Origin of the sequence: Lacinutrix venerupis (genome assembly GCF_001971745.1) — a bacterium.
Classification (GTDB): Bacteria; Bacteroidota; Bacteroidia; order Flavobacteriales; family Flavobacteriaceae; genus Lacinutrix; species Lacinutrix venerupis.
This window is the reverse complement of record NZ_CP019352.1, coordinates 1,466,543-1,581,885: the sequence shown is the minus strand read 5'-3', so window position 1 is coordinate 1,581,885 and position 115,343 is coordinate 1,466,543. Positions and strand designations below refer to the sequence as shown.

Annotated in this window: 102 protein-coding genes and 2 other RNA genes (2 of these 104 running past the window's edge); 63 read left to right on the top strand and 41 right to left on the bottom strand. The window is 30.1% G+C overall.

Annotation, left to right across the window (positions count from 1 at the left end):
• Positions 1-321, top strand: partial view of an AAA family ATPase gene (locus tag BWR22_RS07045; protein ID WP_076732951.1) — the 3' portion only. Its footprint begins 168 nt before the window's first position; only the last 321 of its 489 coding nucleotides appear in the window; its start codon lies off the left edge, out of view; its stop codon occupies positions 319-321.
• Between the two features lie 48 nt (positions 322-369).
• Here BWR22_RS07045 and BWR22_RS07040 read toward each other — a convergent pair whose 3' ends face one another.
• Positions 370-1,206: an alpha/beta fold hydrolase gene (locus BWR22_RS07040; protein ID WP_076732949.1), complete on the bottom strand. Its 837-nt coding sequence runs from the start codon at positions 1,204-1,206 to the stop codon at positions 370-372.
• A 191-nt stretch (positions 1,207-1,397) separates the two neighbouring features.
• On the opposite strand from BWR22_RS07040, the gene BWR22_RS07035 reads away from it, so the two are divergent.
• Complete coding sequence (locus tag BWR22_RS07035) at positions 1,398-1,868, top strand: hypothetical protein (protein WP_076732947.1); 471 nt, start codon at positions 1,398-1,400, stop codon at positions 1,866-1,868.
• A gap of 25 nt (positions 1,869-1,893) precedes the next feature.
• On the opposite strand, the gene BWR22_RS07030 is transcribed toward BWR22_RS07035, so the two are convergent.
• The 5 genes from BWR22_RS07030 to holA form a co-directional block, all read right to left on the bottom strand.
• Positions 1,894-2,220 carry a DMT family transporter gene (locus tag BWR22_RS07030; protein ID WP_076732945.1) on the bottom strand — a complete coding sequence of 109 codons (327 nt, stop codon included), beginning with the start codon at positions 2,218-2,220 and terminating at the stop codon, positions 1,894-1,896.
• Between the two features lie 127 nt (positions 2,221-2,347).
• A complete protein-coding gene (locus BWR22_RS07025; RefSeq protein ID WP_076732944.1) occupies positions 2,348-3,397 on the bottom strand; it encodes a copper resistance protein NlpE N-terminal domain-containing protein in 1,050 nt (349 codons plus the stop codon).
• Positions 3,398-3,485: 88 nt separating this feature from the next.
• Positions 3,486-4,046 carry a type 1 glutamine amidotransferase domain-containing protein gene (locus BWR22_RS07020; RefSeq protein ID WP_076732942.1) on the bottom strand — a complete coding sequence of 187 codons (561 nt, stop codon included), beginning with the start codon at positions 4,044-4,046 and terminating at the stop codon, positions 3,486-3,488.
• Positions 4,047-4,206: 160 nt separating this feature from the next.
• Positions 4,207-4,569, bottom strand: a complete 363-nt coding sequence (locus tag BWR22_RS07015) for a cupin domain-containing protein (protein ID WP_076732940.1) — start codon at positions 4,567-4,569, stop codon at positions 4,207-4,209.
• 11 nt (positions 4,570-4,580) lie between these two features.
• On the bottom strand, positions 4,581-5,585 hold the full coding sequence (gene holA, locus BWR22_RS07010; protein ID WP_076734391.1) for a DNA polymerase III subunit delta: 1,005 nt from the start codon (positions 5,583-5,585) through the stop codon (positions 4,581-4,583).
• A 190-nt stretch (positions 5,586-5,775) separates the two neighbouring features.
• Here holA and BWR22_RS07005 point away from each other — a divergent pair, with 190 nt between their 5' ends.
• The 4 genes from BWR22_RS07005 (at position 5,776) to BWR22_RS06990 (ending at position 9,047) form a co-directional block, all read left to right on the top strand.
• On the top strand, positions 5,776-6,237 hold the full coding sequence (locus BWR22_RS07005) for a type I restriction enzyme HsdR N-terminal domain-containing protein (protein WP_076732938.1): 462 nt from the start codon (positions 5,776-5,778) through the stop codon (positions 6,235-6,237).
• Between the two features lie 14 nt (positions 6,238-6,251).
• Positions 6,252-7,241, top strand: a complete 990-nt coding sequence (locus tag BWR22_RS07000; RefSeq protein ID WP_076732936.1) for a glycosyltransferase family 2 protein — start codon at positions 6,252-6,254, stop codon at positions 7,239-7,241.
• Between the two features lie 51 nt (positions 7,242-7,292).
• A complete protein-coding gene (locus tag BWR22_RS06995) occupies positions 7,293-8,066 on the top strand; it encodes a T9SS type A sorting domain-containing protein (RefSeq protein WP_076732935.1) in 774 nt (257 codons plus the stop codon).
• 123 nt (positions 8,067-8,189) lie between these two features.
• Positions 8,190-9,047 carry an OmpA/MotB family protein gene (locus tag BWR22_RS06990; protein WP_076732933.1) on the top strand — a complete coding sequence of 286 codons (858 nt, stop codon included), beginning with the start codon at positions 8,190-8,192 and terminating at the stop codon, positions 9,045-9,047.
• Between the two features lie 47 nt (positions 9,048-9,094).
• Here BWR22_RS06990 and BWR22_RS06985 read toward each other — a convergent pair whose 3' ends face one another.
• Positions 9,095-9,454: a VOC family protein gene (locus tag BWR22_RS06985; protein ID WP_076732931.1), complete on the bottom strand. Its 360-nt coding sequence runs from the start codon at positions 9,452-9,454 to the stop codon at positions 9,095-9,097.
• Between the two features lies 1 nt (position 9,455).
• The gene (locus BWR22_RS06980; protein ID WP_076732929.1) at positions 9,456-10,076 is read right to left on the bottom strand and encodes an L-threonylcarbamoyladenylate synthase; all 621 of its coding nucleotides are present in this window, start codon (positions 10,074-10,076) and stop codon (positions 9,456-9,458) included.
• A 48-nt stretch (positions 10,077-10,124) separates the two neighbouring features.
• Here BWR22_RS06980 and BWR22_RS06975 point away from each other — a divergent pair, with 48 nt between their 5' ends.
• Together BWR22_RS06975 and BWR22_RS06970 are read left to right on the top strand one after the other, a co-directional pair.
• On the top strand, positions 10,125-10,985 hold the full coding sequence (locus tag BWR22_RS06975) for an alpha/beta hydrolase (protein WP_076732927.1): 861 nt from the start codon (positions 10,125-10,127) through the stop codon (positions 10,983-10,985).
• A gap of 16 nt (positions 10,986-11,001) precedes the next feature.
• Positions 11,002-11,406, top strand: coding sequence for a hypothetical protein (locus tag BWR22_RS06970; RefSeq protein ID WP_076732925.1), 405 nt, complete (start codon positions 11,002-11,004; stop codon positions 11,404-11,406).
• A gap of 39 nt (positions 11,407-11,445) precedes the next feature.
• Here BWR22_RS06970 and BWR22_RS06965 read toward each other — a convergent pair whose 3' ends face one another.
• Positions 11,446-13,785, bottom strand: coding sequence for an ATP-dependent helicase (locus BWR22_RS06965; protein WP_076732923.1), 2,340 nt, complete (start codon positions 13,783-13,785; stop codon positions 11,446-11,448).
• Between the two features lie 202 nt (positions 13,786-13,987).
• On the opposite strand from BWR22_RS06965, the gene BWR22_RS06960 reads away from it, so the two are divergent.
• The gene (locus tag BWR22_RS06960; protein WP_076732921.1) at positions 13,988-14,509 is read left to right on the top strand and encodes a DUF7935 family protein; all 522 of its coding nucleotides are present in this window, start codon (positions 13,988-13,990) and stop codon (positions 14,507-14,509) included.
• A gap of 12 nt (positions 14,510-14,521) precedes the next feature.
• On the opposite strand, the gene BWR22_RS06955 is transcribed toward BWR22_RS06960, so the two are convergent.
• Both BWR22_RS06955 and BWR22_RS06950 read right to left on the bottom strand, forming a co-directional pair.
• Positions 14,522-15,448 (bottom strand): patatin-like phospholipase family protein, encoded by a 927-nt coding sequence (locus BWR22_RS06955; protein ID WP_076732919.1) that lies wholly within the window; start codon positions 15,446-15,448, stop codon positions 14,522-14,524.
• 46 nt (positions 15,449-15,494) lie between these two features.
• A complete protein-coding gene (locus BWR22_RS06950) occupies positions 15,495-17,546 on the bottom strand; it encodes a M1 family metallopeptidase (RefSeq protein ID WP_076734390.1) in 2,052 nt (683 codons plus the stop codon).
• A gap of 159 nt (positions 17,547-17,705) precedes the next feature.
• Here BWR22_RS06950 and recG point away from each other — a divergent pair, with 159 nt between their 5' ends.
• The 9 genes from recG (at position 17,706) to BWR22_RS06905 (ending at position 27,406) form a co-directional block, all read left to right on the top strand.
• Positions 17,706-19,808, top strand: coding sequence for an ATP-dependent DNA helicase RecG (recG, locus tag BWR22_RS06945; protein WP_076732918.1), 2,103 nt, complete (start codon positions 17,706-17,708; stop codon positions 19,806-19,808).
• Between the two features lie 36 nt (positions 19,809-19,844).
• Entirely contained in the window at positions 19,845-20,426 is a 582-nt protein-coding gene (gene miaE / locus BWR22_RS06940) for a tRNA-(ms[2]io[6]A)-hydroxylase (protein ID WP_076732916.1), read from the top strand.
• An 83-nt stretch (positions 20,427-20,509) separates the two neighbouring features.
• Positions 20,510-21,040 (top strand): CIA30 family protein, encoded by a 531-nt coding sequence (locus tag BWR22_RS06935; RefSeq protein ID WP_076732914.1) that lies wholly within the window; start codon positions 20,510-20,512, stop codon positions 21,038-21,040.
• 32 nt (positions 21,041-21,072) lie between these two features.
• Positions 21,073-22,827 carry an FAD/NAD(P)-binding protein gene (locus BWR22_RS06930; protein ID WP_076732912.1) on the top strand — a complete coding sequence of 585 codons (1,755 nt, stop codon included), beginning with the start codon at positions 21,073-21,075 and terminating at the stop codon, positions 22,825-22,827.
• A 130-nt stretch (positions 22,828-22,957) separates the two neighbouring features.
• Positions 22,958-23,986, top strand: coding sequence for a hypothetical protein (locus BWR22_RS06925; RefSeq protein WP_076732910.1), 1,029 nt, complete (start codon positions 22,958-22,960; stop codon positions 23,984-23,986).
• Positions 23,987-24,142: 156 nt separating this feature from the next.
• Positions 24,143-24,601, top strand: coding sequence for a hypothetical protein (locus BWR22_RS06920; protein WP_076732908.1), 459 nt, complete (start codon positions 24,143-24,145; stop codon positions 24,599-24,601).
• Between the two features lie 173 nt (positions 24,602-24,774).
• Positions 24,775-25,353 carry a hypothetical protein gene (locus BWR22_RS06915; RefSeq protein WP_076732906.1) on the top strand — a complete coding sequence of 193 codons (579 nt, stop codon included), beginning with the start codon at positions 24,775-24,777 and terminating at the stop codon, positions 25,351-25,353.
• A 234-nt stretch (positions 25,354-25,587) separates the two neighbouring features.
• Positions 25,588-26,751, top strand: a complete 1,164-nt coding sequence (locus BWR22_RS06910) for a serine hydrolase domain-containing protein (RefSeq protein ID WP_241828236.1) — start codon at positions 25,588-25,590, stop codon at positions 26,749-26,751.
• Between the two features lie 73 nt (positions 26,752-26,824).
• Complete coding sequence (locus tag BWR22_RS06905; protein ID WP_076732902.1) at positions 26,825-27,406, top strand: pentapeptide repeat-containing protein; 582 nt, start codon at positions 26,825-26,827, stop codon at positions 27,404-27,406.
• 328 nt (positions 27,407-27,734) lie between these two features.
• Here BWR22_RS06905 and BWR22_RS06900 read toward each other — a convergent pair whose 3' ends face one another.
• Together BWR22_RS06900 and BWR22_RS06895 are read right to left on the bottom strand one after the other, a co-directional pair.
• Positions 27,735-28,946, bottom strand: coding sequence for a TlpA disulfide reductase family protein (locus tag BWR22_RS06900; RefSeq protein WP_076732900.1), 1,212 nt, complete (start codon positions 28,944-28,946; stop codon positions 27,735-27,737).
• 118 nt (positions 28,947-29,064) lie between these two features.
• Positions 29,065-29,349, bottom strand: a complete 285-nt coding sequence (locus tag BWR22_RS06895; RefSeq protein WP_076732898.1) for a hypothetical protein — start codon at positions 29,347-29,349, stop codon at positions 29,065-29,067.
• 187 nt (positions 29,350-29,536) lie between these two features.
• On the opposite strand from BWR22_RS06895, the gene pheT reads away from it, so the two are divergent.
• Both pheT and BWR22_RS06885 read left to right on the top strand, forming a co-directional pair.
• Positions 29,537-31,963 (top strand): phenylalanine--tRNA ligase subunit beta, encoded by a 2,427-nt coding sequence (pheT, locus tag BWR22_RS06890; RefSeq protein WP_076732897.1) that lies wholly within the window; start codon positions 29,537-29,539, stop codon positions 31,961-31,963.
• 12 nt (positions 31,964-31,975) lie between these two features.
• Positions 31,976-32,827 carry a phosphatase PAP2 family protein gene (locus BWR22_RS06885; RefSeq protein ID WP_076732895.1) on the top strand — a complete coding sequence of 284 codons (852 nt, stop codon included), beginning with the start codon at positions 31,976-31,978 and terminating at the stop codon, positions 32,825-32,827.
• Between the two features lie 7 nt (positions 32,828-32,834).
• Here the strand turns inward: BWR22_RS06885 and BWR22_RS06880 are convergent, their stop codons facing one another.
• A complete protein-coding gene (locus tag BWR22_RS06880; RefSeq protein ID WP_076732893.1) occupies positions 32,835-33,425 on the bottom strand; it encodes a fasciclin domain-containing protein in 591 nt (196 codons plus the stop codon).
• Positions 33,426-33,545: 120 nt separating this feature from the next.
• Here BWR22_RS06880 and BWR22_RS06875 point away from each other — a divergent pair, with 120 nt between their 5' ends.
• Entirely contained in the window at positions 33,546-33,785 is a 240-nt protein-coding gene (locus BWR22_RS06875; protein ID WP_076732891.1) for a putative signal transducing protein, read from the top strand.
• A 106-nt stretch (positions 33,786-33,891) separates the two neighbouring features.
• Here BWR22_RS06875 and BWR22_RS06870 read toward each other — a convergent pair whose 3' ends face one another.
• The gene (locus BWR22_RS06870) at positions 33,892-35,517 is read right to left on the bottom strand and encodes an ABC-F family ATP-binding cassette domain-containing protein (protein ID WP_076732889.1); all 1,626 of its coding nucleotides are present in this window, start codon (positions 35,515-35,517) and stop codon (positions 33,892-33,894) included.
• Between the two features lie 283 nt (positions 35,518-35,800).
• Here BWR22_RS06870 and BWR22_RS06865 point away from each other — a divergent pair, with 283 nt between their 5' ends.
• Positions 35,801-37,228 carry a TlpA family protein disulfide reductase gene (locus BWR22_RS06865; protein WP_083678244.1) on the top strand — a complete coding sequence of 476 codons (1,428 nt, stop codon included), beginning with the start codon at positions 35,801-35,803 and terminating at the stop codon, positions 37,226-37,228.
• A gap of 73 nt (positions 37,229-37,301) precedes the next feature.
• On the opposite strand, the gene fsa is transcribed toward BWR22_RS06865, so the two are convergent.
• The 3 genes from fsa to ffs form a co-directional block, all read right to left on the bottom strand.
• Positions 37,302-37,955: a fructose-6-phosphate aldolase gene (gene fsa, locus BWR22_RS06860; protein ID WP_076732886.1), complete on the bottom strand. Its 654-nt coding sequence runs from the start codon at positions 37,953-37,955 to the stop codon at positions 37,302-37,304.
• Positions 37,956-38,064: 109 nt separating this feature from the next.
• Positions 38,065-38,865 carry an SDR family oxidoreductase gene (locus BWR22_RS06855; RefSeq protein WP_076732884.1) on the bottom strand — a complete coding sequence of 267 codons (801 nt, stop codon included), beginning with the start codon at positions 38,863-38,865 and terminating at the stop codon, positions 38,065-38,067.
• 73 nt (positions 38,866-38,938) lie between these two features.
• An RNA gene (ffs, locus tag BWR22_RS06850) (signal recognition particle sRNA small type) lies at positions 38,939-39,037 on the bottom strand.
• Positions 39,038-39,124: 87 nt separating this feature from the next.
• On the opposite strand from ffs, the gene BWR22_RS06845 reads away from it, so the two are divergent.
• The 5 genes from BWR22_RS06845 to BWR22_RS06825 all read left to right on the top strand — a co-directional run bounded on the left by BWR22_RS06845 (position 39,125) and on the right by BWR22_RS06825 (position 43,742).
• Positions 39,125-40,153 carry a glutaminyl-peptide cyclotransferase gene (locus tag BWR22_RS06845; protein ID WP_076732883.1) on the top strand — a complete coding sequence of 343 codons (1,029 nt, stop codon included), beginning with the start codon at positions 39,125-39,127 and terminating at the stop codon, positions 40,151-40,153.
• Complete coding sequence (locus tag BWR22_RS06840; protein WP_241828235.1) at positions 40,143-40,544, top strand: acyl-CoA thioesterase; 402 nt, start codon at positions 40,143-40,145, stop codon at positions 40,542-40,544. The genes BWR22_RS06845 and BWR22_RS06840 overlap by 11 nt, the downstream gene beginning before the upstream one ends.
• A 94-nt stretch (positions 40,545-40,638) precedes the next feature.
• Complete coding sequence (locus BWR22_RS06835) at positions 40,639-41,391, top strand: peptidase associated/transthyretin-like domain-containing protein (RefSeq protein ID WP_076732878.1); 753 nt, start codon at positions 40,639-40,641, stop codon at positions 41,389-41,391.
• 88 nt (positions 41,392-41,479) lie between these two features.
• Entirely contained in the window at positions 41,480-43,036 is a 1,557-nt protein-coding gene (locus tag BWR22_RS06830; RefSeq protein ID WP_076732877.1) for a hypothetical protein, read from the top strand.
• Between the two features lie 13 nt (positions 43,037-43,049).
• Positions 43,050-43,742, top strand: coding sequence for a hypothetical protein (locus tag BWR22_RS06825; protein ID WP_076732875.1), 693 nt, complete (start codon positions 43,050-43,052; stop codon positions 43,740-43,742).
• Positions 43,743-43,801: 59 nt separating this feature from the next.
• Here the strand turns inward: BWR22_RS06825 and glyA are convergent, their stop codons facing one another.
• Complete coding sequence (gene glyA / locus BWR22_RS06820; RefSeq protein ID WP_076732873.1) at positions 43,802-45,076, bottom strand: serine hydroxymethyltransferase; 1,275 nt, start codon at positions 45,074-45,076, stop codon at positions 43,802-43,804.
• Positions 45,077-45,189: 113 nt separating this feature from the next.
• Between glyA and fahA the strand changes: the two genes are divergently transcribed.
• From fahA to BWR22_RS06780, 8 genes are all read left to right on the top strand, one after another.
• Positions 45,190-46,479: a fumarylacetoacetase gene (gene fahA, locus BWR22_RS06815; RefSeq protein WP_076732871.1), complete on the top strand. Its 1,290-nt coding sequence runs from the start codon at positions 45,190-45,192 to the stop codon at positions 46,477-46,479.
• Positions 46,480-46,595: 116 nt separating this feature from the next.
• The gene (locus tag BWR22_RS06810; protein ID WP_076732870.1) at positions 46,596-47,777 is read left to right on the top strand and encodes a hypothetical protein; all 1,182 of its coding nucleotides are present in this window, start codon (positions 46,596-46,598) and stop codon (positions 47,775-47,777) included.
• A 167-nt stretch (positions 47,778-47,944) separates the two neighbouring features.
• Positions 47,945-48,574: a tRNA (guanine-N1)-methyltransferase gene (locus BWR22_RS06805; RefSeq protein ID WP_076732868.1), complete on the top strand. Its 630-nt coding sequence runs from the start codon at positions 47,945-47,947 to the stop codon at positions 48,572-48,574.
• Between the two features lie 151 nt (positions 48,575-48,725).
• Positions 48,726-49,403: a tRNA (guanosine(37)-N1)-methyltransferase TrmD gene (gene trmD / locus BWR22_RS06800; protein ID WP_076732866.1), complete on the top strand. Its 678-nt coding sequence runs from the start codon at positions 48,726-48,728 to the stop codon at positions 49,401-49,403.
• Between the two features lie 22 nt (positions 49,404-49,425).
• Entirely contained in the window at positions 49,426-49,911 is a 486-nt protein-coding gene (locus BWR22_RS06795) for a GyrI-like domain-containing protein (RefSeq protein ID WP_156875582.1), read from the top strand.
• A gap of 19 nt (positions 49,912-49,930) precedes the next feature.
• On the top strand, positions 49,931-51,631 hold the full coding sequence (gene ggt, locus BWR22_RS06790) for a gamma-glutamyltransferase (RefSeq protein WP_076732865.1): 1,701 nt from the start codon (positions 49,931-49,933) through the stop codon (positions 51,629-51,631).
• Positions 51,632-51,713: 82 nt separating this feature from the next.
• Entirely contained in the window at positions 51,714-57,338 is a 5,625-nt protein-coding gene (locus BWR22_RS06785; protein ID WP_076732863.1) for a lectin-like domain-containing protein, read from the top strand.
• A gap of 42 nt (positions 57,339-57,380) precedes the next feature.
• Positions 57,381-58,118: a hypothetical protein gene (locus tag BWR22_RS06780; protein WP_076732861.1), complete on the top strand. Its 738-nt coding sequence runs from the start codon at positions 57,381-57,383 to the stop codon at positions 58,116-58,118.
• 13 nt (positions 58,119-58,131) lie between these two features.
• Here BWR22_RS06780 and BWR22_RS06775 read toward each other — a convergent pair whose 3' ends face one another.
• Positions 58,132-58,659, bottom strand: a complete 528-nt coding sequence (locus tag BWR22_RS06775) for a hypothetical protein (RefSeq protein ID WP_076732860.1) — start codon at positions 58,657-58,659, stop codon at positions 58,132-58,134.
• Between the two features lie 247 nt (positions 58,660-58,906).
• Here BWR22_RS06775 and uvrA point away from each other — a divergent pair, with 247 nt between their 5' ends.
• The 4 genes from uvrA (at position 58,907) to BWR22_RS06760 (ending at position 64,239) form a co-directional block, all read left to right on the top strand.
• Entirely contained in the window at positions 58,907-61,738 is a 2,832-nt protein-coding gene (gene uvrA / locus BWR22_RS06770) for an excinuclease ABC subunit UvrA (protein WP_076732859.1), read from the top strand.
• A 103-nt stretch (positions 61,739-61,841) separates the two neighbouring features.
• Complete coding sequence (locus BWR22_RS14340) at positions 61,842-62,009, top strand: lmo0937 family membrane protein (protein ID WP_121053090.1); 168 nt, start codon at positions 61,842-61,844, stop codon at positions 62,007-62,009.
• 106 nt (positions 62,010-62,115) lie between these two features.
• Entirely contained in the window at positions 62,116-62,880 is a 765-nt protein-coding gene (locus BWR22_RS06765; protein ID WP_076732857.1) for a TIGR02757 family protein, read from the top strand.
• Between the two features lie 147 nt (positions 62,881-63,027).
• Positions 63,028-64,239, top strand: a complete 1,212-nt coding sequence (locus tag BWR22_RS06760) for a sensor histidine kinase (protein WP_076732855.1) — start codon at positions 63,028-63,030, stop codon at positions 64,237-64,239.
• A gap of 87 nt (positions 64,240-64,326) precedes the next feature.
• Here the strand turns inward: BWR22_RS06760 and BWR22_RS06755 are convergent, their stop codons facing one another.
• Together BWR22_RS06755 and BWR22_RS06750 are read right to left on the bottom strand one after the other, a co-directional pair.
• Positions 64,327-64,641: a DUF6799 domain-containing protein gene (locus BWR22_RS06755; RefSeq protein ID WP_156875581.1), complete on the bottom strand. Its 315-nt coding sequence runs from the start codon at positions 64,639-64,641 to the stop codon at positions 64,327-64,329.
• A 109-nt stretch (positions 64,642-64,750) separates the two neighbouring features.
• Complete coding sequence (locus tag BWR22_RS06750) at positions 64,751-66,658, bottom strand: M61 family metallopeptidase (protein ID WP_076732852.1); 1,908 nt, start codon at positions 66,656-66,658, stop codon at positions 64,751-64,753.
• 129 nt (positions 66,659-66,787) lie between these two features.
• On the opposite strand from BWR22_RS06750, the gene BWR22_RS06745 reads away from it, so the two are divergent.
• The 5 genes from BWR22_RS06745 to BWR22_RS06725 all read left to right on the top strand — a co-directional run bounded on the left by BWR22_RS06745 (position 66,788) and on the right by BWR22_RS06725 (position 72,122).
• The gene (locus BWR22_RS06745) at positions 66,788-67,795 is read left to right on the top strand and encodes a glycosyltransferase (RefSeq protein ID WP_076732850.1); all 1,008 of its coding nucleotides are present in this window, start codon (positions 66,788-66,790) and stop codon (positions 67,793-67,795) included.
• Positions 67,796-67,847: 52 nt separating this feature from the next.
• Positions 67,848-69,776 (top strand): vWA domain-containing protein, encoded by a 1,929-nt coding sequence (locus BWR22_RS06740; RefSeq protein WP_076732848.1) that lies wholly within the window; start codon positions 67,848-67,850, stop codon positions 69,774-69,776.
• Positions 69,773-71,023, top strand: a complete 1,251-nt coding sequence (locus tag BWR22_RS06735; RefSeq protein WP_076732846.1) for a dihydroorotase — start codon at positions 69,773-69,775, stop codon at positions 71,021-71,023. Before BWR22_RS06740 ends, BWR22_RS06735 begins: the two co-directional genes overlap by 4 nt.
• 111 nt (positions 71,024-71,134) lie before the next feature.
• Positions 71,135-71,467 (top strand): hypothetical protein, encoded by a 333-nt coding sequence (locus BWR22_RS06730; protein ID WP_076732845.1) that lies wholly within the window; start codon positions 71,135-71,137, stop codon positions 71,465-71,467.
• 7 nt (positions 71,468-71,474) lie between these two features.
• Positions 71,475-72,122: an alpha/beta hydrolase gene (locus BWR22_RS06725; RefSeq protein WP_076732843.1), complete on the top strand. Its 648-nt coding sequence runs from the start codon at positions 71,475-71,477 to the stop codon at positions 72,120-72,122.
• Here the strand turns inward: BWR22_RS06725 and BWR22_RS06720 are convergent.
• On the bottom strand, positions 72,119-72,619 hold the full coding sequence (locus BWR22_RS06720) for a hydrolase (RefSeq protein WP_076732842.1): 501 nt from the start codon (positions 72,617-72,619) through the stop codon (positions 72,119-72,121). The two genes, BWR22_RS06725 and BWR22_RS06720, sit on opposite strands and share 4 nt — an antisense overlap.
• Positions 72,620-72,650: 31 nt before the next feature.
• Entirely contained in the window at positions 72,651-73,418 is a 768-nt protein-coding gene (locus BWR22_RS06715) for an MBL fold metallo-hydrolase (protein ID WP_076732840.1), read from the bottom strand.
• A gap of 91 nt (positions 73,419-73,509) precedes the next feature.
• Between BWR22_RS06715 and BWR22_RS06710 the strand changes: the two genes are divergently transcribed.
• A complete protein-coding gene (locus tag BWR22_RS06710; protein ID WP_076732838.1) occupies positions 73,510-74,964 on the top strand; it encodes a nicotinate-nucleotide adenylyltransferase in 1,455 nt (484 codons plus the stop codon).
• 102 nt (positions 74,965-75,066) lie between these two features.
• Here the strand turns inward: BWR22_RS06710 and BWR22_RS06705 are convergent, their stop codons facing one another.
• Both BWR22_RS06705 and gyrA read right to left on the bottom strand, forming a co-directional pair.
• Positions 75,067-76,305 carry a tetratricopeptide repeat protein gene (locus BWR22_RS06705; RefSeq protein WP_076732836.1) on the bottom strand — a complete coding sequence of 413 codons (1,239 nt, stop codon included), beginning with the start codon at positions 76,303-76,305 and terminating at the stop codon, positions 75,067-75,069.
• Between the two features lie 49 nt (positions 76,306-76,354).
• Positions 76,355-78,907 carry a DNA gyrase subunit A gene (gene gyrA / locus BWR22_RS06700; RefSeq protein WP_076732833.1) on the bottom strand — a complete coding sequence of 851 codons (2,553 nt, stop codon included), beginning with the start codon at positions 78,905-78,907 and terminating at the stop codon, positions 76,355-76,357.
• Positions 78,908-79,338: 431 nt separating this feature from the next.
• On the opposite strand from gyrA, the gene BWR22_RS06695 reads away from it, so the two are divergent.
• Both BWR22_RS06695 and BWR22_RS06690 read left to right on the top strand, forming a co-directional pair.
• Entirely contained in the window at positions 79,339-81,891 is a 2,553-nt protein-coding gene (locus BWR22_RS06695) for an ATP-dependent Clp protease ATP-binding subunit (RefSeq protein ID WP_076732831.1), read from the top strand.
• 89 nt (positions 81,892-81,980) lie between these two features.
• Positions 81,981-82,361, top strand: coding sequence for a hypothetical protein (locus BWR22_RS06690; RefSeq protein WP_076732829.1), 381 nt, complete (start codon positions 81,981-81,983; stop codon positions 82,359-82,361).
• On the opposite strand, the gene hutH is transcribed toward BWR22_RS06690, so the two are convergent.
• A complete protein-coding gene (gene hutH / locus BWR22_RS06685; protein ID WP_076732828.1) occupies positions 82,358-83,884 on the bottom strand; it encodes a histidine ammonia-lyase in 1,527 nt (508 codons plus the stop codon). The two genes, BWR22_RS06690 and hutH, sit on opposite strands and share 4 nt — an antisense overlap.
• A gap of 121 nt (positions 83,885-84,005) precedes the next feature.
• Here hutH and BWR22_RS06680 point away from each other — a divergent pair, with 121 nt between their 5' ends.
• On the top strand, positions 84,006-85,064 hold the full coding sequence (locus BWR22_RS06680) for a TlpA family protein disulfide reductase (protein ID WP_076732826.1): 1,059 nt from the start codon (positions 84,006-84,008) through the stop codon (positions 85,062-85,064).
• Positions 85,065-85,136: 72 nt separating this feature from the next.
• Here the strand turns inward: BWR22_RS06680 and BWR22_RS06675 are convergent, their stop codons facing one another.
• Positions 85,137-86,684, bottom strand: coding sequence for a bifunctional ADP-dependent NAD(P)H-hydrate dehydratase/NAD(P)H-hydrate epimerase (locus BWR22_RS06675; RefSeq protein WP_076732825.1), 1,548 nt, complete (start codon positions 86,682-86,684; stop codon positions 85,137-85,139).
• A gap of 368 nt (positions 86,685-87,052) precedes the next feature.
• On the opposite strand from BWR22_RS06675, the gene thrA reads away from it, so the two are divergent.
• The 3 genes from thrA to thrC all read left to right on the top strand — a co-directional run bounded on the left by thrA (position 87,053) and on the right by thrC (position 91,815).
• Positions 87,053-89,497 (top strand): bifunctional aspartate kinase/homoserine dehydrogenase I, encoded by a 2,445-nt coding sequence (gene thrA, locus BWR22_RS06670; RefSeq protein WP_076732823.1) that lies wholly within the window; start codon positions 87,053-87,055, stop codon positions 89,495-89,497.
• 70 nt (positions 89,498-89,567) lie between these two features.
• Positions 89,568-90,488, top strand: coding sequence for a homoserine kinase (locus BWR22_RS06665; protein ID WP_076732822.1), 921 nt, complete (start codon positions 89,568-89,570; stop codon positions 90,486-90,488).
• Positions 90,489-90,522: 34 nt separating this feature from the next.
• Positions 90,523-91,815, top strand: coding sequence for a threonine synthase (gene thrC, locus BWR22_RS06660; RefSeq protein WP_076732821.1), 1,293 nt, complete (start codon positions 90,523-90,525; stop codon positions 91,813-91,815).
• 90 nt (positions 91,816-91,905) lie between these two features.
• On the opposite strand, the gene BWR22_RS06655 is transcribed toward thrC, so the two are convergent.
• A complete protein-coding gene (locus tag BWR22_RS06655; protein ID WP_076732819.1) occupies positions 91,906-92,550 on the bottom strand; it encodes an SDR family oxidoreductase in 645 nt (214 codons plus the stop codon).
• A gap of 227 nt (positions 92,551-92,777) precedes the next feature.
• Here BWR22_RS06655 and gcvT point away from each other — a divergent pair, with 227 nt between their 5' ends.
• From gcvT to BWR22_RS06615, 8 genes are all read left to right on the top strand, one after another.
• Positions 92,778-93,848: a glycine cleavage system aminomethyltransferase GcvT gene (gene gcvT, locus BWR22_RS06650; protein ID WP_076732817.1), complete on the top strand. Its 1,071-nt coding sequence runs from the start codon at positions 92,778-92,780 to the stop codon at positions 93,846-93,848.
• Positions 93,849-93,856: 8 nt separating this feature from the next.
• Positions 93,857-94,771, top strand: a complete 915-nt coding sequence (locus BWR22_RS06645) for a glutaminase (RefSeq protein WP_076732815.1) — start codon at positions 93,857-93,859, stop codon at positions 94,769-94,771.
• 15 nt (positions 94,772-94,786) lie between these two features.
• A complete protein-coding gene (locus BWR22_RS06640; protein WP_076732814.1) occupies positions 94,787-95,620 on the top strand; it encodes a sugar nucleotide-binding protein in 834 nt (277 codons plus the stop codon).
• A 109-nt stretch (positions 95,621-95,729) separates the two neighbouring features.
• Positions 95,730-96,020 carry a 4a-hydroxytetrahydrobiopterin dehydratase gene (locus BWR22_RS06635; RefSeq protein WP_076732812.1) on the top strand — a complete coding sequence of 97 codons (291 nt, stop codon included), beginning with the start codon at positions 95,730-95,732 and terminating at the stop codon, positions 96,018-96,020.
• 55 nt (positions 96,021-96,075) lie between these two features.
• The gene (locus BWR22_RS06630) at positions 96,076-98,127 is read left to right on the top strand and encodes a S41 family peptidase (RefSeq protein ID WP_076732810.1); all 2,052 of its coding nucleotides are present in this window, start codon (positions 96,076-96,078) and stop codon (positions 98,125-98,127) included.
• Positions 98,127-99,161 carry a hypothetical protein gene (locus tag BWR22_RS06625; RefSeq protein ID WP_076732809.1) on the top strand — a complete coding sequence of 345 codons (1,035 nt, stop codon included), beginning with the start codon at positions 98,127-98,129 and terminating at the stop codon, positions 99,159-99,161. The genes BWR22_RS06630 and BWR22_RS06625 overlap by 1 nt, the downstream gene beginning before the upstream one ends.
• Positions 99,162-99,319: 158 nt before the next feature.
• Positions 99,320-100,066: a YebC/PmpR family DNA-binding transcriptional regulator gene (locus tag BWR22_RS06620; protein ID WP_076732807.1), complete on the top strand. Its 747-nt coding sequence runs from the start codon at positions 99,320-99,322 to the stop codon at positions 100,064-100,066.
• 131 nt (positions 100,067-100,197) lie between these two features.
• On the top strand, positions 100,198-101,682 hold the full coding sequence (locus tag BWR22_RS06615) for a carboxypeptidase-like regulatory domain-containing protein (protein WP_076732805.1): 1,485 nt from the start codon (positions 100,198-100,200) through the stop codon (positions 101,680-101,682).
• Between the two features lie 49 nt (positions 101,683-101,731).
• On the opposite strand, the gene BWR22_RS06610 is transcribed toward BWR22_RS06615, so the two are convergent.
• The 9 genes from BWR22_RS06610 to BWR22_RS06570 all read right to left on the bottom strand — a co-directional run bounded on the left by BWR22_RS06610 (position 101,732) and on the right by BWR22_RS06570 (position 109,173).
• Positions 101,732-102,769: a hypothetical protein gene (locus BWR22_RS06610; RefSeq protein WP_076732804.1), complete on the bottom strand. Its 1,038-nt coding sequence runs from the start codon at positions 102,767-102,769 to the stop codon at positions 101,732-101,734.
• 406 nt (positions 102,770-103,175) lie between these two features.
• Positions 103,176-103,724: a 1-acyl-sn-glycerol-3-phosphate acyltransferase gene (locus BWR22_RS06605; protein WP_076732803.1), complete on the bottom strand. Its 549-nt coding sequence runs from the start codon at positions 103,722-103,724 to the stop codon at positions 103,176-103,178.
• Position 103,725: 1 nt separating this feature from the next.
• Positions 103,726-104,808, bottom strand: a complete 1,083-nt coding sequence (locus BWR22_RS06600) for an iron-containing alcohol dehydrogenase family protein (RefSeq protein ID WP_076732802.1) — start codon at positions 104,806-104,808, stop codon at positions 103,726-103,728.
• A gap of 33 nt (positions 104,809-104,841) precedes the next feature.
• Positions 104,842-105,459, bottom strand: coding sequence for a CatA-like O-acetyltransferase (locus tag BWR22_RS06595; protein ID WP_076732801.1), 618 nt, complete (start codon positions 105,457-105,459; stop codon positions 104,842-104,844).
• A 2-nt stretch (positions 105,460-105,461) separates the two neighbouring features.
• Positions 105,462-106,166: an HAD family hydrolase gene (locus BWR22_RS06590; protein WP_076732800.1), complete on the bottom strand. Its 705-nt coding sequence runs from the start codon at positions 106,164-106,166 to the stop codon at positions 105,462-105,464.
• Positions 106,157-106,885: a 3-deoxy-manno-octulosonate cytidylyltransferase gene (gene kdsB, locus BWR22_RS06585; protein WP_076732799.1), complete on the bottom strand. Its 729-nt coding sequence runs from the start codon at positions 106,883-106,885 to the stop codon at positions 106,157-106,159. Before kdsB ends, BWR22_RS06590 begins: the two co-directional genes overlap by 10 nt.
• Positions 106,886-106,946: 61 nt before the next feature.
• Positions 106,947-107,510, bottom strand: coding sequence for a DUF4126 domain-containing protein (locus BWR22_RS06580; RefSeq protein ID WP_076732798.1), 564 nt, complete (start codon positions 107,508-107,510; stop codon positions 106,947-106,949).
• Positions 107,491-107,715, bottom strand: coding sequence for a hypothetical protein (locus tag BWR22_RS06575; RefSeq protein WP_076732797.1), 225 nt, complete (start codon positions 107,713-107,715; stop codon positions 107,491-107,493). The genes BWR22_RS06580 and BWR22_RS06575 overlap by 20 nt, the downstream gene beginning before the upstream one ends.
• 30 nt (positions 107,716-107,745) lie before the next feature.
• The gene (locus tag BWR22_RS06570) at positions 107,746-109,173 is read right to left on the bottom strand and encodes an ATP-dependent DNA helicase (protein WP_076732796.1); all 1,428 of its coding nucleotides are present in this window, start codon (positions 109,171-109,173) and stop codon (positions 107,746-107,748) included.
• A gap of 123 nt (positions 109,174-109,296) precedes the next feature.
• Between BWR22_RS06570 and BWR22_RS06565 the strand changes: the two genes are divergently transcribed.
• The 4 genes from BWR22_RS06565 (at position 109,297) to BWR22_RS06550 (ending at position 112,446) form a co-directional block, all read left to right on the top strand.
• On the top strand, positions 109,297-110,031 hold the full coding sequence (locus tag BWR22_RS06565) for a hypothetical protein (protein WP_317042542.1): 735 nt from the start codon (positions 109,297-109,299) through the stop codon (positions 110,029-110,031).
• Complete coding sequence (locus BWR22_RS06560; RefSeq protein WP_241828234.1) at positions 109,994-110,836, top strand: DUF3822 family protein; 843 nt, start codon at positions 109,994-109,996, stop codon at positions 110,834-110,836. Before BWR22_RS06565 ends, BWR22_RS06560 begins: the two co-directional genes overlap by 38 nt.
• Complete coding sequence (rsmD, locus tag BWR22_RS06555; RefSeq protein WP_076732795.1) at positions 110,837-111,394, top strand: 16S rRNA (guanine(966)-N(2))-methyltransferase RsmD; 558 nt, start codon at positions 110,837-110,839, stop codon at positions 111,392-111,394.
• A 245-nt stretch (positions 111,395-111,639) separates the two neighbouring features.
• Positions 111,640-112,446, top strand: coding sequence for a hypothetical protein (locus BWR22_RS06550; protein ID WP_076732794.1), 807 nt, complete (start codon positions 111,640-111,642; stop codon positions 112,444-112,446).
• A 57-nt stretch (positions 112,447-112,503) separates the two neighbouring features.
• On the opposite strand, the gene rnpB is transcribed toward BWR22_RS06550, so the two are convergent.
• The 3 genes from rnpB to dndD all read right to left on the bottom strand — a co-directional run.
• An RNA gene (rnpB, locus tag BWR22_RS06545) (RNase P RNA component class A) lies at positions 112,504-112,806 on the bottom strand.
• 405 nt (positions 112,807-113,211) lie between these two features.
• The gene (locus BWR22_RS06540) at positions 113,212-114,780 is read right to left on the bottom strand and encodes a DndE family protein (RefSeq protein WP_083678236.1); all 1,569 of its coding nucleotides are present in this window, start codon (positions 114,778-114,780) and stop codon (positions 113,212-113,214) included.
• Positions 114,773-115,343: the 3' end of a DNA sulfur modification protein DndD gene (gene dndD / locus BWR22_RS06535; protein WP_076732793.1), read on the bottom strand. Its footprint extends 1,535 nt past the window's final position; the window shows 571 of its 2,106 coding nt (coding positions 1,536-2,106); the start codon falls outside the window, past its right edge — the gene reads right to left on this strand; it ends in the stop codon at positions 114,773-114,775. The genes BWR22_RS06540 and dndD overlap by 8 nt, the downstream gene beginning before the upstream one ends.

The following is a 115,343-nucleotide window of genomic DNA, read 5'->3' as shown; positions in this document are numbered from 1 at the left end:
GATAGAAGCGAAAAATTAATACAGCATTACATTTTACAATTAGAACACAACGGTATAGATTCTATTTTAGATTTAGGATTTTCTAAATTTTCTCATAGAGAAAAATTTAGGTTATTTGCCTTAAATAATAAAATTAACTACAAATTACATTACCTTGATATTTCTATAGACATAAGGAAAAAGCGTGTAATTAAACGTAACACAGAAAAAGGTAGTACTTATGAGTTTGAAGTTAGAAATGAAGATTTTGAGTTTATGGAGACCTTTTTTGAAACACCAACCGCCTCAGAACTCGAAAACGGTGTACATATTAAACTATAAAAAAACGTCTGCAATTGCAGACGTTTTTTTATAGTTTATATTATTTTTTTAAGATTTTAAAAATCTCATTAAAATCTCATTCAATTCTTCTTTGTGTGTTATATTTAAACCGTGTGGTGCTCCTTTAATTATTTCGTAAGTTGAGTCTTTAATTCCTTTTGCTGCTTGTTCAGAAGAAGTTTCAATTGGTACAGTGGCATCGGCATCTCCATGTACAATTAATGTTGGTACATTAATATTTTTTAATTCCGGTCTAAAATCTGTATGCATCCATGATAGCGCTGCTTGAATAGTAGCTCTTGGCGAAGCGTGAGAAGCTACAATAAAATCGTAATCTAAAACAGCTTCACTAATACGGTCTGCTTTTTTATTTTCATCAAAATTATAAAATCCTTTATGGAACTCTTTTAAAAATCCAACACGGTCGTTTTCTAAGGCATTTTGAATATCCTTTAAAGCCGATTCTGGAACGCCATCTGGATTATCTTCTTTCTTTTTAACTAAAGGAACAATACTAGAAATTAAAGCTGCTTTAGCAATTTTACTATCTCCATAATCTGTTAAGTAACGTACTACTTCTCCTCCACCCATAGAGAATCCAACAATTATTGCATTTTCAAGTTTTAGTTCATTAATAATTGCATCTAAATCACTAGCTAAAGATGAATAATCATATCCATCCCAAGGTGCAGACGAAATACCAAAACCACGTCTATCGTAAGAAATACAACGATACCCAGCTTCTACAATTTTCCAAACTTGGTGTTCCCAAGATTTTCTACTTAACGGCCAACCGTGAATTAAAATTACAGGCTGTCCTTTTCCGTAGTCTTCATAAAATATATCTACTTGTTCTTCACTCTTTTTATTTGTTATAAATGGCATATAGTTTTATTTTGGTTAATATTTATTTTAAGCTAAAAATTAGCATACATAAGATAATAAGATAAAAATTTTATAACTGTTAAAGGATTTTTAATTGTGAAAATTTTAAGTGTTATATTACATTTTTAAATAAATAATTAAGTTAGGATAAAAATACGTTTTTTACAAAGACACAAAATACATTTTTTAAAATGAAAGCAGTATCGGTAGTTACTATAAGAAAAGAATTAAAACACAAAAGCAATGAAGAGCTTGCCGAACTCTGCTTGCGTTTATCACGTTTTAAAAAGGAAAACAAAGAATTATTAACATATTTATTATTTGAAGCAGAAAATGAAGCTGGTTATATTGAAACCGTAAAATCTGAAATTGATGAGCAGTTTGAACTTATTAACACTAATAGCTTTTTTTACATAAAAAAAAGCGTGCGTAAAATTTTAAGAAATACTAAAAAATACATCAGGTATTCATTAAACAAAGAAACTGAAGTAGAGTTACTACTTTATTTTTGTAAAAAGTTAAAAGCTATGAAACCTTCAATTTCAAGAAATACTACACTTACTAATATTTACAATCGCAACATTGAAGCTATAACTAAAAAAGTTTTAAAACTTCACGAAGATTTACAATACGACTTTAATTTAGAATTAGAAGACATGTAACATAAAGACTTTGTCATATCATTCTTTAATGAGATACAATTTTTAAACCAACAATAGAAATAATTAGCGTAGATAGAAAAAACAAACGCCAAAAACTAGCTGGTTCCTTAAAAACAAAAATACCTAAAAGCACTGTTCCTATAGCTCCAATTCCTGTCCAAACCGCATAAGCTGTGCCTATTGGCAACTCTTGAGTAGCTTTAAAAAGTAAAAACATACTTATAGATAAACATACTAGAAAACCAATATACCAATATGTTACCTCTGTTCCTGTTGCTTCTTTTGCCTTGCCTAAACAAGCAGCAAAAGCAACCTCAAATAAGCCAGCTATAACTAGTATTATCCAATTCATTTATAGGTTTTATTTTAAACGAAGTTATAATTTGTAAACTACAAAATCAACCTTTAAAACTATAAAAATGCAAAACAAAAAAGCAACTGTTTAAAGTTGCTTTATCAATTATTTAAAAGAATAAAAATTAATCTACTTTTTTATAACGCAATACCTCTTTACCCTCTTTATTATATAGAGATAATGTAAGGTTATTTATATTATATGTCTCTACATTATTAAGAATATTGCTTATCTCGTTAGAAAACTTCATATTAAAACAGGCTTTTTTTGTACCTATTAATGGCTTAAAAGATAAACTCTTACTATCTACTTGTTTAATTTCTCCGGAAAAATTGTTACAACCGTCATTTCCCATAACACGATTAGATGTTAAATTAATTTCCAAATTAGGACGTTGATTATAGTTTTTAACATTAATCTCTTTTCCGTTTACAGCTTGTAATGCCCAAATATCATGAAGTCTCATTTTATTATCCTTTATTTTTTCTAATACTTTTACTAATTCATAATTAATTGATGAGGCATCTGCTGGAACTTGATTTTTAGCACGTTTTATTTCTTTAACAATTAATTTATAAATGTAACCTGCTTCAAAATTAAATCCTTTAATTGAACTATAAAATAACTTCCAATCTTTAGAATTTAAAATTTTGTTTTTTTGAACTTGTATACAGCTCATTTTACCAACTCCACTACATTCTACTTTTACTGAGTTTACCCAATAAATGTATTCATCTTCATTTAAAACTACATTATTATTTATTTTTTTTGATAAAATATAATTTTCTTTTAATGCACCAGAAATCACATTCCCTTTATTATCTAATTTCATAATCTTACTTTCCATAATCATATATTGATGATTTGGTGATGGTTTACCATCTATATTAAGAGTAATTATATTACCATTAGCATTCCAACTAAATGTTCCGGTTTCTTTAAAAACATCTTTAGATTTTTCTAAATAAACAGTGCTTAGCTGATAAGTTTCGTCTTGATTTAAAATAAGCTCCGTTTCTATACCTGAACAATCTGCGCAAGGCAATGTACCACTATAAACACTAGGCCACTTTAATGTGTTTTTAGAGTCAACACTATCTAAAGTATAATTTCCGTTTTTTGTGCTATTACATGATGTTAGTATTATTACTAAAAGTAATATTTGGCTTTTCATTAAAATTCTCATTACTTATTTTTAAAATTAAAAAAAAAGTAATCCGTTAAATTGGATTACTTTTTAAAAATTTGATTATTCAATTTTGTTATGCTAATTGTTCTTCGTGCTTACCTTCATAAACTTCCTCTACCAATTTAGCATTAAATGCTGGTAAATCGTCTGGATTTCTACTTGTTACTAAACCATGATCGCATACAACATCTGTATCGTACCATTTAGCACCAGCATTCTCAATATCCGTTTTAATAGAATTAAAACTTGTTACTTTTCTACCTTCTAATACTCCAGCCTCTGCTAATAACCATGGTGCATGACAAATTGCGCCTACAGGTTTATGGTTTTCGAAAAATGATTTTACAAAGCTTACTGCTTTTTCTTCTCTTCTTAATAAATCTGGATTAATAACTCCTCCAGGTAACATTAATGCATTGTAATCGCTTTGCGAAACTTCATCTAAAGTTTTATCAACTTTGTAAGTATTACTCCAATTTCCATCTGCCCAAGACTTAATTTCTCCCTTTTCAAGAGAAACAATATGCACATCTGCTCCTGCTTCTTCTAAAGCTTTTTTTGGTTCTCTTAATTCGCTTTCCTCAAATCCATTGGTTGCTAAAATTGCAACTGTCTTTCTATTTAAATTTTCCATTTTTAGTGTTTTAAGATTAGTAATTTCTTTCCACTAAATTACCATAAATAGATGTGTTTAAAGAATATTTGAAATGGTTTAACGCCACTTTAATATGAAGTGTTAAAGGAAGAAACCAAAGTGTTAAAAGAAACACTAAAGTGTTAATAAATTTATGAAATTATTTCTCTTCTATTATTAAATATACAGAAGTACTATCTCCTACATTTAAAACATTATGCTCGCTTAGCTCTGTTTTACTCCAAGTTACACCTGTTGCCACTGGCACTGTACGTGTACCGTTTTTATCTGTAATTTGAAAAGTACTTCCTGCTAAAGTATAACCAAAATGTGGTTTATGATAATGTTTCTCGTGACCAACACCTGGAGGAAAAGTACATTTTAAAATGCGTTGTTTTTTTGTTTCGTTTAATACTTCGCAAACTTTTTCACCTTTCCAACCAGCTTGCAAGGGATCTGGAAGTGATTGGGTTGATTTACAGGAAAAAAAAGTTACTATAACTATTAGTAATAAATACTTCATTTTTAATAATTTTAGTTTAATATTTTAACTAATAGTTCTTTTAACAAGTCTTTCTGCGGTATGGCATTAGCATTTACACCTTTACCTTTTACATCGAACTCTCTTAATATAGCTACAATACCGCTTACTTTTCGCATTGGAAAATTACGTGCCGCATCTAAATATTCGGTAACAAAATATGGATTTACACGCAGTGCAGCAGCAACACTTCTTGGCGATTTATCATTCATACCATGCAATTGCAGTAATTGAGAAAAGAAATTAAATAATAAGGAAACCGTTACTACCATTGGATTATCTTTAGGATTATCGCCAAAATAAGTAACAATTTTAAAAGCTTTGGCATCATTTCTTGAACCTATGGCTTTTCGTAATTCAAAATTATTATAATCTTTACTTATTCCTATATTTTCTTCAATATGTAGTGGTGTAATCTCCGTTCCTTCTGGTAAAATAATTTGAAGTTTTTCTAACTCATTATTAATTTTACTTAAATCTGTACCCAAAAACTCTACTAGCATTTGTGATGCTTTTGGTGAAATTTTATAGCTTTTTGTAGATAATGTACGTCTAATCCAATCTGGCACTTGGTTATCGTACAACTTCTTACTTTCGAACACCACACCAGATTTTTTTATAGTCTTATAAACGGCTTTTCGTTTATCTATACTTTTATATTTATAGCATAAAACCAAAACAGTAGAAGGTTGTGGATTTTTAGCATATTCTGATAGCTTATCTATAGTCCTAGACAAATCTTGAGCCTCTTTTACTATAACCACTTGCTTATCTGCCATCATAGGAAAACGCTTTGCATTACCTACAATATCTTCTATTGTTACATCGCGACCATACAAAACCATTTGGTTAAAACCTTTCTCTTCTTCGGCTAATACATTATCTTGTATAAAATCTGAAATTTTATCAATATAATAAGCCTCTTCTCCCATTAGCAAATAAATAGGTGCAAGATTTTTGTTTCTAATGTCTGTAACTATTTTTTTTACTTCGTCCAAAGAAAAACTAATTTTTGCTATCACATTAAGCACAGTTAAAATGCTTTTAATAACAGTTATTATGGCTTCGATTACGCTTAGCCAAACGTTTAATTTATATTATATACCAAAATAGAAACAAATTAAAAGTGTTAGTAATTTGGTATTTACTTGTTGAAGTTTACCTTTGAAAAAATTATATTTTGCTTTCATGCAAGCACTCAATTTTCCAAAGTTTTCGTTCCGTTTCAAAAATAGCGAAAATAAAGTTTCTATATTCGATGCAATTCGTAAAAAATTTGTGATTCTACAACCCGAAGAATGGGTTAGACAACATTGTGTGCATTACTTAATAGAAGTAAAAGGGTACCCAAAATCTCTTATTAACGTAGAAAAAGAACTTAAAATCAACGATTTAAAAAAGCGTTACGATATTGTAGTATTTAACCCAAATGGTAGTATTCATCTAATTGTAGAGTGTAAAGCTCCAAAAATTAAAATTAGCCAAGATACTTTTGATCAAGTTGCGCGTTATAACTTAGCTTTAAAAGCTTCCTTTTTAATGGTTACTAATGGTCTAAACCATTATTATTGTGTTATGAATTTTGAAACAGAAAAGTATGATTTTTTAAAGGACATTCCAGATTACAACACTTTAGATTTTGAAATTTAATTTTTTATAAAACTATGAATATTGCAGTCGTTATACTTAACTGGAACGGTAAAACACTTTTACAAAAGTTTTTACCATCTATAATTACTCACTCTAAAGAGGCTAATATTTATGTTGCAGATAATGCTTCTACAGATGATTCTATTGTTTTTATTAAAAATGAATATCCTCAAATAAAAATTATAAAAAACAAAGAAAATGGTGGTTATGCCAAAGGTTATAATGAAGCTTTAAAGTATTTAACAGAAGATATTTTTTGTTTAGTAAACAGTGATATTGAAGTAACAGAAAATTGGCTAACTCCTATTTTGAAAACTTTTAAAACCGAAGAGAACACTGCCATAATTCAACCTAAAATATTAGATTATAAAAACAAAGCGTATTTTGAATATGCCGGAGCAGCCGGTGGTTTTATAGATAAATACGGTTATCCTTTTTGTCGTGGTCGTATTTTTAATACTATTGAAAAAGACCAAAAACAATACAATAATAATACGAATATTTTTTGGGCCTCTGGCGCTTGTTTTTTTATTAGAAAAAACACATTTAATGCCTTAAATGGCTTCGACGAATCGTTTTTTGCACATATGGAAGAAATAGATTTATGTTGGCGTGCCTACAATTTAGGCTATACAATTAAATACGTTGCACAATCTAAAGTGTACCATGTTGGTGGAGCAACTTTAAATGCTATTAATCCTAAAAAAACATATTTAAACTTTAGAAATAGCTTAGCAACACTAACAAAAAATGCATCAGGAAATATCTTTTTTTTAATTATTACTAGGTTAATTTTAGATGGCTTAGCTGCTATTAAATTTTTATTAGAATTTAAATTTGCACATATTTTAGCCATATTAAAAGCACACTTTAGTTTTTATGCCTGGTTACCATTATTATTAAAACAACGACAAGCGCTATCGCAAAAAAAAGATTACTTTAAAGTAAAATCTATTGTTTGGTCTTACTACATTTCTAAAAAAAATAGTTATAAAAAGCTATAGTAATTTAAAAAAAATCAGTATTTTTAATAAACCACAAATAATTCTGATTCTATGACAAAAAATTACTTTAAACTTCCTTTTTTAATAATAGCTTTACTTTCAAGCTCTATTGCACTTTCTCAAACTGTTTTTGAATTCACAAATTTTAGTCAATCGAACACTAATGGTAGTAACATGTTTGAGATGACAGAGTCTCAACCAGATCCTAGTGATACTATTCCTTTTGTTATGTTAGCAAATGCCTTAAACGGTACTACTGGAGTACTAATATCCACTTTTAACATTAACGGAGCATTTGGTACAGATGGAAATGTAATGAGATCTAATCCGGCTACAAGAATGAATTTTGATTTTAATAAAGCTGTAGATATAGTTTCAATTATAACACTAAATGGAGAAAGCGGTGACGACACATTCACCTTTACACCAAACGGAGGAACAGGAAGTCCTGTACAAGTCACAATACCAGGAAATAATGCTCAAAATGTAGCTCTTAATTGGCAAGGAGCTAGTGGTTTTTCTGTTACTAGCTCTCAAGGAACTATAAGCTTTTTCTTTGATACTTTAGTAATTTCAGAAAATACGCTAACCACAAAAGAATTTAGCTTAAATAAGGTTTCAATATATCCTAACCCAACAAATAACATTATAAATATTAAAAGCAATAATGCTATACAAAACGTAGAATTATATGATGTGCTTGGGAAAAAAGTAAAAACCACTAAAGCTTCTACAATATCTTTAAATTCTTTTTCAAAAGGAATTTATATAATGAAAGTTACAACAGATAAAGGTATAGTTACAAAAAAGGTAACTAAAATTTAGCATTTGCTATTAGGTTAAAATTATAGATTACTCTTTTAGTAAAAGTTTTGTTAATACTTCTTTTAACATTTAATAATTAGCTATTTTTGGAGTGTTAAAATTTAATTTTATCTAATAATAATTATGAAAAAACTAATAGTACTTAGTGCAGTAGCACTTTTATCTTTAAGTTCATGCGTGTCTAAAAAAGATTTTTTAGCACTTGAAGAAAAACAAAAAGAAACACAAGACCTTTTAAATAGCGCAACCGTTAAATTAAATAGCTGCTTAGCAGAAGAAGCCGCTTCTGCAGCCCGTATTAAAGAATTACGAGCTCGCCTTGAAGACATGAAAACTAATAATTTAGCATTAATTGAGAGCACTAAAGACATGACTGTTTTAACAGCTCAAGGCGCTAAAAATGTAGAAAAATCTTTAGAAAGTTTAAAAGAAAAAGATTTACGTATTTCAAGATTACAAGATGCTTTAACTAAAAAAGATAGTGTAACGCTTGCTTTAGTTACTAGCTTAAAAAAAGAAGTTGGACTTAATGATCCAGACATTGAAATTAATGTTGAAAAAAGTGTAGTATTTATCTCTTTATCTGATAAACTTTTGTTTAGAACTGGTAGCTACAATATTTCTAGCAGAGCTAACGAAATTTTAGGAAAAGTTGCTACAGTTATTAACAGCAAACCTAATTTTGAAGCAATGGTAGAAGGCCATACAGACAATGTACCTTACAAAAGTGGCGTTTTATTAGACAACTGGGATTTAAGTGTAAAACGTAGTACAGCTATTGTTCGTGCATTACAAGATTTAGGTGTTAAACCAGAACAGTTAATTGCTGCAGGTCGTGGAGACCATTTACCTTTAGTAGCAAACGATTCTCCTGAGAATAGAGCTATAAACCGTAGAACTAAAATTTATATTCTTCCAAAAATCGATCAGTTTTATGAAATGATTGAAACTGAAATGAAAGAATTATCTAAGGAAGGATAATTAAAATAAAATAAACACAAAAAGCTCAATCGAAAGATTGAGCTTTTTTATTTGTTATAACTCCAAACAGCCAACTCATTGCCTGAAGGATCCAAAAACTGAAATCTACGTCCTCCTGGAAAAGAGAAAATATCTACTTTAATACTACCTCCAAAATTAATTATTTGCTGTTTTATTTCTATTAAATTGTCATGATATAAAACCACAAGAACTCCATTTACAATTACATCTTCTGTTTTTTCAAAACCTCCATCTATACCAGATTTTTCACAAGAAAAAGACATATAATTTTCTCCATAATCTGTAAACTCCCAACCAAAAACGTTATTATAAAATTGTTTAGTAATAGCTAAATTGTGAGCTTTAAATTCTAGATAATTTATAGTGTTGTTTTTAGGTTTTGTCATTTTAAAAAATATTCAAACTGCCTTTTCCTTCCCTAACAACAACAGGCTCATCGTTAGACAAATCTATAATTGTAGAGCCTTCATTACCTCCATAACCACCGTCTATAACAAGATCAACAAGGTTATCCCATTTTTCTAGTATTAACTCCGGATCTGTAGTATATTCTAAAATTTCATCTTCATCTCTAATTGAAGTAGAAACTAATGGGTTTCCCAATGCTTTAACAATTTCTAAAGTGATGTTATTATTAGGAATACGAATACCAACCTCTTTTTTCTTTTTAAAAACTGATGGTAAAGATTTAGAGCCTGGTAAAATAAAAGTATATGGTCCAGGTAATGCTCGTTTTAAAATTTTAAAAGTTGACGTGTTAATTTGCTTAACATGATCGCTTAAATTGCTTAAATCTTGACAGATAAAAGAAAGTTTTGCTTTTTCAAGCTTCACTCCTTTTATTCTTGCTATTCGCTCTAAGGCTTTATTATTATTAATGTCGCAACCTAGAGCATATACGGTATCTGTAGGAAAAATTACTAAACCTCCGCGTTTTAAAACGTCTATTACTTTTTTTACCTCCTTAGGATTTGGGTTTTCTTCGTAAATTTTAATAAATTCCGCCATAATACATACCTTATTTAAACGTTTACTAAAGTATATACTAATTTGTTTATGAAAAAATTATTGCCTCATTTTTTATTACTAATCTGCTTAACACTAATAACTTTCTCTTGCTCAGAAGATGCTGAACCTGAAGTACCTGGAATTGTAGAATTACAGGATAATATTGATGCTTTAGAATTATATAATGTTCCTTACGGAACTGATAATAGACAAGTATACGACATATATTTACCAGAAAACAGGAATGAAAACACCAAAGTAATTATATTAATTCATGGTGGCGGATGGGTTTCTGGTGATAAAGTTTCTATGTTACCATATGTTGTAACAGCAAAAGAAGAATTACCTAATTATGCTTTTGTTAATATTAATTATCGTTTAGCTTCAGAAGGTGTTTCGCCATTTCCTATGCAGTTAGACGATATTACAGCTGTAATTAATCATTTAAAAATAAATAAGGATGAATACCTAATTTCCGAAGATTATGGTTTTATAGGTATTAGTGCTGGCGCTCATTTAGCTATGCTATGGAGTTATGCATATAATTTTGATAATAATGTAAACATGGTGGCAAGCATTGTTGGACCAACAAACTTTAAAGATCCTAATTACGAAGATTTTGTAGATCCTACTTTTGTTTATTTTAATATTACTCCATCCGATAGCATTTTAGAGCAATACAGCCCATATTATAATGTAAGTGCTTCTTCTCCACCTACAATATTATTTTACGGAGGAAATGATCCATTAATACCAAATACTCAAGGTATAGATATGGATGCAAAACTTGCAGAATTAAATGTTGCTCACGAATTTACATTTTATGAAGAAGAAGGCCACGGTTGGGTTGGAGACAACTTATTAGATACATGGGAAAAAATTATAGCTTTTATAAACACGCACCATTAAAAGTTAAGTTTTTTAAATGCAAAAAATAAGATATTCAAAAGAAAGACTAAAAAGTAACTTAAGAATTGGGTTGTTTTTTTTAATAACAGGAATCGTTCTTCTTATAATTTCTATAACAACAACTAAATGGGAAGAAGTTTCAATATTTTCAATAGGTTTTGGGCAAGCCTTAGCAGGAATTTTTATGCTTATTATTTATTATTTTGAAAATAAACTACAATATTTAACTATAACAAATGGTGAAATAGTTAAAAACACATTGTTTTTTAAGAAAATTAAAATTTCGGAAATAAAATTAACAAAAGAATTTGCTGGAGATTTAATACTTAAAACAGATAAAGAGGAATTTTTAATAAATACTCAAATTATAGAACCAGCTTCTTTAACGTATTTAAAAAATAGTTTAAAAAGCTGGTTATAAAAAACATTAATTATCAGGTTTAACCTTACCTAAAAAATATTAACCTATAATTTCTAATTTAGCAAAACGCAATAGTAGTTTTTTCAAGCCTCCAAATTCAAAATCAATTTCAGCTTTAACGTCAGTCCCTTTTCCTTCAATTTTTAAAACCTCTCCTCTACCAAATTTTAAGTGTTTTACTCTATTACCTACAGTAAGTTCGCCGTCAAATAAATTTGCATCTGCTGGAGCTTCAACCTCTGAAGCTTTTTTCATTTTTTTAGGAGCGCTAATTTCGAAGTTTACTGGTTCTTTCTTTTTTGCCACTTTTTTCTGGAATTTTGGTTGTACTGCTTTTTTAAATCTTATTTTATTTGGAGGAACATCTCCAAAAATATCTGCCGATAGCATCGGGTTTATTCGTCTTTCTTCTATTGGAGTAACAATGTCTAAAAACTGGTCGTCTATCTCTTCAATAAAACGACTTGGTTCTGAGTCTACTAGCTTTCCCCAACGGTATCTGGATAGTGCATATGTTAAGTATGCCTTCTTTTCTGCTCTCGTCAAAGCTACGTAAAATAATCGTCTTTCTTCTTCAAGTTCGCTTCTAGTATTCATACTCATGGCGCTAGGAAATAAATCTTCTTCTAAGCCAACAATAAATACATGGTTGAATTCCAAACCTTTAGAAGAGTGAATGGTCATTAAAGCTACGTGATTAGGATCGCCTTTATCTCCATCTAAATCTGTAGCTAAAGCAACGTCTTCTAGAAATTCTGCCAAACCGTCTTTAGAATCTGCAATTTCCATTTGTCCTTCAACAAAATCCTTAATACCATTTAAGAGCTCTTCTACATTTTCTAATCTTAAAACTCCTTCTGGTGTACCATCTTTATTAAATTCTCTAATTAAACCACTGGTTTTTGTAACATGTTCGGCTAAATCAAAAGCATTTGCTGTTTGATTCATAACCTGATAGCTTTCTATTAAGGTTACAAAATCTCTTAGTTTGTTTTTTATACCATTATTTAAATTAATATTTACGGTATCGATTTCTTTTAATAATCCAAAAATAGTTTTTCCGGTACTATTTGCTGCTACAACTAATTTATCTATTGTTGTTTGGCCAATACCTCTAGCTGGATAATTTATAACACGTTTTAACGCTTCTTCATCTGCAGTATTTAGCACCAATCTTAAATAAGCTGTAACGTCTTTAATTTCTTTTCTTTGGTAAAAAGACAAACCTCCATAAATACGGTAAGGAATATTACGTTTACGTAAAGCATCTTCCATTGCTCGAGACTGAGAATTGGTACGGTATAAAATTGCAAAATCACTATTAGGTAATTGATTATTCATCTTTTCTTCCCAAATGGTACTTGCTACATAACGCCCTTCGTCTCCATCTGTTAAAGATCGATGAACTATAACTTTGTCTCCTTCATCGTTTGCTGTCCAAACAATTTTATCTAGTTTGGTTTTATTATGTTCTATAACAGAATTAGCTGCACCTACAATATTTTTAGTAGAACGATAATTTTGCTCTAAGCGATACATTTTAACGTTATCGTAGTCCTTTTGGAAGTTTAGAATGTTATTTATGTTTGCTCCACGAAAGGCGTAAATACTTTGCGCATCGTCACCAACCACACATATATTTTGAAATCTATCTGCCAAGGCTCTTACTATAAGATATTGCGAGTGGTTTGTATCTTGATACTCGTCTACTAAAATGTACTTGAATTTGTGTTGGTATTTAGCTAAAACTTCTGGAAAACGTGTTAAAAGCTCATTGGTTCTTAATAGTAAATCATCAAAATCCATTGCTCCTGCTTTAAAGCAACGGTCTACATAATTAGCATAAATCTCTCCCATTTTTGGTCTGCGTGCCATAGCATCTGCTTCCATTAATTCTGGATTTTTAAAGTATGCTTTTACAGTAATTAAACTATTTTTATATGAAGAAATTCTACTATAAACCTGCTTTGTTTTATAAACGTCTTTATCTAAGCCCATTTCTTTAATAATGGAGCCTAATAGTTTTTGAGAATCTTGAGTGTCGTAAATTGTAAAATTACTTGGAAAACCTAAATGATGTCCTTCGAAACGTAAAATTTTTGCAAATACAGAGTGAAATGTTCCCATCCACAGGTTTTTAGCTTCACCATCTCCAACTATATCGGCAATTCTGCCTTTCATTTCTTTGGCAGCTTTATTAGTAAATGTTAATGCAAGAATGTTAAACGAATCTACACCTTGATTCATTAAATATGCAATTCTATAAGTTAACACTCTTGTTTTTCCAGAACCTGCACCAGCGATAATAATCATTGGTCCATCTTTTTGAACTGTAGGTTCGTATTGTGCTTCGTTTAACTGACTTAAATATTTTTCCAAACTCCTGCTTTTTTAATTGGTAAAAATAAGAATTGCATAGCTTTTATGCCTTCGGTTTTAATATTAATTATAAACAATTGTTTTTCATTTTATTTTTAAAGCACTCTTTCAATAGTTTTAATTCAATTTATAGGTTTACTTGTACAATATTTAAAAACGTATTAAGTTTGTTTAATATCTAAACTATAAAATATAATAAAAAATGGGAGATCAATTATTAAACTTATTGATGTATGCTATACCTTCTTTAATTGTAGGTGCTTTAGCTTTTTTGTTTTTTAGAGAACATATAGAAAATGAAGATAATAGACGTAAGTTTTTAATGTTTAAAGAACTAAAAAAAGACTCTTTACCAATGCGACTTCAAGCTTACGAAAGGTTTTCTTTATTTTTAGAACGTATTTCTCCTAACAAACTACTTACAAGAGTTTCTCCTGTCTCTAATAGTAAAGATGATTACGAAGCGCTTTTAATTGCTAGTATAGAACAAGAATTTGAGCATAATTTATCGCAACAAATTTATGTTACAGATAATTGTTGGAGTATAATTAATGCGTCTAAAAGTGCAACTGTACAACTTATTAGAAAAGCTGCAATGAGTGATAAGGTAGACTCTGCTAATAAACTTAGAGAAATTATATTAACAGATATGATGGACAAAACACCTCCAAGCAGTGCTGGATTATCTTATATAAAACAAGAAGTTAGTGAGATTTGGGAATAGTTGTAAACAACTTTAAATATTAGGTTTTATTGGTACCGTAGAATCAATTGGATTATCTGACCCATGCTTTTCTTGTGCATAAAGAAAACCTTCCATCCACCATTTTTCCATAAGGCTTTTATTAAAAATTAAAGAGTTCTCTGTTAATTTTGTTGGTGTATAATATAAATTAAGTGTTACATTTTTATGTAATGCTGCCAATTTTCCAATTGTTATATCTCCTCTTTCTACTTGATCTAATAAATGACCAAAAAGATTAATCATTAATGAAAACGGATTTTTACCTAATACTTTATTGTATTCTAAATTTTCACTTTCAAGAATAATAGCATCAATCTCTGTTGCGCCTCTGTTAATTGCTTCTCTAATTGGCACAACACAACCCAAACCACCATCGGCATACTCAAAACCATTTTTCTTTACTAAAGACATGAATGGTATATAGTTACAAGAAATCCAAATCCAATCGCAAAATTCTTCATATTCAAAATCGTTAATAGATTTGTATTCTGTGCGGTTTTTAGAAAGATTTGCTACCGTAACAACGACATCTTCTTTAGTTTCTCTAATTTGATTAAACTCTGCTTCGGTAAAGTTTTTTTTAATATTTCGTCTTAGTGCTTTACTTTCTCCAAATGTTCTTCGTTTTTTAATAAACTGAAGCATGGTATTAAAATAATTTATAGACACATATTCTCTCCCTTTTTTCTTTTTTACAACAAATGGATTAACACTAAAAATAGAATGTTGGTTTACGTGTGTAAAAATATCGTAAAGTTTGCCAAGATTTTCTGTGGCTAAATAAGGGATAAGTAAACTTCCTGTAGAGGTCCCTAAAAACATATCGTACTCTTTCCCTTCTTGCTCTATAAGATATTGAGCGACACCACCTGCAAATGCGCCTTTACTTCCGCCTCCAGAAATTACTAATGCTTTCAATATTAGTTGTTGAGTTAGTTATTGTTTAATTGCAAAATTAGAATAATTACTTTTCTTTTAATTGCTCCTGCAAATTAACAATTATCTCCTTATAATTTTCATCTTCACTTAATGATTTCAATAAATCTCTAGCAAAACTTTTAAAACGCCAGTTATGGTGTGATGTTGCATCTATTAAATTCAACAACGAATCTACATTAAATATTTGAAGCTTATTTATATAGTTGAACGCATTTTCTCGTGTTTGAAATCCATATTTTGGTGAAGTATAACTCGTTAATTCATTAATATAAATTGTATTTAATCTTGGATTATACTCTTTTGTTATTAAAGCAAGAGCTAACCAGAGGCATCTAACATTTTTATTATTAAAACCAATAACATCTTTTGTTGCCTCTAAATATTTTGCTCTCTCATAAGGATATTTAGACCATAAATTTGATAATGCAATTTCTTTTGTAACATAAGAAGCATCCAATAAAAGTGTTTCACTTTCTTCTTTAAAACCATCTGGTATAGCCTTAGCTAACAATTGTCTTACTTCAATTTCATTAGAGCTAAAAGCTTCCTCTATTAAATCTCCATATGTAGGATAGTCAGGTTTCTTTAAAGCTTCTTCCAAAACAGCAAGCCGCTCTATATAATAACCTTTAGGAAGGTCATTTACCAAACTTGAAGGCACAAAACCATCCTTGTTTTTCCTATAACTTAAATAAGGTGTGTGTTCAATGGTTTCTAAAAACGCTATACTTTCATTCTTTTTTAAAGACGTTCTCATTTTAGCAATTGGCAAATCTTTAGATAACAACCATTCTTTTTTAAAACCTTCTAAATTCTGTCCAGAAACTTTTTCTACTTCAGTTAAAAAGTCTTGAGTATTTACATTTTTAAAAGCATATTTATTTAAATAGTTTTTTACAGCGGTTTTAAAGGCTTTTTTTCCTACTTTTTCATTTAGCATATGCAGAGCCCACGCGCCTTTTTTATAAAAGGTTACACTGCTTGCTTTTGCGTCTAACAACGGTGTTGCTTCATCTGCTAATTGCTGATTTATTAATTCTTTTGCGTATTCATAAAGTGTATTGTAGTAATAATCATCACCAAAAATATCGCGCTCTGCTAATAAAGCATAATAAGTAGCAAAACCTTCTTGTAGCCAATGGTGTTTACTTTCTGTAGCTGTAACATAATTACCAAACCATTGGTGTGCAAGTTCGTGAGCGTTTACATTTACGTAGTTTTTATCTACAAATGAAATTTCATCAATCATAAAATCATCACTAAAAATAGTTAGACTCGTATTTTCCATACCAGAATATAAAAAGTCTTTTACTGGCACTTGTTTATAGTTTTGCCAAGGATAAGCTACGCCTATTTCTTCTTCAAGAAAATCGAACATTTGTTTTGTATAACGGTATGTTGGCTCTACTTTAGCCGAATCTTCAGGATAATAATACAGCTCTATTGGCACGCCACTTTTAGAGGTTATTTCTTTTTTATTGTATTTGCCAATTGCTAACGTTACAAGGTAACTTGACATTGGTTTTTGCATATCGTAATGCCAAGTTGTTGTACTTTCTCCAACCGCTTTATTTATTAGCTTTCCGTTTGCTACAACTTCATAATCATTGTTATAAGTTATAGACAAATCAAACTCCATTTTATCGTTTGTGTCGTCTAAACTTGGCAACCAATTACTTGTGTATTTGCCTTGACCTTGTGTCCAAATTTGATTATCCTCTCCTCTATTTACAAAGTAAAGGGCTTTTTTAGGTTTTGTAGAATATTCAAACTCAATTGTATAATTCGCGTCTTTTTTAAACTCCGATTTAAACCAAATTTTCTTTAAATCGTTAATAAATGTAATGTCTTTCCCATTTAATTTCACTGCATTAAACTTCATATTTATAGCATCTAAATAAATAGAATCTACATTTTGTAGTACTAATAATGAATACTTTAAATTACCACGAACCAAACTAGAGTCTGGTTCTAATTGTAATTGCGCATGAACAGACTTGAAATCTACAATTTCTGTTTGTTGCGCTTCCGCGGAAAAAAATAAAAACGCGATTATTAGGTATAGAAACTGTTTCATAGATAGTATTTTATAAGGATGCGACCAAAATACAATTTTTACTATTTCTACATAAATTGCAAAACACAATAAAAACTTAAATTTTTACAATATTGACATAAATACGACTTCTAAATAATACTTTCACTTTAAACAGAAATACCTTAATTTCGTTTTCTAATGGCAACTAACCTGCAAACTCCTATAGATTATTTAAAAGGTGTTGGACCAAATCGTGCCGATTTGCTCCGCAAAGAACTTGGTATACATACTTATCAAGATTTAATAAATTTATTTCCAAATCGCTATTTAGACCGTACAAAATATTATAAAATTAACCAGTTAAACCAAAGTACGGCCGAAGTTCAAATTATAGGAAAAATTACAAGTTTTAAGGAAGTTGCACAAAAGCGAGGCAAACGATTAGTTGCTACTTTTCAAGACGAAACTGGTACTATGGAATTGGTTTGGTTTCGAGGTCAAAAATGGATTCGTGAAGCGCTTAAAAAAAATGTGCCTTACGTTATTTTTGGAAAAACAAATTTGTTTGGCGGCAAGTTTAGCATGCCACATCCAGACATAGAATTAAAGACAGAGCACGAGGAAAATTTACGCTCTACAATGCAACCCATTTATCCTTCTACAGAGAAACTTTCTAACAAAGGAATCACGAACAGAATGATGATAAAAATCATGCAAAATCTGTTTATAGAAACGGGTGGAAAATTTGTTGAAACGCTCTCAAAAAACATCCTCGAAAATCTTAAAATAATTTCAAAATCTGAAGCACTTTTTAACGTCCATTTTCCTAAGAGTCCAGAGCTACTTTTTAAGGCACAATTTAGACTAAAATTTGAAGAATTATTTTACATACAATTACAGCTAATTTTAAAAAATTTAATACATAAATCTAAAATAAAAGGCTTCCCTTTTGAAAGTGTTGGAAAACTTTTTAACACCTTTTATAAAAACCATTTACCGTTTGAATTAACAGGTGCACAAAAAAGAGTGCTTAAAGAAATTAGAGCAGATTTAGGTAGTAATGCGCAAATGAACCGACTTTTACAAGGCGATGTTGGCTCTGGGAAGACAATTGTAGCACTAATGTCAATGCTCATGGCACTTGACAATGGTTTTCAAGCGTGTTTAATGGCGCCAACTGAAATTTTGTCAGTTCAACACTATAATGGATTAGTTGAGTTGTGTAAAGATTTAAAAATCAGTATTAAAATACTTACAGGTTCAAGTAAAACTTCAGAGCGTCGTGAAATACACGAAATGCTAGAAAATGGCGAATTAGACATCTTAATTGGCACTCACGCATTACTTGAAGATAAAGTAAAATTTAAAAATTTAGGCTTAGCAATTATAGACGAGCAACATCGATTTGGAGTAAAACAACGCTCTAAATTATGGAAAAAAAACACCTTTCCTCCTCACGTTTTAGTAATGACCGCAACACCAATTCCGCGCACATTGGCTATGTCGGTTTATGGTGATTTAGACATCTCGATTATTGACGAATTACCACCAGGAAGAAAGGCTATAAAAACGGTACACAGATACGACTCAAATAGGCTAAAAGTTTTTCAATTTTTACGGTCTGAAATCAAGAAAAAAAGACAGGTTTATATTGTCTATCCTTTAATACAAGAAAGCGCCCAAATGGACTACAAAGATTTAATGGATGGTTACGAAAGTATTGCTCGAGATTTTCCTGCTCCAGAGTTTCAAATTTCTATTGTTCATGGCAAAATGAAACCTGCAGATAAGGAGTTCGAAATGCAACGTTTTATAAAAGGACAAACTCAAATTATGGTAGCTACAACTGTAATTGAAGTTGGCGTAAATGTCCCAAATGCATCGGTAATGATTATTGAAAGTGCAGAGCGTTTTGGGCTATCGCAATTACACCAATTACGTGGTCGTGTTGGTCGTGGCGCAGAGCAAAGTTATTGTATTTTAATGACGAGCCATAAACTCTCTGAAAACAGTAAAAAGCGTATTGAAACCATGGTAAGAACAAACGATGGTTTTGAAATTGCCGAAGTAGATTTAAAACTACGTGGTCCAGGAGATATTATGGGAACACAACAAAGTGGTATTTTAAATCTTAGAATTGCAGATATTGTAAAAGACAACGATATTTTACAACACGCTCGTTATTACGCAAAAAAAGTATTAGAAAAAGATCCATCACTTGGTCATGCAGACAATGCAGTTATCTTGGAGACTTACAGACAAATGAGTAAATACAAGAACATTTGGAATTATATTAGCTAATATAATTACCTTTGCCAAAAACTGTACTTTATGAGCATGCTTCACTTAAAATTAGAAACCGATCCGCGTTGGGTAACCATTGTAGAAAGTAATATTGAAGAAATTTTAACCGATCATGCTTGGTGCGAACAAAAAGCAGCCACAAATGCTATTACAATTATCACTAACAATAGCGAGCACGAAGAGTTAGTTACAGAACTTATAAAACTAGCACAAGAAGAGTTAGAACACTTTCAAATGGTACACGATATAATTAAAAAACGTGGCTACACTTTAGGTCGTGAGCGTAAAGACCATTACGTAAACCAATTGTATAAGTTTATGAATAAAGGCGGAAGTAGGCAACAAAGCTTTGTAGATCGTTTGTTGTTTTCGGCCATGATAGAAGCACGTAGTTGCGAACGTTTTAAGTTATTATCGCAACGCATTAAAGACAAAGAACTCTCTAAATTTTATTATGATTTAATGGTTAGCGAAGCAGGACATTATACTACTTTTATAACTTTTGCAAGAAAGTACGGCAAAGGAATTGATGTAGATAAACGCTGGAAAGAACTTGTAGAATTTGAAGGCGAATTAATTAAAAGCTACGGCAAAAGCGAAACCATTCACGGTTAAACTTTTTTTTACTTCAACAACCTTTTAACTTTTTATTGAGAGCGTTACGCGCTTCAAAATTGTAAATTTGGTAAAAACGCGCTATGAAATTACTAGCTATAATTTTAACCATATTTACAATTACCATGTCTACTCCTATTTTTACATTTTCTAAAAACGCTAACATTTCTAACTGGCGTATTGTGGACGATGTTGTTATGGGCGGAAAATCTAACGGAACATTTTCACTTAATAATGATGGATATGGCGAATTTAGTGGCAAAATATCTTTAGAAAACAATGGCGGCTTTTCATCTGTGCGCTATTCTATGGCAACCTTAAATGTTTCAGAAGCCTCTAAAATTACTATAAAATTGAAAGGTGATGGTAAAACCTATCAATTTAGAATTAAAGCCAATTCTAAAGATAGACATTCCTATATAAAACCGTTTACTACTAATGGCGAATGGCAAACCATAAACATCGATTTAAACACAATGTATCCTGCTTTTAGAGGCAAAACTTTAGACATTCCTAATTTTGATAAAGCTTCAATAGAAGAACTTGCATTTTTAATAGGCAATAAAAAGGAAGAACATTTTAAATTACTTATAGAAAGCATCAGTTTACAATAATCCTTTCAGTTTTAAAATTATAAAACAATAAAATGAACCAACCCATAAAAACCATTGCTATAATTGGATGCGGACCAAGAGGTCTTTCTGCATTGGAAAATGTATTGATTGCTTTAGCAAAAGCTGAAACAAAAACACTACCTAAAATTATAATTTTCGAAAAATCCTCACAATTAGGCTGTGGTGCTATTTACAACCTAGACCAGCCAGATACTAATTGGCTAAACATTTCGGAACGCGCCTTAACTATTGCAAAAAGACCGACTTTAGAATTCGAAAATTTTAAAGTTGAAGGTTTTAAATCGTACCACGAATGGACAGGGAAAAATAAAGATGAAATTATAAACAACAAACACGAAGTATTCCCAAAACGTTCAGAAATTGGTAAGTATTTAAAAGCACGTTACAATACTGTTGCAAAAACTCTAGAAGAGCACAATATTTTATCTGTTTTTAATGCCGAAGTTATAGAGGTTGAAAACAACAATCCGTGCTTTACAATTACTGTAAAAAGTGGTAAAACCTATAATGCAGACGACGTTGTTTTAACTATTGGCCATCAAGAAACCGAATGTTCGCAACAGCTTAAAAACTGGTTAAAATATGCTAAAAACAATAACGCAGTAAATTTATTTTTAAACCCATACCCAATAAAGCACTTATTATCGGTAAATTATAAAACCGAAGCACATACAGTTGGCTTAAGAGGTTTTGGTTTAGCCACAATAGATGTTGCTAGAGCTATTGTTAAAGCAAATGGAGGTAATTTTGAAGTAGTAGATACAGAAACCAATAAAATGAAATATCATCCAGGAGAAAGCAGCTTAAAGCTTGTTCCCTTTTCTCTAGATGGTTTACCAATGGCAAGCAAACCTTTAAACTCTAAAATTGATGCATTATTTACACCAAGCGATGCCAAAATATTAAGTTTTAAGTCTGAATTACTTCAAATTAGAGATAATAAAAATTATAATAATGGTAATACCTTCTTAATTGAATCTATAGCCACTGTAGTTGCACATCAATACATAAAATTAGGAAACCACGCGTACCAACATAATTTTACAGAAAAAGAATTAAAAGTAATAACCGAAGCTTATTTACAAGATAATAGTTTTACTCACGATTTAATACTATCTCACGATAATGCACCAGAGGTTATAATTCAAGCCTATGTAGATATGGCAACTGCTACAAAACCTATTAGTTTAGACTATTGCTTAGGTCAAGTGTGGCGCCATTGCGAACCTACTTTATACGCCATGATGTCTCACTCTAAACTAAAAGATAGTGTTATAAACCAAGTTATTGCTCTAGACGAGCGTATGAAACGTTATGCTTTTGGTCCGCCAATAGAAAGTTTACAGCAATTACTCGCATTAACCTATCAAGGCACACTAGATTTAAACTTTGTAAACGATCCAGACATTACTTTAAAAGAAAATGGTTGGCAACTACAAAAACACAATCAAGTAATTACGGTAGATACTATGATTAATGCGGTTTTAGACAGCCCAAAAATTGAAAAAGTAATCGCTCCTATTGTTACTAATTTATTGAGCGATAATTTAATTCAACCAATACACAGTAAACTTGGCGTTGATACCCAACCCAACGGATTAGTAAATTCTAATAATAAAAGACAAACACTAAATTTAGCGGTTTTAGGTAGGCTTGCCAAAGGTAGCGTAGTTGGTGTAGATGCTATTTTAGAATGTTTTGGACCCAGAATTAAAGATTGGGCTAATGGCGTTGTTGAGCGTGTTCACGATAAAAAAACAATCTAAAAAGTTGCGATAACCTTCCATTAAATAAATATATACAAACTTTAATAAAAGTTGGTATATACCAACAAATTAGTTTGTTAAACGATACAAAAATAACTATGTTTGGTATATATAAACGTTGGCAAACATTATGAGAAACAGAAATCTTATACTTTTATTTTACTTCATTTTTTGTGGATTTACTTTTTCTCAAGAAAAAAAAGTAGATGACTTTTTAAAATTAACCGACGATTTGAGTATAAATGGAAAAGTTAAAGAAATTAGTATAACATCACATAGAATAAATAAAGAAAAAGATACAATTACTAGAACAACCGATTATAATTTTTCAAAAGAAGGAAAAGTTAATCGTATTAATTATCCCAAAACCAACTTAATAAAACTGATAGATTATGACAATCTATCGAGAATTAAAAAGATATCTTTCATAAAAAATGATAGCACAAATATATTTCTGGTGCAGTTTTTTTCAAACAAAACAAATTATCCAGATTCGATTTTAATTAATAAGAATTCAAATTACATAGAAAAATATGTAAATACTTTTAAAAATAATTTAGTTATTAAGAGAGAAAAATTCATAAATAATAAACTTATAAGTCACAGGAATTATGAATTTGATACGAATAACCAACTAATTAAAGAAACGTATACGAACCCAAAGAATAAATCCGGAAAAATATTCTCTTACGAAGAAACTAATGATGGAATAACAGCTTCATATTACCCAGTCAGTAATATAACATATAAGTATCAGCTTGTTAACGACACCATCATTAAAACTACTTTAAAGCAAGATTTAGATAGGAAAGAAGTTTCCAAAACTTTGATAAGAAAGGATTCAAAAATTGAAATAAAAAATATCTTTGATAGTAATAAGTTAAAAGAGTCAAGGATTATTCATTCGTTAAAAGATTCTATTTCAAATATACATTTGAGATTTAATGAAAATAATGAAGTAAAGAGATATTACAATAAATTTACAAATCCATCAAGCATAACAACTAAATGGACTATGTATAAAAATGATAATGAAAGTAGCTTCACTATTGATATAAAAACCATATATGACCAATGGAATAATTGGATAAAAAAAATATATAGTCGAGATAATATAATAACTGAAATAAAGGAAAGAAAAATAATTTATCGTAAATAACGATTTGCCAACACCGTATATAATTAATTGCTAGTTCTAGCCTACTTACGAATATTCCTGCGGAATATTCTATCTGTGATTTATTTGCTAAATTAGGTGCTTAACCACGCAACTAACCATACACAAACACGTTGTGTGTCATTTGAACTCAAACCTATGAAAAGAATTTCGACCTTACTTTTTTTAATCAGTCTAACTATTTCTTGTGCGCAAAATGAACAAGATAAAATTGTTGGAAAATGGAAAATCGCTTCGGTAAATAGCGGAGACTTTTACCTGAACACTAAAACAGATTCGATTTCTATTTCAAAAGAGTTTAAAAAAGTGTTTAACGATTCTTTGGCATTGGACAATGTTATTAAAGTTGCAAAAATGACTTATAACAATAATGTAATGGAATTCAATGATAGTGGAGTTTTTAACCAAATGATTGACAATGAATTGAAAATGTATGGTACATACGAAATAAAACCATCGATTGAAAAAATAAATGTGTTGTTAAAAGACAAAGTGAATTGGGAAATGGAATATGAATTAGTCGAAAATCAACTACATCTGACCACAACACTTTATGGAAAAAAATCTGAATTCGTACTTGAACGTGTTAAAAAATAAAAACGCCACACAACAATGGCTATAAGTAATTGCTTGTTCTCGCCTACTTCTGAAAATCCTCGCGGATTTTCAGTTTGGTGTGCACTTGCTAAGTTTAGTGCTAACCCACGCAACTACTCATAGCCGAGACCGTTAGACCACATTTATACACCAACCGTAAAAAACAATAATTTATGCTTCAAAAACTCAAATCGATATTAGGAATTAATAAAAAATACACAAGAGAAGAGCTCATTCAATTTTTACCACATTTTGTTGATAAATTAACTGAAGTCTTTTTAGAAGATATGGAAATCAGTAACGAAATAAAAAATAAAAGTAAATCTGAAATGAAAATTTTCTTTTGGTTTATTTCAACACCAATAATTCAAACTTATGCAAATTCTGAACTTGCTGATACTTTAATGAATCATTTTCGAGAAAATATTATTTTTTCAGATATTGATGAAATGCTTTATGAAGACAACTATTTAATAGAAATACTTACACAAAGAGCAAATTATTATAACAACTATCTTTCTGGAAAAATACCTACAATGGCTTTACAAGATGAAATAAGAAGACAAGATGAAATTCTTACAACATATCCTTTAGAATCAATTGATTTGAATTCACCTATGCCAATGGATTTTAATTTTTTAGGTGGTTTTTCAAATAAATCGGATTTATATGACAAAACTTTGAGAATGAAATTGAATTATGAAAAAGAGTTAAAAAAGATATTAAAATTGACTAAACAAAACGTGGTCTAACAACGTATATAATCCATTGCTAGTAAAGGCTTGCTTACGAAAATCCTCGCGGATTTTCTATTCGGTTTTTATTTGCTAAATTAGTTACTTAAACCACGTAACTTTCCATACACAAACACGTTACTAGCAATTAAGATGAAACATATAAAAAAAATTATAATATTAATTATAGGAATAAACATTTGTGTTTCCTGCAATCAAAAAAAACAGCGGACAAATGAATTGCAAAATCCTATGCAAGTAGCTAAAGATTCTTTAACTGCCGAACTAGATAGTATTTACAAACAAGGACTAACAAACGGTTTTGGAGTTGCTATAGTTAACGAAAAAAAAACCTTGTATAGCAATGGTTTTGGGTGGGCAGATAAAGCAAATAAAATTGCTTACACAGAAAATACAATACAACACATAGCTTCTATTTCTAAAACCTTAATTGGGGTAGCATTAATGAAAGCGCATGAATTGGGTAAATTAAATTTAGATGATCCTATAGATAAATACATTGCATTTAAAGTATTAAATCCTAATTACCCTAATAAAAAAATTACCATACAACATTTAGCCACACACACTTCAACTATTGTTGACACAAAACACTATATGGATAATGCTTGGATAATAACACCCAACCAAGATTTATCAAAAGTTTATAAAAATTATCCTTACCAGCGTTTAAATCCTTCAGCAACTGCAATACAAATGGAGGATTTTTTAAAAGAGGTGCTTACAACTAAAGGAAAATATTATGATAAAGAAAATGGTTTTTTAAAGCACAAACCAGGAGACAAGTTTGAGTATTCTAATATTGGAGCTACACTAACAGCCCTAATTATAGAAAAAGCTACAGGAATACCGTTTAATAAATTTACTAAAAAACACATTCTTCAACCTTTAAAAATGAACTCCGCAGGATGGTCATTAAATGAAGTTGATGCAACAAAACACTCTAAATTATATTATGATTTAGACATACCATTACCATTTTATACCGCAATAACTTATCCAGATGGAATGCTTATTGCTTCATGCAATGATATGGCTAAATATTTAACAGAACTAATTAAAGGTTACACAGGCAATGGCACACTGCTTAACAAAAAAAATTACAAAACATTATTTACTGAGTATTTAAGTGAAGAACACTTTAATAAACGTAATGAGCGTAATCCTTACAATGATGAATACAATACTGGTATTTTTATGGGTTTTAGTGCTAAAGGATATATTGGCCACACTGGAGGAGATGCAGGAGTAGTATCATTTATGTTTTTTGACAAAGAAACTAACACAGGACGATATTTAATACGAAATACAAATAGTGATGATGAAAAGGGACCAAAACAATTTTATGATATTTGGAAAAAGTTAGGAGAATATACCTCTAAACTAAATCGATAAAATTACTAGTAATAGCGTGTATAGTTTATTACTAAATTACATACTTTATTAGAGAGAAGAAAAAAAGATTTTAATGCAGAAACAATTTATTGAAGAAAAAACATTTAGAAAAATAGACTTTTCTATAAACAGTCTTGAAAAAGGAGAATATGAATTATGTACTTTTTTAAATTGTAATTTCTCAAATTCAGATTTATCGAAAATTAGATTTATAGACTGCGAATTTTTCGATTGTAATTTAAGCTCTGCTTATATTTTACAAACAGAATTTCAAAATATTAATTTTAAAGATTGTAAAATGCTAGGTTTACAATTTGATAAATGCAACGACTTTGGTTTTTCTATAAAAGTGAACAATTGCCAATTAAATCATTCGTCATTTTTTAAACGCAACCTTTCAAAAATTTCATTTAAAAACACCAAGCTACATGAAGTCGATTTTACAGCATGCGATTTAAGTTGGGCTGTTTTTGATGCTTGCGATTTACAAAATGCAGTTTTTAAAAACACAAATTTACAACATACCGATTTTAGAAACGCTACTAACTTTACTATTGATCCAGAAAACAACCAAATAAATGGAGCTAAATTTACTTTAAATACTATACCTGGATTATTAACAAAATATAATATTAAAATAGAGCCTAACTTTTAAATTAACTTCGTGATTTATTAAATTAGCTATCCAAATACGATAAAAAAATTACATAAATAGCTGCATAAGAATGAAAACATCTTATAAAAAGAACAGAAGCTTAATTAATTTAATTTTAGCTGTTTTGTGGGCAATTTATGGTGTATTTGGGATTGTAAAAGAATCATCCAACACTTTTCATTATTTAGCATTGATTTGTTCAGCAAGCTACTTTATACATTTTATATTTACTAAACTAGATACTTAATCTGTAAGCGAAACCACAATTTTATATTCTAACTTACATCAAATTTTCCTTAGTATAATATAAAAACAATTGACCAAACACCTACTCTGCCATTAACTCTCCAACAAAGGAGGTAAATTCATTTTTAAACTCTACAAACTTTTCACCAGTAGCAGGACCGTTAAATCCTGTATGTATTTTACGTACTTTACCTTGTTTATCTACAAATACTGTAGTTGGGTAGCTTAGTACATGGTTAAGCATTGGTAATTTTTCTTGGGCTTTTTGTTTACTTGTAGTTCCTGTTTGTGCCAATAAAATTGGGTATGTAATATCAATTCTATCCTGTAAACGTTTAATGTTTGCAAATGCTTTGTCTTCGGTTTTAGCATATTCAAAGGCTAAGGCTACAATCTCTAAATCTTTGTCTTTGTTTTGCTTATAAAACTCTGCATAATACTTACTTTCATCTAAACAATTAGGACACCAAGTTCCCATAATTTGTACCAATACTACTTTGTTTTTAAAACGTTCATCGCTTAAAGACACCATATTACCATTTGCATCTGGAAAAGTAAAAGCTAAGCTATCGTAACCTTTATTTAAATAGGTTAAATTATTAGCATCTGGTAGCTCATAATTTTCATTTCGTTTGGCTGTAAAAGGTTCTTTCCAGTGGTTTCCAGAGAAAAATGTACCGTTAATAGTAGAATCTGTTACTTTGCCCGTAAACAAAAAAGCATGGGCACCATCAAAAGTTGATAGCTTTAAATTATCTCCAGAAATTACTCCTTCAAGAAAACGGTAATCTCCAGTTTCGGTTCTAAAAGTACCTGTAACCTTGTTTCCTTCTTGTTTAAAAATACCTTTAGCAATGTAGCGCTCGCCTTCTACGTTTGGGCTAAATACAGTTTCCCAATTTCCAGAGATATTAGCTTTAGCATCTGTAGCAACATCAAACCTTGATTTGTTTTTTTTTGCTGTAAAAGGCACTACTCTATTTTTACCTTCTACTATAAAATTTCCGCTTAAAGTTTCATCTTTAATTTTCGCCGCTAAAAGCGCTTCAAAAACTGGCATTTTTATAAACACAGAATCGTTACGGTATTTTATTTCATCTACTTCTATTTCTTCTTCAGCATTAAAAACAGTAAGATTATTAGCATCTTTTACTTTAAATGTAAATGGTATTACATCTGTTTCATTAATTTTAATTTCTGCTCTATAGTCCCCAAAGCTTAAAAACTCTTGAGTAGACTTTTCTTGACAATTAAACATTAGAAAAATTAACAGGAAAGGAAAAAATAACTTCATAAAATATAATTTTTAAATAATAGTCGAAATAACAATAAATTACTCACAAAAAAAAGACATTACTCGCGTAATGCCTTCACATAAATTAAACATGAGGGAAGTTTAATCTATAAATTTATTATTTGTCATCATCGTCTTCGTCTTCGTCAAGCTCTAAATCATCTTCTTTTACACCTTCACCATCTAAACGTCTTAATTCTGTTTTCTTTTCTTCAACCTTTCTAGTTTTAACAGTAGTATCGTCTTTAGTATCAAGAGTTTTAACTTCAACTTTTTCTTTTTCGACCTCTACTTTCTTTTCAACTTTTTTCTCTACATCATCCTCTACTTGAGCTAATGCAAATTGTGTTCCTGCAAAAAATATAGCAACTGCAAAAAACAATGTAATTTTTAAATGTTTCATTTTGTTGGTGGTATTAAAGTGGATTAATAATTAATATTATGCTTTAGTTACGTGTACAAAATATTTTTAGACTTTTTAAAGACGGCTTTTAACATTTTATTATAATTTAATATTACAATAAAAAAGGGATTCTATGATTTAAAAAAGCCGTAACTATTCTTATATTTGCGCTCTTAAAGTTTACTACATGAAGATTTCTTATAACTGGATTAAACAATTTATAAAAACAGATTGGCCAGCAGAACAAACTAGCGAATTACTTACAGACTTAGGTTTGGAAGTAGAAGGTTTAACCGCATACCAAAGTGTAAAAGGCGGATTACAAGGCGTTGTTGTGGGAGAGGTTTTAACTTGCGAGCAGCATAGTAATGCAGACAAACTTAAAGTTACTACCGTAAATATTGGAGCAGAAACACCTGTGCAAATTGTTTGTGGCGCGCCAAATGTTGCTGCCGGACAAAAAGTACCAGTAGCTACAATTGGTACCACTTTATATACCGAAGATGGTGAAGCATGGACCATTAAAAAAGGTAAAATAAGAGGAGAAGAAAGCTTTGGAATGATTTGTGCCGAAGACGAACTAGGTTTAGGAAAATCTCACGATGGCATTATGGTTTTAGCCGAAGATACTGTAGTTGGCACACCTTGTGCAGAACTATTTAATATCGAAAATGATGAGGTTTTTGAAATTGGACTAACTCCAAACAGAGCCGACGCTATGAGCCATTTTGGAACTGCTCGAGATTTAAAAGCCGGCTTATTACATAAAGACATTAATTTAGAATTAATAACACCTTCTGTAAGTGCTTTTCATGTAGATAGCCGCTCTCTTAAAATAGATATAGAAGTTGCTAATAACGAATTGGCACCACGCTATTGTGGTGTTACCATCTCTGGTGTAAAAGTTGGAGACTCGCCTGCTTGGATACAAAATAGATTAAAAGCCATTGGTTTATCTCCAATTAATAATATTGTAGATGCAACAAATTATGTTTTACATGAATTAGGACAACCACTTCATGCTTTTGATGCAGATAAAATTTCTGATAATAAAATTGAAGTTAAAACAGTAGAGAAAGGTACAAAATTCACTACTTTAGATGGTGTTGAGCGTGAATTACATGAAGACGATTTAATGATTTGTGATAGTGAAAAACCTTTATGTATTGCTGGAGTTTTTGGAGGAATAGACTCTGGTGTAACTCAAAACACAAGAAATATTTTCTTAGAAAGTGCTTATTTTAATCCTGTAAGTGTTAGAAAAACCGCAAAACGCCATGCACTAAATACAGATGCCTCTTTTAGGTTTGAACGTGGTATCGATCCAAACATTACCGAGTATGCTTTAAAACGTGCAGCTCTTTTAATTAAAGAAGTTGCTGGTGGAGAAATAACAAGTGATATATCAGACTTTTACTCTAATAAAATTGAAGATTTTCAAGTACACCTTTCTTTCGATAAAGTAACAAAACTAATTGGTCAAGAAATACCTAAAGAAACTATAAAAAGTATTTTATGGTCTTTAGAAATAAAAGTAAATAATGTTACAGAAACTGGTTTAGGTCTTACCATTCCAGCATATAGAAACGATGTACAACGTGAAGCAGATGTTATAGAAGAAATACTTCGTGTGTATGGATATAACAATATTCATACAACAACTAAACTTAATGCATCAATTTCAAATTCGTCGAAATTTGAAGATCACAAACTACAAAATGTAATTGGTAATCAATTAGCTTCTCAAGGCTTTTATGAGATTATGGCTAATTCATTAACAACACCAAGCTACATTACACTTAGTGAGCTATTAAAAGAAGAACATAATGTTACAATTTTAAATCCTTTAAGTAATGACTTGTCTGTTATGAGACAGTCTTTATTATTTTCTGGCCTAGAAGCTGTATCTTACAATATTAATAGAAGACGTAGTGATTTAAAGCTTTTTGAATTTGGAAAAACATATCACGATTACAACGGTACTCGTGAAGAATATAAACATTTAACTCTTTTTGTTACTGGAAATAAAACACAAGAAAGCTGGGTTTCTAAACAACAAAAAGGAGATTTTTTCTATTTAAAAGGAACTATAGAAACTGCTTTAGAACGTTTAGGCATTTCTAGATACAAAACTACTTCTTCTAAAAATGATGCTTTTATAGAAGGTGTTCAATATAGCCAAGGTAAAATGGCATTAGTAGATTTTGGAATAGTTAAAAGCAAAACTTTAAAACATTTTGATATTAGTCAAAACGTATTGTTTGCAGATTTTAATTGGGATAATATTATTGAAGTAGCAAAACGTAATAAAATTAAATTTACAGATATCCCTAAATATCCAGAAGTAAGACGTGATTTCGCATTATTATTAGATGATAAAGTTACTTTTGATGATATCTATACCATAGCAAAACAAACCGAAAAACAATTGCTTAAAAATGTAAATTTATTTGATGTTTATCAAGGTAAAAACTTACCAAGCGGTAAAAAAAGTTACGCCGTAAGTTTTATGTTTCAAGATGAGCGCAAAACACTTACCGACAAAGTGGTTGATAAGATAATGAAAAAGCTTCAAAGTAATTTTGAAAGTAAACTTGGTGCAGAATTAAGATAATATAATGCCTTTATGAAAATGTATCTTAAAAAGATAATTTATGTTTTTATTGTATTACTTACAATGCAATTAAATGCTCAAGAACATTCTACAGACATTAGCAAAGATACTACCTCTATAGGTCAATTGTTTTTAAAAGATGGTAAAAACGCTGCATTGGGTGTTAAACATTCGTTTTTAAGACCTTTAAGCTGGAATAAAAAAGATTTTACTACGCTAGGTGCTGTTGTTGCTGGCTCTTTAGCATTAGCAACGGTAGATGACGAAACTAGTGATTATTTTGTTAGACAAAAACCGCCTAAACTTTTTCAAGAAGTTGGTACTCGATTTGGAAGCCCACAAGTTTATTTTATAGCAAATGCAGGATTATATGGCTATGGGTTGTTTACAAAAAACGAAAAATTAAGAAAAACTAGTGTTTTAATAATCTCTTCTTCTTTTACTTCTGGTGTTATACAAAGTTTAGGAAAAACAGTATTTGGTAGAGCAAGGCCAAATAGTGGACTTAAAAGTAATGAATTTCGTTTATGGTCTAATGAAGCCGAATTACACTCTTTTCCATCCGGACACACCGTTTTATCTGTAACAATGGCACATTCTATAGCCAAACAATTTAATAACACTTGGTCTAAAGTTGGTGTTTATACCTTAGGAGCTATTGCTCCAATTTCTAGATTATTTGTAGGTGCACACTGGCTTACAGATGTTGTTTTAGGTACTGCTCTAAGTATAGCTGTAGTAGATAGTGTAGATAAATTTTTATTTAACTCTAATGAGTATAAATACGATAATGTAAAGAAAAAAAATATTGCTTGGAATATTAGCTTTACTGGAAACCAAATAGGAATTGTAGGTACATTTTAAACAGTACTTAGTCTGGTAATAAAACGGTATCTAAAATATGTATTACACTATTACCTTCCAGCTTATCTAGTGTTTCAACCAATGCCTTATTACCTTTTACATCTTTAATAATATAAACTCCATCTTTAAAATAAACGGTCATATTTTTACCATTAAGAGTCTTAAATATTGCTTTTCCTTTTGTTTTAATAGTACCTTTTATTAAATCTGAATTCACACTATTAGTTAACACATGATAATTTAAAATACTTTTAAGTTTATCTATATGTTCTGGTAATACTATTTCTTTCATTACAGTTTTAGGAAGCTTTTCAAAAGCTGCATTTGTAGGAGCAAAAAACGTATAATTTTGCTTTGTTAAAAACAAACTATCGAGTTTAGAGGTTTTTAATAAATTTAATAATACTGAGTGTTCTTTTGAAGTGGATAAAAATGAAATAATATTTGATTTAGAAACCAAAACATTGTCATTTCTTTCTGCTAGATTTAAAACTTTTGTTTGCGAATAAGTATTAAAACAATAACACAGAAGTGTTATTAGTAACCACTTTTTTAATCTACAAACAATAACAGCCATACCTAAAACTTTAATATTCAATATAATATACGAAATTTATAGATTTACAGACGTCTTAAAATAAACTTAAACTCTATAATTTGTTATAAATTAAACAGTAATATTTTGTATATTTAAGTATAACTTATAAAACAGAAACTTATGGCAGATTCAGAATACATAAAAATTTATACAGGTGGAACTATAATTATTCAAGTAATTAAACAACGTTTAGAAGATGCAGGAATTAATCCTGTTATTAAAGACGAAACGGAGTCTGGAAGATTAGCAGGATTTGGCTCTTCGCTAACAGGACAACCAGAAATATATGTACACGAAAGTGAATTAGAAACCGCTAGCGGTATAGTAGAAACTGTTATTAGCGAAATGGAAACTAACTAATTTTTAATAACTATCTATTATTAAATAGATTATAAAATTAAAAACCTCAAAAACTAATGTTTTTGAGGTTTTTTTTATTGAGAACTAAAATAGAATGTACACTGTATTATACAGTTACATTATACATTTTATCTCTTAATTCTTTTATTTTTTTATCCTGCATATACTCATCAAAAGTAGTATACTTATCTATAACTCCATTTGGAGTTAGCTCTACTACTCTATTACCAACAGTTTGTGCAAACTCGTGATCGTGAGTTGTAAAAAGTACTGTACCTTTAAAGTTCTTTAAAGAGTTATTAAATGCAGTAATACTTTCTAAATCTAAATGGTTTGTTGGTTCATCTAGTTGTAAAACGTTTGCTCTAGTCATCATCATTCTAGATAACATACAACGTACTTTTTCTCCTCCAGATAATACAGACGATTTTTTAAAAGCTTCTTCTCCACTAAAAATCATTTTACCTAAGAAACCACGAATGTTCACTTCTTCTCTTTCTTCTTCTGTTTGAGCCCATTGGCGTAACCAATCTATTAAAGTTAAGTCGTTATTAAAAAACTCACTATTATCTAAAGGTAAGTAAGATTGTGTTGTTGTAACTCCCCAAGAAAACTTTCCAGAATCGGCTTCTAATTTGTTATTTAAAATTTGATAGAAAGCAGTTGTTGCTCTAGAATCTCTAGAAAACAATACTACTTTATCTCCTTTATTAAGGTTTAAATCTATATCTTTAAATAAAACCTCTCCATCTAATGTAGATGTTAAACCTTCTACATTTAATATTTGGTCTCCTGCTTCTCTATCTCTTTCAAAAATAATAGCTGGATATCTACGACTTGTACGTCTTATATCCTCTATGTTTAATTTATCTATCATTTTCTTTCTACTTGTAGCTTGTTTACTTTTTGCTACGTTTGCAGAGAAACGACGAATAAATTCTTCTAATTCCTTTTTCTTTTCTTCAGCTTTCTTATTTTGTTGTGCATGTTGTCTTGCTGCTAATTGAGAAGACTCGTACCAAAACGTATAATTTCCAGAGAAGTGAGTTATTTTACCAAAATCTATATCACTAATATGTGTACAAACAGCATCTAAAAAGTGTCTATCGTGAGAAACAACAATTACACAGTTATCGTAATTTGCTAAGAAATTTTCTAACCAAGAAATAGTTTCGTAATCCAAATCATTGGTAGGCTCATCCATAATAAGTACATCTGGATTTCCAAATAAAGCTTGCGCTAATAAAACACGTACTTTTTGTTTACCATCTAGATCTCCCATTAATGTATAATGCAAATCTTCGTTTATACCTAAATTAGAAAGCATTGCAGCTGCATCGCTATCTGCATTCCAACCATTCATTTCTTCAAATTGTACTTGAAGCTCTCCTATTTTTTCGGCATTTTCATCTGTATAGTCTGCATAAAGCGCATCTATTTCAGACTTTAAATCGTACAACGGTTTATTACCTTTTAATACTGTTTCTAAAACTGTATCTGCATCGTGCTTATTGTGATCTTGTGTTAGCACAGACATTCGTTTTCCTGGTTCTAAATGTACATGACCAGAATTTGCTTCTTGCTGTCCAGAAATTATTTTTAAAAATGTTGATTTCCCGGCACCGTTAGCACCAATAATTCCATAACAATTTCCATTATTAAAGGTTGTATTTACTTCGTCGAAAAGCACACGTTTACCAAACTGTACCGAAAGATTTGAAACTGATAACATCTATTTTTATAATATTTTAATCTCAGAAATTTTTAAATTAAAACTTGTAAAATACGCCACTTTTTACTCCTTGACATAAAATAGCGTTAAAGTACTTATAAGTTTTTTGCAAAAGTAAATAATATCTTCGGTTTTAAAAAGCAAATAGACTGTTATATAAGTAAGATAAAACTACTATAAAACAGGTATTTAACTTATTTTAAATTCAATTTAACAACGCATTAACACCTATACAAGCTTACAAAACATATTTTTGTTTATCTAACTATTGCGCACGCTATTTATGAAGTTTAATTTTTTATCTCTTATTTTACTATTAGTATGTTCTTTATTTTCCTGTAAGGATGATAAGGATGAAACTGGTGTTAATGAAGCTTTTATTGGAGGTGAAATAGTAAATCCTAATAGTAATTATATAGTTTTTAAAAAAGCTGATGTGCCATTAGATACCGTTTTTTTAAATAGTGAAAATAGATTTTCTTATAAATTATCTAATTTCGAACCTGGTTTTTTTGGTTTTTTTGATGGTAGAGAATATCAAAATATCTTAGTTGAACCTAACGATAACTTACTGCTGCGTTTAAATACTATAGATTTTGACGAATCTTTAGTTTTTACAGGTAAAGGTGCTAGAGAGAATAATTTCTTAATGGAGCTTTATTTAAAAAATGAAAAAGACGATGAAAATATTTTAGGTTTAGGTCAAAAAGATGCTGAAGAATTTGATAGTATTTTTAGAGAGTCAAGAGATTTAAAACTTAAAAAGCTTGAAAAATTAAAGGCTAAATATAATACGTCTCCTTTCTTTAATGAAATTGCAGAGAAAAGTATTAATTATGAGTATTATGCACATAAAGAGCTATATCCCTTAGCTAATTATAAAATATCTGAACTTGATGCCTTTAATAGTCTCCCAGAAGATTTTTATGATTACAGAGAAAACATAGACTATAATGATGAAGATTTAAAAGATTACAGTCCATACGTTTCTTTTTTAAGATTTCATTTTAATAACATTGCTTTACAAAAACATTTTTCGCATTCTAAAGATAGCGAATACAATAAGTTAGATTTACATTATAATTTAGACAAATTAGAACTTATTGATAAATACGTTAGTAATGAAGATATAAAAAACAACCTTTTAAAGTTTGTGATTTCGCAGTTTATTACTTTTTCTAAAAATACAGAGCATTACGATGCTATTTTAGAATCTTTTAAAAACAAAAGCACAAATTTAGAAGATATTAAAGTTTCTACGCAGTTTATAAATTCTTATAAAAGATTAAAACCTGGTAATAGGTTACCACAAATAACTTTATTAGATAATAAAGACAAAGAAATTAATCTTAATGAGCTTATAAAGAAACCAACTGTGGTTTATTTTTGGTCTAAAAAGAACAAAAACCACTTAATTTATTCTCATAAGCGAGTAAAAGAATTAAATGTAAAATATCCAGAGTTTAATTTTATTGCAATAAATGTAGACTCTATTTCTTATAAAGAGCAAGTGAGAATTTTAAAACGTAATGAGGTGAGAATTAATAATGAGTATCGTTTTAAATCTCCTAAACAATCTAAATTAACACTTTCTGTAAAGCCTATACAAAAGGTCTTTATTTTAAATAAAAACGGAGAAATTGTTAATGCAAAAGCTAATATGTTTGGCATTGTTTTCGAACAGGAATTACTAGGTGTTTTAAACCAGTAACATCTTAATAACTTAATAAAAAAAATCCTGAAAAATATTTTTCAGGATTTTTTTTATGGTGAATATTACTGTTTTAGTTTCCCTTTTTATAATCTTCTAAAAACTTAGCCAAACCAATATCTGTAAGTGGATGCTTAAGTAAACCTTCTATAGAGCTTAAAGGACCCGTCATTACATCTGCACCTAATTTAGCACAATCAATTACATGCATTGTATGGCGTACAGAGGCAGCAAGAATTTGAGTATCAAAAGCATAATTATCGTAAATATGTCTAATTTCTGCAATTAGGTTTAAACCATCTGTAGAAATATCGTCTAAACGACCAATAAATGGAGACACGTAAGTTGCTCCTGCTTTTGCTGCTAATAAAGCCTGACCAGGTGAAAATACTAATGTTACATTAGTTTTAATACCTCTATCGCTAAAGTATTTACAAGCTTTTACACCGTCTTTAATCATTGGTAATTTTACCACAATTTGCTCATGAAGCTCGGCTAAAGCCTCTCCTTCTCTTACCATTCCTTCAAAATCTGTAGCAATAACTTCTGCACTTACATCTCCAGAAACAAGGTTACAGATATCAACATAGTGCTTTAAAATATTATCGGTTCCGGTAATGCCTTCTTTTGCCATTAAAGATGGATTAGTTGTTACACCATCTAAGATTCCTAAATCTTCGGCTTCTTTAATTTGAGCAAGATTTGCTGTGTCTATAAAAAATTTCATATTAAATATTTAGTTGTGTTTTATTGAATATTGCGAAGTTACGCAATCTCTTTATTTTCAGTTAAAAAATGATATCAAATAATATTAACAATAAAGAATTGATTAACTTCTATAACTTATAATGGTTAATTAACATCTTTTCGTAAATTTTATCTGGCAATAAAAACTTTAAAACAATAGAAAATTTTTGCATAAAATCTCCTACCTTATAATGTGTTTTAGGCTTTTTAGTATCAATTACTTTTAATACTGTTTTTGCAACTGCAATAGGATCTCCACTATTATCTACATGATCATCTATATCTTTTAAAACACTACCATATTTTTTATAAGGCGAGTCTTTTTTTAAAGGTTCATGGTAACGACCTGCTGCTATATTAGTAGCAAAATCACCAGGCGCGATGTTGGCCATATATATATTAAAGTCTTTTAATTCTATTCTAAAAGCTTCTGTTAAAAGCTCTAAAGCTCCCTTACTTGCACTATAAATACCTCGATATGGTAATCCCATATAACCAGCAATAGATGTAATGTTTAGTACCAGTCCACTATTTTGCTTTCGCATTTGTGGCAAAACTGCTTTTATAACATTTATTGGTCCAAAAAGATTTGTATCAAAATTATTTTTAATTTCAGCCTCTGGTATCTCTTCAATAGGACCAGTTATTCCAACTCCTGCATTATTTATTAACACATCTATTTGCCCTTCATTTGCAATAACTTCTGCAACTGCATTATTAATAGACGATACATCTTTTACATCTAAACCTACAATTTTAAAAGGATGATTAGCATATTTTTCTGGACTTCGGCTTGTGCCATAAACTATAAATCCGTGTTGTTTTAAGTATTCTCCTATAGACTTTCCAATTCCTGAAGAACCTCCTGTAATTAAAATAACTTTAGACATATTTTGTATTGAATTATAAGCCTCAAAAATACATAAATAAAGTGAAGAATATTACGAGACTTTAAGGCACAAAAAAAGGCAAGCTACCTACATCACACCGCTACGACCATTTACCTTTGCTTCGTTCCCGACCTGGAGGATTCAACAGGAGCTGGTTGTGTAGGACTTGCCGATGCAAAGATACAATCTTTTAATTTTATCACAATGATTTTTTAAACTGAATTTTAATAAATATCTTGCTTAAAATTATAAGAATAAAATGAACACATATAAACACTTAATTATCATAATTTTAGCAATCACTCTATCAAATTGTGGAGATAATTCAAATAAAAAAAATTTTAATATTTCTACAAATGCTACAAATAATACCATTGCTTTAGACCAAGAATTAAAGCTTTCAGTACAAAATCCTAAAAATATTGAAATAGAATCTGTTAGTTATACTTTAGATAATAAAGTAATAAATGAAACAACTAAACTATCAGATTTTAAATTAGGTAGCCACGATATTGTCGCTTCAATTAAATACGATGGAGAAATAGAAACTGCAACACAAAGTATATCTATAGTTAATAATGTAGCTCCTAAAGTTTATTCTTACGAGATTATTAACACTTATCCTCACGATATTACATCATACACACAAGGATTAGAGTTTTATAATGGTGAATTATATGAAAGTACCGGACAAAAAGGAGAAAGTAAGCTGCGTAAAGTAAACTACAAAACTGGCGAAGTACTTAAAAATATAGATTTAGCCGATAATTATTTTGGTGAAGGATTAACTATTTTAAACAAAAACATCTACCAATTAACCTGGTTAAGCGGTAAAGGTTTTGTTTATAATGTAGATACTTTTAAACGTACAAGTACTTTTAAATTTGGAAAAAGTCAAGAAGGTTGGGGAATCTGTAATGATGGTAATATGCTTTATAAAAGTGATGGTACTGAGAAAATATGGTATTTAAATCCTGAAACGTTAGTTGAAGATAGTAGCATTCAAGTTTACACTAACAAAGGAAAAATTGGAAAACTTAATGAATTAGAGTGGATTAATGGAAAAATATATGCAAACATTTACCAAAAAAATGGAGTTGTTATTATTAATCCAGAAAACGGTGCAACCGAAGCTGTTATAGACTTTTCGCCATTAAAAGAACGTGTTACAAAGCACAAAGGTTTAGATGTTTTAAATGGTATTGCTTACAATCCTGAAACCAAAACTATTTTTGTTACAGGAAAACGCTGGGATAAACTATTTGAGGTAAAAATTATTGAAGAGTAATTTGCAAGAGTTTACTCAAAATATAATAGTTACAGAAAAAGATCTAGACGAGTTAAACCACGTTAATAACGTGCGCTATATAGAATGGGTAAATAGTATAGCAAAATCGCATTGGCTTAAAACTGCTTCAGCAAACACAATTAAAAATTATTTTTGGGTCTTATTATCGCATACTATAGACTATAAAAAAGCGGCTTTTTTAAACGAAGAGCTAATTTTAAAAACATACGTTATTAAAGCCGAAGGTGTTACTTCTATTAGAATAGTAGAAGTTATAAATGCTAAAACAAATAGTCTTCTATCTAAATCTGAAACGAAATGGTGTTTTATGGATGCTAAAACACAAAAACCTGTTCGAATTACAGAAGAAATTTCTAAATTATTTTGTTAATTAATTATAATTGAGCTGTTAAAGTTTCATAATTAATTTATTTAAATCGCTGGTAACTTTATTTTTGAAATAACTAAAGCATACCAACAACCAATTGAAACCATTTTACTTTATAGTTATTTTTATATACTGCTTTACCCTATCTGCACAAACAATAAGCGGTGTGGTATATAATAACACTTCTACTCTACAAGACATTAAAATTGAAAACATTAACAACAATGTTAGTGTATTTACAAACAAAAATGGTGAGTTTAATATTAAAGCAACAATAAAAGACACATTATTAATAAGCGCTATGTTTTATAAAACACAAGAAGTAGTTGTAAAACCTAGCTACCTAACTGAAACTTTTGTAATACAACTTGAAGAACAAAAAAATGTATTACAAGAAGTTAATATTTATGGTACAGAAAAAGAAAAATTAGCAGATATTGAAAAAACACAGTCTTCCTTAAGAAATCAAATACTCGAAGACATAAAAAACAATCCGCATTTATACGGTAGAATGCCAGAAGGCAATTTAGATTTTATAAAAATAATTGGTTTAGTAGCCAAGCTTTTTAAAAATAAGAATAAAGCTGAACCTTTTAAACCTATAGCATACCAAGATTTAAACACATTGTTTAATAAAAAACATACTCTTTTTAATGATACTCTATTAATCGAAACACTAAATATTGAAAAAGATAAAAAGTTCCTTTTTTTTGAGTTTTTAGAAGCAAAAAATATTAATAGTAAACTATTATCTAACGACAAAGAAATAGAACTTTTAGAAACTATAATAAATGCTAGTGAAGAGTTTAACTCCATTATTAAAAACTTTAAAAAGCATAAAACCAATTGAAATTTTAATAATTAAAACTTTTAGATACTAAAACATAAATACAAAAGTTATATTTTAGTCGCTTAAAGCGACTATATAATTACTTTTTATGAAACGTATTTTATTATTTATAACCTGTTTTTGTTTTTTATTACTTTGGAGTTCTTGTCGTAAAGATTTTGATTTCGAACCTAGCACAGGAAATCTCCAATTCTCTAAAGATACAGTCTATTTAGACACCGTTTTTACAAATATTGGCTCAAGTACTTACAATTTAAAAGTTTATAATAGAAGTGATAATGATATATCAATACCATTTGTTGGTCTAGAGCGTGGTTCTCAATCTAGTTATAGATTAAATGTAGACGGAAACGCTGGACAAACATTTAATAATGTAGAAATACAAGCCAATGATAGCTTATTTGTTTTTATTGAAACAACTATAGATATTGAAGACCAAGGCACTTTAAACAATGAATTTTTATATACCGATAAAATACATTTTGATGCAGGAATAAATCAGCAAACCGTAGAACTTGTTACACTAGTTAAAGATGCTGTTTTTATTTATCCAGATCGCGATGATACTACAGAAGTAATTGAAACACTTACTCTAACAATAGACGGACAGCAAGTAGAAACAGATATTCAAGGCCGCGAATTATTAACTTCAGAATTAAATTTTACAAATCAAAAACCATACGTTATTTATGGATATGCCGCGGTTCCTAGTGGAGAAACACTAACTGTAGATGCAGGTGCAAGAATTCATTTTCATGCAAATTCTGGGCTTTTAGTTCAAGAAAATGCTTCACTTCAAGTAAATGGAGCATTAAGCACAGATCAAGAGCTTATGGAAAATGAAGTGGTTTTTGAAAGTGATAGATTAGAACCTGCATTTGCAGATGTTCCTGGCCAGTGGGGAACTATATGGCTTTTCGAGAACAGTGTAAACAATGTAATTAATCACGCTACTATAAAAAATGCAACCATAGGTATTGCAAGCGATGGAAATGCAAATAATGCTCAAGATAAATTAACAATTACTAATTCTCAATTATATAATTTTAGCAATTTTGGAATTAGAGCTATAAACTCTTCTATTACAGCAGAAAATTTGGTAGTAAATAATGCAGGACAATCTGCAGTTGCTTTAACTCTTGGTGGCAAATATAATTTTACACACACTACAATTGCTAATTATTGGAACAATAGTTTTAGGCAATTTCCTGCTCTTCTAGTTAATAATTTTATACAAGATGCAGACGGTACTACTTTTTTAGCAGATTTAACCGAATGTAATTTTAATAATTCTATTATTTATGGAAATGATAATCCAGAATTTATAATAGATGAAGTTCCTGATGCAGGTGTTGTTTTCAATTTTAAATTTACAAATTGTTTAGTTCGTTTTGAAGATTCTTCTAGTAGCCCAACAGGTGACAACTATAATTTTTCTAATACTTCTAATTACGAAAATCTAATTCGTAATCAAGAGCCAGATTTTAAAAATCCTCTAAACAATGAGCTGCAAATTGGTGACAATTCGCAAGCTAATGCTCAAGGAAATGCATTTTTTGCTTCGCAAGTACCACAAGATATTTTGGGAACAAACAGAACATCTTCGACTGACTTAGGTGCTTATCAGCACATTTCTTTTGAGTAGATAATATTTTATTATGAAATACATTACTCTAGCTTTACTTTTAAGTTTTTCGTTTTGTTTTGCACAAAAAACGTATGAATTTGATACGTTATTAGAATATGAATGTAGATTTAATACTACCAAAAGCGATACTACAGTTACACAGTATTTATATACAAACTCAAAAGACAATAGTTATTATATTTCTGTTAGAGATTATGATAGCTTACATTATTCTTTAAATTTTTATGCTTATAACAAATACCATTCACAAGTAAAAGTTATAAAAAGTAAACTATTTAAATCTGCCGAAATTGATATTTTAGATTGTGAAACTATACATAATTCAAGTTCTAAATATAAATTTAGAACAAAGGAATACGATTTTGTAAACCTAAAGGATACTCTTGTAAATAACACATTAAATAAAACCTATAAATTATCGTATTTAAAAAGTAAAAAGAAAAAGAAAAGAAGAAAAATTGGTACAATTCAATATATTATTAAACCTAATACAGAGTACTATTTACCTGTTTTATATCATATAACAGCCTATAATGAATGGGATAAAGAAAGAAATATACCAAACGGAATATTTAAAGAGTACATTTTTTATAATTATAACGATGAAATTACAAATCACTATAAACTTAAAGAAATAAAACATACAGCAGTTAAACTGAATGTTACAAAACCTTGTCCTCCAACAATGACTATTCAAAAGTAAAATAAAAAAAATCCCACTCAACAGAATGGGATTTTTTGTATTAAATAATTAGAGTGCTATTACATTTTAAACAATGGCAAATCACTCATCATCGCATTTACTTTTATAGCTACTTCGTCAAGTACATCTTCGTTATCGTAGTTATTTATTACTTCGTCAATTAAATCTACAATAGCTCCCATTTCATCTTCTTTTAAACCACGTGTTGTAATTGCAGCAGTTCCAATTCTAATTCCAGAAGTTACAAATGGCGATTTATCGTCAAACGGTACCATATTTTTATTTACAGTAATATCTGCCTTTACTAAAGCTTGTTCAGCATCTTTTCCTGTAATATTTTTATTTCTTAAATCTATAAGCATCATGTGGTTATCTGTACCACCAGAAATAATATTATAATCTTTAGCTACTAATGCTTCAGCCATAGCCGCAGCATTCTTTTTAACTTGCAGCATATAATGCATAAACTCATCTGTTAATGCTTCACCAAAAGCAATTGCTTTGGCTGCTATAATATGTTCTAAAGGTCCTCCTTGATTTCCAGGAAAAACTCCAGAATCTAATAAAGAAGACATCATTCTAAGTTTTCCATTTTTCAACTTAATTCCAAAAGGATTTTCAAAATCTTTTCCCATTAAAATCATTCCACCTCTTGGTCCACGTAATGTTTTATGTGTTGTTGTAGTTACAATATGGCAATGTGGAATAGGATCATTTAAAATACCTTTTGCAATTAAACCTGCAGGATGAGAAACATCTGCTAATAATATTGCGTTTACACTATCTGCAATAGCACGAAAACGTTTAAAATCTATATCTCTAGAATAAGCTGAAGCTCCAGCAATTATTAATTGTGGCTTTTCACGTGTTGCTATTTCTTGAATTTTATCGTAGTTTAAAACACCTGTTGCCTCTTCTACTCCATAAAATACGGGATTATATAATTTACCCGAAAAATTAACAGGAGAACCATGTGTTAAGTGCCCACCATGAGATAAATCGAAACCAAGAATTTTATCTCCTGGCTTTAAACACGCGTGGTAAACTGCTGTGTTAGCCTGACTTCCCGAGTGTGGTTGTACATTTGCATAAGCAGCACCAAATAATGTTTTTGCGCGGTCTATTGCAATTTGTTCTACTTCATCTACTACTTCACATCCTCCATAATAGCGCTTTCCAGGATAACCTTCAGCATATTTATTAGTTAAAACAGAACCTGCAGCTTCCATAACCTGGTCGCTAACAAAATTTTCTGATGCAATTAATTCTAAACCATGTAATTGGCGTTGTTTTTCGGCTTGTATTAACTCAAATATTTGTTCGTCGCGTTGCATAAATTGGTGTTATTGTTAAATATGTCCAAAAATAGTAAATAGATTAGTATTAAAATCAAAAATTATGTAGGTTTGGTATAGAATTTATAAACAACAAATCAACAATTTTATATATGCCATTATCAGCCAATAATCCAGACAGAAAATCGTGGTTGCACGTCGATAAAAATTCAGACTTTCCAATTCAAAATATTCCGTTTGGAGTTTTTTTAACTAGAGACGATATTATTACTATAGGAACTAGAATTGGAGACACTGCTATAGACTTAGGCGCTTTACACCAATTAGGCTATTTTGAAGGCATTCCATTAACCGATGATATTTTTCTTCAAGATACTTTAAACGATTTTATTGCAGACGGACGTAAAACATGGCGCTTAGTTCGTAATAGAATAGCACAAATTTTTGACATTGAAAATGATGAGCTAAAAGGAAATACAAAACATAAAGAAACTGTTTTATTTCGTTTAGACGAAATCGAAATGCAATTACCAGTACAAATTGGTGATTATACAGATTTTTATTCTAGTATAGAACATGCAACAAATGTTGGTACTATGTTTAGAGATCCTGATAATGCTTTATTACCTAACTGGCTTCATATTCCGGTAGGTTATCACGGTAGAAGTTCTTCTATTATTCCTTCTGGAATTCCAGTACATAGACCACAAGGTCAAACTTTACCAGCTGGAGCTACAGAGCCTGTTTATGGACCAAGTAAACTTGTAGATTTCGAATTAGAAATGGCTTTTATTACTACAGATGCTAACGATTTGGGAGAACCTATTCCTATTGAAGAAGCCGAAGAGTACATTTTTGGTTTAGTATTATTTAATGATTGGTCTGCAAGAGATATACAAAAATGGGAATATGTACCATTAGGACCATTTTTAGCAAAAAGTTTTGCATCGTCAATCTCACCATGGATTGTAACATTAGACGCTTTAGAGCCTTATCGTGTTGAGGGTCCAAAACCTTTAAAAAAGCAATTAGATTATTTAAAACAAAAAGGTAAAAAGAGCTTCGATATTAATTTAGAAGTATCAATACAACCAGAAAAAGCTAAAGAAACTGTTATAAGTCGTTCAAACTTTAAATATATGTATTGGAGTATGGCGCAACAATTAACACACCATACCATAAACGGTTGCCCAATAAACTCTGGAGACATGATGGGAAGTGGTACTATTTCTGGTCCAACACCAGACACTTACGGCTCTATGCTAGAACTATCTTGGAGAGGCGAAAAACCTGTAAAATTAAATAACGGAACCGAAAGAAAGTTTATTAACGATAACGATACTGTAATTATGCGTGGTTATTGCGAAAAAGATGGTACTCGAATTGGTTTTGGAGAAGTTTCTACAAAATTATTACCAGTATTTAATTCTAAAAAGAAATAAAACACAAATTATATATTTTTAAAAAGCCTTTAAACACTTAGTGTTTAAAGGCTTTTTTTAGTTTGGCACATAAATTGATTTTATACTTATAGTATAAACCAATAAAAACCGAACAGATGAAAAACTTTACACTATTAACAGTACTTCTTCTAGTACTAACATCTTGTGTTGGAAGAAAACAAATTGAAAAGCAATTACATTCTGGAAATTACGACCAGGCTATTAGTAACGCACTTAAAAAGTTAGAAAACAATAAAGATAAAAAGCGTAAGCAAGACTATATTGTTATGCTACAAGATGCATACTATAAAGTTGTAGAGGAAAATCATAACACCATCAATCATTTAAAAAAAGATGGTAATCCAGAATTATACGAATCGGTTTTTAATATCTATTTAGATTTGGAAGACAGACAAAGAGCTATAAAAGCTGTAATGCCTTTACAAATAGATGGAAAAATCTTGAATTTAGATTTTAAAAATTATACAAATGAAATAGTTGAATACAAGAATAAAGTATCTGAATACAAATACAACACTGCAGTTACTTTAATGCAAAGTGATGAAAAGTTAAAAAACAGAGTAGCTTTTGAAACATTAAAATATATTGAAACTATAAACGCAAATTATAAAGATGTAAGACAACTTATGGAAGTTGCACATCATCAAGGAACAGATTATGTTATAGTAAATATTGAAAATAAAACACACCAAATAATACCAACTCGTTTAGAAAATGATTTATTAAACTTTAATACCTATGGATTAAACGATTTTTGGACTGTTTATCATACTAATGCAAATCAAAACATAGATTACGATTATGCAATGGCTTTACAATTAGAAAGAATAAATGTATCTCCAGAACGTATTACAGAAAAACAAGTTATTAGAAAAAAGAACATAGTTGATGGTTGGGAATATGTTTTAGACAGCAATGGAAATGTAGTAAAAGATAGTCTTGGTAACGATGTTAAACAAGACAAAATAATTACGGCAAAGGCTAGATTCAATGAGTTTAATCAATTTAAATCTACTCAAGTAATAGCAAGAGTTGTTTATAGTGATATTAAGCAAAATCATGTTTTAGAGAGTTTTCCAATAGACAGTGAATTTGTTTTCGATAATTTGTATGCTACAGTTAAAGGAGACAAAAGAGCCTTAACAAACGAAGATTTAAATATTTTAAAAAACAGAAGACTTCGCTTTCCAAGTAACGAGCAAATGGTTTACGACACTGGTGAAGACCTTAAACTAAAGCTAAAAGATATTATTACTAGATATAGTTTTAAAAGTTAATTTGTAAAAAAAAAAAAAACGATTACTAATAGCACTAACATCTAAAATATAACTTTCAACGTATATATAAAAGCTTCACTTATTGTGAGGCTTTTGTAGTATTATAATACGCTGTAACTAAACAATATTATTTACTTTTGCAGCACAAAACAATCAACATTAAAAAAATGAATTTTACTAAAGCAATCTTTCTTTTATTATTAGCCTTATTTACCATACAAATTCAAGCACAAACAGAAACTACAGATGCAGATGATAAATTATCGTTAGATAGTGGTTCTATAGAAAATCAATTTGAATATTTAACAAAAAAATCTAACGGTTGGACAGATCCACGTGGTCAACGTTATGAGGTTATAAAAGTGCAATGGATAGAAAAAATAAAAAATAACACTTTAGACTCTTTAAAAGCCGTACACAAATCTCTTAACGATACTAAAGCCATTGTTACAAAGCAAAATGATGAGATTTCTAAATTAAAAACAAGCTTAACTTCTACTCAAGATACTTTACAGCAAACAAATACAGAAAAAGATAGCATGTCTCTTTTTGGAATGCAAATGAGTAAAGGTGGCTACAATACATTAATGTGGTCTATTATTGCAGGATTATTAGCCTTAGCTCTATTTTTCATGTATCGTTTTAAAAATAGTAATGCTATAACTAAAGATGCTCAAAAATCTTTAGCAGAAACCGAAGAAGAGTTTGAAGAGCACAGACGTGTTGCCTTAGAACGCGAACAAAAAGTAAGAAGACAATTGCAAGATGAAATTAATAAGCATAAAAATTCTATTTAAAATAAACTTATTTTAAATTAGCATTTAAAAGTCTGTAACTCCGGTAACAGACTTTTTTTTTATTGAAAATTTAAATTTATACTAACGGTACGAATAAACATTTATATCTTAAAAACATTTAAATTATCTTTGCAAACCTATACAAAGCATAATGAGAATAGATATAATAACCGTTTTACCAGAATTAATTAAAAGTCCATTTGAAGCTTCAATATTAAAACGAGCAATAGACGCTAATTTAGTATCGGTACACTTTCATAATTTACGAGATTATACTACAGACAATTATAAATCTATAGACGACACACAATTTGGTGGCGGTGCAGGTATGGTAATGACTTGCGAACCTATAGACAAATGCATTTCTGCATTAAAAGCAGAACGTAATTACGATGAGATTATATATATGACGCCAGATGGTAAAACCTTAAATCAAGGTATTGCAAATACATTATCATTAAAAGAAAATATCATTATTCTTTGTGGCCATTATAAAGGTGTAGACCAACGTGTTAGAGACATGTTTGTAACCAAAGAAATCTCTATTGGAGATTATGTTTTATCTGGTGGAGAATTAGGAGCCGCAGTACTATGTGATGCTGTTATTAGACTTATACCTGGCGTTTTAGGTAACGAAACTTCTGCGCTTACAGATAGTTTTCAAGATAATTTATTAGCACCTCCAATTTACACAAAACCAAGAGACTACAAAGGACACAAAGTCCCAGAAGTTCTTTTTAGCGGTCATGCTGCAAATATAGAAAAGTGGAGAGAAGAACAAGCTTATAAAAGAACGCAAGAACGCAGACCAGATTTGCTAGACGACTAATACTTAAAACAAACTATTTATTTTGAATCAAATACCAGAAATTGTCACTCTAGAAAATAAAAAATTAGTTGGCCATAATATTACCATGTCTTTGGTAGATAATAAAACATTTCAGCTTTTCTCTGGTTTTATGCCTCAAAAAAAAGAGATTCAAAATGCTATTTCCTCAGATATATTCGAAGTATTAATTTATAACGATACTTACTTTAAAAATTTCAATCCAACAAACACCTTTGTAAAATGGGCTACGGTTGAAGTTGAAAATCACAAAACATTACCTAAAGGTATGAGTACTTTAAACCTTGAATCTGGTTTATACGCTGTCTTTAAATATAAGGGATTACCACAAAATTTTGGAACTTTTATGTCGTATATTTTTACTAGTTGGCTTCCACAATCTAAGTATCAATTAGATAAAAGACCTCATTTTAATTTATTAGGAGAAAAAGCCAAACGTAACAGTCCAGATTCCGAAGAAACTGTATGGATTCCTATAACACTTAAATAATTTAAAAACGTAAAAGCTCATGAAATTAAAAAATATAGCAATATTATTCTTTCTATTTCTTATTATTATTTCATGTAAAAAACAAAATAATAAACAAGTTCCTGTTCGCGGCTTAATAACAGAAAAAGCAATGGTAGTTTCTGCAAGAGCTGAAGCATCAAAAATTGGAAAGCAAATTTTAGCACAAGGCGGAAATGCTTTTGATGCAATGATGGCTACAGACTTAGCATTAGCTGTAGCTTACCCATATGCAGGAAATCTTGGTGGTGGCGGTTTTATGGTGTATAGATTAAATAATGGTGAAATTGGCGCATTAGATTATAGAGAAAAAGCACCTTTAGCAGCAACAAAAAACATGTATTTAGATTCTTTAGGAAATATTATTCCAGAGTTAAGTACACGTGGCGCAATGGCAGTTGGTGTTCCAGGAACTGTAGCTGGCGTTTTTGAAGCACAAAAAAAGTTTGGAATACTTCCTATAGAGTCCATTATTAAACCTGTTATTAATCTAGCAAAAAAAGGAATTGTAGTAACCAAAAAACAAGAAGCTAGATTTACCGAAAAACGTGAAGATTTTCTAAAAACTAATAAAGACACTATTTTATTTGCAAAACACTGGAAAGCAAAAGATACCATCGTTCAAAATAATTTAGCAAACACACTTTCTGCCATTATGAAAAATGGTCCAGATGAATTTTACAAAGGTACTTCTGCAAAAATTCTAGCTAAATTTATTCAAGAAAATGGTGGCATTATAACTGAAAAAGATTTAGCAAGCTACAAAGCAAATTGGCGTACACCTATTACATTTAATTACGACGATTTAAAAATTATCTCTATGTCTCCACCATCAAGCGGAGGTATTGCAATGGCTCAAATATTAAAATCTGTTGAAAGTTTTAATTTAAGTAAATTAGGCCATAATTCTACAGAGTTTATTCAAGTTTTAGCTGAAGCTGAACGTCGCGCTTATGCTGATAGAAGTTTTTATTTAGGTGATCCTGATTTTATTAAAATACCACAAAGTAAATTAATAAGTGATGCGTATTTAAAAGATAGAATGAAGAATTTTTCATTTGAAAAAGCTACACCTTCATCTACAGTTTCTCATGGTAATGTTGATATTATTGAAAGTGATGAAACCACCCACTACTCTATTATCGATCAATTTGGAAATGCCATTTCTGTAACAACTACTTTAAATTCGGGATATGGTTCTAAACTATACTGCGAAGAATTAGGCTTCTTTTTAAATAATGAAATGGACGATTTTTCAAGTAAACCTGGCGTTCCAAATGTATATGGTTTAATTGGTGCCGAAGCTAATGCTATTTTACCAGAAAAACGTATGTTAAGCTCTATGACACCAACCATAGTAGAAAAAAATGGGAAGTTATTAATGAGCGTTGGCACTCCTGGAGGTTCAACAATTATTACTTCGGTTTTACAAACTATTTTAAATGTGCATGAATTTAATATGACAATGCAAGAAGCCGTAGAAGCTGCACGTTTTCACCATCAATGGTTACCAGACGAAATTAGAATGGAACCCAACCGTTTTAATAAAAAAACGATAAAGTCTCTAGAAAAGAAAGGTTATATTATTAACGAAGAACGCTCACCTGTTATTGGTATTGTAGATGGCATTTTAGTATGGCCAGATGGCACACTAGAAGGAGGTGCAGATTCGCGAGGAGATGATGCAGCTGATGGTTTTTAGAAATTTATAAACTATCAAAAAAACAACCGTATATTCTTTTTTAAATTACTTTAGTAGCTTATTCAAATTCTGTATAGAAATTATGACACCTAAATTTTACTCAAAATTCTATTTTATAATTGTATTATTTTTTTTCATTTCACAACAAGTCCTAGCTCAATTAGCTCCTTCTTTAGTTGGAAACACAATAGACTTAGGAGGCGATTGCTATCAAATTACTGCAAATTCTAACACACAACTTGGAGCTGTGTGGTTTAATAATACTATAAATTTAAATAATGATTTTGATATTATTTTTGATGCAAATTTTGGTAGTAATGATTCTAATGGTGCAGATGGAATTGTTTTTGCTTTAAAAACTTCTGCCAATGCAGAAGTAGGAATTGGCGGTGGAGGATTAGGATATGGAGGCATTGATAATTCTATGGCAGTTGAATTTGACACATGGCAAAATAATGATAGAAATGATCCTTTTTCAGATCATGTTGCCATAATTTCTAATGGTATTACAAACCATACGGGAGCAACATCTTTATTTGCACCTGTTAATGCTTCTGCTACTTCAGCAAATATAGAAGATGGCAATCCTCATGAAGTTAAAATTACTTGGAGAGCAGCTACACAAGAGTTTAGAGTTATTTTCGATTGTAACGAAAGAATTTTATATACTGCAGATATTGTTAATTCAGTTTTTAATGGTAACTCAAATGTGTTTTTTGGTTTTACTGGATCTACTGGTGGAGCTTCAAATCTTCAAACTGTTTGTTTTAAAAATCTTTCTTTTGTAAATGAAATTCTATTAGAAAATCAAACAATTTGTTCTGGAAACTCTATAAATTCTATTGATGCTACTTATGATGGAGCAACAAATTATTTATGGTCTCCTGCCACAGGTGTAAGCGATGTTACTATACCTAATCCTATATTTTCTCCTACAACAAATACAACTTATACTGTTCAAGTTACAGATGCGTGTGCTGAAATTATTTCCGAATCATTTGATATAACAATATTACCAGACTCAAATGCTAATGTAATTGCAACAACAAACACTATATGCTCTGGCCAAGACGCCATTTTCACCATTACCGGAGACGCTGGCAATGTTGTAGACTACAATATTAACGGTGGCGGTACAGTGCAAGTAACACTAGATGCAGCAGGACAAGGTGTTGTTACCGTTGCAGGAGCTACAACAGACCAAACCATAACTTTAGAAGCTGTTACCAATCCATCTACAACATGTACAACAACATTAACAGATACTGAAACAGTTACTATTGGAGCAAATCCAACCATTACAAGTTTAACAACAAACACAGATATTTGTTCTGGAGCAGATGCTATTTTTACTATAGATGCCACTGCCGATGATGTTATAGACTATACTATTAATGGAGGCGCAACACAACAAGTTGTTGTAGATGCTACAGGTCAAGCTATTGTAACCATTACAGCAGCAACTGTAGACCAAACTATAGTTTTAGAAGCTATTACAAACCCAATAACTATGTGTAGTAGCATACTAACAGATACAGACACTGTTACGGTAATAGCTAACCCAACAGTAGCATTAGCGAGTAATGATGAAGTATGTATAGGTGAAGATGCTGTATTTACTATAACCGGTACACCAGGAGATATTGTAGATTACAATATTAATGGTGGCGGTACAGTACAAGTAACACTTGACGCAGCAGGAGAATCTGTTATTACTATAGCAGCTCCAGCAGTAGACCAAGAAATGACTTTAGAAGCTGTAAATAACCCAGCTACAACGTGTACAAGTCCTTTAACAACATCTAATACAGTGGTAGTAAATCCGCTACCAACAGCCATAGCACCAACCACTTTAGAAGTTTGTGACGATGGTACACCAGACGGTTTAACAGAGATTGATTTAACCATAAAAAATAATGAAATTACCGGAGGCAATCCAGCCTATGCCGTAACCTATTATTTTGATCAAGCCGATGCCGATGCACAAAGCAATCCGTTACCAAGCCAATACACAAACATTAGTAACCCACAAACCATTGTAGCCGGTGTTTTAAATGTAAACACCAACTGTTACACAACCACAACTTTAGAGTTAGCAGTAGAACAAGCACCAGTAGCCTTTACACCAACACCTCTAGAGCATTGCGATCCAGATAGTGATGGGTTTGGAGTCTTTACACTAACCGATGCCGAAGCAGAAATTACAGGAGGCGCTACAGGATTAGATGTAACTTACCATGAAACCATGGCCGATGCAGACAATAATGTAAACCCAATAACAGGCGATTATAATAATATTGTAGCCAACACACAAACCATATATGTACGTGTAGAAAGCACAACAATAGCAACCGACTGTGCTACCTTTGTAGAGCTAGTATTAATCGTTAACCCAGAACCACAAATTATTACACCAGCAAATTTAACACCATTAGAAGTTTGTGATGATGATGCCGATGGATTTGCAAGTTTCGATTTAACTGTTAAAGAGCCAGAAGTATTAAATCTTTTAGATGGTGATGCCACTAACGATTTAGACCCAACATTATACACCATTACTTACTACCAAACACAAGCCAATGCCGAGGCACCAAACAATGCCATAGCTACACCAAACGCTTATGTAAACACCACTGCCGATATGGACAGTGTATGGATACGTGTAGAAGACAATGCTACAGGTTGCTATAAAACCATAGAGCTAGAACTTATCGTTAATCCGTTACCAGTATTAGCACAAGCCGCATCATTAAATTTATGTGATGTTAATAATCCAGGAGACGAGTTAGAAGCCTTTACATTAGAAGATGCTAATGCCGATATTTTAGCAGGACAAACCGGTATCACCTTAACCTATTTTAGCACACAAATAGGCGCAGAAACCAACGATCCAGCCGACCAAATATTTAGTCCATACACAAACACTGCAAATGCACAAACCATTTATGTATTAGGAACAAATAATGTAACAGGCTGTAGTAGCATTACTACTTTTGATATTAGAGTAAACCCACTACCATCACCAGTAGCAATGCCAGCGGTAGTAGAAGAATGTGATGATGATAACGATGGATTTGCACTGTTCGATTTAGACGCACAAACAGTAATAATAGAAAACGGAGAGCCAGACGTTACCACAACCTATTACGAAACGCAAGACGATGCTATGAATGGAATCAATCCATTAAGTAGCCCGTATGCCAATATTGTACAGTTTAACCAAACGGTTTATGCCTTTGTACAAAACGATTTAACCAGCTGTTACACTATAGTAGAATTACCATTATCGGTAATACCATCTCCAGTAGTACCAATAGCAATTGAAGATTATGTAATTTGTGATGCCGATAACGATGGTACTGCTCAATTTGATTTTGATGCCGTTATCAATCCACAAATTTTTGCAAACGGACAAACACCAGCAGATTTCACCTTAACATACCACACCACACAAGCAGGAGCCGATAGTGGTAACAACCCAATAGTAAACACGAGTAACTATACCAATGTTACCAATCCACAAACCATTTACATTCGCTTAGTAAGCAATGCTAATGGCTGTGTTACCACAGGAAGTTTTGTTATTCGCGTGGAATTCCCACCAGTAATCGATGCTAATTATGACAATTTATTATCACAATGTGATGATTTAGATGCCGATTATATGGAAGCTAATAATGGTTTCACTTTCTTCGATTTAACGGTAGAAGATATAGAAATCACCGGACCAATGAATGTAAGTTGGATAGTTACCTATTACGAAACCATGGCCGATGCGCAAGCCGATACGAATGCCATTCCAGATCCAACAGCGTACCAGAATACCATGACAGGTCCACAAACCTTATACGTAAGAGTGACCGATAATGATACCGGTTGTTTCAGTTTTACAACCGTAACCATCCGTGTATTAAACAATCCATCACCAACACCAGATCCAGAAGATTTAGAACTGTGTGACGATGTTGATATTGTAGGACCAAACGATATGCTAGAGACTTTCGATTTAACACAAAACGAAGCCACTATTATTAATGGAGAATTAGGAGTAACCGCAAGTTATTACCTATCACAAGACGATGCTATTATGGGTAACAATGCTATAGCAGACCCAAGCATGCATATTAACGAAGATCCAGCAAATCCAGGAGTTGCTGTTACACCACAAACCATTTATGTGCGCTTAACCAACGGTACAGACCCAACAGGATTAGGCGGTACAGGATGCTACAGTTTAGTGAGTTTCAATATTATTGTAAACCCATTACCAGTAGTAACACCAGTAGAAGACTATGTGATTTGTGAATTAAATACAGACAACGTTGCAGACTTTGATTTAACAACAATGACAGCAGCCATATTAAACGGTCAAGATCCAGCCATCTTCACGGTAACCTACCATGAAACACAAGCTGAAGCCGATGCAGGTATTAATGATTTAGCAATAAGTGGCGATTACACTAACACTAGTGATCCACAAACCATTTACGTTAATATTACCAATACCGTAACCGGATGCGATACCACAGCACTTACCTTTAATTTAGTAGTAGACGAAGCAGCACAAGCCAATCCAGTTGGAGGTCCAATTGTATACGAAGCCTGTGATGACACAATGGAGTTTGATGGAGACACGACAAACGACACTACTGTTTTCGATTTAACCACTCAAAACGCAGATGTATTAGACGGTCAAGATCCAGCAGATTACACTGTAACGTATTACGAAACACAAGCCGATGCAGATGCAGGTATCAATCCATTACCATTTACTTACACTAACACGGTTAACCCACAAGTTATTATTGTAAGAGTAGATAATGATTTAATGATAAACGATCCTGCCAATCCAGGAACGATGATAGACAGTTCATCATGTTACGAGACTGCAGAAATTACCTTACAGGTTAATCCAATGCCATCGTTTATGTTAGACAGTGCATACTTATTATGTATTAACACTAATGGCAGCGAGGTTATAAACTCACCAGTAATAGATACCGGTTTAGATCCTTCACAATATACTTTTGAGTGGACTTTAGATGGTGCAGTATTACCAAACGAGACCTCAGAATTTATAGAACCAACACAAGGCGGAACTTATGGTGTAGTGGCAACAGATAATGCTACAGGATGTTCAAACGACGAAGTAACCACTTTAGTTACCGTAAGCGAGCCACCAGTACTAGAAGCAGAGGTAACAACATTGGCCTTTGCAGAGCAGCATGATATTTTAGTAACCGCAACAGGTACCACTAGCACATCTATAGCCGAATACGAATTTAGTTTAGATGGAGGCGATTGGGAATTAGGCACACAAAACACTGCGGGTGCTTATGTATACACCTTCTCTGATGTTGCAGCAGGAGAACATACTATAACGGTAAGAGACACACAAGGTTGTGGAGAAAGCACAACAACAATAACAGTTATGGACTATCCATTGTACTTTACACCAAATGACGATGGTTACCATGACACGTGGAATATTTACGATATAGGCCGTCAAGCAGATGCTGTAATCTATATTTTTGATCGTTATGGTAAACTCTTAAAACAGTTAAGTCCATTAGGCGAAGGTTGGGATGGTACTTATAATGGTAACCCAATGCCAACTAGCGATTACTGGTTTACTGTAGAATATAGAGAACCTAATAATCCTACGGTTAAGAAACAATTTAAAGCACACTTTACTTTAAAACGATAAATAAGAAAATCTTAAATTTCAATTATTTTCTATAATATAAATATGAGAAAAAAGAAAAAATTAACGCCAAAAAGAATTCTAAAAATAATAATAGGAGTAATTGTATTTTTTACATTACCAACACTCCTACTCTACGGTTTTCTTTATTTTAAATACAACGAAGCGTTACCAGTTGGCAAAGAAGCTGGTTCAGAAACTTTAGCATTAAAAATGCTAAATGCTTTAAATTATGAAGCATATAAATCTACCGATTATATAGAATGGACGTTAAAAAAACGTCATCATTTTAAATGGAATAAAGCTGAAAACACCTGCGAAGTCTATTGGAAAAACTATAAAGTAAATTTAGATTTAAACGATAGTTCAAAAAGCGAAGTGTTTAAAAATGATATAAAAATTGAAGGAGAAAACAGTAAAGAACTTATTGAAAAAGCAATCTTTTATTTTAATAATGACTCTTTTTGGTTAGTTGCACCTTATAAGGTTTTTGATGATGGTACACAGCGAACTATAGTTACTTTAGAAAACGGAGAAGAAGCTCTTTTAGTAACCTATAATTCTGGTGGCTCTACTCCAGGAGATTCTTATTTATGGCATTTAGATAACACAGGAAAACCAAAAAGCTTCCAAATGTGGACTTCCATTTTACCAATAGATGGACTAGAAGCGACTTGGAGTGATTGGACAATAACTAAAACTGGAGCGATGTTACCAACGTTTCATAAATTTATGATTTTAGGTATTGAGATTGAAGGAATAAAAACTTCTCAGTCTCAGTAAACAGCCTGTAAACTTACTTACTCTTCTGCCCTACAAACTGTTGCTCCTTGACCTTAAATAACACATTAAAAGTAGTTAAACTTCCATAGCATCGCGTAATATATTGCTGTAAGTCTATTTTCTCTTGTTCGTCTAGATTTTTACTAGAATTAATTTTTTGTTCCATAACACGTAGCCTATCTCGAACCATCGTTATTTTATGAAAAAAATCATTAATTTTAATTTCTTTACTTTTTAAATTAGTATCTGCTGGTTCTAAAATAAGCTTTCCACCTTTCCATTTATCTCCAATATGTACAACCTCACTAACATCGCTATATTTTTTTAGTAAACGCATAAAACTCTGCTCAACATCAAAAAAACTAACCGTATCTACTTCATTTTCTGCAGCTTCAATTACTTCTATCTCTTCATTTAATGCGATTGTTTCTAATCCGTTATCTATAAAAGTTACCCAATATTGCTGGCTATCAACATTCGTTATTACACCTTTACCGTATTCGTTATAGCTAATTCTTGAGCCTATTCCTAATATTTTCATTTCTATATATTTTTATTATTTACTAAAATTTATTGTCCTATTCAAATAAGTAAATAAAACTGCTTTATTCACATTCTTATTCATTAAAATTATTTTGAAGTGACATAATTTTAAAATCGAATTTATAAATTAAATACCAAATCGTCTATCTATTTTAATAAAATCCTAACTAAATGAGCTTAAAAATGAACGCTAAAAACCGTAACTTCGCAAATCTGTTTTAAAACAGCAATATTTAGCTATTTATATGACGAATTTTGAAGAAAACATTGTGGTAAAAGGTGCCAGAGTTCATAATTTAAAAAATCTCGATGTTACTATTCCGCGAGAAAAATTAGTAGTAATTACTGGTTTATCTGGAAGTGGAAAATCATCGCTTGCTTTCGATACTATTTATGCCGAAGGACAACGTCGTTATATTGAAACATTTTCGGCGTATGCCAGACAATTTTTGGGTGGCTTAGAACGCCCAGATGTCGATAAAATTGATGGACTTTCTCCTGTTATTGCTATCGAGCAAAAAACAACAAGTAAATCGCCACGATCTACAGTTGGAACTATAACAGAAATTTACGATTTTTTAAGACTACTTTATGCCCGTGCCAGTGATGCCTACAGTTTTAATACTGGCGAAAAAATGGTAAGCTATAGCGACGAGCAAATAAAATCTCTAATTATTGAAAGCTATAAAGGCAAAAAAATAAATATCTTATCGCCTGTCGTGCGTTCTCGTAAAGGTCATTATCGTGAATTATTCGAGCAAATTGCAAAGCAAGGCTTTGTAAAAGTAAGAACAGATGGTGAAATAAAAGATTTAGTAAAAGGAATGAAACTAGATCGTTATAAAAATCATGATATTGAAATTGTAATAGATAGACTTAAGATTGATGATAAAATTGCTAACGATAAGCGCTTAGATGAAACCATAAATACAGCAATGTACCATGGTGACGATGTGTTAATGGTTATAGATCAAGACACTCAAAAAGCACGTTATTTTAGTAGAAATTTAATGTGTCCTACTTCGGGAATATCGTATCCAAATCCTGAACCAAATAATTTTTCATTTAACTCACCAAAAGGTGCATGTCCTAATTGTAATGGTATTGGAAACTTATACCAAGTAAACGAAAATAAAATTATTCCAGACGATTCTTTATCTATTAAAAATGGTGCTTTGGCACCTCATGGACCAGAAAAGAAAAGTTGGATTTTTAAGCAATTGCAACTTATTGCAGAGCGTTTTAATTTTAAACTAACAGACGCCTATAAAAATATCCCAAAAGAAGCTAAACAAATTATTTTATACGGTGGTAACGATAAATTTTCTGTTGAAAGTAAAACTTTAGGTATTACAAGAGATTATAAAATTGATTTTGAAGGTGTCGCTAATTTTATAGACAACCAATATAAAAATGCAGAATCTACATCCTTAAAACGCTGGGCAAAAGAATATATGGACAAAGTAAATTGTCCTGTTTGCGAAGGTTCTAGATTACGTAAAGAATCTTTATATTTTAAAGTAGCAGGTAAAAACATTGCGGAATTAGCGAATAAAGATATTGTTGACTTAGCAGAATGGTTTCAAGATTTAGAAAAAAACCTTTCGAAAAAACAAATTAAAATTGCCGAAGAAATAATTAAGGAAATACGAGCTAGACTTCAATTTTTGTTAGATGTTGGTCTTAATTATCTTTCTTTAAACCGAAATTCAAAATCGCTTTCTGGTGGTGAGGCACAACGTATTCGTTTAGCCACTCAAATTGGTTCGCAATTAGTAGGTGTTTTATATATATTAGATGAACCTAGTATTGGTTTACACCAACGCGATAATGAAAAACTTATAAATTCTTTAGTTTCACTTAGAGATATTGGAAACTCCGTAATTGTTGTTGAACATGATAAAGACATGATAGAAAGTGCAGATCATGTTATTGATATAGGTCCGCGAGCTGGAAAACATGGCGGCGAAATTATAAGTCAAGGCACTCCAAAACAACTATTAAAAGAAAATACACTAACAGCACAATACTTAAACGGTAAAAAAGAAATTGAAATTCCTAAAAAACGTCGTGAAGGTAACGGGAAATTTATTGAATTAAAAGGCTGCACTGGTAATAACTTAAAAAATGTATCGGTAAAATTTCCTCTAGGAAAAATGATAGGAGTTACAGGAGTTTCTGGTAGTGGAAAATCTACATTAATTAACGAAACACTCTATCCCATACTTAATGCCTATTATTTTAATGGTGTAAAAAAACCAATGCCATATAAAAGCATAAAAGGTTTAGAACACTGCGATAAAGTTATAGATATAAACCAATCTCCTATTGGTAGGACACCACGTAGTAATCCTGCAACCTATACCGGAACATTTGGAGAAATAAGAAGTTTATTTGCTAAAATACCAGAAGCTATGATTAGAGGCTATAAACCTGGAAGATTTAGCTTTAATGTTGCTGGTGGACGTTGTGAGACTTGTAAAGGTGGAGGATTACGTGTTATTGAAATGAATTTTCTTCCAGATGTTTACGTAGAGTGCGAAACATGCCAAGGTAAACGTTTTAATAGAGAAACATTAGAAATTAGATATAAAGGAAAAAGCATTAGTGATGTCCTAGACATGACTATTAATGAAGCTGTAGAGTATTTTGAAAATATTCCTAAAATTTATAGAAAACTAAAAACCATACAAGATGTAGGTTTAGGTTACATTACTCTAGGACAACAAAGTACAACTCTTTCTGGAGGAGAAGCACAACGCATTAAATTAGCTACAGAACTAAGCAAACGAGATACAGGAAATACTTTTTATATTTTAGACGAACCTACAACCGGTTTGCATTTTGAAGATATTCGAGTACTAATGATTGTTTTAAACAAATTAGCAGATAAAGGTAATACTGTGTTAATTATAGAACATAATCTAGACGTAATAAAAACAGTAGATCATATTATAGATGTTGGTTACGAAGGTGGACAAGGTGGTGGTAAAATTATTGTAGAAGGAACTCCAGAACAAGTTGCAAAACATAAAAAAAGTCATACCGCTAAATTTCTTAAAAAAGAATTAAAATAGTTTTTGCTTTAAAATAAGAGATAATAGCTTTATAAGTTTATTAACACAAGAGCGTCATAAAAATTCTTAAGTTAGTTATTATTAACCATTAAACTATATTATTATGAGAAGTATTCTTTGGCTTGTAGCCGTAATTTGTATTATTGTATGGCTTCTAGGATTTTTAGGAGTTATGCCTGGAATGAGTGGAAACAGTTTAATTCACATTCTATTAGTTATAGCTGTAATAGTTATTCTTTACAATATTATATCAGGTAGAAAACCATTATAAAAATAATTATAACATATTAAATAAAGGTAACCGTAAATGGTTACCTTTTTTATTTTCATTAAAATTATAAATCACTATTCTTGTAAAACATATTTAAGTTATAATGATGAATAAAAAAGAACTTAAAGAATTTTTAGACGCAAAAGTAGAACAATACAATAGGCCAGATTTTATAACTAGCGATCCAATACAAATTCCTCACCGTTTTAGTAAAAAAGAAGACATTGAAATTGCAGGCTTTTTAAGTGCTACTATTGCTTGGGGCAATAGAAAAAGCATTATAAATAATGCAAATAGAATGATGCAATTACTTGATAATTCTCCTTATGATTTTATAATAAACCATCAAGAACAGGATTTAGAGAAATTAGAACCTTTTGTACATAGAACATTTAATGGCTTAGATTTTATAACGTTTATAAAAAGCCTTAAGCATATTTACAAAAACCATAATGGATTAGAAGCTATATTTGCAACCCATGCCGAAAATGATTCTTTACAAAAAGCAATTCACTTTTTTAAACAGTCTTTTTTCGAAATTGAACATTTGCAACGTACACAAAAACACGTAAGCGACCCATTAAAAAATTCTGCAGCAAAAAGAATTAACATGTTTTTACGCTGGATGGTAAGAAACGACAATACTGGAGTAGATTTTGGTATTTGGAAAACATTATCACCATCACAATTATCTTGTCCGTTAGATGTGCATTCTGGCAATGTAGCAAGAAAACTAGGTTTATTACAACGCAAAAAAAATGATGGTAAAGCTTTAACAGAACTAGATAATGCATTAAGAAAAATGGATAAAAACGATCCTGTTAAATATGATTTTGCATTATTTGGATTAGGTGTGTTTGAAGGTTTTTAATAATTAATAAAACCTTTTTTTAACTCATTAAATATTTTAAAGCGAAACTCATATATAATTTTATTAACTTTGAATTTAGCATAAAAACTAAACTTAGTTATTTAAACTAGTTTAAATAATATTTAATAATTTTTAACACTAGTACTTTTGATAACTCCAAGGTTTCCAAAAAATGAGTCAGCCCGATTAAAAGCAGTAAAATCTTATCAGCTTTTAGATACACTTCCAGAGGAAGATTTTGATAATATAACAAATTTAGTTTCAAATTTAATTGATGTTCCTATTTCATTAATTACATTACTTGATGCTGAAAGAAATTTTTTAAAATCTCATTATGGAATTCCTTTTAACGAGGCTCCTAGAGACACCTCTTTTTGTGGTCACGCAATTTTAAGCGAAAATGATTTATTTGAAATTAAAGACGCACGTTTAGACCCAAGATTTGAAAACAATCCATTAGTAAAAGAACATAACGCTATATTTTATGCTGGTGCTCCTTTAATAAATTCTGACGGTTTTCCTTTAGGCACATTATGTATTTTCGATTCTAAACCTAGAGTATTAAGTAATAAACAAAAAAAATCGCTTGTTATACTTGCTAAACAGGTAGTGCAATTATTTGAATTAAGAAAAAACAACTTAGAACTTAGAGAAGTTAGAGAAGAATTAAAATTTCAAAATAATAATCTTAAAAATTTTGCAGGACATGTTTCTCATGATATGAAAATGCCTTTAGCAAACATGATTGTTACAACAGATATTTTAAAGAAAAAGTATGGCGATAGACTAGATGATAAAGCTTTACAGTATTTAACTAATTTAAAACGTTCTTCTTTTTCATTAAGCGAGTATATATCTAATTTATTAGACCATTACGAAAGCGATAAAACCGATAATACTGTTGATTCTTTTTACTTAAATCATTTATTAGAAGATCTTGTAGACTTATTGCAAATAAATACAAATTGTCATATTAATTTTCCCGAAGATGATGTAGAGATAATATGTAACCGTGTTGCTTTAGAACAAATTTTACTAAATCTAATTGGTAACAGTTTAAAATATAATGATAAAGAGCATACAATAATTGATATTTCTTGTACTATTAAAGATGAATTTTATAACTTTTCTGTTACAGATAATGGCGTTGGTATTCCTGAAGACAAATTAGAAACCGTTTTTAATTTATTCTCGACAGTTGGTAACTTAGACAGGAATGGCAATAAGGGCCATGGTATTGGCTTATCTACAGTTAAAAACTTAGTAAAATCTTTAGGTGGAACTATTATGGTAACTTCTAAAATTGGAGAAAGCACCACTTTTAGTTTTACAGTTGTAAAGCCAGAAGTTTTTGATTAATTATAAATATATTTTTTTGAAAAATTATAAATAAAAAAAGCCCAATTAACATTGCTAATTGGGCTTTTTTATATGGTAAAAGAAATTTTACTTCTTTCTTTCTTTTAAAATTTTCTTAGTTAAATCTAATTGAGTATTATATTTTTTACCACTCATACCCAAACATTCTCCATCGGATAATTTCATGTTTTTTTTGTCTTTAATATAAGTACCGTCAGTTTTAACAACTGTTCCATCGTTTAGTTTTAACTCTTCATTTAGTGGCTTAACACCATCATTATGGTAATAAAACACTTTTTCATTTAGTAAAATTACATAATCACTATCAACAGGCTTATCTTGTGCTATTGCAGTGCTAATACTCATTAAGAATAAAAAACTCATTAAAATTAACTTCTTCATTGTATATTATTTTAAATTAATTCGTGTATTATTATATCTAAAGATACTAAAAAATACTTCGATACAATTTTATAATCAATTTTTGTACCGAAGTATGAATTGCTTTATTTTATCCTTTTAACCAAGCTTCACGTAATGCATTTTGCTTTGCTGTAGCATTTGGGTCTATAGCTAAACTAGAACCTGTAGTATAAGATTGTGTTAATGTAGTTTTTACTACTATTTCTTCTCCATTTCTGTCTAGTCTTACATCAACCTCTCTACCTGGTTTCCACATGTACACTTCTGTTAGTATTTGCTGTGCGCTTGCCATGTTTAACTCTTTTCCATCTACTGTTTTAATAACATCTCCTGGTAAAACACCGTTTTCTGCCCAGAAACTATTGTCTTTTACAGCTTCAGAAAAAGGAATTGTCATGGTTGCCATATCTGGTGCAAATATTAAAGTTCCTTCATTTTGTATATAGCTTGTTTTTACTTTAGATTCTGTTAATACTAAACCAGCTTTTGCAAAAAAGTCGTTGTAGTTAATTGGCGTATTACCAACAACGTGTGTGTTTAAAAATTCACCAACAGAAGGATATGTCATTGCTGTTATTTCGGCAATTAAATTATCATCTTCAAAAGGTTTATTTTTACCATATTTTAATGATAATTCTTTCATTAAAGATAAAATACCTCTATTTCCATTACTTTCTTCTCTCATTAAAATATCTATACACATACCAATTAATGCTCCTTTTTGGTACACATTTAAGTATTGTGGTGCATAAGCATCTTCTAATATGTTTTCACTCATTTCAGTAAAACTCATACTATCGTTCATTGCAGAAGCTGCTTTTATTTTACCCATTATTTTTGTGTAAAACTCCTCTTCTTCTACTAGATCTTGATTAACTTGAAATAATGTTGCAAAATATTCTGTTACACCTTCATACATCCATAAATGCTTAGAAAATGTTGGTTGATTATAATCAAAATAATGTACATCTTCAGAATGCACACTTAAAGGTGTTACAATATGAAAAAACTCATGAGAAACAACATCTATCATACTTGCAGATAATGCATCAAAAGGCATAGATTCTGGTAAAACAACAACTGTAGAAGTATGGTGTTCTAAAGCTCCAAAACCTTTTGGAGATTCTTCTTTTCCTTCAGATAAATATAAATAAATATCATAACGAGGTGTTGTATTAATATCTCCTAAATATGTTTTTTGCGCTTCCATCATTTTTTGCATAACTGCTTTAATTTTTTCGGCAGAATGTACATTGTTTGGAGAGTATACACTTAAAACAATTTTTATATCTCCAACTTGAAATTCTTCGACATCTAAAGCTCCATAAAACATTGGATTATCTGTAATATCAAAATATCTTGGCGCGAAATAGGTGGTTGTCATAGTTAAACCATCCTCATTCATTTTTGTTTCTGTCTCTTGTAAAGCAGATGTTTTTAGCATAGTTTTAGGTGCAGTAACATTTAAATTGTATTGCGCCGTTTTTAAACTATCAAAATACCCAACAAAGCCATGTAAGTTTAATACATAATTTGTAGTTTCAATATTAGTTCCTGCAGGAGAAAATGGTACTTCTTTACCAATTCCACCACCTTGAGTTTCCATATCGAAAGTATCGTTTACATTATACATTATCATGTCTAAATTAGTAGCATTACTAATTGTCCATGTGTTTGTATCTGTTTTTACAACTGGCAGCTCGTTTCCTTTGTAATCTATAGCTTTAAAATCGTCTACATATTTTCCAAAATCACTAACAGAGTATGTTCCTTGTACTACTCTTGGCAATCTATATGTTACAGTTTCTGTAGTAAAACGTCCAGGATTAATTGTTACTGGCGCTTTATCATCAACTACTTTACTTAAATTTAAACTAGTTTCAATAGGATTTAAAGAGGCTAAATCGTTTTTAGATTTTTCACCTGCTGTTTTGGTAGCATTACATCCTACTAGAAGTATTCCTGCAAATGCAACACTAAATAAATGTTTTTTCATTGTTTTGATTTTATATTAATGGTCTTAAAAACGGTAAGACGCTCAAAGTTACAATGTGTTACAAATACAAATTGTAAAATTATGTTAATATCTGTTAAATAAAAACACCCAGAATACTATCTTGCAGCAATGCAGCAACCACTAATTAGTATACTAATTCCATTTAAAAACACCGAATTATTTCTTGGTGAATGTTTAGACTCTATTATTAACCAAACATATTCTAATTGGGAACTACTAATTATAGACGACAACTCTACAGATAATAGTTATAGTTTAGTTGAGAGTTATACTAAAAAGGACACGCGTATTAAGCTTTTTAAAAATGAAGGTTCCGGTATAATTAATGCATTAAAATTAGCTTTTTCAAAGTCTAAAGGCACTTATATTACTAGAATGGATAGCGACGATATTATGCCAAATATTAAGCTAGAAACACTTTTAAAAAATTTACAACAACACGGTAAATGCTATATAGCAACTGGTTTAGTAAGTTATTTTTCTGCAGAAGGTATTAGTGATGGTTATAGAAAATATGAGACTTGGTTAAATAAACTTACAAGCAAAGGCACCAATTATTCTGAAATTTATAAAGAATGTGTTATACCATCTCCCTGTTGGATGATTTCTAGAGAAGATTTATTAAATATTGATGCATTTAATCCAACACGTTATCCTGAAGATTACGATTTAACTTTTAGGTTTTACCAAGCCAATTATAAAATTATACCTTGCAACCAAACGCTACATTTTTGGAGAGACTATGGAACAAGAGCTTCGAGAACCGATGCAAATTATGCAGAAAATAGTTTTATAGATATTAAACTTTATTATTTTTTAAAGTTAGATTATAATAAAGAGCAACCTTTAGTTATTTGGGGAGCAGGAAATAAGGGCAAAGCTATTGCTAGAAAACTAAATGCTTTAAATATACCTTTTTATTGGATTTGCGATAACCCTAAAAAAATTGGTAAACATATTTACAATGTTGAAATGAAACCGTTTCAATATTTAGAAACTTTAAAACACTTTCAATGTATTGTAAGTGTAGCTAATAACGAAGAACAACAAACAATTAGAGCTTACTTTTTAAAGCTAAACAAAAAATCTATGACAGATTATTTTTTCTTTTGTTAAAGCTTTACATATTTCAGTATTAGTTTTTATATTTGCCTAATCAAAATTAGCAATGCAGTTTAAACATCCAGAACTTCTTTACGCCTTATTATTACTGCTAATCCCAATTATTGTTCATTTATTTCAATTACGTAAATTTCAAAAGGAAGCTTTTACCAATGTAGCATTTTTAAAAAAAGTAACTTTACAAACCCGTAAAAGTGCACAAATAAAAAAATGGTTAACTTTATTTACTAGAATGTGTATTCTTGCTGCAATAGTTATTGCTTTTGCACAACCATTTACTTCTAAAAACAATACATTTAACACCACATCTGAAACTGTAATTTACCTAGATAATTCCTTTAGTATGCAAGCAAAAGGTAGTAAAGGAGAACTACTTAAACGAGCTGTTAGCGATATTATTAGCAATATTCCAGAAGATGAAAACATTTCGCTTATTACAAATGATAATAGCTATAGAAACACTACTATAAAAGCAATTACTAACGATTTATTAAACCTAAACTACTCTACCAACCAATTACCTTACGAAGCAGCTTTACTAAAAAGTAAAAAGTATTTTACTAAAAAAATTAGTTCTACTAAAAACCTAGTGTTTATAAGCGATTTTCAACAAAAAAACGCTAATTTTCCTACTAAAGCAGATGAAACTGCAACACTTAATTTAGTACAATTAAAGCCTGTTAACCAGAATAACATAACTATAGATAGTGTATATATTTCTAAAAGAAACCCAAGTAATTTAGAGCTAACGGTAAGTTTAAAAAACAGCGGTAATAGTTTAGAAAATTTACCAGTATCTATTTATAATAACGATAATCTTTTAACAAAATCATCAGTTAAAATTACAGATAAAGCTACCACAGTTTTTACATTACCTATAAACGAACGTATTAATGGAAAAGTAGTAATCGACGATGCAAACCTTCAATTTGATAATACTCTCTACTTTAATATAAATAATAATTCTAAAATAAATGTTCTAGCTATTAACGAAAATAACGATGAATTTTTAAAAAACATTTATACAGAAAAAGAATTTAATTATAAATCAACCGCATTTAATCAATTAAATTATGGAGATATTTCTAATCAAAATCTTATTATATTAAACGAATTAAATAGCATTCCAAACTCATTAGTTACAGCTTTAAAAGCATTTACAAGTAATAATGGAATTTTAGTAATAATACCTTCTCAAGATATAGATATTGAAAGTTACAATAACCTACTATTAAATTATAGTTTTGGTACTTTTTCTGCACTTTCTAAAACCGAAAAACGCCTAACAACAATTAATTACTCTCACCCTTTATATAGTGATGGTGTCTTTGAAAAACAAGTATCTAATTTTCAATACCCAAAAATTAATACTTTTTATCCTCAAACTTTAGCTAACGCTTCTGCAGTACTACAATTTGAAGATGGAAAACCATTTCTATCAGAACATAATAATGCTTTTGTATTTTCTTCATCATTAAACAGAGAAAATTCAAATTTTCAAGACATTAATTTAATTGTCCCAACGTTTTACAACATCTCAAAACGCAGTTTACAACTCTCGAATTTGTATTATACTACTGGTAAAGAAAACACTTTCGATGTGGTAACAAACTTACAACAAGATGCTGTTTTAACTTTAGAAAACAATAACGCTACTATAATACCGCAACAACAATATTTTAATAACAAAGTTGCTATTACAACCAACGAAACTCCAGAAAAAGCAGGTATATATAATATTAAAAATAACACTGAAATTTTACAAAGCGTAAGCTATAATTACAATAGAGATGAAAGCAACCTTGTATATCAAAGTTTTTCAAATCTAGATAATTTTGCAGTTAGCAATTCTATTTCAGAAGTTTTTAATAACATAAAAAATGATAATAAAGTAAACGAGCTATGGAAATGGTTTGTTATTTTAGCATTAATACTTTTAGTTTTTGAAATGCTCATATTAAAATATTTTAAATGAACGTACTAATAAAATCGGCAACAATAATTGATTCTAAGAGTGATTTTCATAACACTACTCAAGACCTTTTAATAGAAAAAGGTAAGATTTCTAAAATTGGAAAATCTATTAAAAACACTAACAATTATAAAGAAATAAACTTAGAGAATTTACATATTTCTCAAGGTTGGTTTGATAGTAGTGTATGCTTTGGAGAACCAGGATTTGAAGACAGAGAGACTATAGAAAACGGATTAAAAACTGCCGCAAAATCTGGTTTTACATCTGTGGTCATGCAAGCAAATACACAACCAGTAATAGATACAAATTCTGCCATTACTTTTGTTAATATGAAAGCCCAAAACAATGTGGTAAATTTACTACCTATGGGCGCATTAACTAGAAATAGTGATGGTGTAGATTTGGCAGAATTATTCGATATGAAATCTGCTGGTGCAATAGCATTTTCAGATTATAAAAAACCAATAGCAAATCCTAATTTACTTAAAATTGCTTTGCAATACGCCAGTAATTTTAATGGTTTAGTTTGTTCATTTCCACAAGAAAATAGAATTTCTGGACAAGGCGTTATGAACGAGAATATAACAAGTACAACGTTAGGTTTAAAAGGCAATCCAAGCTTGGCAGAAGCTTTACAAGTAGCTAGAGATTTGTATTTATTAGAATACACAGGAGGAAAATTACATATTCCAACTATTTCTACAGCAGAATCTGTTGCCCTAATTAGAAATGCTAAACAAAAAAAATTAGACGTTACATGTAGTGTAGCAATTCATAATTTATGCTTAACAGATAAAGAATTAGAAGATTTTGATACGCATTACAAAGTACTCCCTCCATTAAGAACACAAAGCGATTTAGATGCTTTAATCGAAGGCTTAAAAGACGGGACTATAGATATGGTTACTAGTGACCACAATCCTATTACTATTGAAGGCAAAAAAGTAGAGTTTGATTATGCTGACTATGGCACTATAGGGCTTGAAAGTGCTTTTGGAGCTTTACAAACATTATTTTCTACTAAAAAAACAATACAATTATTAACTAGAGGAAAAGCAAGATTTAATGTAGAACCTTCTATTATTGCAGAAGGAAATATTGCCGATTTAACGCTTTTTAATCCTGATAAGAAATATACTTTTACTACTAAAAACATTTATTCGTCATCAAAAAACAGTCTGTTTTTAGAAAAAGAATTAAAAGGAAGTGTTTATGGCATAATTGCAAATAAAAAAGTTTCCTTATAAAAATTTATGATATAAATACTTGCGTTAAGTTATCTTATTAAATAAAAAACAATTAAAAGTTAGTATAAAAAAAACTCAATTTAAATACTAACGCTGAAAATATTAACATATATGAATCAAGAAATTATTGAAGAAGGAAAAATGATGAGTGTTGTCGCTTATTTAACAATAATTGGCTCTATTATAGCATTAATTACTAATAATGATAAAAAAAATCCATTTGTAGCATTCCACGTAAGGCAAGGTTTAGGCTTATGTTTAACGTATTTGTTATTAGGCTATTTTATAGGAAGTTTTAACAGCTGGGCTATATCTATAGGTTTTTGGATTGGCTTTGGTGTTCTTTTCTTTTACGGCTTAATTGGAGCTATTACAGGAAAAATGAACGAAGTACCTTTACTTGGTCCTTTATATCAAAAAATTTTCTCAAATATTGGTAAATAAAACATAAATGACAGACTTATCTCTATATCACGTTATACGCGAATCGTCTTTAAAAGACAATGCGCCACTTTTAATATTATTTCATGGCTATGGCAGCGATGAAAACGACTTATTTTCTTTCGCTAGCGAATTACCAGAAGAATTATTTATAATTTCGGCAAGAGCGCCTTATCCTATGCAACCTTATGGTAATGCATGGTATGCTATAAATTTTGATGCCGATAAAGGAAAATGGAGTGATAATGAACAAGCTATACAATCTAGAGATTTAATTGCTAAATTTATAGATGAAACAATAGCTAAATATCCTGTAAATAAGGATAATGTTTCTCTATTAGGATTTAGTCAAGGTACAATATTAAGTTATGCTGTAGCTCTCTCCTACCCAGAGAAAATTAAAAATGTAATTGCTTTAAGTGGTTATGTTAATGAAGATTTATTTAACACTTTACCAAAAGACCATTATAAACATTTAAACTTTTATTGTTCTCATGGTTCTGTAGACCAAGTTATACCAATAGATTGGGCAAGAAAAGCTCCAGAATTTTTAACAGCTTTAGACATTAATCATAAATATTCTGAATTTCCTGTTGGACATGGAGTTGCACCACAAAATTTTTATGAGTTTAAAGAATGGTTAATTAAATTAATTTAAAGCGGATTAAGTAAAGACTCTGCCACTCTAAAATTTAATTCTCCTTTTTCATTAAGCGTATAAACTACTAGCATTTCTCCCCAAAGTTGTCCGTCTGTAAAATCGGCAATAATCCATTTATGGTTTAATACTCTAATAGAGTTTATAATTATTTTAGTTTGTGTTGTAGATGCATAAGGTACTAAAGGATGTTGTTCTCCTTCATATTCGTTTTGTGAGTATAAAGCATCTTTAACAGTAGTCATTAATTCTTCTACATTATAACCTTGATTTAAAAAGTAATCGTAAGAATGATCGTTATAATCAAAACTAAACTGAGAAAGATCGTGTATTTTATCTTTTAATGATAAAATTGAATCTTGGTACTTTATAGATTGTTTTTTATAAGTTGCAACAGTTTTGTTGCTATCATCAAATATTTTTTTCGAATTAACATAATTAAATATTAATAGTAAAACCGAAAAAATAAAAAGATACATAAAAATACGATTCTTCATAATGTATAGTAATTTTTTGAAATTTAATTTATTATTCTGAAATAGATATTTCTAAACCATCATAAGCTAAAAAAACATTATTAGGCAATTTCTGTTCAACCTCATCATGGAAACCTAATAAGTGGCTAATATGTGTTAAATATGCTTTTTTAGGTTTTAATTGAGCTATAATATCTAATGCTTCGGCTAGTGTAAAATGAGAAATATGTTCTTCTTCACGTAAAGCATTAATAACTAAAACATCTAAATTTTTAAGTTTTTGCTTTTCAGTTTCTGCTATGGTTTTCATATCTGTTAAATATGCAAAATTACCAAATCGGTAACCAAAAACAGAAAGTTTATAATGAAGTCCTTCAATAGGTATAATTTTTAAACCATCAATATTAAATGGTTCATTTTTAATTTCATTTTGAATAAGATTTGGTACTCCTGGATATTTTATTTCCGAAGTAAAAATATACTCAAAACGTTGTGTTAATTGACCTAACACACGTTTATGTGCATAAATATCTATATCTCCTTGCTTAAAAAAGAAAGGACGAATATCATCTAATCCAGCCGTATGGTCTGCATGTTCGTGAGTAAATATAACAGCGTCTATTTTTTTAGGATTAGCGCGTAACATTTGCTGCCTAAAATCCGGTCCACAATCTACAACAAATGTAGAATTTTGCCACTCTACTAATATAGAAACACGTAAACGTTTATCTTTAGGATTTTCACTTAAACATACAGGATGATTACTACCAATTACTGGAATACCTTGAGATGTGCCTGTGCCTAAAAAAGTAATTTTCAATATTAATCTTATTTGTCACAAAAGTAAGATATTTTTTTTGTTTGCTTTAGTTATTTGATACCTTTGTATGTAAGAAAAACAATGCCCATCTATGGAAATTACACTTAAAGGAGACAAGGATATTGAAAGTATTCCTTCACTAAAAGACAAAGCACTTCGCATCAATTTAAATGAGAATATTTACGGAACTTTTTCCGAAATTGGTGCTGGTCAAGAAACTGTTCGTCAATTTTTTAGAGCAGGTGGTGGATCTGGAACTATTGCCAAAGCCATGTCGGCTTACGATAAAGATTTTAGTGATGCTATTTATGGCATTGAAGACGATAAACGTTATGTTACCGAAGCACGTTTACGCAAAATGCTTGATCATGAAATTAACTTAATCGAGCAACGTATTACTAGAGATAAGCATCCTCATAAAATGTTTTTTAGCTATGCAAATACTGTAGCAACTATAGATTTTGCTAAAAAGTATAAAGGACATGGTTGGGTAGGTATAAAATACCAAGTTGATGCTTCGCAAGACGAATACAATGAAATTGTTTTACATATTCGTTTTAAAGAAAACGATGCACGTTTACAACAAGAAACTTTAGGTAAATTAGGTACAAACCTAATATATGGTGCTTTTTATAAATACAACCAACCTAGAAAATTATTACGCTATTTATACGACCATTTAGATAAAGACCAATTAGAAATAGATACTATTAACTTTTCTGGTCCTGTTTTTAAAGATGTAGATAACCGTTTAATGAGTTTACAACTTGTTAAAAATGGAATGACTGATGCGGTAATGTTTGCTCCAGATGGAAATAATGTATTGCCAGCAAGAGTACTTTATAAACGTAATATTTTAACGCTTCGTGGAAGTTTTAGACCTGTTACAAAAGTAAATATGGACATGTATAAAAAATCTTTAGACATGTTTTTAAAAGAAAATAAAGTAGACGAGGATAAGACTCAAGTAATTTTCGAAATTACTTTATCTAATTTACGTGCAGAAGGCGAAATTGATGAGCAAGATTTCATGGATCGAGCTAAACTTTTATGCTCTTTAGGTCAAACAGTATTAATCTCTAATTTCCAAGAATATTATAAGCTTGTAGAATACTTCTCTCAATATTCTAAAGCAAGAATGGGATTAGCAATGGGAGTAAACAATTTAGTAGATATTTTTGATGAAAAATACTATAGACATTTAAGTGGCGGCATACTTGAAGCTTTTGGTAAACTATTTTTTAAAGATTTACGTGTCTACCTTTATCCTATGGAAAATGAAGATGGCACACTAACAACTAGCGATAATTTAAAAGTACATCCACGTATGAAAGAGCTTTACAAGTTCTTTAAGTATAACGGAAAGGTAGTAGATATTACAGATTATGATCCTTCTACCCTAACAATCTTTTCTAGAAAAGTACTAAGTATGATTAATAAAGGTGAAGATGGTTGGCAAAAAATGCTTCCAGAAGGTGTTAGCAAATTAATTATGGAAAAAAGCTTATTTGGTTGTGAGACTGAAGAGGTTACTAACAGAAGTTAATAATAGACCACAAAAAGATTATATTTTTAAAAGTATAGATAAAAAAAAGAGCTCAATTAAAATTGAGCTCTTTTTTTAGTTTATAATATTATTCTATAATTATTATAATCCAAATTTTTCTTTTAATGCTTTAGCTTTATCTCCTTGATCAATAGCTCCATAAAGACTAGCTAAAGTTTTTACAACATCTGTATCTGCTTTACCATTAGACACAACAGTTTCTAAATAAGGAATTGCTTCTTTGTAAACCGCTTTAAGCTCTTCTAAATATTTAGCATAAGCAATATTATCTGCATTAGAACCTCCTAAGGCATTCATTTTCTCCTTAATTGGTTTATCTTGATCCATAATTAATGCTGCTAAATTAGTATTAGCGTCGTCATTTTTAGGATCTAATGCAATTACTTTTTTATAGTATTCTTTTGCTTCTTGAGTTTTTCCTGCTTTAACAGAAACTACTCCTAAATTAAATAATAACTCTGTATTATTAGGATCGTTAATTACAGCCTCTTTTGTTAATCTTTCAAATTCTTCAATATTACCTAAATTATATTGTGTATTTGCCTCTGTAATAATTAAAGTTGTATTAGATGGATCTAAAGCTCTTGCATTTTTAATTGCTTCTAAAGCTTTTTCGTTTTCTCCTTTATTTAAGTATATAGACGCAATTTGTGTTGCTATTTCAGCAGCTTTAGATTCTGTCATTCTTTCTCCTGGACTAATGTGAGTTTTTGCTTTAGTTACAAAAACATCTCTAGTCGCTTTATCGAAAGTTTCTTCTTCTCCTGTTTCTTTGTTTATAGCATAGTACTCTTTTACAACACCAGTATATCCTAATTCGTTTAATTTTAAGTAGTGCTCTAAAGCTGTGTCATAATCTTTTGCTAAAACTGAACTTACAGCAGCAAAGTATAGATAAGATTCATCTTTTGGAACTAATTTATATAACATTTCAAACATAGTAGAAGCTTGAGCGTATTTACCACTTGAATAAAACTCGTTACCTTTTACTAATAATTCATTTTGAACAAAACTCTTAGTTTCTGCTAAATCACTAACATATTTACTATCTACTTTAGTTAAATCTTCAAAAGCAGTATCAAAATCTGAAATTGCTCCTGCTCCATTAGCATATAATGCTTTTGCTCTAGCAAAATAGAATTTTGATTTTGATTTATCGTCCATACTATCTAGCATAGGCTCTAAAGTTTTAGCTGCCGCCTTAGCCTCAGCAAAATTGTTGTTTTTAACAGCTTTTTCTAATGCCTTTAATTCTTTCTTTTGTGCGAAAGAAAAAAGAGTAATCATTAAAGCTAGTGTAAGGATTAATTGTTTTTTCATTAGTTTTTTGTTTTAATATTCTAAAATATAAGAATTGGTTTTTATTTTTTTATTCTTCTTCGTTGTTTGGAGCAACAGTCGTGCCATTTTCGGAATCATTGGTATTTACAACTCCTTTAGAAGTTATTACATTTCCATCGTCATCTAGTTCTACGTCTTCTTCTTCATGCATTACTTTAGCAACAGCTGCAATAGAATCTTTACCTTTAAGGTTAATTAATTTTACTCCTTGTGTTGCTCTACCCATAACTCTTAAATCGGCAACTGCCATTCTAATTGCTATACCAGATTTATTGATAATCATTAAATCATCTTCATCTGTTACATTCTTAATAGATACAAGACTACCTGTTTTTTCTGTAATAGAGATAGTTTTAACACCTTTTCCTCCTCTATTGGTAATACGGTAATCCTCTAAGCTAGAACGCTTACCATAACCGTTTTCTGAAACTACAAGAATATTACTATTCATATCGTCTACAGCAATCATACCTATAACCTCATCGGTTTTTTCATCTTGTAAGCGAATACCTCGAACTCCAGAAGCTCCACGACCCATTGGTCTTGTTTTTGCTTCTTCGAATCTAATAGCCTTACCAGATTTTAATGCTAGCATAACTTGGCTTTCTCCTGTAGTTAATTTAGCTTCTAGTAACTCATCATCTTCTTTAATAGTAATGGCATTAATACCATTTGTTCTTGGTCGTGAGTATTGCTCTAAAGAGGTCTTTTTAACTTGACCTTTTTTAGTTGCCATAATTACATAATGGCTATTTACGTAATCCTCATCCTTTAAATCTTGAGTACAAATAAATGCCATAACCTTATCGTCTTGTTCAATATTTATAAGGTTTTGGATTGCTCTACCTTTTGATGTTTTACTACCTTCAGGAATTTCATAAACACGCATCCAGAAACATTTTCCTTTTTGTGTAAAGAACAGCATGTACTGGTGATTTGTACCAACAAATAAATGTTCTAAGAAATCTTCGTTTCTTGTTGTTGATGCTTTTTGCCCAACGCCACCTCTATTTTGTGTTTTATATTCTGTTAAAGACGTACGTTTAATATAACCTGCATGAGAAATAGTAATAACTACTTTCTCATCTGGAATCATATCTTCGATACTTAAATCTCCACCTGCATACTCTATTTTAGAACGACGCTCATCTCCATATTTATCTCTAACAACTATTAACTCTTCCTTAATAATAGTCATTCTACGCTCTTTATTTGCAAGAATATCTTTAAGGTCTTCAATAGTTTTCATGATGTCTTCGTATTCATTACGAAGTTTGTCTTGTTCTAATCCTGTTAATTGACGTAAACGCATCTCTACGATGGCTTTCGCTTGAATTTCGGATAACTTAAAACGTTCTATTAAATTATTTCTTGCTTCATCTCCATTGGCCGATGCTCTAATAATTTTAATAACTTCATCAATATTATCTGAAGCTATAATTAAACCTTCTAAAATATGTGCGCGTTCTTCGGCTTTACGAAGTTCGTAGGTTGTACGACGTACAACTACATCATGCCTGTGCTCTACAAAATATTGAATTAATTCTTTTAAGTTTAATAACTGCGGACGACCTTTTACAAGTGCAATATTATTTACACTAAAAGAGGATTGCAGTGCTGTATACTTAAATAATTTATTTAAGACAATGTTTGGTATTGCATCACGTTTTAAAACGTAAACAATACGCATTCCGTTTCTATCAGACTCATCTCTAATAGTCGAAATTCCTTCTAATTTTTTATCGTTTATTAAATCGGCAGTTTTTTTAATCATGTCTGCCTTATTAACTTGGTAAGGAATTTCGGTTACAACAACACATTCTCTACCTTGTACCTCTTCAATATTTGCATTAGCACGCATGACAATTCGTCCACGTCCAGTATGAAAAGCTTCTTTTACTCCATCATAACCATAAATAGTACCTCCTGTTGGAAAATCTGGAGCTTTAATATGTTGCATTAACTCATCGATTTCAATATCATGATTATCGATGTAAGCAATTGTACCATCTACAACTTCTGTAAGGTTGTGAGGTGGCATATTAGTAGCCATACCAACTGCTATACCAGAAGCTCCATTTACAAGTAAACCTGGAATTCTTGTTGGTAAAACTGTTGGTTCTTCAAGAGTATCATCAAAATTTAATTGATGGTCTACAGTTTCCTTATCAATATCTGCAAGCATATCTTCAGATATCTTACGCATTCTTGCTTCTGTATAACGCATCGCTGCAGGACTATCACCATCAACAGACCCAAAGTTTCCTTGTCCATCTACAAGCATATAACGTAAACTCCATTCTTGAGCCATACGCACCATAGCATCGTAAACAGATGTATCTCCGTGTGGATGATACTTACCTAAAACCTCTCCTACAATTCTAGCGGATTTTTTATGAGCACTATTTGCTCTAACACCCAGTTCATGCATACCATAAAGTACACGTCTATGCACTGGTTTTAAACCATCTCTTACGTCTGGTAAAGCACGTGATACAATAACTGACATTGAATAATCAATGTAAGCCGATTTCATCTCATCTTCAATATTAATTGGAATCACTTTTTCGCCTTCTGCCATATATAATCTTAAATTTAATTTTTATAATATTTCGTAACGCGCTAATATAAAACTTTCATTAGTCATAGTAAGACTTTATCCCTATTTTTTGAGAGTTTTTATTAACAATTTTAACATCCTTTTTCGTTAATAACTATCTTGTTAATTGTTTTGATTTTATAAACTTTTTTTTGTCTATTAGCATATAATACTATCTCGTGCTAAAGATTGACTTAATTTAACGTCTTTTTTTTCTTTTTTTACTAAAAATAGAAACCGCAACGTAAGCTCTGCTATTTCTATATTATATACATTTAGAAAGAAAAAATTTATAAATTTTACGATTAGCTTAAATGAAATGGTATGTCATTTTATCTAAAAAACAATTTAAGGAATAGTTTTTGCCATTGATATTATGATTCACTAAATTTATTGACGAAAGGAACAACAATATGGATGATAATTTTTCACCAAGAGTAAAAGATGTAATTGCTTACAGTAAAGAGGAAGCCCTTAGATTGGGCCATGATTTTATTGGAACAGAACATCTTATGCTTGGTTTATTAAGAGACGGTAATGGGAAAGCCATTAATATTTTAAATGCTTTAGATATAGACTTAAATCATTTACGACGTAAAGTAGAAATTTTAAGTCCTGCAAATCCCAATGTTGCCATCACCTCTAACGATAAAAAAAACTTGCACCTAACTAGGCAAGCAGAACGTGCTTTAAAAACAACATTTTTAGAAGCAAAATTATTTCAAAGCACATCTATTAACACAGCACATTTATTGCTATGTATTTTAAGAAATGAAAACGATCCTACTACTAAGCTTTTAAACAAGCTTAAAGTGGATTACGACAATGTTAAAGAACAATTTAAGTCTATGATAACAAACGACGATAATAACTATATAGAGCCAACAGCAGAGTCTTTTCCAGACGACAGCTCTAAAAGCAACGATGGCGATGCCTCTAAAGATATATTTAATACTCCAACTGGTAAAAGCAACAAAAAATCTAAAACTCCAGTTTTAGATAATTTTGGCCGAGATCTTACTGCTATGGCAGAAGAAGGCAAACTAGATCCAGTTGTTGGACGTGAAAAAGAAATTGAGCGTGTATCTCAAATTCTATCTCGTAGAAAGAAAAACAACCCATTACTAATTGGTGAACCTGGTGTTGGTAAAAGTGCTATTGCCGAAGGCTTAGCGAATAGAATTGTAAAACGTAAAGTCTCACGTATTTTATTTAACAAACGTGTGGTAACTTTAGATTTAGCAAGCCTAGTAGCTGGGACAAAATACCGTGGACAGTTTGAAGAACGTATGAAAGCCGTAATGAACGAGCTTGAAAAAAACGATGATGTTATTTTGTTTATAGACGAAATTCACACCATTGTAGGTGCTGGTGGAGCAACTGGTAGTCTTGATGCTTCAAACATGTTTAAACCTGCCTTAGCAAGAGGAGAAATACAATGTATTGGTGCTACAACTTTAGATGAGTACAGACAATACATTGAAAAAGACGGTGCTTTAGAACGTCGTTTTCAAAAAGTAATAGTAGAACCTACAACCGTAGATGAAACTATAGAAATACTTAATAATATTAAAGGTAAATACGAAGAACACCACAATGTTGAATATACTCAAGAAGCTATTGAAGCTTGTGTAAAATTAACAAATAGATACATGACCGAGCGTTTTCTTCCAGACAAAGCTATAGATGCTTTAGACGAAGCTGGATCGCGAGTTCATATTACAAATATCGATGTGCCTAAACAAATTATCGAGTTAGAAAAAAAGCTTGAAGAGGTAAAAGAAACAAAAAACTCTGTTGTTAAAAAACAGAAATATGAAGAAGCGGCACGTTTACGTGATGATGAAAAACGCCTAGAAAAAGAATTAACAGTTGCCCAAGAAAAATGGGAAGAAGATACTAAACAACATAAAGAAATTGTATCTGAAGACAATGTTGCAGATGTTATTTCTATGATGACAGGAGTTCCTGTAAATAGAATTGCACAAACCGAAAGTAATAAGCTAGCAGAATTACCAGAACTTATTAACGGAAAAGTTATTGGTCAAGATGAAGCTGTTAAAAAGGTTGTAAAAGCTATACAGAGAAACCGTGCCGGACTTAAAGACCCAAATAAACCAATTGGTTCATTTATATTTTTAGGACAAACAGGTGTAGGTAAAACTCAATTAGCGAAAGTATTATCTCGTGAGCTATTTGATAGTGAAGAATCACTTATTAGAATAGATATGAGTGAGTACATGGAAAAATTTGCTATCTCTCGTTTAGTTGGTGCACCTCCAGGATATGTAGGTTACGAAGAAGGTGGACAACTTACTGAGAAAGTAAGACGCAAACCTTATGCTGTTGTTTTATTAGATGAAATAGAAAAAGCACATCCGGATGTGTTTAATATGCTATTACAAGTTTTAGACGATGGTTATTTAACAGACTCTTTAGGTAGAAAAATTGATTTTAGAAACACCATAATTATTATGACTTCTAATATTGGTGCTAGAAAACTTAAAGATTTTGGAACAGGAATTGGTTTTGGTACTGCTTCTCAAAAATCTCAGGAAGATGCTAATGCCCGTGCCGTAATTCAAAATGCATTAAAGAAATCTTTTGCGCCAGAATTTCTAAACAGAATTGACGATGTTGTTGTATTCAATGCTTTAGAAAAGGAAGATATTCATAAAATTATTGATATCGAATTAGAGAAATTATTATTTAGAATTAAAGGTTTAGGATACCACTTACAACTTACAGATGCTGCAAAAGATTATGTAGCAGAAAAAGGGTTCGATAAGCAATATGGTGCAAGACCTTTAAAAAGAGCTATTCAAAAATATATAGAAGATGCTTTAGCTGAAGAAATTATTACTTCTAAAGTCACCGAAGGAGATAAAATTGTTATGGATTTAGATGATAAAACAAACGAAATTACTATTAATATAGAAAAGGCCGAAAAGCCTACAAAATCATAAAAAATAATAATTTTAATATTGAGGTTAACTAACATAACGTTTAGTTAACCTCTTTTTTTTATCTTTAAAAAAAGTATTTACCAAGACTAATGACCAAAATTATAAATATAGACATAGGCTATGTTAGCATATTTGACAACTATATAATTATGGAAATAGACCAAGGAGTAATTGTTACCAAAGAACACAACCAATTACTAGTAGATATTGTAGACAAATTCTATAAAGACAAAGGTGTAGTTTATATATCTAATAGAAAAAATTCTTATAGTGTCAATCCTTCTGTTTATTATGAAACAAACAAAATAAAAAACATTATAGGTCTTGCCGTTGTATCGGAAAACGGAATGGCTGTTAGTAATGCTGAAATTGAAAAACTTTTTTTTAATAAGCCTTTTGAAATATTTAGCAATCTTGAAGATGCAAAAAAATGGGCAAATAAGCTTTATAAGAAAATGAAAAAAAATTAAATTCCGTAATTATTTAAAAACAACTCTTCTATCTCAATATCTAGTTCATCTAAAAAAGCTATTGACGCTTCAATGTCATCGTGTAGAACTCTATCTTTTTCAACGAAAGGAACTTCTTTTCTATAAATATCTAAAAAAGACTCTAAAAAAGGAGATGTTTTTAGTGGCGCTCTGAATGCTAAAGCTTGACTCGCATTCATAAGTTCAATAGCAACAACACGCTCTACATTTCTTATTAACCTATAAGCTTGAGTTGCTGCATTTGCTCCCATACTTACATGATCTTCTTGGCCATTACTAGAAACAATACTATCTACACTTGCAGGTGTTGCTAGTTGCTTATTAGCACTAACTATACTTGCTGCCGTATATTGCGGAATCATAAAACCAGAATTTAAACCAGGATTATCTACTAAAAACGCAGGCAAATCTCTTAAGCCAGATACTAATTGAAATACACGACGCTCAGAAATATTACCAATTTCTGCCATTGCAATTTTTAAATAATCTAAAGCCAAAGCTAATGGTTGACCATGAAAATTTCCTCCAGAAATAATTAAATCTTCTTCTGGAAATATATTTGGATTATCGGTAACCGAGTTTATTTCGGTTAAAATTACACGTTCAACAAAATCTAAAGTATCTTTTGTAGCACCATGTACTTGTGGTATACACCTAAAAGAATATGGGTCTTGCACATGTTTCTTTTCTCTTGTAATAATTTCACTACCTTTTAAAAACTCGTTAAAACGTCTTGCAACCTTTAATTGTCCAGGATGAGGACGAACTAGGTGTACTAAATCATGAAAAGGCTCTATTCTACCATCAAAAGCATCTAAAGAAATACTAGCAACAACATCTGCTATATACGATGTTTTATGAGATAACAGCAGTAAATACACTCCATAAGCACTCATAAATTGAGTTCCATTTAATAAAGCCAAACCTTCTTTAGCCTCTAATTTAATAGGTTCCCAATTAAACTTTTTAAGTATTGCACTTGCATTAACCTCTTCTTTATTGTGCACAACTTTACCTTTACCAATTAGCGGTAATGCCAAATGTGCTAATGGTGCTAAATCTCCAGATGCGCCTAAAGAACCTTGTGTAAACACAAACGGAAAAACATCGTTATTAAAAAAATCAATTAAACGCATTACCGTAGCTAACTGTACACCACTATGTCCATAACTAAGAGACTGTATTTTTAAAAGTAACATCACTTTTACTACACTTTCTGGAACACGTTCTCCTGTTCCACAAGCATGAGACATTACTAAATTCTCTTGTAACTTTGTTAAATCGGCTTTAGAAATTTCTACATTATATAAAGATCCAAAACCAGTATTTATTCCATAAAAAGGTTTATCAGCTTCGTCTAACTTTTTATTTAAATAGGTTTTACAGTTTTCTATTTTCTGAATTGATTCTTCAGATAATTTTAGTTTTTTATTTTCTTTAAAAATATTATAGATAGTTACAATGTCTAATCTATCTGAAGATATATAATGGAATGCGCTCATTTAGTCAATTTATAGTCCATCAAAAATGAACAAATGTTAATTATTATGCAAATAATATTAATAATTTATGAGAATCCCTTTAAAACTAATACTTTTGATAAAAATTTAACACTTAATAAAAATGAAAAAATTAGTATTAGCTTTATCTATATTAGCAGTGGTTGCCTGTAAAGAAGAGGCACCAAAAGATTATGTAACATTATCTGGTAAAATAGAAAATAAAAACAGTGATTCTTTATTTGTAGTACAAGGTAGAACATTTTCTAAAACCATTAAATTAAATGAAGATGGTACATTTAGCGATACGTTAAAAGTTAAAACTGGGAGTTATATTTTTCATGACGGAAATGAGTCTACAAATATATTTTTAAAAAATGGATACGATTTAAATCTTACTTTAGATACTAAAGAGTTTGATGAGTCTCTAAAATTTACAGGTAATGGAGCTGAGTCTAACAACTACTTATCTAAAAAAGCTATAATGCAAGAAAATTTAGTTGAACCAAGCCTTTTCGACTTAGAAGAAGTAGAATTTAACGCTAAAGTTGTAGAACTAGAAAAAGAAATGAGTGACTTTTTAGAGAAAAATTCTAAAAATTTAGATTCTACACTTTTAGCTAGAGAAAAAATCGAAATAGTTCAATTTAAACCAGGTATTACAGGCTTTTACAAACAACAACAAGCAAGAGCTGCTCAGTTTGCATCTTTTATTGGAAAACCTGCTCCAAGTTTTGATTTTGAAAACGCTAAAGGTGGTAAAACTTCTTTAGAAGACTTAAAAGGTAAATACGTTTATATAGATGTTTGGGCTACATGGTGCGGACCTTGTATTCGTGAAATTCCTTCTTTAAAAGAAATTGAAAAAGATTTTCATGATAAAAATATAGAATTTGTAAGTGTTTCTGTAGATGATGGTCGTGGTTACAAAGCTGATACAAGAGAAGAATCTGCTAAATTGGCTCACGAAGGTTGGAAAAAAATGATTGCTGAAAAAGAATTAGGTGGTATTCAAATTATTTCGGATAATGGATGGAAATCTGAGTTTGTTCAAGGTTTTAAAATTAACGGTATTCCTAGATTTATTTTAATAGATCCTGCAGGAAACGTTGTAAATGCAGATGCTCCAAGACCTTCTAGCCCAAAATTAAGAGAAGTGTTAAATGGTTTAGAAAATATATAGTTTTCTAAAATTAATATAAAAAAAACCGAGTTTTAAACTCGGTTTTTTTATGCTTTATAGTAAAAGTTTTTCTTATCCTTCTTGTTCTACTTGTGGTTGTTCGGGTTGTTTAAACAAATCTAAATACGCTAAACTTATACCATCTATTACATTGCTAGCAATAATACTTTGGTAGCCAAATTCTTCTATTAAAATATCGGCACTTTTACCATGTAAATACACACCAAAAAGTGTTGCTTGTAAAGCATCATAACCTTGCGCAATTAATCCTGTAATTATTCCTGTTAAAACATCTCCTGTTCCAGCTGTAGCTAATCCTGGATTACCAGTTGCATTAACATATAATTTATCGTTAAAAACAGTAATAGTATTTGCTCCTTTTATAACAACAATTACTTTATACTTTTTAGCAAAAGCTTTTGTTTTATTTAATTTATCAAAGTCATCTTTCCAAGAACCAATAAGTCTTTCTAATTCTTTTGGGTGTGGTGTTAAAATAGTTAACTCTGGTAATAATTTTAATAGCGTTTTCTTTTTTGCTAAAATATTTAAACCATCGGCATCTATTACTAATGGTTTTTTGTTTGCTTTTAAAAAATTCTCAAAAGCTATTATTGTTTTACTATCTGTTCCTAAACCAACACCTATACCAATAACTGTTGGATCTATTGAAAAATCTATTTTAGTAAGTTTTTCTTCATCTGCATCTGTAATTACCATAGCTTCCGGAAAAGCTGTTTGCAACGGTATATATCCGCATTTTGGCGTATATGCTGTTACTTTTCCTGCTCCAACTGCCAAAACTGAACGACTTGCCAATGTTACTGCTCCAATTTTTCCGTAACTTCCTCCTACAATTAAACCATGGCCAAAAGTACCTTTATGGCTATATTTCTCGCGAGGTTTATATATTGGCAAGACTTCGTTTTTACCAATTAAATTAGCTTCGGTTTGGGTTGTAAATAAATATTCTGGATCAATACCAATATCTAATACCTCCCATTGCACAGTATATTTTGCAGTTTCAGGTAAAAAGAATACCATTTTTGGAGTTTGAAAACTTAATGTATAACCAGCATTAACAACTGCTTCTGGGTCTTCCACTCCTCTATCTGATGGTAACCCTGATGGTAAATCTATAGATAATGTAAAGGCTTTTGTGCTTCTAAAAAAGTTAAATAAGCTTTTTACCCAAGCATCTACAGGACGATTTAATCCAATTCCAAAAACAGCATCAACTATAATATCTTTTTCTTCAATATTTATATCGCTAAAATCATCCTCACAACTTAATAATGTTGGCCATTTTTTAGTTACATTTTTTATACGATCGTAATTAATTAAAAAATCTTTAGAACGTTTATCGCTACAGTTTACTACATAAGTGTTTACATTGTAACCGTGTGTAATTAAATGTCTTGCAACTACTAAACCGTCTCCACCATTATTACCAATACCACAAAAAACATGTATTGGTACTTGAGCACCTTGCATTCTTGTATGCAACCAATTAAAAATTTGGCTTCCTGCTCGTTCCATTAAATCTGTAGAGGAAATTTGTTGTTTTTCTTGAGTTAGCCTATCGCCTTCGTAAATTTGTTCTTTAGAGAATATTTTCATATTTATTTGTAGGTCGTGTTGAAAGATAAAATATAACTTTTCAAGATTATTCAGTTCTAAAGCAATTATGCTTTCATTTTAAAAATTAAAGTGACTATTATTCAGAATAATATAAAAATCACTAATTAGTTTTGTTATTAGTGTAAAAGTAATACATTTACTAAGTATTTCACAGTAAAAATGTATAACAAAACATTAATTTCAACTTTAAAATCTGCTTCTATCTTAGAAGCATGTTTCGTTATGTTTATTTTTACAATTACAAATATTATTACCCTTTTGGGTATTTAATATTTTACTTCCGCATCAAAAATAGTAGCAAAATACTACTCAACCTAAAAAGTTAATACAAAATAAATTTTTCGCAAATGCAAGTACTAAAATTTGGAGGAACATCTGTAGGTTCATCAAAAAACATAAATAAAGTTATTACTATTTTAGAAGATTATTCTAAACAGGATAAAGTAATTTGTGTGGTTTCTGCTGTTGGAGGCATAACAGACAAATTACTTAATGCAGGTAACTTAGCAAAAAACAGTGAAAAGAGTTATAAAACTGAATATAAAGCGATTAAAGCAAAACATATTACAATTTTAGAAACGCTTGTCCCTAATAATAATTCTAAAATTATTAAAGTTTTAGAAGAAAAATTAAAGAGTCTAAAAAATCTGTTAGATGGTATCTTTTTAATTAAAGAATTATCACCACAAACATCGGATAGGCTAGTTAGTTTTGGAGAATTATTATCTTCTTATATTATAGCCGAAACCTTAAAATATAAAGGAAATAATGCCATTAGAAAAAACACACAGCAACTTATAGTTACCAATTCTAACTTTACAAAAGCTGAAGTTAAATTTGAGCCTACAAATAAAAACATTAATGATTATTTTAATGATGCTACACAAGACATTACAATACTTCCTGGTTTTATTTCTAAATCCGAATTAGGAGAAATTACTACACTTGGTCGTGGCGGATCTGACTATACAGCAGCTATTATTTCTGCTGCTTTAAAGGTTGAAAAATTAGAAATCTGGACAGATGTTAGTGGTATGTTTACTACAAATCCAAAACTTGTAAAACAAGCTTACCCAATAGAACGTATTAGCTATCACGAAGCTATGGAATTGTCGCATTTTGGTGCAAAAGTTTTATATCCTCCAACGGTGCAGCCCGTTTTAGATTTAAATATTCCTATTCATATAAAAAACACGCTTAAACCAAACGATGTTGGTACGGTAATTTCTAACGATGGGAATACAAAATCTTCAACAGCTACGGGTATTACTAATATTAATGACATTTCATTACTAACATTACAAGGTAATGGCATGGTAGGTGTACCAGGTTTTTCTAAACGTTTATTTGAAACCTTATCTCAAGAAAAAATTAATATTATTTTAATTACTCAAGCATCATCAGAACATTCTATATGTTTCGGAATTTCTAAACATGATACTGTTCAAGCAGAAAGAGCAATTAATCTAGCTTTTGAATATGAAATTTCTAAACATAAAATTGATCCTATTCAAGTAGAAAACAACTTATCTATTATTGCTTTAGTTGGTGATAACATGAAAAGTCATCAAGGTATTAGTGGTAAAATGTTTAGTGCTTTAGGAAAAAATAACATTAATATTAGAGCTATTGCTCAAGGCGCTTCAGAAAGAAATATATCTGCTGTAATTTCAGAAAAGGATGTTGAAAAGGCATTAAATACTATACATGAACGCTTTTTTGAAAACAATATTAAACAACTTAATGTATTTATTACAGGTATTGGTAATGTTGGAGAGAAACTAATTGACCAAATTCACCAGCAGCGTAATTATTTAAAAAAGAACTTAAAGCTAGACCTTAGAATTGTTGGACTTTCAAATTCTAAAAAAATGGTTTTTAATGCTGAAGGTATAGATTTAGCCAACTGGGCTTCTAAGTTTCATTATGCAGATAAATCTAGTTTAAATGGTTTTCTAGAAAAAGTAAAAGCACTCAATTTACGTAACAGTATTTTTGTAGATATTACTGCAAATGAAGACGTATCAAAAATGTACGAACACTATTTAAAAAATAGTATTGCTGTAGTTGCATGTAGTAAAATTGCGTGTTCTAGTACATACCAAAACTACAAACATTTACAAGATTTATCGCTTAAATATAACACACCATTTTTGTACGAAACAAATGTTGGTGCAGGTTTACCAATAATTAACACATTAAGTAATTTAGTTACTTCTGGAGACAAGGTTACTAGCATTCAAGCGGTATTATCTGGTAGCTTAAACTTTGTTTTTAACAATTTTAGCGATCGTACAAATTTTCATGATATTGTAAAACGTGCGCAGTTTGAAGGTTATACGGAACCAGATCCTAGAATAGATTTAAGTGGTATAGATGTAGCTAGAAAAATATTAATTCTTGCTCGCGAAAATGGTGAAGTAATGGAAATTGAAGCTATAGAAAACGATTCGTTTTTAACAAAAGCAAATATAGAGAGTGATACAGTAGACGATTTTTATAAAACACTTATAAAAGACGAAGCCCATTTTCAAGAACTGTATGCTTCTGCTAAAGAAAAAAATTGCCAGTTAAAGTATGTAGCCGAATTTAAAAACGGCAAAGCAAAAGTTGGTTTACGTGAAATTCCAGAAGGTCATCCGTTTTATAATCTTGAAGGAAAAGATAATATTGTTATGTTTTATACAGAACGCTATCCAGAACAACCTTTAATTGTAAAAGGTGCTGGTGCTGGTGCAGATGTAACTGCCTCTGGATTGTTTGCAGATATTATTAAAGTAGGAAGCAAATAAAAAAATTGAAAATAAAGAATAGAGAGTAAAAGTAATTATCACTCTTTCTAATTTCTTTTTCTATAGAATTATGAACGAAATAAAAATATTCTCACCAGCAACTGTAGCAAATGTTTCTTGCGGATTTGATGTTCTAGGTTTTTGCTTAGACACTGTTGGAGATGAAATGGTAATTAAAAAAACTCAAGAAAAAGGTATTAAAATTACTAAAATAGAAGGTTTTAATCTACCTCTTGAAGTTAAAAAAAATGTTGCAGGTGTTGCGGCTTTAGCTATTTATAATGATGCAAAACCAGAGTGTGGATTCGAAATAGAAATTTATAAAAAAATTAAACCTGGAAGTGGCATTGGTAGTAGTTCTGCTAGTGCATCTGGAGTTGTTTTTGCAATAAACGAACTATTAGGTAAACCTTACTCTAAAACACAACTTTCTACATTCGCAATGAAAGGAGAAGCCGTTGCTAGTGGTAGTGAACACGCAGATAATATTGCACCAGGCATTTTTGGTGGCTTTACATTAGTAAAAAGCAATCATCCTTTAAAAATTTTAGAGCTACCTACTCCTACAAATTTATATGCAACATTAATACATCCTCAAATTGAAGTAAAAACTTCTGAGGCTAGAGATATTTTGCCAAAAAGCATACCAATGGAAAATGCCATTACACAATGGTCTAACCTTGGTAGTTTAGTCCACGCCTTACATACAAACGATTATCATTTATTAGGAGACTCTTTACAAGATGTTATTGTAGAACCTTACAGAAGCAAGTTAATTCCACATTACAACGATGTAAAAGAGGCAGCTTTAAACAATGGCGCTTTAGGATGCGGCATATCGGGTTCGGGACCTTCAATATTTTCATTATCAGAAAGTTTAGAAACAGCAAAAAAAGTAGAAAAAGCAATACAGGAAATTTACAGTAAAACAGAAATTGAATTTTACACATTTACTTCTAAAATTAATGCAGATGGAATTAAAATACTATAATTTCCTATTAGCATAAATATTAAAAACAATATATATGAATTACTATAGTCTAAATCATAAAGCACCAAACACAACATTTAAAGATGCAGTTATAAAAGGATTGGCGCCAGATAAAGGTTTATATTTTCCAGAAACTATAACACCATTACCACAATCGTTTTTCGATAATATTGATAATTTATCTCATTCTGAAATTGCTTTCGAAGCTATTAAACAATTTGTTAGTCCGGAAATTCCAGAAGACGTTTTAAAAACGATTGTAGAAGAAACTTTAGCGTTCGATTTTCCTATTGTTAAACTCAACGATAATATTTCTACTTTAGAATTATTTCATGGTCCTACAATGGCATTTAAAGATGTTGGAGCACGATTTATGGCACGTTGCTTAGGCTATTTTAATAAAGAAAACACTAACGAAGTTACAGTTCTAGTAGCAACCTCTGGAGATACTGGTGGTGCTGTTGCAAATGGTTTTTTAGGTGTAAAAGGTGTTAATGTTGTTATTTTATATCCTAGCGGAAAAGTTAGCGAAATACAAGAAAAACAATTAACAACACTTGGGCAAAATATAAAAGCATTGGAAGTAGATGGTGTTTTTGATGATTGCCAAGATATGGTTAAACGTGCTTTTTTAGATAAAGAACTAACAAGTAAAATGCAATTAACCTCTGCTAATTCTATTAACGTTGCACGATGGTTACCACAGCTTTTTTATTTTATGTTTGCTTACAAGCAATTGCATAAAGAACATAAAGACATTGTATTTTCTGTGCCAAGTGGCAATTTTGGTAATGTTTGTGCAGGAATGATGGCGCAACAATTAGGTTTACCAATTAAGCATTTTATAGCTAGTAATAACGATAATAATGTAGTAACCAATTATTTACAAACCGAAGAGTACATACCAAAACCATCTGTGCAAACTATTAGTAATGCTATGGACGTAGGAAATCCAAGTAATTTTATACGTATTCAAGAAATTTATAAAAAAGAGTTTACTTCTTTAAAAAACAACCTGTCTTCTTACAGCTTTAGCGATGAAGAAACCAAGACTGCTTTAAAAGAGATTTATGATAAATACGACTATGTCGCAGATCCTCATGGAGCAGTTGGCTATTTAGGTTGCAAAGCTTATTTAAAAAATAACCCTAATACGCATTGTGTGTTTTTAGAAACTGCGCATCCTACAAAATTCTTAGATGTTGTTGAAGAAGTTATTGAGGAAAAACAACCATTACCAAAACAAATACAAGCAGTTATAGGTAAAACAAAAGAAGCTACAAAAATTAGTAGTTACAAGGAATTAAAAAATTTCTTATTAAAATAAGCATATTCAAAAGAGATTTTCAATTTTAAATATAAAAAAAACAGCTACCTAATTAAGTAGCTGTTTTTTTATATTAATTTCTTTTTGAAATTATGCTGATACAGCAGAGACTTTATTTAAAGCTTCACCTATTAAAGTATTTCCTTTAATAATTTCAAACGTTGCATTATTAGCAACATCATCATTTAAAGCACTCACCAAAGTTTGTGCAACATCGTTTCTACTAATTTCTCCTCTTTTATTCAATTTTTTCTCTAATTCAATCTTATTTGTAAGCTCATCATTAGTTAAACTTCCTGGTCTAACAATACTAAAATTTAAGCCACTAGATTTTAAGTATTCATCTGCATTATGCTTTGCTTTTAAGTACTCTTTTAATTCCTCGGCATTTTCTGGTTGGTCTGCTCCCATCGAACTTAACATTACAAACTTTTTAATATTATTTTTGTTAGACGCATCAATCAATCGTTTTGCTCCTTCTTGATCAACTTCTACAACTTTTTTCCCTCCAGAACCTGCTGCAAATAAAACTTTATCTACATTGCCTTTAAAGACATGAGAAACATCTTCTTCTAAATCACCTAAAACAGTATCTATTTGCTTCGCTTTAAAATAAGCTTGCTGCTCTTCTTTTCTAACCATTGCAATTGGGTTAAAATATTGAGATTCATTTAAAAGATTTACTATTTTTTTTCCTGTGGTACCATTTGCACCTGCTACTAAAATATTTTCCATTCCTAAATTTAAGAATATAATAAGCTAACTCATAAGATTTAAAGTTGTTTAACTTAAGTTTAGTATCAATTTAATATACTTTTATGAAAAAAAACAAACTTGAAATTAAATAACACAACTTAAAATTTTAAACTAAATCACATTAAAACCAACTCAATAATTTTCAATACTTTTGTTTTCGAAAAAAAAAGACGTTTCGCTTATGCGAAAGCAAAAATATATTTTACATGAAAAACACAGCACTAACAGCAACACACGAAGCATTAAACGCTAAAATGGTACCTTTTGCAGGCTACAACATGCCAGTACAATACGATGGCGTAAATATAGAACACGAAGCAGTAAGAAAAGATTGCGGTGTTTTTGATGTATCGCATATGGGAGAGTTTTTAATAGAAGGTCCAAATGCATTAGCTTTAATTCAAAAAGTATCTAGTAATGATGCCTCAAAATTAACTGTAGGCAAAGCACAATACTCATGCTTACCAAATGACGATGGTGGGATTGTTGACGATTTAATTATATACAAAATAAAAGAAGAAACATATTTACTAGTTGTAAATGCTAGTAATATTGAAAAAGACTGGAATTGGATTTCTTCAAAAAACGATGTTGGTGCAGAAATGAGAGATTTAAGCGAAGACTACTCTCTTTTAGCAATACAAGGTCCTAATGCAGTAGAAAAAATGCAAGCATTATCAAGTCATGATTTAGCCGAAATTAAATTTTACAACTTTGTAGTTGGAGATTTTGCTGGTATCGATAATGTAATTATTTCTGCAACTGGATATACAGGAAGTGGAGGATTTGAAATTTACTGTAAAAACAACGAAGTAAAACAAATTTGGGATAAAGTTATTAATGCTGGCGCTAAACCAATAGGTCTAGCAGCTCGTGACACCTTACGTTTAGAAATGGGATATTGCTTATATGGAAACGATATAGACGATACTACATCTCCATTAGAAGCCGGTTTAGGTTGGATAACAAAATTCACTAAAGATTTTACAAATTCTGATGCTTTAGAAGAGCAGAAACGTAAAGGTGTAGAACGAAAATTAGTTGCTTTTGAGTTAGACGAGCGTGGTATTCCAAGACAAGGTTATGATATAGTAGACGGACAAGGTCAAAAAATAGGTGAAGTAACGTCTGGAACAATGTCTCCAATGCTTGGAAAAGGAATTGGTTTAGGTTATGTACCAATGGTATTTACAGATGTAAATAGTAAAATTAACATTCAAATTCGTAAAAAAGCTGTACCTGCAACGGTAGTTAAATTACCTTTTTATAAAGGATAATAAAATGTATGACTGATTTTCAAAATGTAATTAATACAATATATAACAACTTAAAATCTGCCACAGACAAAGGTATTGTGGCAGATTATATTCCCGAATTGGCAAAACAGAAAAAAGAAAGTTTTGGCATTTATTTAAAGCATATAAACGGTAACAATTATCATGTTGGAGATTGGGATAAACCTTTTTCTATACAAAGTATTTCTAAAGTTTTAGCCCTATCTAAAGCCATAGCTTTCGAGGACAAAAAAATTTGGGAACGTGTAGATGTTGAACCATCAGGCGATCCATTTAATCATCTATCTTTACTAGAGCACGAAAATGGAATACCTAGAAACCCATTAATTAATGCTGGAGCTATAGTTGTTGCAGATATTTTAGTCTCTCGATTAAATAATCCTAAACAAGATTTTTTAAATTATGTAAGAGACATCTCTGGAGATCAAACTATTAATTATAATTTAAAAGTTGCTAAATCCGAAAAACTTACAGGATATAATAATTACGCTGCAGCTAACCTTTTAAAAGCATATAACAACTTAAATAACGATGTTGAAGTTGTATTAGATTTTTATTTTCACCAATGTGCTTTAGAGATGAATTGTTCTCAAATAGCAAATGCATTTTATATGTTTTCAAACCGAGGAAAATGTATAAATAATGTAGCCCACATTACTTTAAGTCAGGTTAAAAGGATTAATGCAATCATGCTTACTTGTGGTTTTTATGATGAAGCAGGAGAATTTGCTTTTGAAGTTGGTTTACCTGGAAAAAGTGGAGTTGGCGGTGGTATTGTAGCGCTACTTCCAGACGATTTTGTAATTGTAACATGGTCTCCTGGTTTAAACCCTAAAGGAAATTCTTTAATAGGAATGCAAGCGTTAGAGCAATTTACTACTAAAACAAACCGTTCTATCTTTTAATATTTATAATATTAAATGAAGCAAGAAATAGACAGAAAACACAGAATTTTAATTTTAGGTGCAAGCGGTTTTATTGGCGAAGCCATCTACAAAGAACTCTGCTCCTATTTTAGAACTTATGGTACTTATAGAACAGATAATTATGGTTTTGATAAAAACCAACATTATTTTCAATATAATGTAGAGGAAGATGATATTTTTGAAATTCTTGATATTGTAAAACCTACAATTATTGTTTCGGCATTACGCGGTAACTTTTCGGCTCAAGTAATTGCCCATGCACATATAAGCGAATATATTATAGCTTATAATGCTAAACTTATATACTTATCTTCCGCCAATGTTTTCGATGCTTATAGTAAATTCCCAAGTTATGAACTTGATAAAACTTTAAGCCATAGTATGTACGGCCATTTTAAAATTAAAATTGAAAACTTATTATTACGAATGCCTAAAAAGCAAATTGTAATAATAAGATTACCAATGGTTTTTGGTGCACAATCACCAAGAATTAAGGAAATTAAAGCTTTTTTAAAGGAAGGTTTACCAATTGAAGTGTTTCCAAATTTGGTAATGAATGTTACAACAGACACTAAAGTAACACAACAAATTCATTATATAATAAACAGAAACAAATATGGTGTTTTTCATTTAGGAAGTAATGACCTAGTTCATCATGATGATTTTATAAAAGAAATTATTGAAACCATAAGTACCATTAAACCTCTATTTAAAAACGTATATACTACAAACGAAGAGCGTTATCTAGCAGTACTTCCAAAAAACAATAAATTACCCAAACACTTACAACTAGATAGTTCGGAGATTTTTAAAGAATTAGCAGTATAGTTTTTATTACTCGTTTTTTAATAAAACATGTTATAGTTTCTTTATTAAACAATAGTATTCTTATTTTTAGATAATACTATTAAATCATCATAAAAACTTTCAAATTATTATGGAGAAACTTACAACAATAGAAATAGAAAAACATTTAGAAAAGTTGCCAGAATGGAATTATGCAGACCATGCTATCCATACAGAGTACGAGTTCAAAAATTTTAAAGATTGCTTTAGTGCTATGAGTCGTATTGCGTTTGAGTGCGAAGCTTTAAACCATCATCCAGATTGGGCAAACACTTACAATGTGTTAAATATAAAACTATCTACTCACGATGCTGGAGGCGTAACATTAAAAGATATTAAGCTAGCACTTGCAATTGAAGGCATTGTTGAAGAAGAAGAGTAAAACTTAAGGTTGTACTAACTTTTTTTGTATTTTACCAGACTATTTAATGCCCTTAATGATTAGACATCTTTTTATTTCGCTACTGTTATGCATTTCAGTTTGTAGTTACTGCCAAGAAAACACGCTATTTTGTAAACAAGTTACAGCTCTTAAATCTACTATAGAGTCTAAGCATTTTGCTCCAAAAACACTAAACGACACAACTTCTAAACATATTTACAAGTTGTTTCTTAAAGAAATGGACGCCGACAAAGATTATTTTTTAAAAAGTGATATTACCAATTTTAATGTAGATGAATTTAAACTAGACAACTATATAGAAAATGGAAATTGTCAATTTATAGATAAATATATTTCTGTCTTAGAACATAATATAAAGTTAAACATTACAAAGCTTGAAGCTTTAAAAAATATACCTTTAGATTATTCTGGAACATTAACACTACAACATACACCAGAAAAATTCTACACTTTTTATAAGGACGAAACTGCTTTAAACAATGGACTTAAAAAACGTATTAGCTATCGTATAATAACTAAATTATTAGACGAAAATAATGATATTGAAACCTTAAAAAAGAATTTTAATAGTTTAGAAAAAGTAGCAAAAAACATTGTTATAGAAAACGAAATCTGCCTTTTAAACGAATTATTGAATAAAGACGGAGGCATAAATACTTTTGTAAAACACGCTTTTTTAAATGCTTATGTAAAGGTAAACGATCCTAATTCTTCATTTTTTAACTCTACACAAAAACTAACCTACCAAAACAGACTCTCTAAAAATCAACTATCTTTTGGAATTATAACAACAAAAAATGATAATGGAGATATTGTTGTTGCAAATATTATTCCTGGTAGTGCTGCTTTTGAAAATGGTAAATTTGAAGAAGACGATATTATACAATCCATTTCTAATGGTAAATCTATATTTAGAATACATTGCGTATCTAATGAAGATATTATTTTATATCTTAATAAAGAAGAACACAAAACACTTACTTTTTCTATTAAAAAGAAAAACGGAACACTACAAGATATAAAGCTTACAAAAAGCAATATTAAAGTTGAAGATAATGCCATTAGAGGTTACCTTATTAACGATGTATCTAATTATGGCTACATTAAGATACCAAGCTTTTATACAAATTTCGAATCTCCAAATGGTCGTGGACTAACTGCAGATATAGCAAAGGAGCTATACAAGCTTCAAAAAGAAAATATAGAAGGTTTAATTTTAGATTTACGATTTAATGGCGGCGGTTCTATGCAAGAAGCCATAGAACTTTCTGGAATGTTTATAGACCGTGGACCTGTAGCTATTATAAAATCTAAAAATGGAGAAAATTTTACAATTAAAGACCATAAACGTGGTAGCTTTTATAGCAAACCAATTGTAATTTTAGTAAACGATTATAGTGCATCTGCATCAGAGCTTTTTGCTGCGGCTATGCAAGATTACAATCGAGCAATTATTGTAGGCTCAAAAACGTACGGCAAATCTAGCGCACAAACTATTTTACCACTATCTATAGAAGATAGCTCTTTAGGCTTCGCAAAATTAACAATACAAGCTTTCTATAGAGTTACAGGAGAAAGCCATCAAGCTGTTGGAGTTATTCCGGATATTAAATTACCATCATTATACGATAATTTTAATACTGCAGAGAGTAATAAACCATATGCCTTACAAAATACTAAAACTAACGTTAGTTTAAAACATGTACCATTTACAAAGATAAATACAAACATTGCTGAAAATAGTAGTAAAACGCGTATATTAAACGATGAAAATTTCAAAAAAATATCAGAAATAAATAAAGCCTTTTATAATTTATTATACAAAAGAGGAACAAAATATAAGCTTACTTTAAATGATGTTTTTGAAGAAAAAAAACGTAGACAAGCAACTTTAGATTTTATTTTTGAAGCAGAAGACACCCAACCAGCTCTATTTAAAATTTTAAATACTAAATCTACAACCGAGCTTTTAAAATATAACAGCGACGATAAAGAACAGAATGATACTGTTTTAAAAACACTGTCGCAAGATATATATATAAATGAAGCCAAACATATTTTAAAAAACTTAACAACTCCTAATTAATGAACATTTTATCTAAAATAATTATTGCATTCTTTCTTTTTATCTCTTTTTTTACAAATGCACAAAGCTTTAACACAGCTGTAGATTATCTAGAATTTATTGGAAAAGAACAAAAAACAGTTACTAAAAACACTTGGAAATATACAAAAGCAATTGCACATAGTAAAAGTGATAAAAGCATAGCTAAAAAAAGAGAAGTTTTAATAAAAACTGTAGAGCGTGCCATTGCAAAAATTGAAAAAGCAAATGGTTTTGATGGCGACACCTATAAAAACAATGTGCTTAAACACATGCGTTTAAATGAAAGCTTATTAAAAAAAGAATATGCAGATATTATTGACATGAAAGCAGTTGCAGAACAGTCTTACGATTTAATGGAAGCGTATATATTGGCTCAAGAATTGGCAGACGAAAAGATGATGCAATCTCAAATTGAATACGAGAAAAACCTATACGCCTTTGCAAATAAAAATAAAATAAACATTATTGAAAGTGAGAACGATTTGGGAAAAAAAATGGAGATTTCGAACCAAGTCTTCGACCATTCTAACGCACTATACCTAACTTTCTTTAAAGTTTATATTAACGAAGTCTATTTATGGGAAGCTGTAGAAAAAAGCGACGTAAGCGGTATTCAACAAAACTCTAATGCTTTAAATCAAGCCGCCAAAGAAGGATTAAAAATTTTAGATACAATAAAACCATATAAAAACGATAAAAGTTTAATACTAGCATACAAAACAGTGTTCAATTTTTTTATTGAAGAATCTGAAAATAAAATTCCAATTATTGCAGATTTCTTAATTCTAAAAGAAGATTTTGAAACCATTAAAACCGCGATAGACAAAACACCAGAAAACAAGCGTACTAAAGACCAAATAGATGCCTACAATAAAAAAACAAAAGAAATTAATAAAGCTGGAAATAATTACAACAAAGTAAATTCAGCCTTAAATAGTAATAGGCAAAAAGTACTTATTAAAATGGAAGAAGCTAAATCTAAATTTTTAGCTAGACACGTACCTAACGATTAAAATTATACAAAATAGTTTAGCTACAAACGTTTTTGTACGTAAACATTTTTTTTAAATTTGTGTAACTGCTTAATTGCAATAAAACTAATTAACAATAATTTCTCTTTTTATAAATTTATTCTTGTAATAATTAAAAGAGCATATAAATAATATTTTAAATGGGAAGAGCTTTTGAGTTCCGTAAAGCAAGAAAAATGAAACGATGGTCTGCCATGAGTAAAGCATTTACTCGTATTGGAAAAGACATTGTAATGGCTGTAAAAGAAGGTGGACCAGATCCAGATAGCAACTCAAGATTACGTGCAGTAATACAAAATGCCAAGTCTGTAAACATGCCTAAAGATAATATAGAGCGTGCTATAAAAAAGGCAAGTGAAAAAGATCAAGGTGATTTTAAAGAAGTTCTTTTTGAAGGTTATGCACAACATGGTATTGCCGTACTTATTGAAACAGCTACAGATAATAACACTAGAACAGTTGCTAATGTTAGATCTTATTTTAATAAAACCGATGGAAGTTTAGGTACTTCTGGTTCTGTTGTATTTATGTTTGATCATACTTGCAACTTTAAAATTAAAGCTCAAGAATTAGACCTAGAAGAACTAGAACTAGAACTTATAGATTATGGTGTTGAAGAAATTTTTGAGGACACAGATCAAGATGAAAATGGAGAAGAACAAAATTATATTTTAATTTATGCTCCTTTTGAAAGCTTTGGAAACATTCAATCTTATTTAGAAGATAATAATTTAGAAATAATTTCTTCTGGTTTTGAGCGTATTCCACAGGTTACAAAAAGATTAACACCAGAGCAAGCTGCAGACGTAGAAAAACTTCTAGAAAAATTAGAAGAAGATGACGATGTGCAAAACGTATACCATACTATGCAAGAAAGTGAAGACTAATTAACTTTACATAATAAGCTTATAAGAAAAGTTCTTTTACACTAATACTGTAAAAGAACTTTTTTTTTAGAATTAAATTAATAACTTAGAAACATTTTGTATTCCAAATCGTCTATATAAAAACTACGCACATGAATATTAAAAAAACGCTTTTAGTTTTATTTATCTCTTTAATAAATATTACATTTTTTCAAGCCCAATCTGTTAGTGGTAAAATTTTATCTACAGAAAATTTAGCTATACCATATGCTACCATTCAAATAGGAGAAAAACATGGCACTATATCTAATCAAGAAGGAGACTTTACAATAAGTACAAAAGGTTTTGCCGAAAATGAAATTGTAAAAATTTCGTATTTAGGTTTTGAAACAAAAGAAATACCGTTAAATAAATTTATTAGTAAAGATTATATTTTAAAAGAGCGTTTCGATGTTTTATCTGAAGTTTATTTAACAAATAAAAAACTTAACGTTGAAGAAATATTACAAAAGGTAAAAGATAGTATTTCTAGCAATTACAATTTAGATTTTAAAAGTCAAATATTTTATAGAAATACGATAGTTAGTACTCCTAAAAAAATGGAGTTTGAAATTTTAAAAGCTTCAGAACTTAGTAAAAGCACTATTAAAACCATAAATTCTCAATTTGAAGACTTACAAAATTTTGCTGTAAACAAAACATCTACTTACTATAAAGACATTTTATTAAACTATGCAAAACTTAACGATAGTATAAAAATAAATGTTACAAAGGCTACTAAATTAATTAATCAAGCTAAAGATAAATCTACAGATAAATTACAAACTGATTTTATAAAAATAATTACAAAGCAATTAGATTCAAGTTCTACTTACAAATTAAAAAGTGGCTTGTTTAAAATTGAAGATTCAATAAAAGTAGATAACGTATTTAAAACCAAAGAAACACCAAAAACTAAAGAAATAGCTTCAGATTTAAAAGTTTTATTAAATAAAAACGCAATAAACGAAAACTCCTATTTTAGTTTTCTTTTTAATACATCTAAAAACGATTATACACTAGATGGTATTTCGTATTTTAATGGGAACCCAGTTTATAAAATAACTTTTACTCCTAAAAGAAAAAGTGAGAAATTTGAAGGTGTTTTTTATGTAAACACAAAAGATTTTGCTGTTATAAAAATAGACTACAATTTAGCAGAAAACAGATTTGGAAAACGATTAAATTTAAAAATGTTAGTTGGTATTAAATTTATAGAAAACAAAATTAATGGATCTGTTGTATTTAAAAAAGGAGACGATAATTTATATAGTCCACAATTTATTAATATAGAAAAACAACAATATGCTTATTTATCTAGGCCTTTAAAGTTTATAAAAAATGTAATGAGTGAGGATGATGAAAAGACAACTTTTAAATTTAAATTTAAAGTAGAAGCAACTTCTAGCAGTAAAGAAGAACTGTACTTTATAGAAAATACAACAACTAACAATACTAATTTTAAGGAGTTTTTAAACGAAGATGAATATCAAATAGAATCTATAGAAGCTTATAATCCTGAAATTTGGAAGAATTACAAAATTATTTCTCCTGTAGAGTCTATAAAAAATTATCATTTAGAAGATATAAACATATAAAAAAAGCCACACTTAAAAGTGTGGCTTTTTTTATAAATTAATTATATAATTAATCTCTTTCTAAATAAACTGCTGAAGCAGATGCTAAATCATTATTTAATACTGGTGTTAAATTTCCACCTGTACCAATATTGTTAAAAGCTAAAATTTTACCATTTGCAGCCTCTGCAATATAAACTGTCTCTGTTTCGTCATCGTAAGCAACATCTACAGGGTTTCCTAAAACAGTATTTGTTCCAGAAACTCTAATCTGGTCTGTTACTGATAATGTACCACTATCTGGTGTAGCATCTAACTTTGATGTAAAGTTATAAATAACATGAAAACCACCATCTGTAGCACTTGCAGCGTCTCCAATATCTGTTAACACAGCTGTATCTGTATCATCATCAAAAGTAATACCGTGAGTTCTTACAATACCTTCAACTGTAATTCTTTTAGTTGGTGCAACAATAGCATCTGTATTGTTAGCTAAAAAGCCTTGAAATACTGCTAAATCTCCGGTAGCATCAACAATTGCATATAAATCTGAACCATTAAATACAATTCCCCAAAGTTTAAAACCTGTAGTAACTGTGTTTCTTAAAGAAAAAGAATTTCCACTTTTTTCATAAATAAATAATCTTCCATCTGGTGTATTTGGATCTCCATCAACATCAGAATTATCTGCTACTACATACATATTGTCGTTTACAGCTACTTCTCTTGGGCTATCCATGTCTGCAGTTCCTGCAACATCAACATCTACGGTTGTTCCAGAAGCTAATGTTGTAGCATTTGCAAAACCTTCTAAAGCTAAACTAGATCTAGATACTTGGTAAACTGTATCTGTATCATCATCATAATAAATACCGTCTGCCATTGTACTATTTGTAATTAACGTAGAAGCTGTAACATTAGATAAATCTGTTACATCATAAATATTTATATTTCCGTCTGCATTGTTTGAAGTAAAAAGTTTAACGCTTTCTGCATCTGGAATATTAATAACATTGTTATTGTCGTCGTCATCACTACAAGATGTAAATGTTAAAGATGTTAGAGCAAATAAGCTAAATAGTTGAATTGAATTTTTTAAAATTTTCATGTTTATTGGTTTTATTGTTATTTGGCTTTATTTACGAAGTTGTCAAACCTATGGTTTTATAATTCTATTTATTTAACCAATTCTTAACAGTTTAAACTTAAAAATCTTAAAGTTTACATAAAATTGAAGCTTATTATTAGGTAATATATAAGCCATATTTTAGAGAGAGATACCCAAAAAAATCTAGAAATATACTAGTAGAATGCAAAGAAAAAAGCTACTTTACATAGGTTAAGTAGCTTTTTTAAATCTTGTAGTAGGTAAATGTTTCTTTTTAGTGACTTGGGAAAGTTTACTTTATGTTTCATCCGCATACTACACGGAATTTATTCCAAATATTATACCAAAAATAATATTTTATTTAAATATGGAATAAATTTTTATTGAAAGAATATTATTTTTTTAACTACGAATATTCTGGTTTCTTGCCATTTACGCCTTTATAAAAGCTATGCATAAATTTAAAATCATCTTCAATATTATCTGTAGGATAAAATGCTTCAGAAACTAAATTTTGCTTGTTTTCAAAATCAAGAGTAAACATGATTATTGGCACTCCAGCTGCCTTTGCTATATAGTAAAAACCTGTTCTCCACTCTTCTACTTTTTTTCTAGTTCCTTCTGGTGCAAAGGTTATTCTAAACTCATCATGTTTATTAAATTCTTTAGCAATAGCTTCTACTTTATTTTCATTTGCACTTCTATTTAAAGGAACACCTCCAAGTGCTTTAAAAAAATAACCAAAAGGCCATATAAATAGCTCTTTTTTACCTACAAAATTTGTTTTAACTCCAACAATTTTTCGTAATAAAACACCTATATAGAAATCGTGCCAACTAGTATGCGGCACTGCTATAATAACAGATTTTTTTATAGAGTTTTTAGAGAAATTAGTATTGCCTACTATTTTCCATTTTAATATTTTAAAGTAAATAAATTTAGCTAGCCAACGCATATTACATTTTTTGGTAAAGCGTTCTAAGTTTATCTCTAGTAATTACTTTTTTCCATTGTTTCCCTATTGCATTTTCCCATAATGGTTCTAAACTAAGGGCTACATCAATCATGATATTAAATTCTTTATCCGAAAGGTTTTTACATATTCCTTGAGGAAGCTTAATATTATGTTTTGCTTTCATTTCTTTAAACATAGCAACTCCATCAGGATAATATTCCTCTAAATGATCAAAAACAATACAGTTTCCAATACCGTGTTTTACACCTAATAAATAGCCTAAACCATAACTTAAAGCATGTGCAACACCTACTTGAGAATAAGCAATACTCATTCCTCCATGCCAGCTCGCCATCATTAATTTATCTTGGCTATCTTCCTCACTTAAAGTATCTTCTAAAAAAATCTCTTTGCATAGAGAGAATGCTTTTTCTCCGTAAGTCTGGCTAAAAGAATTTAAATAGGTTCCATTAAGCGATTCTACACAATGTACAAAACAGTCCATTCCTGTAAAAAACCATTGGTCTTTAGGAACATCTTTAGTTAATTCTGGATCTAAAATAACTTGATCGAATGGCGTAAAATCACTATTTATACCAAGTTTTCTTTCTGGTCCTGTTAAAATTGTGGTTCTTGAAACCTCTGCTCCTGTTCCAGATATAGTTGGAATACCTACGTGATATATTGCTGGATTCTTTACAAGATCCCAACCTTGATAATTTTTAGATTCACCTGGATTTGTAAGCATAATGGATACAGCTTTTGCTATATCTAAAACGCTACCTCCTCCAATACCAATAATTCCAGATGGTAACTCTTTATAATCTAAAATAATTTGTTCTACTAGTTGGTCTATTTGCGATGTTTCTGGTTCTTTTGCAGTAGAGACATATATCACTTTATCATCATAAGACAATGGAATTCTTGAGGTTAACCATGCGTTACCTTTAAAAACATCGTCTACAAAATATATAAATGGAGCTTTAGTGCTTAATCGTTTAGGTGATAGAATTTCTTCTATTTGATTAAAACTGCCTCGTCCAAATATTACTCTGGACACCATTGGAAAATTTTTATAAATCATTGACTTTTTTGTTAGTCTTAGTTTGTAAAGTTATTACTTATTTAAATTTTTCTGAAACATTTCTGAAAATAAACTTAAATGATACCCATCTACTAACGCATGGTTTACATTTATTGCTACATTCATAATTTTATTATTATTTGTTTCTTTTACTTTGCCAAAGGCTAATTTTGGTACAGATTCTAATAAACCTGAAACAGGTTCTTTATGTCCTGAAAAGTCAGACCATGGTATTGCAGAGCAATGAATACAGTCTAATCCATTTTTTGGAGGAAATAAATTATTAGAGTTTTCTATTCTATTTTTTTCAGCTTCAAAATTTAGTAAAAAGGTTTCTAAATTTTCGCTATAATCTATAAACGAAAATCCAAATGTTTTATTCTTTCTAATAATAGTTGCTGATGCATGAATGGTATTATAAACCATTACTTTACCATCTAAAATTCTATATTTTAAATTTTCTACACTATTAATTGCTTGCATACAAGCGTGCAAATAGGTGCCAAAAAAACTTATTTTATGGTCTTTAGCAAATTGATATGTTTTTGTAACATTAAATGGTATAGTAATTCCAAAATAAGGATCTTTCAAATTCGAAAAATGCTTATAATGTTGTTTTCTATCCCAAGTATTTATATCTAATTCTTTCAAATTTATTGTAATATTTTTGGCAGCTGCAATAAACTTTCTAAAGTTTTATATGTTTTACCATTGGTTTCGTTTTCTTCTACTTGCTCATGAATCCAAGTAGTATGAAAAGGAATATGTACAGCCTTTGCGTTTAGGTTTACTAACGGTAGTATATCAGATTTTAATGAGTTTCCAACCATTAAAAACTCTTCTGGTTTTATATCTAAGTGTTGTAATAACTTTTTATAATTTTCTTCTTTTTTATCGCTTAATACTTCTATATGATGAAAATAATCTAACAATCCAGATTTTTCAAGCTTTCGTTCTTGGTCTAATAAATCGCCTTTAGTAGCAACAATTAGTTTATATTTTTTTGATAGTTGTTTAAGCACATCTTCTACTCCATCTAATAATTCTACAGGCTTATTAATCATAGATTTTCCAATCTCTAATATTTTACTTATAGTTTCATTAGATACTGTATTGTTAGATAATTCTAAAGCCATTTCTACCATAGATAAAACAAATCCCTTTACTCCATAGCCATAAACAGGAAGGTTTTTTATTTCCATTTTAAATAGCTCTTGATCTATTTTATTTTCGGTTTCAAACTTATTTAACAACTTAGCAAATTGACTTTCGGCATCACGAAAATAAGTTTCGTTTACCCAAAGTGTATCGTCTGCATCAAAACCTATAACTTTTATGTTACTGTAATCTATTTCCAAAATTTATTAGCTTTTTCTAAATCTTCTGGAGTATCTATTTCTATTCCTTGAACATTTGTTTCTACCATTTTTATACGCTTTCCGTATTCTAAATATCTTAATTGTTCTAGTTTTTCTGAAGCTTCTAAAACTTGCATTGGCAATCTATAAAAATCTAGAATGGCTTGTTTTCTAAAGGCATAAACTCCTTTATGCTTATAATATTTTACATCAACATTTTTATCTCTTGGATATGGAATTGGACTTCGTGAAAAATAGAGCGCAAAATTAAATTGGTCGATTACTACTTTTACTGTGTTTGGGTTTTTAATTTCTTCTTCATCTTGAATATGAACCATTAAAGAAGCTAAATCTACTTCTTTTTTAGGATCTTCTTTAAAAACTTGAATAAGCTTAACAAGCGATTTTTTATCTGTAAAAGGCTCATCTCCTTGTACATTTATAATAACATCTACATCTAAAAACTCGACTGCTTCGGCTATTCTATCGCTTCCGCATTCGTGTTCTTTTTTGCTCATCATCACCTTTCCGCCAATATCTTTAATTTCTTTAAAAATAATTTCACTATCTGTTACTACAACAACATCATCAAACAGTTGTGTAGCCACTGTTGCCTCATAAGTTCTAGTAATAACAGGTTTTCCTTTTAAATCTTGCATAAGTTTACCTGGAAAACGAGAAGCACTGTAACGTGCAGGAATCATTGCGATTATTTTCATTTTTTAACCTGAGTTTTTAGCGGAATTATTAATAGTCAAAAATATAATTTTTAAACTGAATTTATGCCTTGCGAGATTTAAACTTTTTATAAAACCTAAATATAACTGCAACTATAATAATAACAAGAAATATTGCTATAACAGGAAACACTATTGAAATCGCAGACATTACAACAGCTGTTCCTGTTTCTACAGTCGAAACCACAGGATTTGCGACACCGCCTGTTGTTGCTGTGGATGTCAATCTGGCTGCACCAGATGTACCTGCAACTGCTGCTGCCGTTCCTCCTCCTGCTATTATGGCTAAAGCCCAAGTTACCACCGGACTTAAATCTGCGACAGTGGATACCATAACTGCTGTTCCTGCAATGGCAGCTAAAGGGATTGCTACAGAATCTAGTAAATTATCTACATAAGGAATGTAATATGCACAAATTTCTACCACTGTGGCTACTCCTAAAACTATTAAAGCAGATAAACTACCTATCCATTGCCAAGATTCGTTTAACTCCCAACCGCCTAAATACGCTGTTAAACTTAGTGCAAATAAAGGAACAAATACTCGAAAACCAACAGATGCTGCTAAACCTATACCTAAACAAATACTAATTATTGTTTCGCTCATTTTCTTTAATTTTATTTAAATATTTCTTGTTTGCTAGGTGCGTTATAAAACCATATAACAAACCACCTATTAACCATATAATAATTCGTTTTGGAAAGTTTCTCCAAATAAAATCGTGGTTTAAAAAATCGAATAAGCTAGAGAAAACAAGCATAATAATTCCAAAAAATATTCCTTCTATAATCCAGTGCTGTCGTTTTTTCATAAAACCTCTTTGTATTAAAGATAAAACTATTTATTCAGCTTCAAAAAAATCATCTTTAAAACCTATTAAGTATAATTTTTCTTGTGCTCTTGTTACTGCGGTATATAGCCAACGTAAATAATCTCGATTTATACCTTCTGGTAAATAAGGTTGTTCTACAAATACAGTATTCCATTGTCCACCTTGTGATTTATGACATGTTATAGCATAAGAGAACTTTACCTGCAATGCATTAAAATGGTTGTTACCTTTTATTTTTAAATACTTTTTATACTTACTGGTTTCATCTTCATAATCTTTTTGTATTTCTTGATATAAGCGATTAGAATCTTCATATGGTAAAGAAGGTGTTTCTGCAGAAATAGTATCTAATAACAAAACGGTTTCTAAAGGTCTCATTTTTGGGTAATCAACCATACGTATTTTAACTTCTGCAAACCTAAAACCATATAACTCTTTAATACTAAAAATTTCAAGAACCTCTATAATATCTCCATTTGCAATAAATCCTGCTTCACTAGTAGGCTTTAACCAAAAATAATTGTTTTTAACTACCATAAGATAATCTCCGGCAGATAATTCGTTTTCATTAAATAGAATACGACTACGTATTTGCTGGTTATATAAATTAGCTCTTTTATTACTGCGTACAATAATTGCCATTTCTTCGTTACCTAATGTACTATAGGCATCGTTAATAGCATCCATTATATCGTAACCATCTACAAGTCTTACAATATCTGGAAAACCTTTTATGTTAAATTTAAAACTTTCAAAAAAAGAACTAGCAATGGTTTCTCTTAATAATGTTGCGTTTTCTAAAATTCCAGAATCTTGACCTTGACGCATAACCTCGTCAAGTTCGATTTTAGTTACTTCTTTATTGTAGCTTAAACTTAATATGTTTTCGTCTAAAGCTGGACTAATATCAAGTTTAACCGGTGGTAATTGTGCTGTATCTCCAATTAAAAGCAATTTACATTTATGACCTTGATAAACATATTGCATTAAATCGTCTAGTAAGGAGCCATTGGCATAAAGTTTAGAGTCTGAAGGTGCATCTGGAATCATAGATGCTTCATCTACAATAAAAATGGTGTCTTTATGCTTATTTGGTTGCAATACAAACTTTACACCACCACCTTTATCTTTTTTAGGAAAATATATTTTTTTATGTATTGTAAAGGCTTCTTTTTTAGAATAATTACTAATAACTTTTGCTGCTCTACCCGTTGGAGCCATTAGGACTGCACTTTTTTTTGCTTTCCATAAATTATTAACTATTGTGCCAATTACAGTAGTTTTTCCTGTTCCAGCATAACCTTTTAACAAAAAGACATCATTATTATTATTTTTAAAAATAAATTCAGAAAGTTGTAATAATAATATATCTTGCTTCGCTGTTGGTAAAAACGGAAATTGCTGTTTTATAAGGGAATAAAATTGAGAAGACGTCATTAAGCTTATTAAGAATTTAAGAATAATTCAAATATATAAATGATTTTTACTCTTATTGGTTTTTACGAACAAAAAAAAATTGTAGATTTGCGATAGACCATTAACTAAATAAATTAAAAAATTATGATAATAATTGCTGTAATAGTTGTAATTCTTCTAACTGTTGGAATTGTTTGGGCAATAGACAAGTTTGTTCCTGTAAAATTAAAAACACCTTTAACCATTTTACTTTGGATAGGTATTTTTGCTTTAGGTTATATAACCTTTAATTCTGTTTACGATGAAATTAAATTTCACAACATTAAACAAGATCGTTATGCTGCTGTAATTAAAAATTTAGTAGACATTAGAGATTCGGAATTAGCATACAAAGAAGTAAACGGTAAATTTACAGGCGATTTCAATCAATTAGTAAACTTTATAGAAACTGGTAAATTTGCAATTATAGAACGTAGAGATTCTACAGTTATAGATGAAGAAAAAACAAAAGCTTACGGTGGAATTAAGTATACTAAAGAAATTACTATTGTAGATACTTTAAATTTTGTTTCTGTTAAAGATTCTTTATTTAAAACTTCTACTCGATACAAAACAATGATTAACATTCCTTACGCTAAAGAAGGTACTAAGTTCACTTTAAAAGCTGGAGAAGTTGGAGAAGAAGACAAAAAACTTCCAGTATTTGAAGCTGTAGCTTGGAAAAAGGATATTTTACACGACCAACCAAAAGATTTAATTAGAAAGGAAGAAAATGCCTTTTCTGTTGAAGAAATTAATGGAGATGCCATTAGAATTGGTTCTATGGAAGAAGTAAAAGTTAATGGAAACTGGCCAAAAGTTTATGACCCAACAAACTAATAACAGTAACCAAATATCACACAAAGCATTGTCCATTCAAATAAGTTTGAATGGACTTTCTTTTTGTATTATAAACAGTCATGACAATTCAGTTTTAAAAATAGATCATGATGTGTTTGATAAAAAAATTACACCTTTTGAATTATTAGATACTATTAAACACAGTTTTAATACTAAAACGTGGTTAGACGACACTTTTAATACTGTACAAGTAATTCATGAAAATGAATTGTCTACACTAGTACCTAAACCTTTGTTTAATGAAGAAGCAATTGCAGATTACTTAAAACTAAACTCTAAAATTCTTAAAACAGACTTTATAACCTTCGATACCATTTCTGTAAACGATTCTGTTAACGTGTATGTACCTTACGTAAACGTAAACAACTACATTTACGAGCGTTTTGGAGATTTTACATACAAGCACTACTCTACTATTTTAGTTGAGCAAATTTTAGCTCAAGAAAAAAATGCTAATAATAATAAAATGTACATTCATGTAAGTGAAACTCATTTTGAAATTATTGTTACAAAAAAAGGTAATTTAGAGCTTTACAACACTTTCGAATACCAAACTGCTGAAGATTTTATTTATTATGTACTTTTTACTGCAGAGCAATTAAAACTTAATCCAGAAGTTATTGAAACAGTATTATTAGGTACCATTGTTAAAGACGATGCACTTTACAACATACTATATAAATATATTAGGCATGTAAATTTTGGTAGCCGAAAAGAAGACATAATAACAACTAAAGACATTAAAAATAATCACTCACATTTCACACTTTTAACACGATTTTAAATGCGTATAATTTCAGGAGAATTTAAAGGTAGAAGAATTACAGCACCAAAAAAGTTGCCTGTACGTCCTACAACAGATATGGCTAAAGAATCGTTGTTTAATATTTTAAATAACACGTATTATTTTGACGATATTTCTGTGTTAGATTTATTTGCCGGAACAGGTAATATAAGTTATGAATTTGCTTCGCGAGGCACAGAAAATATTACATGTGTAGATGCCGATTACGGTTGTATTAAATTTATAAACGAAACTGCAGAAAGTTTCGATATGTCTATACAAACTATAAAAAGTGATGTTTTTAAATTTTTAGAAAACAGCAATACAAAACACACCATAATTTTTGCCGATCCGCCTTACGATTTTCCTGTAGAAGAATTCTCAAAAATTCCAGAATTAGTATTTAAAAACAATTTGTTAGAAAACGATGGCTTGTTAATAGTAGAACACTCTAAACACACAAATATTTCGCACTTAGAGCATTACAGCCACTCTAAAAGTTATGGTGGCAACATGTTTAGTTTTTTTAAAAATGAAACAATAGACGAAGAAGAATAGGTTTTAAAAATCGTAATTATTTTCCTACGTAAAAATACTGGATTTCAAGCACTTATGTTTTTTAAGTGCTTTTTTTCATTATCTTGCTATTGCTATTATCAACTAAATTTGTAATCTATTTACACACCTCATTCTGCACCTTATTCTTTTCAGTTAAAATATTAATAGCATATTTAGTTGCAAAACTTTGCTATGGTTAAAAGTAAGTTATTAATCAATTTATATTAACCAAAACATGCCACATTATGAAAACTTTAAAGCATCAAAAAAAAACTAGAAAGAAGTTAGTATTTAGTAAAAATTTTAAATCAAACTTAATGACATTAATTGCCTTGCTGTTTGCTTTTAATATTACACATTCGCAAGATGAAGCAACTATGTTTGTATTACATACAGATAATGTAAAATTCGAAAAAATACCAGCCTATGAAAAAGTCGCTAAAGAATTAAAAGACAATTTTACGAAGTATAATCTTAAAGATAATAATTGGACGACTGTTAACACGCAAGATGGTCGTTACGTATATGTTACGCCAATTAAAAATATGGCAGAATTAGATAAAAACATAATGAAAGGCCTAACCGATAAAATAGGAGAAGAAGCCGTTAATACTATGTTAGATTCTATGGACGATTGTTACGATACGCATAGCGATAAAATAATTCATTATATTAAAGATTTATCTTATGAGCCAGAAGGTTATACTACTGCTGGTAAAAATTACCGCGAGTATCATTTTATTTATTACGCACCAAAAAACGCTAAAAAAATTAAGGAAGCTATAGCTAATGTTAAAGCCTTATATGTAAAAAAAGGAATAAAAAATGGTTATACTATTTTTCATAGTGGATTTGGAAACGAAAAAAACTACTTTATGGTATCTGTTGCAGGTAAAGACAAATTAGAAATCGCTCAAATCGATAAAATTGAAGAGAAGCAATTAGGAGAAGAACTAGATCCTACAATGTTTAATGTTATTGCTTTAAGTACAAAATATGAAAAAGTTGAAGCCAGAGTAAGGCCAGACCTTAGTTACTATCCTAAAGAATAATAACTACATAATTAACAACATACAAAAACCCTTTACAAATTTGTAAAGGGTTTTGTTTATTTAAGTAAACCTATAAGCCGGATTCTGTACTCTTTCGAGCCCTTATCATTTATCTACATGAGTTGTTACCAACACACTTTAGCTGCCTACCCTCTAGCTCGCGCGTGCACGCTCAAACGCTAGTTTACATGACATTGCACCACATAGAGTTTACCTGGTTTCACTACAGCATGACCTGTACATACTTTCTGTTGCACTTTTCCTAACCTCACGGCTGGTGGCTGTTAACCACTATATTGCACTACGGTGTCCAGACTTTCCTCACAAACAAAATGCCTGTGCGATAAGGCGATTTACTTATTTGCAAAAATAGAATAAACTTATATATGTTTTAATATGAATATGAGATTTGTTTTGGTGAGTTTGTTTATAGTGTTTGTATATGGTTTGTTGCGGATTTTGTGCACTAACTTTTCGGATTTAGCACGAGCCGAATTTTTTATTTTTTTTTAAGCTTCTTTATTAAATATAACTGAATAAAAAAATTTGGTGTCCACTATAAATATACAAAAACTAGTAGAAAAGCCTATAATAGCAATGTTTTATACACGCTATTGTAAAACGGCTTTACTCCGCTCAACTTGTTTCCCCAATGTTTTTCTATTAGTTTAAATGTGAAGTTTGGTGTGAAAGCTCTTTTATTTTTTTAGATTTGGCTTTTTTTAGCGTTGGAAAAAAATAATTGTGCTTGAACATAGTTTCGGCTTAAATATTTTCCTCTTTTTTAGTTTTCCACCATTGCTTTAATTCAATTAATTTTGGTTCTCCTATATTTATAATAGCTTTTCCTCCCTCGAGTTTCTCTAATTGAGTGTTCAGTTTGACTTCACTATTTACGCTACCAAGAAATGGAATAATTCTTTTCGTAGATTTATCTTTAACATTAGCACAAATAGGAAATTGAATTTGTGACATAAAATTAAAATCTTTGTAAACAAAATCTTGAGTTTCTTGAGCAATTAAGATGATTATTATTCCCATAGATCGTAATTCTCTCAACATTGACTCAATTACAGGTCTTGCATTTTTATGTTGTAAAAAATTCTGTGCTTCATCAATAATAATAACGTGTTTTAAAGCTTTTATATTATTTGTTACAGCTGTATCTCCAGATTTTTTAATGCTATCATACATATACTTCAAAAGATTAAATGTTACAAATTGTTTAATCTCTTTTGTAACCTCTGAAGGCATTGAAATATATGTACTTTGATTAAATATAGAATATGACTTTGACTCATCATAAATGCCAGAGTTAATTAGTTGTTGAATTACACTAGTAGTTGTATCGAATTTGCCTTTATTTTTCTCTAAAATATTTTCTAATAATTCGTCTAATGTTGGTGAAGAATTATTATCAAAATAATAGTCTTTTATTTCTCTTACCAAGCTAGCTGACTGAACTTGACCAATACTCTTAAAAAAAGTTCTTAAATCACTTGCAAAAGACTCAATATAGTTTTGATTACTTAAATCATAGTTTTTTAATGGACTAAAAGGGAAACCGTTTTGATGCTTAATATCTATGAATTTAGCTTTAGTTGAAGATAAAAATGTATCAAGTTTTTCTTTAGTATCTGTTCCTTTAAAATCAAAAAAAGTAAAGTTTAGTTCATATTCTGTTTGTTTGGAAATTTGATAAATTAAATCAAATACTAATTGTGTTTTTCCTGATCCAGTTGTACCTGCAATGCCAAAATGACGACTTGTATATTCTGTTTCGTCATTAATTTTAATTTTAATAGGTTCGCCATTGAGTTCGTTTCCTAGGTTTAATTCAATAGGTTTATCTGTACTATTGATTAAATTAGTAGTTATTTCTGTTTTATCAGAACTTGAAACATACACATTAGATTTTCTTTTATGTAATCCTTTTTTTACTGGTTTCAATAAAAGTGAGATATGTTCTCCTTTCGTGATGTCACTATTGTTTAATTTATTATTCCAGATTTCAAGACCATCTTTTAAATGAAGTTTATATAGCTTAATAAATTCACTTTCTGTTAATTCTTTATTATAGTGTTGATCGAAAATAGTTTTATAAAGAGTAAAGTTGTCTACGTCATTAACTAAACGACCAAAGATGTTACTTGTAGGTGTATATTCTCTTCCGTTTTGAGGTAGACTATTTTCGTTTTCGTGAAACAGACGACCTTTTTCAATACTTAATGACAATGCAATTCTTCCTGTAATTGTGTCTCTTTTAAAATTATAGATATTTGTAATTCTATCTAATAATTCTGTACTTTCTGAATCTATTTTAAATCTAATCATTGCTTGTAGTATTAAAATAACCGTTTTTTAAATTTGTATTTGCTCCATCATTAAACAGTAGATAAGATTTTGAAATGTTTTCTGAAATATCTTTAAATCGTTTAGGTGTAATTTCACTATTTGTTGAAAATAGTACGACTTGTTCTGAAAGAGTTGGATAATATTTTTTTGTAATGCTGTCTCTGTGTTCTTCATCTAATCTACCAAGAGGTGTATCTATAAATATTGGTAAACTTTGTATTGATTCTTTTAATATTGCTTTAATCAAACAGGAAATATAAATCTGCTTTTCTCCAGATGATAAACTTTCTTTTCTTATTTCATTATCATCTTGATCTAGTAATGTAATTTTCATACCTTGTCCTTTTGCGAGAGTTACTACTTTTACATCCTCAATAAATCGATTATTATTTTCTTCACTATTTAATTTATGCATCAATATGTTTAATTCATTAAGAATTGTTGTTTCTAAACTTTTTTCGTGACTCTTTTTTTGTTCTTCAAGAAATATGTTTAAAACATCAATATATTTCTGACTTTCTTTAATCTTTAGTTTATTTTGT

What these genes read in the sequence shown, in the direction of transcription:
- BWR22_RS06730 (WP_076732845.1), top strand. Translation starts at nt 71,135, where the DNA reads ATGAATCAAGAAATTATTGAAGAAGGAAAAATGATGAGTGTTGTCGCT.
- BWR22_RS06570 (WP_076732796.1), bottom strand. Translation starts at nt 109,173, where the DNA reads ATGACGTCTTCTCAATTTTATTCCCTTATAAAACAGCAATTTCCGTTT.
- fahA (WP_076732871.1), top strand. Translation starts at nt 45,190, where the DNA reads ATGCCATTATCAGCCAATAATCCAGACAGAAAATCGTGGTTGCACGTC.
- thrA (WP_076732823.1), top strand. Translation starts at nt 87,053, where the DNA reads ATGCAAGTACTAAAATTTGGAGGAACATCTGTAGGTTCATCAAAAAAC.
- BWR22_RS06895 (WP_076732898.1), bottom strand. Translation starts at nt 29,349, where the DNA reads ATGAAACATTTAAAAATTACATTGTTTTTTGCAGTTGCTATATTTTTT.
- BWR22_RS06600 (WP_076732802.1), bottom strand. Translation starts at nt 104,808, where the DNA reads ATGATTTATAAAAATTTTCCAATGGTGTCCAGAGTAATATTTGGACGA.
- BWR22_RS06665 (WP_076732822.1), top strand. Translation starts at nt 89,568, where the DNA reads ATGAACGAAATAAAAATATTCTCACCAGCAACTGTAGCAAATGTTTCT.
- BWR22_RS06690 (WP_076732829.1), top strand. Translation starts at nt 81,981, where the DNA reads ATGACCAAAATTATAAATATAGACATAGGCTATGTTAGCATATTTGAC.
- BWR22_RS06920 (WP_076732908.1), top strand. Translation starts at nt 24,143, where the DNA reads ATGAAAAGAATTTCGACCTTACTTTTTTTAATCAGTCTAACTATTTCT.
- BWR22_RS06975 (WP_076732927.1), top strand. Translation starts at nt 10,125, where the DNA reads ATGAAAAAATTATTGCCTCATTTTTTATTACTAATCTGCTTAACACTA.
- BWR22_RS06915 (WP_076732906.1), top strand. Translation starts at nt 24,775, where the DNA reads ATGCTTCAAAAACTCAAATCGATATTAGGAATTAATAAAAAATACACA.
- BWR22_RS06750 (WP_076732852.1), bottom strand. Translation starts at nt 66,658, where the DNA reads ATGAAAAAACATTTATTTAGTGTTGCATTTGCAGGAATACTTCTAGTA.
- BWR22_RS06905 (WP_076732902.1), top strand. Translation starts at nt 26,825, where the DNA reads ATGCAGAAACAATTTATTGAAGAAAAAACATTTAGAAAAATAGACTTT.
- BWR22_RS06645 (WP_076732815.1), top strand. Translation starts at nt 93,857, where the DNA reads ATGACTGATTTTCAAAATGTAATTAATACAATATATAACAACTTAAAA.
- BWR22_RS06870 (WP_076732889.1), bottom strand. Translation starts at nt 35,517, where the DNA reads ATGTTATCAGTTTCAAATCTTTCGGTACAGTTTGGTAAACGTGTGCTT.
- BWR22_RS06950 (WP_076734390.1), bottom strand. Translation starts at nt 17,546, where the DNA reads ATGAAACAGTTTCTATACCTAATAATCGCGTTTTTATTTTTTTCCGCG.
- BWR22_RS06755 (WP_156875581.1), bottom strand. Translation starts at nt 64,641, where the DNA reads ATGAAGAAGTTAATTTTAATGAGTTTTTTATTCTTAATGAGTATTAGC.
- BWR22_RS07040 (WP_076732949.1), bottom strand. Translation starts at nt 1,206, where the DNA reads ATGCCATTTATAACAAATAAAAAGAGTGAAGAACAAGTAGATATATTT.
- thrC (WP_076732821.1), top strand. Translation starts at nt 90,523, where the DNA reads ATGAATTACTATAGTCTAAATCATAAAGCACCAAACACAACATTTAAA.
- BWR22_RS14340 (WP_121053090.1), top strand. Translation starts at nt 61,842, where the DNA reads ATGAGAAGTATTCTTTGGCTTGTAGCCGTAATTTGTATTATTGTATGG.
- ggt (WP_076732865.1), top strand. Translation starts at nt 49,931, where the DNA reads ATGAAATTAAAAAATATAGCAATATTATTCTTTCTATTTCTTATTATT.
- BWR22_RS06735 (WP_076732846.1), top strand. Translation starts at nt 69,773, where the DNA reads ATGAACGTACTAATAAAATCGGCAACAATAATTGATTCTAAGAGTGAT.
- BWR22_RS06960 (WP_076732921.1), top strand. Translation starts at nt 13,988, where the DNA reads ATGGGAGATCAATTATTAAACTTATTGATGTATGCTATACCTTCTTTA.
- BWR22_RS06580 (WP_076732798.1), bottom strand. Translation starts at nt 107,510, where the DNA reads ATGAGCGAAACAATAATTAGTATTTGTTTAGGTATAGGTTTAGCAGCA.
- kdsB (WP_076732799.1), bottom strand. Translation starts at nt 106,885, where the DNA reads ATGAAAATAATCGCAATGATTCCTGCACGTTACAGTGCTTCTCGTTTT.
- BWR22_RS06990 (WP_076732933.1), top strand. Translation starts at nt 8,190, where the DNA reads ATGAAAAAACTAATAGTACTTAGTGCAGTAGCACTTTTATCTTTAAGT.
- BWR22_RS06630 (WP_076732810.1), top strand. Translation starts at nt 96,076, where the DNA reads ATGATTAGACATCTTTTTATTTCGCTACTGTTATGCATTTCAGTTTGT.
- BWR22_RS06720 (WP_076732842.1), bottom strand. Translation starts at nt 72,619, where the DNA reads ATGAAGAATCGTATTTTTATGTATCTTTTTATTTTTTCGGTTTTACTA.
- BWR22_RS06560 (WP_241828234.1), top strand. Translation starts at nt 109,994, where the DNA reads ATGGAAACTGGCCAAAAGTTTATGACCCAACAAACTAATAACAGTAAC.
- recG (WP_076732918.1), top strand. Translation starts at nt 17,706, where the DNA reads ATGGCAACTAACCTGCAAACTCCTATAGATTATTTAAAAGGTGTTGGA.
- BWR22_RS07025 (WP_076732944.1), bottom strand. Translation starts at nt 3,397, where the DNA reads ATGAAAAGCCAAATATTACTTTTAGTAATAATACTAACATCATGTAAT.
- BWR22_RS06810 (WP_076732870.1), top strand. Translation starts at nt 46,596, where the DNA reads ATGAAAAACTTTACACTATTAACAGTACTTCTTCTAGTACTAACATCT.
- BWR22_RS06985 (WP_076732931.1), bottom strand. Translation starts at nt 9,454, where the DNA reads ATGACAAAACCTAAAAACAACACTATAAATTATCTAGAATTTAAAGCT.
- BWR22_RS06910 (WP_241828236.1), top strand. Translation starts at nt 25,588, where the DNA reads ATGCAAGTAGCTAAAGATTCTTTAACTGCCGAACTAGATAGTATTTAC.
- BWR22_RS06875 (WP_076732891.1), top strand. Translation starts at nt 33,546, where the DNA reads ATGGCAGATTCAGAATACATAAAAATTTATACAGGTGGAACTATAATT.
- gcvT (WP_076732817.1), top strand. Translation starts at nt 92,778, where the DNA reads ATGAAAAACACAGCACTAACAGCAACACACGAAGCATTAAACGCTAAA.
- BWR22_RS06610 (WP_076732804.1), bottom strand. Translation starts at nt 102,769, where the DNA reads ATGAAAATTTTAAAAAATTCAATTCAACTATTTAGCTTATTTGCTCTA.
- BWR22_RS06635 (WP_076732812.1), top strand. Translation starts at nt 95,730, where the DNA reads ATGGAGAAACTTACAACAATAGAAATAGAAAAACATTTAGAAAAGTTG.
- trmD (WP_076732866.1), top strand. Translation starts at nt 48,726, where the DNA reads ATGAGAATAGATATAATAACCGTTTTACCAGAATTAATTAAAAGTCCA.
- fsa (WP_076732886.1), bottom strand. Translation starts at nt 37,955, where the DNA reads ATGAAATTTTTTATAGACACAGCAAATCTTGCTCAAATTAAAGAAGCC.
- BWR22_RS07015 (WP_076732940.1), bottom strand. Translation starts at nt 4,569, where the DNA reads ATGAAGTATTTATTACTAATAGTTATAGTAACTTTTTTTTCCTGTAAA.
- BWR22_RS06925 (WP_076732910.1), top strand. Translation starts at nt 22,958, where the DNA reads ATGAGAAACAGAAATCTTATACTTTTATTTTACTTCATTTTTTGTGGA.
- BWR22_RS06780 (WP_076732861.1), top strand. Translation starts at nt 57,381, where the DNA reads ATGAGAAAAAAGAAAAAATTAACGCCAAAAAGAATTCTAAAAATAATA.
- BWR22_RS06675 (WP_076732825.1), bottom strand. Translation starts at nt 86,684, where the DNA reads ATGAAAATATTCTCTAAAGAACAAATTTACGAAGGCGATAGGCTAACT.
- BWR22_RS07005 (WP_076732938.1), top strand. Translation starts at nt 5,776, where the DNA reads ATGCAAGCACTCAATTTTCCAAAGTTTTCGTTCCGTTTCAAAAATAGC.
- BWR22_RS06845 (WP_076732883.1), top strand. Translation starts at nt 39,125, where the DNA reads ATGAACACATATAAACACTTAATTATCATAATTTTAGCAATCACTCTA.
- glyA (WP_076732873.1), bottom strand. Translation starts at nt 45,076, where the DNA reads ATGCAACGCGACGAACAAATATTTGAGTTAATACAAGCCGAAAAACAA.
- BWR22_RS07035 (WP_076732947.1), top strand. Translation starts at nt 1,398, where the DNA reads ATGAAAGCAGTATCGGTAGTTACTATAAGAAAAGAATTAAAACACAAA.
- BWR22_RS06900 (WP_076732900.1), bottom strand. Translation starts at nt 28,946, where the DNA reads ATGAAGTTATTTTTTCCTTTCCTGTTAATTTTTCTAATGTTTAATTGT.
- BWR22_RS06695 (WP_076732831.1), top strand. Translation starts at nt 79,339, where the DNA reads ATGGATGATAATTTTTCACCAAGAGTAAAAGATGTAATTGCTTACAGT.
- BWR22_RS06620 (WP_076732807.1), top strand. Translation starts at nt 99,320, where the DNA reads ATGGGAAGAGCTTTTGAGTTCCGTAAAGCAAGAAAAATGAAACGATGG.
- BWR22_RS06680 (WP_076732826.1), top strand. Translation starts at nt 84,006, where the DNA reads ATGAAAAAATTAGTATTAGCTTTATCTATATTAGCAGTGGTTGCCTGT.
- BWR22_RS06565 (WP_317042542.1), top strand. Translation starts at nt 109,297, where the DNA reads ATGATAATAATTGCTGTAATAGTTGTAATTCTTCTAACTGTTGGAATT.
- BWR22_RS06615 (WP_076732805.1), top strand. Translation starts at nt 100,198, where the DNA reads ATGAATATTAAAAAAACGCTTTTAGTTTTATTTATCTCTTTAATAAAT.
- BWR22_RS06640 (WP_076732814.1), top strand. Translation starts at nt 94,787, where the DNA reads ATGAAGCAAGAAATAGACAGAAAACACAGAATTTTAATTTTAGGTGCA.
- BWR22_RS06995 (WP_076732935.1), top strand. Translation starts at nt 7,293, where the DNA reads ATGACAAAAAATTACTTTAAACTTCCTTTTTTAATAATAGCTTTACTT.
- BWR22_RS06740 (WP_076732848.1), top strand. Translation starts at nt 67,848, where the DNA reads ATGCAGTTTAAACATCCAGAACTTCTTTACGCCTTATTATTACTGCTA.
- BWR22_RS06725 (WP_076732843.1), top strand. Translation starts at nt 71,475, where the DNA reads ATGACAGACTTATCTCTATATCACGTTATACGCGAATCGTCTTTAAAA.
- BWR22_RS06655 (WP_076732819.1), bottom strand. Translation starts at nt 92,550, where the DNA reads ATGGAAAATATTTTAGTAGCAGGTGCAAATGGTACCACAGGAAAAAAA.
- BWR22_RS06830 (WP_076732877.1), top strand. Translation starts at nt 41,480, where the DNA reads ATGAAACGTATTTTATTATTTATAACCTGTTTTTGTTTTTTATTACTT.
- rsmD (WP_076732795.1), top strand. Translation starts at nt 110,837, where the DNA reads ATGCGTATAATTTCAGGAGAATTTAAAGGTAGAAGAATTACAGCACCA.
- BWR22_RS06775 (WP_076732860.1), bottom strand. Translation starts at nt 58,659, where the DNA reads ATGAAAATATTAGGAATAGGCTCAAGAATTAGCTATAACGAATACGGT.
- BWR22_RS06745 (WP_076732850.1), top strand. Translation starts at nt 66,788, where the DNA reads ATGCAGCAACCACTAATTAGTATACTAATTCCATTTAAAAACACCGAA.
- BWR22_RS06825 (WP_076732875.1), top strand. Translation starts at nt 43,050, where the DNA reads ATGAAATACATTACTCTAGCTTTACTTTTAAGTTTTTCGTTTTGTTTT.
- BWR22_RS07020 (WP_076732942.1), bottom strand. Translation starts at nt 4,046, where the DNA reads ATGGAAAATTTAAATAGAAAGACAGTTGCAATTTTAGCAACCAATGGA.
- BWR22_RS06970 (WP_076732925.1), top strand. Translation starts at nt 11,002, where the DNA reads ATGCAAAAAATAAGATATTCAAAAGAAAGACTAAAAAGTAACTTAAGA.
- BWR22_RS06805 (WP_076732868.1), top strand. Translation starts at nt 47,945, where the DNA reads ATGAATTTTACTAAAGCAATCTTTCTTTTATTATTAGCCTTATTTACC.
- BWR22_RS06705 (WP_076732836.1), bottom strand. Translation starts at nt 76,305, where the DNA reads ATGAAAAAACAATTAATCCTTACACTAGCTTTAATGATTACTCTTTTT.
- BWR22_RS06765 (WP_076732857.1), top strand. Translation starts at nt 62,116, where the DNA reads ATGAATAAAAAAGAACTTAAAGAATTTTTAGACGCAAAAGTAGAACAA.
- BWR22_RS06935 (WP_076732914.1), top strand. Translation starts at nt 20,510, where the DNA reads ATGAAATTACTAGCTATAATTTTAACCATATTTACAATTACCATGTCT.
- BWR22_RS07000 (WP_076732936.1), top strand. Translation starts at nt 6,252, where the DNA reads ATGAATATTGCAGTCGTTATACTTAACTGGAACGGTAAAACACTTTTA.
- miaE (WP_076732916.1), top strand. Translation starts at nt 19,845, where the DNA reads ATGCTTCACTTAAAATTAGAAACCGATCCGCGTTGGGTAACCATTGTA.
- pheT (WP_076732897.1), top strand. Translation starts at nt 29,537, where the DNA reads ATGAAGATTTCTTATAACTGGATTAAACAATTTATAAAAACAGATTGG.
- gyrA (WP_076732833.1), bottom strand. Translation starts at nt 78,907, where the DNA reads ATGGCAGAAGGCGAAAAAGTGATTCCAATTAATATTGAAGATGAGATG.
- BWR22_RS06550 (WP_076732794.1), top strand. Translation starts at nt 111,640, where the DNA reads ATGAAAACTTTAAAGCATCAAAAAAAAACTAGAAAGAAGTTAGTATTT.
- BWR22_RS06540 (WP_083678236.1), bottom strand. Translation starts at nt 114,780, where the DNA reads ATGATTAGATTTAAAATAGATTCAGAAAGTACAGAATTATTAGATAGA.
- BWR22_RS06710 (WP_076732838.1), top strand. Translation starts at nt 73,510, where the DNA reads ATGGAAATTACACTTAAAGGAGACAAGGATATTGAAAGTATTCCTTCA.
- BWR22_RS06930 (WP_076732912.1), top strand. Translation starts at nt 21,073, where the DNA reads ATGAACCAACCCATAAAAACCATTGCTATAATTGGATGCGGACCAAGA.
- uvrA (WP_076732859.1), top strand. Translation starts at nt 58,907, where the DNA reads ATGACGAATTTTGAAGAAAACATTGTGGTAAAAGGTGCCAGAGTTCAT.
- BWR22_RS06865 (WP_083678244.1), top strand. Translation starts at nt 35,801, where the DNA reads ATGAAGTTTAATTTTTTATCTCTTATTTTACTATTAGTATGTTCTTTA.
- BWR22_RS07030 (WP_076732945.1), bottom strand. Translation starts at nt 2,220, where the DNA reads ATGAATTGGATAATACTAGTTATAGCTGGCTTATTTGAGGTTGCTTTT.
- BWR22_RS06625 (WP_076732809.1), top strand. Translation starts at nt 98,127, where the DNA reads ATGAACATTTTATCTAAAATAATTATTGCATTCTTTCTTTTTATCTCT.
- BWR22_RS06575 (WP_076732797.1), bottom strand. Translation starts at nt 107,715, where the DNA reads ATGAAAAAACGACAGCACTGGATTATAGAAGGAATATTTTTTGGAATT.
- BWR22_RS06785 (WP_076732863.1), top strand. Translation starts at nt 51,714, where the DNA reads ATGACACCTAAATTTTACTCAAAATTCTATTTTATAATTGTATTATTT.
- BWR22_RS06855 (WP_076732884.1), bottom strand. Translation starts at nt 38,865, where the DNA reads ATGTCTAAAGTTATTTTAATTACAGGAGGTTCTTCAGGAATTGGAAAG.
- BWR22_RS06605 (WP_076732803.1), bottom strand. Translation starts at nt 103,724, where the DNA reads ATGCGTTGGCTAGCTAAATTTATTTACTTTAAAATATTAAAATGGAAA.
- hutH (WP_076732828.1), bottom strand. Translation starts at nt 83,884, where the DNA reads ATGAGCGCATTCCATTATATATCTTCAGATAGATTAGACATTGTAACT.
- BWR22_RS06885 (WP_076732895.1), top strand. Translation starts at nt 31,976, where the DNA reads ATGAAAATGTATCTTAAAAAGATAATTTATGTTTTTATTGTATTACTT.
- BWR22_RS06980 (WP_076732929.1), bottom strand. Translation starts at nt 10,076, where the DNA reads ATGGCGGAATTTATTAAAATTTACGAAGAAAACCCAAATCCTAAGGAG.